Raw genomic sequence first — 111,279 nt, 5'->3', positions numbered from 1 at the left:
CATAGCCCGCGTCCAAACCCGTATTCAGCGCAACCAGCACGCCGCTCACAATCAATACCATAATCGCCGAAGCGTAAAACGAAAACAGCACACCTGCGTATTTTTTAGGCAATTTTTTCACCGTATCTCCGTTGGAAACAACATCAAAGCCATAGTTTAATCTGTGCATCAATCCATTAAAATACGAAAAACCATCCGATATTGGCGATAATTGCACAAAAAATCCCGCCTCCCCCACCCTGTTTTCAGGGCTGTCCAAACCACGAAAGAACACAATGAACAACTGGGACGACTTGCTCTATTTCAACATACTCGTAGAAAAACAAACGCTGACCGCAGCAGCCGAAACGCTGGGCGTGCAACACAGCACCATCGCCCGACGCATTGCCCGCTTGGAGCAAACGCTCGGGCTGCGCCTGTTTGACCGCATAGGCCGCCGCTATCTGCTTACCGGCGAGGGTGCGCGCATCCACGCGCAAGTGCGGGAAATCGCAGTCGGCATGGACACATTGCTGCGCACCGCGCAGGAGCAGCGCGAAGCCGTGGCGGAAGTAGTGGTTTCCGCGCCGCCGCTGGTGCTCAAAGGCCTGCTGATGCCCCGTTTTCCCGAATTTGCCCGCCGCCACACCCATATCCGCCTTGTGCTGCAAAGCGATGCGCAGCTTAGCAATCTGCACGAACGCCAGGCCGACATTGCCCTGCGTATTGTCCGCCCGCAGCAAAACGACCTTGCCGTCCGCCGCCTGCGCCCCGTTTTTTACCGCTTCTACGCCCACGCCGCTTATCTGGCAAACTGTCCGCCGCACAAGCGGGCGTATTGCCATTTTACCGCCCACGGCAGACACAGCCTTTGGGCGGCGGAGCGGCTGGCACACCGCCGCATTATTCTCGCCTGCAACGATTTCGATGTTATCAAAGCTGCCATAGCAGCCCAAACAGGCATCGGCTGGCTGCCCGATTTTTACGTTTTGCCGCCGGATAATTTTGTGCAAATCAGTTTGAACGACGATGCGGCGCAACCGGAAGAATTTGCCGCCGACATTTATTTGGTGATGCACGAAGATGTGCGCCGCTCGCCCAAAATCCGCGCCGTAGCGGATTTCTTAACCGAAGTATTGGCAAAATAGACAGGCCGTCTGAAATCACGTTGCTTGGTTTCAGACGGCCTTTCGTATCTTTATCGGCAAACAGGCATTGGGACACGACAAACGCGTGCGTCGCTTAGGCGACACACCCTACCTGATGACAGAGATTCCGTCTCTGTCTGCACGAGGATAAGCAGGCGGCTTGCCGTTTTACCTCCTTCTGCCGATACCGAACGTAGGGTGTGTCGCCCGGCGACGCACGCGTTCTGCAAAATACAAACAGGCCGTCTGAAAATCCGCAGTTTGCGTTTTCAGACGGCCTGTTCCCGTTGGGAACGCCGTGCCGCCCTACTCCGTCCAGCCGCCGCCGAGGGCTTTGTAGAGCGCGACGGCGGCCTGTGCGCCGGCCAGTTGCGAGCGGATGAGGTTTTCCCGTGCGTCTTGCGCGGAGATTTCGGCACGCAATGCCTGATCGAGGGTGATTTTGCCGTAGCGGAACAAGCCCTGCGCGTCGGCGGCCTGTTTGGCGGATGCGCGCTCCGCGCTTTGCAGCAGGGCGGTTTGGCGGGCGAGCGCGGTGTGCATCTGGTAGGCGGAATCGGCTTCGCCCAGCGCGGTCAGCAGCACTTGGTCGTAGCGCAGCAGGGCGGTTTGCAGGCGTGCGGCGGCGGCGCGGATATTGGCTTGTATGCGGCCGTTGGTAAAGAGGGGGACTTGGATGCCCAGCGAAAGCATGCTGCTCCATCCTTTCAACACGCTGTCGCCGTCGAGTTCGATGCGGCCGTCCCGCCCCATGAAGCTGATGGTAAAACGGGGCAGCAGGTCGGCTTTGGCGGAAGCGAGACGGGCGGCGTAGGCGCGGACTTGGGCGGCATTGGCGCGGATGTCGGGGCGGCGTTCGATCATGCCCTGCGGCGTTTGACCCGAGGGGGCGGCAGGGCGGTTTGCCAGCGGGTCGGCGGGGCTGTCGGGCAGGACATAGCCCTGCGGCACTTGGCCGCTGAGGACGGCGATATTGCGGACATAGACGGCGCGTTCGGCTTCGATGGTGCTGTGTTTGGCCTGCATGGCGGACAGGGCGGCGCGGGCTTGTTCCACGTCGTAGGCGGTGGCGTGGCCGGCGGCGAAGCGGGCTTCGGTGTAGCGCAGCATTTTTTGCAGGGCGGCGGTGCTGCGGGCGGCGGTTTGCAAGCGGCCTTCTGCCGCGCGGGCTTGGAAGTAGTTGCCGGCTATGTCGCCGGCCACGAGAAGCTGCGTGCCGTAGAGCTGTTCCTGTTGTCCGAGGGCGGCATAGCGGGCGGCATCGGCATCGCTGCGTTTGCGGCCGAAGATGTCGGCTTCCCACGAGGCGGACACGCCGGCAAGTGCGCTTTGGCTGCGCCCGCCGATTTTGTCATCGGCAAGGGAGGAAGCCTGCGGCAGGCGGGAAAGGGCGTTGCGGCCGTCGGCACCGATCGGGTTGTCGAGGCGGCTTTTGCCGGCGGAAACGGAGGCGGACAGGCCGGAGGTGGGGCCGAGGTCGGCGCGGGCGAGTGCGGCCTGCTCGCGGGCTTCGGCCAGCCGGCTGCGGGCGGCCAGAATGTCGAGGTTTTGCTGCAAGGCGCGTTCGATCAGGGCGGACAGTACGGGGTCGTGCCAGTTCTGCCACCAGCGGGCGACGTTGCCGCTGCCTTGTGCGGCTTGGTTTTGGCCGAAACTCTGCGGCACGGGAACACGGCCGGACAGGTCGATGTCCGTGCTGCGGCAGGCGGAGAGGATGCAGGCAGCCATGAGGGCGGCGGCAAGGGGTTTGCCGAGTGTGTGGGACATGGTTTTTCCTTGAATTGGTCGGCGGCCGCATGAGGCCGTCTGAAAAAAGGGTAAAGCGAAAAGGCCGTCTGAAAACCAAGCGCGTGCGCTGCTTGGGTGATACACCCTGCGGGGCGGACGGGGCTGTTTTCAGACGGCCTTTTTGTCTTTTGCGCCTGCGTCTTTGCCTTTGTCCGCCTCCCGGGCCGCCGGTTCTCCGTAGTAGTCGGCCACCATGCGGCGGCTGTTTTTGTGTTCGCGGCCGGTTTTGTTTTTTTTGCGGGCGGGAAAGTCTACTTCGGGTACGGGCAGGTGCTGGTAGGGAATTTGGGCGAGGATGTGGCGGATGATGTTGAGGCGGGCGGTGCGCTTGTCGTTGCTGTCGGCCACAAACCAGGGCGACCAGGAAGTGTCGGTGGCGGCGAGCATTTCGTCGCGGGCTTGGGAGTAGTCGTCCCAGCGGCGGTAGGATTCGATGTCCATCGGCGAGAGTTTCCATACTTTGCGCGGGTCGGCAATACGGTTTTTCAGACGGCGTTCCTGCTCGTCCATGTCGATTTCCAGCCAGTATTTCAGCAGGATGATGCCGCTGTCGATCAGGGCTTTTTCAAAAAAGGGCATGATGGAGAGGAATTTGCGGGTGTCTTCTTCGCTGCAAAAACCCATCACGCGCTCCACGCCGGCGCGGTTGTACCAGCTCCGGTCGAAAATCACCACTTCGCCGGCGGCGGGCAGGTGCGGCACATAGCGTTGCAGGTAAATCTGGCTTTTCTCGCGCTCGCTGGGGGTGGGCAGCGCAACGGTGCGGAAGACGCGCGGGCTGACGCGCTCGGTGATGGCTTTGATGGTGCCGCCCTTGCCCGCGCCGTCGCGCCCTTCAAAGATGATGCACACTTTCAGCCCTTCATGCTGCACCCAGCGTTGCAGGGCAACCAGTTCGCCGTGGAGGGTTTTCAGCTCTTTCAGATAGGCTTTCAGGCTGATTTTGTGCTTTGTACCTGTTTTTTTAACCATTTTTCTGCTCCCTGCCCGCCGTTTCGGGCTGTCGGTAAAGGAAGCGGACTATACCATATCCGCAGAGGGGCGGACGCGGCGGAAAATCATCGGGGCGGGTTTCGCTTATAATGCGCGGCTGTATTTTTTGTTTTCGGAAACACCAGCATGAAACACATCCACATTATCGGCATCGGCGGCACTTTTATGGGCGGCCTGGCCGCGATTGCCAAAGAAGCGGGCTACACCGTCAGCGGCTGCGACGCAAAAATGTATCCGCCGATGAGCACCCAGCTCGAAGCCTTGGGCATAGACGTGCACGAAGGCTTCGATGCGGCACAGTTGAAACAATATCCGGCCGATATGTATGTAATCGGCAACGTGGCCAAGCGCGGCATGGAAGTGGTGGAGACAGTATTGAACAAAGGCCTGCCCTACACATCCGGCCCGCAATGGCTGGCGGAAAACGTGCTGCGCAAATATTGGGTGCTCGCCGTGGCCGGCACGCACGGCAAGACCACCACAGCTTCGATGATCGCGTGGATATTGGAATACGCGGGGCTCGCGCCCGGCTTTCTCATCGGCGGCGTGCCGGAAAATTTCGGCGTGTCCGCCCGCCTGCCCGGTGTGCCGCGCCAAGACCCGCATTCCAAATCGCCGTTTTTCGTGATTGAGGCCGACGAATACGACACCGCCTTTTTCGACAAACGCTCCAAATTCGTCCACTACCGCCCGCGCACGGCCGTGTTGAACAATCTCGAATACGACCACGCCGACATCTTCCCCGACCTGGCCGCGATTCAAACCCAGTTTCACCATCTCGTGCGCACCATTCCTTCAGACGGCCTGATTGCCGCCAACGGCTGCGGACAAAATCTGCAAGACACGCTGGCAAAAGGCTGCTGGACACCCGTGGAAACCTTCGGCACGCCCGAGGGCTGGCAGGTGGGCGACGTATCCGACGGCGGCGCGTTCGACGTGTTATTCCAAGGCAAAAAAGCCGGACACATCGCATGGAATCTGATGGGCGGACACAACCGCATGAACGCGCTGGCCGCCATTGCCGCCGCCCGCCACGCCGGAGTGGACGTTCAGACGGCCTGTGAGGCTTTGGGCGCGTTTGAAAGCGTGAAGCGGCGCATGGAAACCAAAGGCCGGGTAAACGGCATCACCGTATATGACGATTTCGCCCACCACCCCACCGCCATCGCCGCCACCGTCGGCGGCCTGCGCCAGCGCGTCGGCAGCGCAAGGATTCTGGCCGTGCTCGAGCCGCGTTCCAACACCATGAAGCTCGGCACGATGAAAACCGCCCTACCCGCAAGCCTGGCCGAAGCCGACCAAGTGTTCTGCTATGCGGGCGGCGTGGATTGGGACGTGGCCGCCGCCCTTGCCCCGTTGGGCAACAAACTGCACGTCGGCAGCGATTTTGATGCCTTCGTTGCCGAAATCGCCAAAAACGCCCGCAGCGGCGACCATATTTTAGTGATGAGCAACGGCGGCTTCGGCGGCATCCACGGCAGGATGCTGGCAGCCTTGCAAAATTAAAATTAAAGGAAAACAAATAAAAAGGCCGTCTGAAAATGTTTTCAGACGGCCTGTCCGCTTTATCGGGCGGATGGAAAATGATAAAAATAGAACAGATACCAAGCCGCAGATTTTTTATTTTGTTCCGCCAAATCCGTTCGGGAACCGTCCCTGTTTTCAGACGGCCTCATGCCGCTCCATCCCCCATTTATCCCCCAAACAGCCGCCTGTCCCAATCTTCGCATACGCCCGTTTCAAGCCGCCGCGCAAACAGGTTTGCCCACGATTCGGGAAGGGGCAGCCGCAGCACTTCGCGCATTTCGTCCGCCGCGCAACAGCCCCGGGCGATTAAAGCCAGCACACGCGCCACAGACCATTCGGGAAACGGACGCGCCAAGAGGCGCACATCGCCGCCTGCCTCCACTTCCCCCGCCGCCAACACCCGCAGATACCAGCCGCAGCGCAAACTCTGCTGCACGCGCAGCGACATATCCGCCACGGAAAAACGCTCGTTCAGCTTCCAGCACGGCTGCCGCCCCTGGCTGACGGCAAAACGTGCCGTACCAATCTGCCATTCGTCGCCGATGCAGACCGAATTTTCGTCCGCACCCTCGATACAGAAATTCTCGCCGAAGCCGCCCGCCCGCATATTGGCCGCGTCGGGCAGTTCGCGCCGCCAAGCGTCGTAATGGTGCAGCGCGTAAACATGCACCGCTTTGTCCGCGCCGCCGTGAAAACGGGGGTCGCCCACGCCGTCGCCCGCCAAGCCGGTGGGCGTAACGGCGGTTTTGCCGCATACGGGCTGCTTGTTAATCGCACTTTTTTGGCCTCGGGCAAAGTGTTCGGGCTGCCCGATGCGGATTTGTCGGATTTGGGCGATAACGGCCATGGGATTTCCTTTGTTGTGTTTGCGTCTTTCAGGCTGCTTTTTGTGTTACCCGTCGGCTTAGCTTGGGTTGACAGCCCGACGGGTTCTGAATCATGGCAAGATTGGCCGGGTTTGACAATCCAAGCTGCCCCGCTGTTTTGCTCCACTACAATCCGCACGGTTGGCATGACCGCTTTGCCAAGGGCGATAAATTCCGCCCAGCCGCTTTGGTAGGCGGTCAGAATGTCTTGTCCGCTTAGCAGCGTGCCTACGCCGATGACAAGCTCGGCAAATGTTTTTCGTCTGCCGCTTCGGGTTCGCCTTGCCTTCGGGCGAGATGAAATCACAAAGGCAAAACTATCATGTTGATTTTTCATTATTTTGCAAGGCGTCCAATCTTGGTGGGTTTTAGCCTACCCTGCCTGAAAGATGTTTTATCTTGTTGAATGTGAATGGCTTATTATTTTAATTGATTTTAATGGCTTATTTAAGTGTGGTTATGGCCGTCTGAAAAAACGTAGCTCGGATACTCATATCCGACACCGTCCGCATTTCCAAAAACACCAAACTACGTCAAAATCCGCCTGTTTGCAGCCTTAACCGCCAAGCCATCCCCGATTTTGCAGACAATCCATCAAGCTGTGCCGATATTACACATACATTACAGCCAAAAAATTGCTATAATAAACATCATATTATATCTGCAACATTTCAAATCCAGCACAAGGCAATCCATGAACAAACAACAGCTCGCCGCCAAAATCTGGCAATCGGCAAACAAAATGCGTTCCAAAATCGAAGCCAACGAATATAAAGACTATATTTTGGGCTTTATTTTTTATAAATTCTTATCCGACAAGCTGGAAAAATTCGTCATCAAAGAGGAGCTGGAACGCGCGGAATTTGCCACCAAGCTTACCGAAGAGGGCGAATTGGTCGGCTTTATTAAAGAAAATATCGGCTATTTCATCGGTTACGAACACCTGTTTTCCACTTGGCTGTCGCAAGGCTCGGATTTCAACATTGCCCATGTCCGCACGGCCATGAGTGCCTTTGGCCGCAATATCGCACCAAACTACGCTGCCGTGTTTGACGGCATTTTTAAAACACTCGAATCGGGCTTGAGCAAACTGGGCGATACCGCCGCCAGCCAAACCACCGCCGTCAAAGACCTGTTTGAACTGATCAAAGACATTCCCATGGACGGCAAACAGGGCTATGACGTATTGGGCTTTATATATGAATACCTTATCGGTATGTTTGCCGCCAATGCCGGCAAAAAAGCGGGCGAGTTTTACACGCCGCACGAAGTCTCGCTGCTCATGTCGGAAATCGTTGCCGACCATCTCAAAGACTATGACGAAATCAGCATTTACGACCCCACCAGCGGCTCGGGTTCGCTCTTGATCAACATCGGCCACAGCGTTGCCAAGCACTTAAAAAAAACCAACAGCATTAGATACTACGCCCAAGAGCTCAAAGAAAACACCTACAACCTTACCCGCATGAACCTCGTCATGCGTGGGATTTTGCCGAGCAATATTTTTACCCGCAACGCCGACACCCTCGAAGACGACTGGCCGCTCGAAGGCGAGCCGCTGTATCTGGACGCAGTCGTCTCCAATCCGCCTTATTCGCAGCCGTGGAATCCCAAAGACAAAGAAAGCGACCCGCGTTACAAAAAGTTCGGCATTGCCCCGCAGACCAAAGCCGATTTCGCCTTTTTGCTGCATGATTTGTACCACCTAAAGCCCAGCGGCATTATGACTATCGTCCTGCCGCACGGCGTGCTGTTCCGTGGTGGCGAAGAAGAAAAAATCCGCAAAAACCTGATTGAATACAACCACATCGATGCCATCATCGGCCTGCCTGCCAATATCTTTTTCGGCACGGGCATTCCCACCATCATCATGGTTTTGCGTCAAGAGCGGCAGCGTGATGACGTGCTGATGATTGACGCGTCCAAGCATTTCGCCAAAGTCGGCAAAAACAACCATCTGCGGGCGAGCGACATCAAACGCATCGTCGATTGCGTAGCCGAGCGTAAAGAAATGCCCAAATTCTCCCGCTGCGTGCCCAAAGCCGAAATCATGGACAACGGCTACAACTTAAACATACCCCGCTATGTCGATAGTGCCGAAGCGCCCGAGCAGTGGGACATTTTCGCCACCATGCACGGCGGCATACCCAAAGCCGAGCTTGCCCAATTTGCCGCCTATTGGACAGCCTTTGACGGCTTGCAGGCCGCACTTTTTGCCGACAACGGCACGCCTTATGTACAGCCCAAAACCGACAAGCTCAAAGCCGCTATACAAAACCACCCGAGCATTTCCGCCTTTCAGACGGCCTTTACCCAAAACTTCGCCGATTTGCCCAAGTGTTTGGACAATATGCTCATCACACCGATGGATACGCTGCCCATCGCCCAAACCCAGCAGGCACTTGCCGAACACATCAGAGAAAAACTGCACGCCACGCCGCTCATCGATTTTTACACCGCTTATCAAAAACTCGATGACCTATGGCACACCGACACCATCGGCAACACAGGCATTGCCGCCGATTTGGAAATGATCCAAACCGAAGGCAGGCAGGCGATCAAACAAGTCGATCCGAATATGATCATCAAAAAAGACAGCAAAACCAAAAAAGAAGCCGAAGTCCAAGACGGCTGGGTCGGGCATATCCTGCCCTTTGAACTGGTGCAAAAACACAAACTGCCCGAACAGCTTGCCCAGCTTACTGCCAAAGAAACCCGCCTTGCCGAAATCAGTGCCGAAATGCAGTCGCTGATAGAGAGCCTAAGCGAAGAAGACAAAGCCAGCCCTGCCGTTAATGAAGACGGCGACGGCTTTATCAATGCCGAAATCCCCAAAGCCTTACAGCAAGAACTAGAAGCGGACGGCGTAACCATCGCCAAAAAAGCCGATCTCGCCAAAGCCATCGCCGCCCACCGCTTTGACGAAGACAGCCTTGGCGCGAAATTACAGCTTGCCCACGCCCTGCTTGCCGAAGAAAAAACCCTAAAAGCCGACATCAAAGCCGACAGTGCCAAACTGCACAGCGACACCAAAACGACCATCGAAAACCTAAGCGATGAAGACGCACTCGATCTGCTGCGGCAAAAATGGTTCGCCCCCTTAGCCTACGCCCTGCTTGCCTTGCCAAGTGCCATGCTGACCGAATTCAGCCAAAAACTCACCGCCCTGTGCGACAAATACGCCGACAGCTACCAACACATCAGCCAGCAAAGCCGCCAAAGTGCCGCCGCCCTTGCCCAGATGATGAACGAACTCACGGGCGACGAATTTGATATGCAGGGCATAGCCGCATGGCAGGCCTTATTAACTAACGACGCAAAGGGGTAAACGATGAGCGGACAAGACAGCAAACACGCCCCACGATTACGCTTTCACGGCTTTGCGGGGGAATGGGATAGCCAAAAATTAAGCGAAGTATTAGAACCCTTAAAAAGCTATCCTTTATCTAGGAATGTTGAAACAAAAGAAATAACGGGATTTAAATATATTCACTATGGTGATATTCACAAGGGCGTAGCAAGCGTTCTAGATAATTTAGGAACGTTATCTTATATAAAAAAAGGAGAGTTTGACCTTTTGAAATATGGCGATTTGGTGGTCGCAGATGCTTCGGAAGATTATAGTGGCATTGCAACTCCTACAGTCGTTAATTGCATTCCAGAAGAAAAGCTGGTTGCGGGATTGCATACTATTGCTCTTAGACCGACTAATTCTTGCCATCTATTTTTATATTATCTTTTATACACTGATAATTTTAAAAAATATGGGAAAGTAGTTGGAGTTGGAACAAAAGTATTTGGAATTAGCACTAAAAATTTATTGGCATTTGAGACAAAACTACCCACACTCCCCGAACAAACCGCCATTGGCAATTTCTTCCGCCAACTTGACCACCGCATAGCCGAAAGCCGTACCCGCTTAGAAAAAAACCGACAGCTCAAAAAAGCCATGCTCGCCAAAATGTTCCCCGCCCACGGCGACACCGCCCCCAAACTCCGCTTTCAAGGCTTTACAGGGGAATGGGAAAGGAAGAAGATTGGTGAATTAGGAGAAGTCATTACAGGCAATACGCCGCCAACGTCAGAAAATGATAATTATGAAAATGACGGTTTGTTATGGGTTACTCCAACGGACATAAAAGAACCTATTACAACAAAGACAGCAAAACAACTATCTGAAAAAGGCAAAAAAACAGCTAGGCTATTGCCACCAAATTCAATTTTGGTTACCTGTATAGCAAGTATTGGGAAAAATACGCTTATTGAAACGTGGGGAAGTTGCAATCAACAAATTAATGCGTTAATTCCCAAAAAAGATTTTAACCCTTATTTTTTGCTTACACTTTCTGAGTTTTGGTCTGTACAAATGAAAAAAATTGCAGGCTCAGGAACGATGGATATTGTCAATAAAACGCAGTTTTCTGACATTGATGTTTTAATTCCAGCCGAACCCGAACAAACCGCCATCGGCAATTTCTTCCGCCAATTGGACGACACCATCGCCCTGCAAGCCTTGGAATGCGAAAAACTCGGCCGCCTGAAAAAAGCCCTGCTCGCCGCCATGCTGGTGTAAAGGCCGTCTGAAAAAAGCAGCCTGAAAAATAAAGAGAAAACACCATGTTCAACAAAGAATCTGATTTTGAAAACGCGCTGATTGCCCTGCTTGCCACCAAAGGCTGGGAAGCACAGGTGCTCAAATATCCGACCGAAGACGATTTGATTGCCAACTGGCAGACGCATTTGGACAAGACCAACAAGCACATCGACAGGCTGGACGTGCCGCTGTTGCGTTCGGAGATGGATCAGATTTTGGAGCAGGTGCAAGAGCTTAAAACGCCGTACAAGCTCAATGAATTTATCAACGGCAAAACGGTGGCGATTAAGCGGGAAAACCCTAAGAGCCGTCATTTCGGCAAGGAAATATCGCTGGATATTTTTGACCGTGCGGAGATTTCGGCAGGCAAGAGCCGCTATCAGATTGCCCAGCAGCCCAAGTTTTCGCCGCGTTCGGATTTGTACCCCAAACAGCGCGGCGATTTGATGTTGCTCATCAACGGCATGCCGATGTTTCATATCGAGCTCAAACGCTCGGGCGTGCCGATTAGCCAAGCCACCAACCAGATTGAGCGTTATCACAAGGCGGGGGCGTTTTCGGGGATTTTCAGCTTGGTGCAGATTTTTGTGGCGATGTCGCCCGAAGAGTGCCGTTATTTTGCCAACACCGATGGCACGCTCAATCCGGCGTTTTATTTCCGTTGGGCGTATGGGAACAATCAGTATATTGAGCAATGGGATCAGGTGGCGACGCATTTTCTGTCTATCCCGACGGCACACCGTTTTATCGGCGATTACACCATTGCCGATGCCAAAGACGGGCAGCTCAAAGTGTTACGCAGCTATCAGTATCATGCGGTGAACAAAATCGCCGACACGGTGGCAAAAACCGATTGGGCGGCGGGCAAACAGCGTGGCGGCTATATCTGGCACACCACAGGCTCAGGCAAGACGATGTCGAGCTTTAAGGCGGCACAGATTATCAGCCGCCGCAAATATGCCGATAAGGTGGTGTTTCTGCTCGACCGCATCGAGCTGGGCAAGCAGTCGCTTGAAGAGTATCAAAACTTTGCCGACAGCAAAAAAGACGTACAGGCGACAGAAAACACCGATATTTTGCTCGCCAAGCTCAAAAGCACGTCCGACCACGACCGCCTAATCGTTACTTCTATGCAAAAAATGAGCAATATCAAAGCCGAAGACGGCGTAAATGAGGCGGATATTGCCCAAATCAGCGGCAAGCGGCTGGTGTTTGTGGTGGACGAAGCACACCGCACCACGTTTGGCGATATGTTAATCGGTATTAAACACACCTTTCCCAATGCGGTATTTTTCGGCTTTACGGGCACACCAATCGAAGACGAAAACGCCAAAAAAGATGCCACCACCGCCACCATTTTCGGCGATGAACTGCACCGCTATTCGATTGCCGACGGCATCAGGGACGGCAATGTGCTGGGTTTTCACCCTTTTCATATCCGCACTTTTGCCGACAGCGATTTGCGTAAGGCGGTTGCCTTGCAAGAGGCCAAAGCCCAAGACGAACGTGAAGTGTTTGCCGATGACAAGAAAAAGGCGGTGTATAACTATTTTATGAACGACGTGGATATGGTGGAGATTGAAGAGTTTGTGCCGAAAGTGCAGTATCAAACGGAAGAACACGTTAGTGCCGTCATTGACGATATTTTGGGCAACTGGCAGCGGCTCAGCCAAGGCGGCAAATATCATGCGATTTTCGCCACCAGCTCGATACCCGAGGCAGTCAATTATTACCGTTTAATCAAAGCGAAAAATTCAGGGCTGAAAATCACCGCACTGTTTGACCCGAGTATTCTCAACGACGGGCAGGCGGGCGACAAAGAAGAGTGGATTGCCGAAATCTTGGCGGATTACAACACCCAATTCGGCACGCAGTTCGGCTATGCCGCTTACGGCAAATTCAAAGCCGACTTGTCCGACAGGCTTTCGCACATCAAAGCCTACAAAAACGTCAAAGCCGATGAGCAGCTTAATTTGCTGATTGTGGTCGATCAAATGCTGACGGGCTTTGACAGCAAATGGATTAACACGCTCTATCTGGACAAACTGCTCGATTACGCCAATCTGATACAGGCATTTTCCCGCACCAACCGCCTGTGCGACAACACCGATAAGCCATTCGGCCTAATCCGCTATTACCGCAAACCGCACACCATGCAGCGCAATATCGAGCGGGCGGTGAAACTCTATTCGGGCGACCGCCAGATGGGGCTGTTTGTCGATAATTTGGACAAAGTTGTCGATAAGATGAATGTCTGTTTTGCCGAGATTGCCGATATTTTCAAGAATGCAGGGCAGGCGGATTTCGCCCAAAACCCCGATGACCCGACCGCCTGCGCCAAGTTTGTCAAGCTGTTTAACCAGCTAAACGATTATTTGCAATCAGCGCGGCTGCTCGGCTTTGTTTGGGAAAAATTATGCTATGAGGTGGTGCAGGACGATGACAGCGTAATCACCGCCACGCTGGATTTCGACCAAGAAACCTACGACAAACTGCTGGCACGCTATAAGGATTTGTTCGCCGAAAGCGGCACGGGCGGCAGTGGCAGCGGTGGCGATGTGCCTTTTGACTTGCGTTCGCACATCAACGAAATCGAAACGGACAAAATCGACCAAGACTATATGAATGCCCGTTTTGACAAATGGCTCAAAGCCATCGGCGATAGCGAAATAACGGCGGCACTGGAAGAGCTGCACCATTCGTTTGCCACGCTCTCCAAAGCAGACCAAGAAATTGCCGAGCGTTTTTTGCACGACGTGCAGTCAGGCGACATTACGCCCGACCCAAACCTGACCTTAAGCGACTACATCACCGACTACAAACAACAAGATGCCGAGCGTGAAATACAAAAAGTGATCGACGGCTTGGGGCTGGACGGTGCTTTGCTGCACGAAATGCTGGCACGCAAATACAGCCGTGAAAATATTGATTTGGGTAGGTTTAATGCGTTAAAAGATACGGTTGATAAAGAAAAAGCAAAGGTTTATTTCAAAGAAGAACGTGGGATTTTCTTGAACAAACGGATTGATGAGTTTTTGCGGGCATTTGTTGCGGACTAACGATTGCATAAGGTATAGCAAAAATATCAAGGACGGCTGTTTTTTGTGCCACCATATGGCAAAACGACCGCTTGTTGGGATGGTTTGGCAAATTGGACGGATTGGATAAAGGCCGTCTGAAAAAATGGTTCGCTGTTTTTCAGACGGCCTCACACTCACCGCCGTGCCCAGCCGCCACGAAAGCGGTCGCGGTTTGTTTGACGGCAGCAAAAGCCTGTGGAACGGCTATGTATTTGAATTTCAAGGAAAACGGTTCTACAACAGCGGCGACGGTGCGTTTGACGGCCACTTTGCCGCCATCAAACAGCGGTTCGGCGAATTTGACATCGCCTTTATCGAAAACGGGCAATACAGCGACAACTGGTTCAGCCACATGCAGCCCATCGAGACGCTCAAAGCCGCCGAAATCATCCGCGCCAAACGCTTCATGCCGATACATTGGGGCATGTATCCGCTGTCCACCCACCAATGGAACGCCCCCGTTTTGCACACCGTTCCGCTTGCCAGACAACGCAATCTCAACCCGCTCACGCCGATATTCGGGCAGGTTTTTGATGAGAATAGTGAAAGTAGGGATTGGTGGAAATAAGGGATTAACGACTGAAAAGCGGTGGGATTGGTAAAAGTTAGGGCAAATCAAACTGTTTGTATTAATTGGAGATAAAGGCCGTCTGAAAAATGTGATTGCGGCTTTTCAGACGGCCTTTTGGTTTTCCCGCGTATCTGCTGCGTGTGGCATGATTGCATGGAAAAAACGCTGATGGAACAAAAAACGCGTGCGCCGCTGTGCGATACGTCCTACTTTAACGGCAGAGGCCGTCTGAAAAGGATTTTTTCAGACGGCCTCTATGTTTATAGCCAACCCAATACAAAGTATTCGCGTAACAATCGTACAAACGACATACGCGTTCTCCGCCGTAGCAAAAAGGCCGTCTGAAAACTCGAAATCACGGTTTTCAGACGGCCTGCCGTTTTGCAAAGCGGGTGGGCTTACACCGCCGCGACGTTTGCGTTTTTCTCAAATTCCAGCACGGCTTCTTCTTTTTCGCTGTTCCAGCCCAGTCGGACGAAGCCGCCCTCGGCAAGGCGGCCGAAGAGGAGTTCGTCGGCAAGGGCGCGGCGCAGTTTGTTTTGGATGAGGCGGTGCATGGGACGTGCGCCCATTTGCGGGTCGAAGCCTTTTTCGGCAAGGTAGGCGCGCAGTTCGGGGGCAAACTCGGCTTCCACTTTTTTCGCCAAAAGCTGCTGCTCGAGTTGCAATAGGAATTTGTCCACAATGCGGGCGATAACGGCGGCATCGAGCGGGGCAAAGGGGATGATGGCATCGAGGCGGTTGCGGAACTCGGGGGTAAAGGTTTTGCCGATAGCCTGCATTTCGTCGCCGCGTTCGCGTTTGGCGGTAAAGCCGAGTGTGGGACGGCTGAGGCTTTCCGCTCCGGCGTTGGTGGTCATGATGAGGACGATGTTGCGGAAATCCGCGCTTTTGCCGTTGTTGTCGGTCAGCCTGCCCGCGTCCATCACTTGCAGCAGGACATTGAAAATGTCGGGATGGGCTTTTTCGATTTCGTCGAGCAGCAGCACGCAGTGGGGCTGCTTGGTAACGGCTTCGGTCAGCAGGCCGGCCTGCTCGAAGCCGACATAGCCCGGTGGTGCGCCGATAAGGCGGGAAACGGCGTGGCGTTCCATGTATTCGGACATATCGAAGCGTTGCAGCGGCACGCCGAGGGTGTAGGCGAGCTGGCGGGCGACTTCGGTTTTGCCCACGCCGGTGGGGCCGGAAAACAGGAAGCTGCCGACGGGTTTGTCGGGCAGGCCGAGGCCGGAGCGGGACATTTTTACGGCGGCGGCCAGCGCGTCAATGGCGGCATCCTGGCCGAACACCATGTTTTTCAGGTTGCGGGCAAGGTTTTTCAGGATTTGGCGGTCGTCGTTGGAAACGGTTTTTTCGGGGATGCGGGCGATTTTGGCGACGACGGCTTCGATCTGGGCTTTGCCGATGACTTTTTTCTGCTTGGATTTGGGCAGGATTTTCTGTGCCGCGCCGGCTTCGTCCATCACGTCGATGGCTTTGTCGGGCAGAAAGCGGTCGTTGATATAGCGGTCGGAGAGTTCGGCGGCGGCTTCGATTGCGCCGCTGGTGTAGCGTACGTCGTGGAAACGCTCGAACATGGGTTTGAGGCCGCGCAGGATGTCGGCGGTTTCGGCTACGCCCGGTTCGGCTACGTCGATTTTCTGGAAACGGCGGCTGAGGGCGTGGTCTTTGCTGAAAATGGTGCGGAATTCGTCGTAGGTGGTGGCACCGATGCAGCGCAGGCGGCCTTTGGCGAGGGCGGGTTTGAGCAGGTTGGACGCATCCATGGTGCCGCCGGAGGTGCTGCCCGCGCCGATAACGGTGTGGATTTCGTCGATAAAGAGGATTGCGCCTTCGGTTTCGTCGAGTGCTTTGACCACGTTTTTGATCCGCGCTTCAAAGTCGCCACGGTATTTCGTGCCCGCCAGCAACGCGCCCATGTCGAGCATGTAAACCGTGCCTTCAGCCAGCACTTCGGGAACGCGGCTGTGCACAATCTGCCAGGCCAGGCCTTCGGCCAGGGCGGTTTTGCCCACGCCGGCTTCGCCCACGAGCAGCGGGTTGTTTTTGCGGCGGCGGCACAATACCTGCACCAGCCGCTCCATTTCGGCTTTGCGCCCGATTAAGGGATCGATACGGCCGGCCTGCACTTCGGCATTGAGATTGACGGTGTATTTGGCCAGCGCGTCGCCGCCGGCAGCCGGAACGGCTTCTTCGTCTTCGTTTTCAGACGGCCTGCTGCTGCTTTCTTCCGTGCTGCCGTGGGCGAGATGGCGCAACAGCTCGGTGCGCCCGACCGATTGCAGTTGCAGGAAATACACGGCGGGACAGTCTTTTTCGTTCATCATGGCCACCAATACGTCCAGCGGACGCACCTGCCGTCTTTCCACCGACTGTGCATGGATGATGGCCCGCTGCATCACGCGCTGGAAGCCCAGCGTGGGCTGGGAATCGGTTTTGTCGAGCAGGTTTTTGGGCAGCATGGGGGTGTTGTCGCGTATGCTGGCGGCAAGCTGGCCGGACAATATATCCAAATCCACGTGCAGCTCTTCCAAGGTTTTCTGCACTTCGCCGGAATGCTCCGTCAGCGCGAGCAGAAGCTGTTCGAGCGTAATCATCTCGTAGCTGCGCGCGCGCGCGTCGGCATAAAGATCCTGCAAAATCTGTTCCAAAGCATCCGAAATCATGAAACCTCCTCTACTATGCATTTGAGCGGGAAACCCGCATCGGCGGCGCGTTGGTGCACTTGCGCCTGCTTGGTTTGCGCCACGTCGCGGGTGTATGTGCCGCAAAGCCCCCTGCCCTCGTTGTGTACCAGAAGCATCACGGCGAAGGCGCGGTCTTCGGGCAGGAAAAACACTTCGGTTAAAACCTGCACCACAAAATCCATCGTGGTGTAATCGTCGTTGAGCAGGAAAACGCCGTATTTGCGCGGCGGGCGCAGCTTCAATGCGCTGCCGTCTTCCGATTGGAGGTGCTGTGTTCCCATATTTCGGCCTTATTATGCGGATGGTTAAAGCCGCCCATATGTTGCCGCCGGCACCGTTTTTCAATCTTTCAGACGGCCGCTACGACGGCCTGCTATATAAAATAATAATGATTATCCTAACATGAACACGCACAGGCCGTCTGAAAAAAACCGGCTTTTGCAGAAAAATATTTGACGGAAATCATAAAAAACCGCTTTCCCGCCCTGCCTGCAACATCCTGTCCCCATCCTACTCTTTTCAGACGGCCTCGGTTACAATCTGCGGCAAAACGCGACAGGCCGTCTGAAAACCTTTTCAGACGGCCTCTGCCGCTTGTCTTTACCAAATCGGAACAGCCAACCATGAACCTTCCCCTTCCAAGCAAATCCGCCCCGCGCACCCGCTGGCCTAACCTCACCGCCGGCAGCCTGCCTTATTTCCTAACGCAGCACCTGCACGCCGCCGTGCCGAAAGTCATCCTCACCACCGACACCGAGCAGGCCTTGCGGCTTCAGACGGCCTGGCAGTTTTTCCGCCCCCAAGACAACGCGCTGTTCCTGCCCGACTGGGAAACGCTGCCCTACGAACGTTTTTCGCCGCATCAGGATCTGGTGTCCGAACGCCTTGCCGCGCTGTGGCAGCTCAAAAACCGTCAGGCCGATGTTTTGATTGTGCCCGTCGCCACGGCCATGCAGTATCTTGCGCCGGTGCCGTTTCTGCTGGGGCGCACGTTTTGGCTGAAAACGGGGCAGACCGTCGATGTCGAAGCCATGCGCGGCAACTTGGTCGAAGCCGGTTACAGCCATGTGTCCAACGTGGTGGCGGCGGGCGAATTTGCCGTGCGCGGCGGCATTGTCGATATTTTTCCGATGGGTGCGGCGCAGCCCTACCGTCTCGACCTGTTCGGCGACGAAATCGACAGCATCAAAACCTTCGACCCCGACAGCCAGCGCACGCTCGCGCCGGTGTCGGAAATCCGCCTGCTGCCCGCGCACGAATTTCCCACCGATGCCGACGCGCAAAAAATCTTCCGCACGCGCTTTCGCGAAGAAATCGACGGCGACTACAACGCCGCCGTGGTCTATAAAGCCGTGAGCAGCGGCCGCTTCGGCGCGGGCGTGGAATATTACCTGCCGCTGTTTTTCGAAGACGGCTGCGCCACGCTGTTCGACTACATTTCCCCCGACGCGCTGGTGGTGTGCGTGGGCGACGTACACGCCGAAGCGCGGCGGTTTTGGGCCGACGTGAAAAGCCGCTTCCAAATGGCGCAGGGCGACGAAACCTACCCGCCTTTGCCGCCACGGTATCTGTATCTCAGCGAAGACGAATTTGCAGGCCGTCTGAAACCCTATCCGCAAATCCTGCCCGATTTGAACGGCACGGCGCACCTGCTGCCCGACGTGGCCGTCAACCGCCAGAGCGAACAGCCGCTGGCCGCGCTGCACGGTTTTCAGACGGCCTTTGACGGGCGGATTCTGCTCACCGCCGAAAGCGCGGGACGGCGCGAAACCATGCTCGGCTTTTTCGCCCAACACGGCCTGCGTCCGCAAAGCGTGGACGGCTGGCAGGCGTTTTTAAACAGCAGCGCGCCGCTGTGCATCGCCGTAACGCCGCTGGCCTACGGTTTCAGGCTGCCTGAAAACGCACAAAGCAGGATTTCAGGCAGCCTCGCCGTCATCACCGAATCCGAGCTTTACCAATACGTCGCCAAAAGCCGCAGCAGCGTGCGCCGCAAAAAACACGCGCAGGTTTCAGACGGCCTGTTGCGCGATTTGGCCGAAATCAACATCGGCGACCCCGTCGTCCACGAAGAACACGGCATCGGCCGCTATATGGGCTTGGTGCATATGGAAGTGGGCGGCGGCAACACCGAAATGATGCTGCTCGAATACGCCGGCGAGGCGCAGCTTTATGTGCCCGTGTCGCAGCTCCACCTCATCAGCCGCTACTCGGGGCAGGCGCACGAAAACGTGCAGCTTCACAAACTCGGCAGCGCGGCATGGACGAAAGCCAAACGCAAAGCCGCCGAAAAAGCGCGCGACACCGCCGCCGAACTGCTCAACCTCTACGCACAACGCGCGGCGCAGGAAGGCTTCAAATTCGCCTTCGACGAAACCGACTACCAAGCCTTTGCCGACGGCTTCGGCTACGAAGAAACCGAAGACCAGGCCGCCGCCATTGCCTCCGTCATCAAAGACCTGACCCAAGGCCGGCCGATGGACAGACTGGTGTGCGGCGACGTGGGCTTCGGCAAAACCGAAGTGGCACTGCGGGCGGCGTTTGTGGCCGTGATGGGCGGCAAACAAGTGGCCGTACTCGCACCGACCACGCTCTTGGTGGAGCAGCACGCGCAGAATTTCGCCGACCGCTTCGCCGATTTTCCCGTCAAAGTCGTCCAGCTTTCGCGCTTCAACAGCAGCAAAGAAACCAAAGCCGCGCTCGCCGAGATGGCCGACGGCACGGCCGACATCGTTATCGGCACGCACAAACTGGTGCAGGACAGCATCAAATTCAAAAACTTAGGCCTGGTCATCATCGACGAAGAACACCGCTTCGGCGTGCGCCAGAAAGAGCAGCTCAAACGCCTGCGCGCCAATGTGGACATCCTCACCATGACCGCCACACCGATTCCGCGCACGCTCAGCATGGCGCTCGAAGGCCTGCGCGATTTCTCGCTGATTACCACCGCGCCCAGCCGCCGCCTGGCCGTGAAGACCTTTGTCAAACCGTTCAGCGAAGGCAGCGTGCGCGAAGCCGTGCTGCGCGAACTCAAGCGCGGCGGGCAAGTGTTTTTCCTGCATAACGAAGTCGACACCATCGAAAACATGCGCGAGCGGCTGGAAACCCTGCTGCCCGAAGCCCGCATCGGCGTAGCGCACGGCCAATTGCGCGAGCGCGAGCTGGAGCAGGTGATGCGCGACTTTTTACAGCAGAAATTCAACGTATTGCTGTGTTCCACCATCATCGAAACCGGCATCGACATCCCCAACGCCAACACCATCATCATCAACCGCGCCGACAAATTCGGCCTCGCCCAACTGCACCAGTTGCGCGGGCGCGTCGGCCGCAGCCACCACCAGGCCTACGCCTATCTGCTCACCCCCGAATACATCACCAAAGACGCAGAAAAACGCCTCGACGCGATTGCCGCCGCCGACGAACTCGGCGCAGGCTTCACGCTGGCCATGCAGGACTTGGAAATACGCGGCGCGGGCGAAATCCTCGGCGAAGGCCAGTCGGGCGAAATGGTGCAGGTCGGCTTCACGCTCTACACCGAAATGCTCAAACAGGCCGTGCGCGACCTCAAAAAAGGCCGCCAGCCCGACCTCGACGCACCGCTGGGCGTAACCACCGAAATCAAACTGCACAGCCCCGCCCTGCTCCCCGAAGACTACTGCCCCGACATCCACGAGCGGCTGGTGCTCTACAAACGCCTCGCCACCTGCGAAACCGAAGCCCAAATCAACGCCGTGCACGAAGAGCTGGTCGACCGCTTCGGCCTGCCCGAACAGCCCGTCAAAACCCTGCTCGAAAGCCACCGCCTCCGCCTCGCCGCCAAAGCCGCCGGCATCAGCGCCATCGACGCATCGTCCGAAGCGGCCACGTTCACCTTCGGCAAACACCACAACATCGAACCCGCCGACATCATCCTGCTGATGCAGCAAAACAAAAACTACCGCATGGCCGGCCCCGACAAACTGCGCGTGGGCGCGGAAATGGAAAGCGTGGAAGCGCGGGTTCAAACCGTGCGGGCGGTGTTGAAGCAGTTGGCGGGGAAATAATTATGAGGCCGTCTGAAAAACGTTTGCCCAAAGCCGTCATTCCCTCCCCGCGTAAGCGCAGGAGAGGGAGCGGATTGCAGGCAGCATTTGGGATTTTCAGACGGCCTCAAACCCACCCAAAAACTCACTGCACACCCCCGTTTTCAGACAGCCTTCCCAAACAAGGCCGCCCCAAACACAGATAAAGGACACCCCATGACCGCCTACACCTACGAACACAAATACCGCCTCGCCCAAGCCTTTGCCCGCCGCTGGAAAGGCGAAAAGCGGGAAGAAGCCGAAGCCAAAACCTTTTGGGACGAATTTTTCCGCATCTTCAACCTCGACCGCTACAAAACCGCCGTCCTCGAATACGGCATCAAACACCACCGCCAGAAAACCACCAAATTTGCCGACGTATTCTGGGCAGGCAGGCTGCTGTGCGAACACAAATCCGCCAACAAAGATTTGGACAAAGCCTTCGAGCAGGCCGCAGGCTATGTAGACGAAATCCGCCGCCAAAATCCCGACGACGTACCGCGCCACATCATCGTGTGCGACTTTGCCGCCATGCGCCTTTACGATTTGCAGGCCGGCACCCGCACCGACTTCCCCCTCGAAGATTTGCCCGAACAGATTAAAAACCGCAATTTCGACTTTATGGACGGCATCGGCCGCGACCTCAAAGCCGCCGAAGAGCAGGCCAACATCGAAGCCGCCGATTCCGTGGGCGGCCTCTTTCGCGCCCTGGCCGCCGATACCGCCTGCAACGGACACCACCTCAAACAATTCATCATCCGCCTGCTGTTTTGCTTTTTTGCCGACGACACCCTGATTTTCGACCCGGCCGGGCAGTTTGAAAGCTATCTTGCCAAACACACCAAAGCCGACGGCAGCGACACCGGCAGCGTGCTCAACCAGATTTTCCACACCCTCAACACCCCGCCCGAAAAACGCCCCGCCCGCATGAACAGCGAGCTCAAAGCCTTTCCCTATGTCAACGGCAGACTCTTTGCCGAGCCGCTGGAAGAATTTTATTTTGATGCCGATTTGCGCACCCAGCTTCTCGAATGCTCACGGCGCGACTGGGCGAAAATCAGCCCCGAAATCTTCGGCAGCCTGTTTCAAAGCGTAATGGACGGCGCAGACCGCCGCGCCGCCGGCGCACACTACACCGAAGAAGCCAACATCCTCAAAGTGATCGACAGCCTGTTTATGGACGGCTTGCGCGCCGAACTGGCCGCCGCCCGCAAAACCGGCATCAGCAAAAGCCAACGCCGCAAACTCGTCCGCGCCCTGCACGAAAAAATAGGCCGTCTGAACTTTCTCGACCCCGCCTGCGGCTGCGGCAACTTCCTCGTCGTCGCCTACCGCGAGTTGCGCCGCCTCGAAGACGACATCATCGGCGAACTCTTTGCCGAAAACCAGCTTCTCGACATCGCCACCATGCAGCGCCTCCACATCGGCCAGTTCCACGGCATCGAGCTGGACGAATACCCCGCCCAAATCGCCAAAGTCGCCATGTGGCTCACCGACCACCAGTGCAACCGCGCCACCGCCGAACGCTTCGGCCAAACCCGCCCCACCATCCCGCTGACCGACAGCGCGGAAATCATCAACGCCAACGCCCTCGCCACCGGATGGCCGCAGGCAGACTACATTTTCGGCAATCCGCCGTTTATTGGCTCTAAATTTCAAAACGCCGAACAGCGTCAAGATATGAAAACCATTGCAGGCAGCCTGAAAAACAGTGGCGTGCTGGATTATGTTGCCGCGTGGTATCTCAAAGCCGCCGACATGATGGAAAACAGCCGTCTGCAATCAATTACCCCCCCCCCCCGATAAAAATTTACAATCGAATATAAAAACCGCATTTGTTTCAACAAACTCCATCTGCCAAGGCGAACAAGCCGCCGCGCTGTGGCAGCCCCTATTTGCACGCGGCATCCGCATCCGGTTCGCCCACCGCACCTTCCAATGGACATCCGCCGCCAAAGGCAAAGCCGCCGTGCATTGCATCATTGTTGGCTTCGCCTTCGGGCAGCCTGAACACCCCGTCATCTTCCACTACCCCGATATTGCAGGCACAGCCGAGCCGCACCCCGCCCGCAACATCAACGCCTATCTTTTGGACGGCGACCATCTCGCCATTGAAAAACGCAGCAACCCCATTTCCGGCGAACCAGCAATGAATTTTGGCTCACAACCCAACGACGGCGGTCATCTGCTGCTCTCGCCCGCCGAAAAAGACGCACTGCTTGCCGCCGAACCCACAGCGCAGAAATACATCCGCCCCTTTCTCGGCGCAGACGAATTTCTCAACGGCAAAGAGCGTTGGTGCCTGTGGTTTGCCGACTGCGATTTGGAAGAGCTGAATGATGATTTGCAAAAAATGCCGCAAGTAGCACAGCGCATTGAAGACGTAAAGACCACCCGTGAAAAAAGCAAACGAGCCGCCACCAATAAGCTTGCAGACACACCGCACCTGTTCGGTTTTATCAGTCAGCCCGAAAGCGGCAACTACCTACTGGTTCCCAGCGTATCATCCGAAAACCGCCCATACATCCCCATCGGCTTTATGAGCAGCAACACCGTTGTCAGCAACCTCGCATTCAGCCTGCCCCACGCCAGCTTGTACCACTTCGGCATTTTGATGTCCGCCATGCACAACGCCTTTATGCGCACCGTGGCAGGTCGCTTGGAAAGCCGATACCGCTATTCCAACACACTGGTGTACAACAACTTTCCTTTTCCTTTCGCCGCACAAAAGCAGCCTGAAAATGCCGCCTGTGATGCAGCCCAAATGCCGCCGACCGCCGAGCAAACCGCCCGCGCCCAAATCGAAGCCGCCGCACAAAAAATATTGGACGTGCGCGAACAATACCGCCAAGCCGCCATAAAAAAAGACCGCATCCCGCCCACGCTGGCCAAGTTTTACAACGCCTACACCGTACATCCCTATCCCGAACTGCTCAAAGCCCATACCGCGCTGGACAAAGCCGTTGATGCCGCCTACGGCTACACAGGCGGCCACAACGATGCCGAGCGCGTGGCCTTTCTGTTCGATCTGTACCGTCAGCAGCAAAACAAACAGCAGCAAACCGCCGCCCAAACCAAGAAGAAAACGAAAAAATCAGATTGAATATAAAACCGACCCTGCGGCCTTTTCAGACGGCCTATTGATGATTGGATTGCCTTTCAGGTTTCAAGCAGCATTTGGGATTTTCAGATGGCCTCAGCCTATACGGCATCAGGTAGAGTGTGTTGCCACAGCAACGCACGCGGTTTGGGATTTGACGCTATCGTTTGTCCGAACGCGCGGCAGGAGGAGCGCGATAGAAAAGTACGCCCTGCACAGATTCAAAAGGCCGTCTGAAATTCCATAAAGCAGGATTTCAGACGGCCTTTCGCAGAACGCGTGCGTGGCAGAGCCACACACCCTACATCATACGGGCTGCGCTTGCTCCCCCGCGTAAGTGCAAGAGAGGGAGCGGATTGCAGGCTGCCTTTGCCAATACGCTCTTTTTTGAATTAGCGCGATACCTGCCGGCCGTCTTTCCACTTAATCACATAATCCACGCGCTGCTTGCCTCTTTTTGGGCGGTCTTTGTAGTGGATTTCGTCGCCGTCTTTCACGCCGTGTTTCCATTGGACGGTGTAGTCGGTCATTGTGTAGCCGTCTTTGTCGGTAACGGTTTCGCCGTTGCGGTACAGGCCGACGACTTCTTCGCCGTGCGGCCTGCCCTGTTCGTCAAGTCTCAGATAGCGTTTGAAGCCGCCGCTGGGGGTGAACTCTTTGCGGGCTGTCAGCCGGCCCTGTTCGTCGTATTGCAGCTCGGGAGCGCACGGCCTGCCTTGGCAGTTGGCTGTGGAAAACATCGGTTTGCCGTTTTCGTGCCAGCCTTTGTAGGGGCCGTGTTCTTTGTCGTTTTGGTAAAAGCGGGAGGTTTGGAGCTGGCCGTTTTCGTAGAAGGTGCGCATTTCGCCTTCCTGTTTGCCGTTGCGGTAGCGGGATATTTCGCGCAGGCGGCCGTTGGCGTGGTAGCGTTTGAACACGCCGTCGAATTGTCCCGCCGCGTTTTCGCCGTATTCGTAATCCGGTTGGCCGTTGTGCTTCCAGTAGTAGCCGCAGTTTCTGCCGCCGTCTTGGCGCGGAGCGCATTGGAGGGAACGGGGATCGACAACGGGCGGTTTCTGCCGCTGTTGTTGCTGTTGCTGCTGCATCTGCTGTTGTTGCGGCAGGATGTGGTTGTGATAAACGCAGGCGTGGTAGTTGCTGTCTTGCGGGTTGCAGGCGGCGGCAGGCTGCGCCCAAATCAGGGCAAGGGCGGCGGCGGGCAGGAGCAGGGTCGGAGACGGTTTGGCCATAGTGGGTTCCTTTCATCATACAAGGTGCCGTTCCAATCTGCGGACACGGCGGCAAGGGGCGGTTCAAACGGCGGCGGCGGGGTGTTCCGGCCGTCTGAAATGTGTGTTTACCGCTGCTTCGAGATCGTCGAACATTTGGTAACGCTTGCGGTACATGGAGCGTTTTTTGCTTTCGATTTCCGCCAAATCTTTGCGCGGCGGCGCGGCGGGAAGGTGCCAGTAGCCGTCGCCGCCCAGCACGGCGGCGGATTCCTGCCAGTATTGGTCGTAGTTCATTTTCACGCGCTTTTTCAGCTTCCAGCGCAGCTTGACCTGGCAGTCGTGGGCGATGCCCAGCGCATCCAGGCCGAGGGCGGCGGCCAGGTATTGGATCACGGCGGCCATCAGCTGCTGCGGGCGCAGGCCGTGGAGCTGCTTGGTCAGGCGGCGCACGGTGTCTTTGGCTTCCCCGCCTGAGGGCCCCTGCACCGATGCGGCCGCCAAGCCTGCGGGCAGCAGCGCGAAAGTGGCGTTGTACAGGCGGCTGCCCGTGCCGTCGGTCAGCGTAACTGCCCACAGGCCTTCGTCGGAACAGATTCCGTTGCGGTTGAGGACGATAGAAAGGCCGTCTGAAAGGAGGGCAAGCGTTACGGGTGTGTCCGGTGTGTCGAGTTTGGCCAGCGTGTCGGCGGGAAACAGGCGGCAGGCGGCGGCAATGTCGTACTGCATGGCCGCCAGCCGCTCGCGTGCGCCGAAACGCTTGTCGATAAAGGCGTGCAGCAGCGGATAGGCATCCTGCGGCCGTTTGGCAAACAATGCCCGATAGGCGGGATTGCTGTTGGCAAAGGCTTCAAACGCGCGGATTTGGCGGCGGTGCAGCCATACGCGCAGGGCGAATTTGCCATGCTGGCTGCGGTATTTGGGCGCGAAGTTGTACACGGCGCGGTAGTCGGGGAAAACGAAAGGGCTGGACATAATTGGTGTTGTTTGTGCGCGTATCGGCTTTTGGGGAGGCCGTCTGAAAAAAGGGGCTGCCCGCCTTTATACGGCTTCCGGCGCGGGCTTGGTTTTGCAGGCGGGTGCGCGGCAGAGCCGCACATCCCCACAGGCCGTCTGAAAGTGTGCTTCCGTCATTCCCGCACAGGCGGGAATCTTTTGGGGGACGGGTTTGGGCGGTGCAAACTGACGGAAGTACGTTTTTACAAGATTCACGCTGTTTGCTTTAAAGCCGCGTGCGTGGCAGGGAAGCAGATTCTATGTATTGTTGGAGGCCGTCTGAAAATCTGTACAAAACGTTTTCAGACGGCCTTTCCCGCTGCCTTCACAGCGCAGGGGCTTTGGTGTGCCAGTCGCTTGCAAGCTGGATTTGGTGGGCGGCACCGAGCAGGCGGGCTTCGGAGAAATGGTTGCCGATGAGTTGTATGCCCACGGGCAGGCCGTCTGAAGAAAAACCTGCGGGCAGGCTGAGGGCGGGCAGGCCGGCGAGGTTGGCGGCAATGGTGTAGATGTCGGACAGGTAGGTTTGCACGGGATCGCTGCTGCTGCCGATAAGGGGGGCGGCGGTGGGGGCGGCGGGGGCAAGGATGAAATCGCACTCTTTAAAGGCCGTCTGAAAATCATCGGCGACGAGGCGGCGCAGCTTTTGCGCTTTGAGGTAATAAGCGTCGTAGTAGCCGTGGCTCAATACATAGGTACCAATCATGATGCGGCGTTTGACTTCGCTGCCTAAGCCTTCGGCGCGGCTTTTGCCGTACATTTCGTCGAGGTTGGCAAATTCTGCGGCGCGGTGGCCGTAGCGCACGCCGTCGTAGCGGGAGAGGTTGGTGCTGGCTTCGGCGGAGGCGATGACGTAGTAGGCGGGGATGGAGAGGCCGGTTTGCGGCAGGCTCACTTCCACCATCTGCGCGCCTTGCGCCTGGAACAGGCCGATAGCGGCCTGCACGGTTTTCTGTACGTCCGCGCTCATGCCTTCGGCAAAGTATTCTTTGGGCAGGCCGATGCGCAGGCCTTTGAGGGGTGTGTCCAAATCGCGGGTGTAGTCTTCTTTGGCGCGTTCGAGGCTGGTGGAGTCGCGTTCGTCAAAGCCGGCCATCGCGTTGAGCAGGATGGCGCAGTCTTCGGCGGTTTGCGCCATAGGGCCGGCCTGGTCGAGGCTGGATGCATAGGCAATCATGCCGAAACGGGAAACAATGCCGTAGGTGGGTTTGAGGCCGGTGATGCCGCAATGTGAGGCGGGCTGGCGGATGGAGCCGCCGGTGTCGGAGCCGAGTGCGACGGGAGCGAGACGGGCGGCAACGGCTGCGGCGGAGCCGCCGGAGGAGCCGCCGGGTACACGGGCGGTGTTCCAGGGATTGCGGCTTGCGCCGTAGTAGGAGTTTTCGTTGCACGAGCCCATGGCAAATTCGTCCATATTGACGCGGCCGAGCGTTACCATGCCTTCGTCCAGCAGGTTTTGCACGACGGTGGCGGTGTAGGGGGAAACGAAGTTGTCGAGCATTTTGCTGGCACACGCGCTGCGCCAGCCGGTTTGGCAGAAGATGTCTTTGTAGGCTATGGGAACGCCGGCGAGGGGGGCGGCATTGCCTGCGGCGATACGCGCGTCTGCGGCGCGGGCTTCGGCGCGGGTTTTTTCTTCATCGAGGGTGATGTAGGCATTGAGCGCGGGATTGCGTTCGGCGATGGCTTTGAGGTATTCGCCGGCGAGTTCGAGGGCGGAGATTTGTTTGGATTGCAATAATTCGGAGGCTTGTTTGAGGGTGTAGGGTACGGACATGGTTTTCTTTCTGATTTTTCAACAAAAGGCTGGGCCGGCCTGAAACTGTTTTTTGCGTATTCGTGTGAATTTGTAAGTTTCCTGCGGACAGCCTCACTCCTCAATCACCTGCGGCACGATATACAGCCGGTTGCGCACTTCCGGCGCACAGGCCTGGTATTCGGCGGCATGGTCGGTTTCGGTAATCCTGTCTTCACGCAGGCGCAGGGCGAGATCGTGCGGGTGGGTCATCGGCTCGATGCCTCCGGTGTCGGTGCCGCACATTTTTTCCACCATCGCAAACACGCTGTTGAGTTCCCCGAGCATGGCGGCCTGTTCGTTTTCGTCGAGTTTCAGGCGCGCGAGGCGGGCGATTTTTTCTACGTCGGCACGGGTGAGGGACATGAAAATTTCCTTAAAGATAATTAGCAATAATGTCAATTTAGGGTATGATAGCGCGTTTTGTACACACAGGCGCGAAATTATAACCCAAACCCCGCCCCTGTTATCGAAGTTCCCTTTAATTCAGACGGCCTGATGCTGCACTTTGAGGCCGTCTGAAAACTTATTATGTCCACACAGTTTTAGTTCAGGAAACCCTTATGCTCCCCCGCTTCATTACCCGTTATTTCTCCAACGACCTTGCCATCGACTTGGGCACGGCCAATACGCTGATTTACACCAAATCCAAGGGCATTGTTCTGGACGAGCCTTCGGTAGTGGCCATGCAGGTCGATCCGAATACCGGCCGCAGCGCGGTGCTGGCCGTGGGTACGGATGCGAAAAAAATGCTGGGACGCACGCCGGGCAGCATCCAGGCCATCCGCCCGATGAAAGACGGTGTGATTGCCGATTTTGACGTAACCGAAAAAATGCTGAAAAACTTCATCAAAAAGGTAACCAACAGCCGTTTTGCCGCCACGCCGCGCGTCGTCATCTGCGTGCCCTGCGGCTCGACCCAGGTGGAACGCCGCGCCATCCGCGATTCGGCCGAAGAAGCCGGCGCATCGGCGGTTTACCTGATTGAAGAACCCATGGCTGCCGCCATAGGCGCGGGTCTGCCGATTGAAGAGCCGACAGGCTCGATGGTGGTGGACATCGGCGGCGGCACCACCGAAGTAGGCGTGATGTCGCTCTCCGGCGTGGTCTACTCGCATTCCGTGCGCGTCGGCGGCGATGCTTTCGACGAAGCCATCATCAATTATGTGCGCCGCAACTACGGTATGCTGATCGGCGAAGCCACAGCCGAAAGTATCAAAAAAGACATCGGCACCGCCTTCCCGGGCATGGAAGTGAAGGAAATCGAAGTCAAAGGCCACAACGTCGCCGAGGGCATCCCGCGTTCGTTTACCATCTCCTCCAACGAAGTGCTCGAAGCCATTACCGAGCCTGTCAACCAAATCGTCCAATCCGTCAAAACCGCACTGGAACAAACCCCGCCCGAACTGGGCGCGGACATCGCCGAACGCGGCCTGGTGCTGACCGGCGGCGGCGCACTGCTCAAAGGCCTCGACCGCCTGCTGGCGGAAGAAACCGGCCTGCCGGTGATGATTGCCGAAGACCCGCTGACCTGCGTGGCACGCGGCACGGGGCGCGCACTCGATCTGATAGGCCGCATGAACTCCATCTTTGTCGCCAACCCGTAAACCCGTCTGCCGCACGCCATGTCCCGTCCCCTGAGTTTCGCCCGCAGCCGCATCCGCAACCGTTCCGCCAACCGGCTGATTGTGTTGTCGCTTGCCTCCGTCGCGCTGATGGTGCTGGACGGACGCTATGCCGCCGTGCAGCAGGCGAAATCCTATCTGTCCGCCAGTTTGAAACCCTTGCAGTGGCTGGCCGACAAACCGGTGGAATTATACGAATACGGCAGCACTTTCCTGCACACCCAGCAGTCGCTGATTGCCGCCAACCGCGAATTGCAGGCGCAAAACCTTAAACTTGCGGTAATGCTGCGGCAGGGAGCGGCGGCCGAACGCGAACTGGGCGAACTCAAACGGCTCAACGGCCTGAAAATGCAGGCACTCACCGGCGGCACGGCGGCGCAAATCGTTTCCAACGGCAAAAACCCCCTGTCCGACAAACTGCTGCTGGACAAAGGCAGCAAAGACGGCCTCAGGGCGGGTGATCCTGCGGTTGACGGCAACGGCCTGATCGGCCAGCTTACCGCCGTCCATCCCTTTGTTTCCGAGCTGACCGTGCTGACCAACGCCCAATCGGTCGTACCCGTTATGGTGGAACGCACCGGAGTACGCAGCCTGCTGTACGGCGACGGCAACAGGGTCATCCTGCGCTATTTCCCCGTTGATGCCGACTTGCAGCCGGGCGATTTGCTGGTAACTTCCGGCATGGATTCCGTTTATCCGGCCGGCATCCCCGTTGCCCGCGTCGAGCAGGCCGAACGTTCCTCCGGCACACCGTATTACCGCACCGCACTCTCCCTGCCCGCCGCCGTACACAGCAGCAAACACGTCCTGGTACTGCCGCAAACCGATCCGCCCCCCGTTCAGACGGCCTCCGAAGCGGCTCCCGCGCCTCCCTCCGAAAAACGCCCATGACCGATTTCGACGACTTCCACAACCGGATTCCCAAACGCCTGGTTGCCGCCACATTCGCTGCGGCACTGCTGTTTGACCTGATTCCCTTTCCCGCACACCTGTCTTTCTGGCTGCCGGAAGCCACCGCCCTTACCCTGCTTTACTGGTCGCTCAACCGCCCGCAGTGGGTCGGCGTATTTGCCGCCTTCGCCTGCGGCCTGCTGATCGACATCGGCATTGCCGCGCCGCTCGGCCAGCACGCGCTGGCCTATATGCCGATGGTGTTTTTCATGCAGCGTTACCAGCGCATCATCGTTCTGCAAAGCTATGCCTTCCAATCGCTGGCCGTATTTACCGCCCTCTTGGCCGGCCGCCTGATTATCCTCCTGATCAACCTGATTACCGAACACCGCCTGATTGGTTTGAGCGGCCTGATCGCCCCCGTAGTCGGCGCACTGGCCTGGCCGATGCTGAACAAACTGATGCTGGCCGCCCTCCATTTTTCCCGCCGCCGCCGATGAAGAAATACCGTCCCTACCCCGCTTCGCGCAGCGACAACGCCTCCATCCAGCGCGATTTCCGCATCCGCCTGTTTGCCGCCTTCGTCTTTATCGTCGCCCTGTTCAGCATACTGGCGGCGCGTTTTGCCTATCTGCAAATCCACAAACACAGCGAATTTACCGCCCAGGCCGCATCCAACCGCATCTCCCTGATCCCCACTCCCCCGATACGCGGCGAAATTACCGACATCAACGGCGTGGTGCTGGCACACAATTATCCCGCCTATTCCCTCGAAATCATCCCCGGCCGCATCGAAGGCAAGCTGGAGGACACCGTTGCCGAGCTGCAAAAGCTGGCCGACATCACCGAAACCGACCTCAAACGTTTCAAAAAATTCCGTGCGGAATACCGCTCCTACGAAAAAGTCCCGCTGAAACTGAAACTCACGCCCGACGAAGCCGCCCTGATTGCCGCCCGTCTCTACCGCCTTCCCGGCGTGGAAATCAACGCCCGCACCTTCCGCGAATACCCCTACGGCGAACAAACCGCCCACTTTCTCGGCTATATCGGCCGCATCAGCGACAAAGACCAGGCACGGCTGAGCGAAGAAAAGCTCACTTCCCTCTACCGGGGCAGCACCCACATCGGCAAGTCCGGTCTGGAAAGCTATTACGAACGCCAGCTGCTCGGCACCCCGGGCTACCGCGAAGTGGAAAAAGACGCATACGGCAACATCATCCGCACCATCAAAACCGTGCCGCCGCAAAACGGCCAAACCCTCAAGCTGGCAATGGACATCCGCCTGCAACAGTACGCCATGCGCCTGATGAAGGGCAAACGCGGCGCAATGGTGGCCATCGACCCGCAAACAGGCGGCGTACTGGCCTTCGTGTCCAACCCTTCTTTCGATCCCAATATGTTTATCGACGGCATCGACAGCGAAAGTTGGAAAGCCCTTAACGAAAACTGGCAGAAGCCGATGATCAACCGCGTAACGCAGGGCCTCTACCCGCCCGGTTCCACCTTCAAACCCTTTATGGGCATGACCCTGCTCGAAAGCGGCAAAATCGGCCCGTACACCGTCGTCCCCGCTCCCGGCGCGTGGAGCATTCCCGGCAGCAAACACATGTTCCGCGACTCCGTACGCAGCGGCCACGGCTCGGCCAACCTGATGAAAGCGATACAGGTTTCCTCCGACACCTTCTTCTACCGGCTGGGTTTTGAAACAGGTATAGAAAAAGCCCTGCCCTATCTGTCCCAATTCGGCCTCGGCCAGCAAACCGGCATCGACCTGCCGCACGAATACAGAGGCGTGCTGCCTTCTCCCGAGTGGAAAGAAAAACGTTTTGCCAAGCTTCCGGCCGCACGGCGCAAATGGAACATCGCCGAGATGGTGCCCATCAGCATAGGCCAGGGCTACAACGCCTACACCCCTCTGCAAATGGCGCACGCCACCGCCATCCTCGCCAACAACGGCACGGTGTACCGCCCCCACCTCGTCAAAGAACTGATCGACCACAACAAACGGCAGATTACCCTCATCGACCCCAAACCCGTCCGCACCCTGCCGTTCAAACAGGCCAACTTCAACTACATCAAAGCTGCCATGGCCAAAGTCCTGCAACCGGGCGGCACCGCCCGCAAAGTCGGTGTGGGACTCAAATACAGCATGGGCGGCAAAACAGGCACCGCCCAAGTCGTCCAAATCGCGCAAGGCAAATCCTACAATGCCGCCGCCCTTGCCGTGCAGCACCGCGACCACGCCTGGTTTATCGCCTTCGCACCGCTGGACAAACCCAAAATCGCCATCGCCGTCATCCTTGAAAACGGCGGCTGGGGCGCAAACGCTGCCCCCCTTGCCCGCGCCCTGTCCGACTACTACCTGCTTACCCTCAAAGCCGGCAGCGACCGCGAAATCCCCGTCGACAACAGCGGCAAAACCACCGTCGCCAACCCCCTGCTCGCCGGCGGCGCGGTACAGAGGCCGTCTGAAAACCCCGTTACCCGCGCCTTCCGCACCCCATACCCTGCGGCAGCATCCTCCGCCGCCCCCGTTTCAGACGGCCTCCCCGCCTCCGCAGCCACACCGCCCGAGTCCGCGCCATGAAGCAACACGAAAACATCATCGCCAAAGCCAAACGCCTGATCTGGCAGCCCGTCGACCCCTGGCTCTTCTACGCCATGCTCATCATCTACACCATGAGCCTCTTCCTGCTCTACTCCGCCGACGGGCAGGACATCGGCCGCCTCAAAAGCAAAACCATGCACACCATCCTCGGTTTTGCCATTATCTGGCTGGTTGCCCGCATCAAACCGCAAACCCTCGCCAAATTCGCCCCGCCCGCCTACCTGCTCGGCATACTCATGCTGCTGGGCGTACACTTCTTCGGCATTACCGTAAACGGCTCCACCCGCTGGCTCAACCTCGGCATCCGCATCCAGCCCTCCGAAATCATGAAAATCGCCCTGCCCATGATGGTGGCCTGGTATCTGCAACGCCACAGCGGCAGCCTGCGCTGGCACCATTACCTTGTTGCCGCCGTCATCGTCGCCATTCCCGTCTTCCTCATCCTCAAACAGCCTGACCTCGGCACCGCCACCCTCATCATGGCCTCCGGCCTCTTCGTCATATTTTTTGCCGGCCTGCCGTGGAAAGTCATTCTTGCCGCCTTCGCCGCCGCCGTTGCCGCCCTGCCCCTGATGTGGAACTACGTCATGCACGACTACCAGAAAACCCGCGTCCTCACCCTGCTCGACCCCGCCAAAGACCCCCTCGGCGACGGCTACCACATCATCCAGTCCATGATTGCCATCGGCTCCGGCGGCATCTGGGGCAAAGGCTGGCTCAACGGCACCCAAACCCACCTCGACTACATCCCCGAATCCACCACCGACTTCATCTTCGCCGTTTACGGCGAAGAATTCGGCCTCACCGGCAACCTCCTCCTTCTGGCCGTCTACCTCATCATCCTTGCACGCGGCCTCTACATCTCCGCCCAAGCACCAAACCTGTACAGCCGCACCCTGGCCGGCGCGCTCACCATGACCTTCTTCTGCTACGCCTTCGTCAACATGGGCATGGTCAGCGGCATCCTGCCCGTCGTCGGCGTACCTCTCCCGCTCGTCAGCTACGGCGGCACCGCCACCCTGTCCATCATGACCATCCTCGCCCTCCTCATGGGCATCGCCAACCAGAAAAAAGACGCAAAAGGCCGTCTGAACAACCGCTAACCCCCTTTTCAGACGGCCTGCAACACCCCGCAGGCCGTCTGAAAAACGCACGGCACACCATGCTCACCACCCCGCCCTTCGCCCCCTCCGTCCTCCGCGCCCTGCACACACTCGGCATCGGCACACACCGCCACCTGCGCCAAACCGGCGCGGTCAAAACCTTCCTCCTGCTCAAAGCCTCCGGCCACACCCTCACCCGCAGCATCCTCTGGCAGCTTGCCGCCGCCGAAGCAGGCATCACCGTGTACGAGCTCACCGCCGAACACAAAGCCGCCCTGCTCGACGCACTCAAAAAACACCCCCCCGCCGACCTGCCGCCGCCCGAATGCGAAGCCCGTCAATTCATGGCCGCCGCACTGCAAGAAGCCCGGCAGGCAGCCGCCGCAGGCGAAGTACCCGTCGGCGCAGTCATCGTCCGCCACGGCACCATCCTCGCCGCCGCGCACAACGCCTGCATCGCACAACACAGCGTCGCCGCCCACGCCGAAATCCTCGCCCTCACGGCGGCCGGCCAACGCCTCGGCAGCATGCGCCTCGACGGCTGCGATGCCTACATCACACTCGAACCCTGTTCCATGTGTGCCTCCGCCCTGATGCAGGCACGCATAAAACGTGTTATCTTCGCCGCCGCCGAACCCAAAAGCGGTGCGGCAGGCAGCGTATGCAACCTCTTTGCCGACCACCGCCTGAATGCCCACACCGCCGTATTCGGCGGCATACTCGCAGACGAATCCCGCGAAATACTGCAAACATTCTTCCGCCTGCGCCGTACAACCTGACACCAACAGAAAGCCCAAACATGAAAACCATCCACACCCTGTCCGCCCTGGCCGCCGCAGCCGTCCTGTCCGCCTGCTCCACAGCAGACCAACCCGCCGCACAGCCGGAAAGCACCGCCGTCGGCATGGCCAACCCCGCATCCGTATACTGCGTAGAACAAGGCGGCAAAAGCGAAATCCGCAAAGACAAAGAAGGCAACGAATACGGCATGTGCCGCCTGCCCGACGGCAGCGTTGTGGACGAATGGGACTACTACCGCCAAAACCACAAAGAATAAGCCCGATATTTAAAGAAAAGGCCGTCTGAAAACTTTTCAGACGGCCTTATTGCAGCCCCTGCGGCGCAGAGCCCGCGCCTTTTTACTAACCGCCGTGCTTTCTGTACAATCCGCCCGCCCCGCCCAAACGAATCCGACCATGCCAGACACAAAAAAAACAATCAAAAACAAACCCTTTCCCCGCCGCCTTTCCGTCGCCCCCATGCTTGACTGGACCGACCGGCACTTCCGTTTTCTCGCCCGCCAAATCAGCCGCCATGCCCTGCTTTACACCGAAATGGTCAATGCCGGCGCAGTGGTATACGGCGATGCGGACCGCTTCCTGCTGAAAAACGACTGCGAAAACCCCGTCGCCCTGCAACTGGGCGGCAGCGATCCCGCCCTGTTGGCACAGGCGGCGGCCAAAGCGGCGGCATACGGCTACGACGAAATCAACCTCAACTGCGGCTGCCCCAGCCCGCGCGTGCAGAAAGGCGCGTTCGGCGCATGCCTGATGAACGAAGTGCCGCTGGTGGCCGACTGCCTCAACGCCATGCAGGATGCCGCCCCCGGCTGCGACATTACAGTCAAACACCGCATCGGCGTGGACCGGCAAACCGAATACCACACCCTGGCCGATTTTGTCGGCACGCTCGCCGGAAAAACCACCTGCACCACCTACATCGTCCATGCCCGCAACGCCTGGCTGGACGGCCTCTCACCCAAGGAAAACCGCGAAGTTCCGCCGCTGAAATACGATTATGTCTATCGTCTCAAACACGAATTTCCCGCGCTGGAAATCATCCTCAACGGCGGCGTGAAAACCAATGCCGAAGCCGCCGCGCATCTGGAATATGTAGACGGCGTAATGATAGGCCGCGAGTGCTACCACAACCCGATGATCATGCGCGACTGGGACCGGCTGTTTTACGGCGACACGCACGATCCTGCGGATTACGCCGAGCTGGCAGGCCGTCTGAAAGACTACGCCGCCGCGCAGCTTGCTTCGGGACGCGGCAGCATCCTGCGCCACATCACACGCCACTGCCTCGGCCTGATGCACGGCCTCAACGGCGCACGCCAGTGGCGGCGGATGCTCTCCGAAGCAGAGCTGCTCAAAGACAACGACCCCGCCCTAATCCTGCGCGCCTGGGAAGAAGTGGAAAAAGCCAACGCATCCAATCCGCCTTCCCGCCCCGACTAGGCCGTCTGAACACCTTTTCAGGCGGCCTTCATGCCGCCGCACCGCTTTCCCGACCAGGCCGTCTGAAAACAACTGCGGCCGCCAACCCGAAAGGACAGTCCCCATGGACGCACTCGACCTCCTCTCCACCCGCCGCTCCGTACGCGAGCTGACCGAACCCGCACCCGACGAACTCGAGCTGGAAACCGTTTTCCAATGCGCCACCCAAGTTCCCGACCACGGCGGCCTGACCCCGTGGCGTTTCGTCGTCATACACGGCAGCGCAGCCAAAGCCCGCTTCCGCCGCGCCCTTGAAGACACCGTCGTACAAATGAAGCTCGGCAGCGAGAGCATGGCCAAAGCCGGAAAAGTCGCCGACTTCGCCCCCATGGCCATCGCCGTCATCGCCAAACCCGCCACCGCCGCACAAAAGCCCAAACCCGAATGGGAGCAAATGCTCAGCGCGGGCGCGGCCGCCTACGCCATACAGCTTGCCACCAACGCCCTGGGCTACGACAACGTCTGGATTACCGGCCTGTGGTGCGGCAGCCCCGTCCTGCGTCAGGAAATGGGCTGCGGCGAAAAAGACAAAATCATCGGCTTCATCATGGTCGGCACCGCACAGCACGCCTTCCCCAAAGAAGAAAAAAACACCGATTTGGAACCATTCGTTACCTATTGGTAAACCACAGCAGAAGGCCGTCTGAAAAACAAAATCCCGTTTTCAGACGGCCTCCGAACACACAAACAGGAATCCCCATGCGCCAATATCTCGACCTCATGCGCCGCGTCCTCGACACCGGCACCGACAAATCCGACCGCACCGGCACCGGCACCCGCTCCGTTTTCGGCCACCAAATGCGTTTCGACCTGCAACAAGGCTTCCCCCTCGTTACCACCAAAAAGCTGCACCTGCGTTCCATCATCCACGAACTTTTATGGTTTCTGCGCGGCGACACCAACATCAAATACCTGCACGACAACAACGTCAGCATCTGGGACGAATGGGCCGACGAAAACGGCGACCTCGGCCCCGTTTACGGCTACCAATGGCGTTCGTGGCCCGCCCCCGACGGCCGCCACATCGACCAAATTGCCAACGTTGTGGAACAAATCAAACGCAACCCCGACAGCCGCCGCCTGATTGTTTCCGCCTGGAACCCCGCCCTCGTTGACGAAATGGCACTGCCCCCCTGCCACGCCCTGTTTCAGTTTTACGTTGCCGGCGGCAAACTCTCCTGCCAGCTCTACCAGCGCAGCGCCGACATCTTCCTCGGCGTGCCCTTCAACATCGCCGGCTACGCGCTGCTCACCATGATGGTGGCGCAGGTGTGCGGTTTGCAGCCCGGCGAATTTATCCACACCCTCGGCGACGCACACCTGTACGGCAACCACATCGAACAGGCGCATCTGCAACTTGCCCGCGAACCGCGCCCCCTGCCGCAAATGACGCTGAACCCCGCCGTAACCGACATTTTCAACTTCAAATTCGAAGACTTCGAACTAAGCGGCTACGACCCCCACCCCCACATCAAAGCCCCCGTGGCCGTCTGAAAACGGTATCCGTATGAACAAAGCCAAAACCCTCGGCCAGGTCATCACCCCGCCGCACATCGTCTGCGCCATTCTGGATGCCTGCGGCTACACAGGCCGTGCGGTGTTGCAGCGTTCCATAATGGAGCCGGCCTGCGGCGACGGCGCATTTTTGACGGAAATCGTGCGCCGCTACCTTGCCGCCGCACAAGAAGCAAAACAGCCCGCCGCACAAACCGCCACCGAGCTGTCGCAATACGTTTGCGCCATCGAAACCGACGAAACCGCATGGCGCAAATGTATCGCACGCTTGGACAAGCTGGCTGCCGAAGCCCTCGGCGGCCTGTCCGTGTCATGGCAGATTACGCACGGAGATACCCTGCGTCTTTACGCAAACCATAGTCAGGCGTTCGACTGGGTAGTCGGCAATCCGCCCTACATCCGCATCCACAACCTGCCGGAAGACACCCGCCGCTTTATCAAACGGCATTTCCGTTACGCCGTCGGCACCACCGATATGTATTTGGCCTTTTTCGAGATGGCGTTTGCCATGCTCAAGCCCGACGGCAGGCTCGGCTTCATTACCCCCAACAGCTTTCTCTACAACACATCCTACCGCCGTTTCCGCGCCTTTTTGCAGCAGCAGGGCAGCCTGAAAGTACTGTGCGACATGAAAGCGGAAAAAGTGTTTGCGGGTTTTTCCACCTACACCGCGATTACCGTGATGGATTTCGCGCAGCAAAATGCCGAATGCTTCGATTACGCCGAATACGAAGCAGGCCGTCTGAAAACCGTCAACCGTATTCCCTTTGCCGCACTTGACAGCCGCCGCTGGGCATTGTCCGACAGCGAAAACAGCCGCTTTCTGCACGAACTTGCCGCCGGAAAAAATGCACGGCTCGGCGACTTTTTCGACATCCAATACGGTTTTGCCACCCTGCGCGACAAAATTTTTATCGGCCGCGCGGCAGAACGCGGCGACGGCACGGCCGATTTCAACGGCGCAGTCGTCGAAACAGCCCTTTTACGCCCGATAGTCAAAGGATCGCGCTACAAAGGCAGCCTGCAAGACGAGGCCGAACGGATAGTCTTCCCCTATTACAAAAACGCCAAAGGCAGGCAGGTTCCCTACACCGAAAGCGAACTGGCCGAGCGCTTCCCCTTGGGTTACGCCTACCTCGCCGCCCATAAAGAAGAGCTGCTGAAACGCGATTTGGACGATAAAACCGCATGGTACGAATTCGGCCGCAGCCAGGGCATCCAAAGCGCAGACAAAGAAAAAACCGTTTTGAGTACACTGGTATACGACCAAGTACGCTTTTTCGGACTGCCAGCAAAAGTCTGCGTCTATTCCGGCATCCTGATTACCGCAAAAAACGAACACAGCGACCAGAGGCTTTTGGCAAACACCCTGTCCTCGCCTGATTTTTTCCGCTACATACGTCTCACAGGAAAAGACTTCTCGGGCGGCTACAAATCGGTGTCTACCAAACAGATTAAAGAATTTCCCGTATATGTGTCCGCCACAAAGCACACATTGTTTTGAAAGAAAGCAGCAATATGGATAACATTCGGTTTTTAAAAGTTTTACAAAAATCGTTTGTCAGATTTTTAGAAACCGGTTCGCACAGCAACGAAAAACTGAAAATCCTGCACGGATCCATTGCCGAAGATTTGGCCGCAAGACTGGGCGCAGACTACACCGTACAATCGCTCGGCTACGGCACGGGCAAAGAAGGGCGGATTAAAGGGCGGTATATCGACAAAAACGTGGATATTGCCGTAACAAACCGTCAAAACAAGGCTGTTGCAGGCATCGCCGTCAAATTCGTGATGCAGAACTACGCGCAAAACGCCAACAACTACTTTGAAAACATGCTCGGCGAAACCGCCAATATCCAGAGCAGCAATACTCCCTATTTCCAGATTTTCATTATTCCCGCCAAACTTCCCTATTACAAAAACAACGGCGGATTCGACAAATGGGAAACCTTTCATGCCCATCATTTGGACAAATACCGAAAACTCTCGTACGACAACAATCCGGCATGGGTGCATCCGCCTGCCAAAACCCTGCTGTATGTCCTTGCCCTACCCGAAACCGACACCCCTGCCGACAAAAACGCTTATGTGCGGCAGTATCTTGATTTAGTGCAAAACGACAGCCTAACCCTGCACACCGCGCCCGTTGCCGCAGATTTCGGCAGCGGCCTGATCTGCAACGATTACGAAACCTTTATTGCCAAAGCCGTTTACAGAATCCTGTCCGAATAAACCAAAAGGCCGTCTGAAAACCTGTTTCCCGTTTTCAGACGGCCTGTACCCCGTACACCGCCATGATTAAAACCGACAAAATCCGCAAGCCGCAGCCCGTGTTGTTTTACATTGCCGACTATCTTTGGAGCGGCTTTGCCGGCTTGGGCGTGGCGATGGCAGCGGTGGCCTTGTGGGCCTGGGGCAGCGAAGTGTTCGGCGGGTTTATGCTGCCGCCGCCTTTGTCTGTGTTTGAACAGGCTTGGGATTTGCTGCGGCAGTTTCAGACGGCCGGAATCGGCGTGTCGCTGTGGCGGGCGGCAGCGGGTATCGGAATTGCGCTGGCAGCGGGCGTGGCGGCCGGCCTTTTGGCCGGACGGTTTAAAACCGCAATGGCCTTGTTGAAGCCGGTGATGACAATCCTGCTGGCGATGCCGCCGATTGTGTGGGTGGTGATGGCTTTGTTCTGGTTCGGCTTCGGCAATCCGGGCGTGCTGTTTACCGTGGTGGTGCTGGTTACGCCGCTGACCTTTTCCGGCGCGGCGGTGGGGATGGCCGGCGTGGACAAGAAAAACGAAGAATTGTTTGACGCTTACCGTTTGGGGCTGGTGAAAAAAATCCGCTATCTCTATCTGCCGCACCTCACGGGCTATCTGATTTCGAGCGTGGGCGTGGCGGTGGCGATGGGGGTAAAAGTGGTGATTATGGCCGAGCTGTTGGGTGCGGACGAGGGCATAGGGGCAAAGATTGCCGACGCGCGGGCAATGTTGGAAACCTCTACCGTGATGGCCTATGTGGTTTTGGTGGTGGCATTTGTGGCCTTGTTCGAATACCTGGTCATCAAGCCTTTGGAAATTCTGTTTATGCCGTGGAGAAGGTGATGCTGGAAATCAGACATCTGCGTTTCGATATTCTGCGCGATGCGGTGGTGCGCGATTTTTCGCTGTCGCTCAATGCGGGCGAAGTCAAAACGCTGTTCGGCCCCAGCGGCTGCGGCAAAACCACGGTGCTGCGGCTGGCGGCGGGGCTGGAAACACCCAAATCAGGCCGTCTGAAAAACACCTTCCGCAAAACGGGTTTTCTGTTTCAGGAAAACCGCCTGCCGGACAACCTGACGGCGATGCAGAACATCGCGGTGTTTATGGAGCGGGCGGATGAAGGCGCAATCCTCGCGCTGGCGGAAAAAGTGGGGCTGACGGCGGGCGATTTGCACAAATATCCGGCCGAACTCTCGGGCGGCATGGCCAAGCGGGTGGCGTTTTTGCGGCTGATGCTGTGCGGCTGCGACCTGGCTCTGCTCGACGAGCCGTTTGTCGGATTGGACAGGGATTTGCGCGATGTGCTGGCGGCGATGCTGGTGGAGAAAATCGAGCGCGAAGGCTGGGCCTGCCTGCTGGTTACGCACGACCGCTTTGAAGCCGTGCGCCTGAGCCGTGAAATCATGCTGCTTGCCCCCAAGGGCATGGGGGTGGAAAAAACCATTTTCCTGCCCGAGCCGCTGCACCGGCGCGATTCGGCTTACGAAGAAGCCGTTGCGGCACGCGAATTTGGCGGGGTGCGCTACTATGAGTAAATTCTTTACCCATCCGATGCGGCCGTTTTTCACGGCGGCGGCGGCGGCGGCCGTGGCCGGCGCGGCATCGTTTTTTCTGCGCGGCGATGCGGTGCTGTTTCACCGGCTGGTGTTTTTGCAGCTGCTGCCCGTGGCGGCCTACTGCGGCTTTCTGCTGACCGCCATGCCCGATTGGACGGACTATACAGGCCGTCTGAAAACCATAGGCTGCATCCTCGCCGCGCCGCTGGCCTTTGCCGCCCTGTCGCTGCCGTTTTTCCCGCAGGCCTCCGCGTTTGCCGCCGCCGCCTGCTGGATAATCCTGTTTCTTTTCTGCTCCTGGCTGGTGTGGCGCGGACGCAATAGCAAACAGTTTGCCGTATTGCTGCTGCTTGCCCTGTTTGCCGCCGTTCAGACGGCCTATGCCCACACCGGCGACTGGCGTTTGCTGCGCACTCTGGTTCATCTCAACATTGCCGCCGTGATGCTGGTTTCTTTCCGCGTGAGCATCGTCTTGGGCGCGGAAGCCTTGAAGGAATGCCGTCTGAAAGACCCGGTGTTCATCCCCAATTTCGTCTATAAAAACACCGCCATCCTGTTTCTGCTGCTGTATGCCGCCGCCGAACTGCTGCTGCCCGCGCAAGCGGCGGGGTTTATGGCTCTGGCTGCCGGCTTCACCGTGCTCGCCAAGCTGCGCGAGCTGCACCATTGGGAGCTTTTGCGCAAACACTACGTTGCGTTTTACTACCTCATCCAGCTTGCCGCCGCACTCGGCTATCTCTGGCTGGGCGCGTGTACGCTGCTGGAAAAACCGCAGGGTGCGCCGCTGCACCTGATTACCGTCGGCGCGATGCTCGGCGCGGTGATGCTGATCTTCCTCACCGCCGGACTGCGCCACAGCGGCTTTGCCCGCCTCGACTATCCCGCCCCCGCCATTGCCGCCTTTGTCTGCCTGGCCGCCGCCGCCGTCTGCCGCACCGTTTTGCAGGCGTATCATCCGCTGTTTCTGATGGCTGCGCCCGCCGTTTTGCTGGCTGCCGCGTTCGCGCTGTATCTGTATTGTTTCATCCCGATTTTCCGCGCAAACGCATTCAGCGACGATCCCGACCCCGAATAAACGCGGCAAAGGCCGTCTGAAAACGATATTCAGACGGCCTTTGCCGCCTGATACGGCGTATTCCTATGCTAGAATCCGTCCGTTTTGCCCGCATCCGCCCGCAGGCCGCACAATCCGGATTTTTATCCGGCACAGCCGCAACCCGGCCGGATAAACCAAACTGCTGCGCACAACTCCCCCCACCGTCCGATAACCCGCAACCGAAGAAAGCCCGCCCGTGGATTCACTCAATACTTTTTTCCTGATTATCGCCCTACTGCTGTTTATCAGCGTCGTTGCCTCGCGCGTGTCCACCCGTTTCGGCATGCCGCTGCTTTTGGTCTTCCTCGGCGTGGGGATGCTGGCGGGCGGCGAAGGTTTGGGCGGCCTGCAGTTCAACAATTTCGCCGCCGCCAATCTGGTCGGACAGCTTGCATTGGCGGTGATTCTGCTCGACGGCGGCCTGCGCACCAAATTCGACAGCTTCCGCCTTGCCATCAAACCCTCCGTCGTTCTGGCAAGCTGGGGCGTGATTGCCACCGTCGCCCTGCTCGGCCTGTTTACCACCTTTTTCCTGAACATCGACTGGCGCATGGGTCTGCTGATGGCGGCAATTGTCGGCTCCACCGACGCGGCGGCGGTATTTTCCCTGATGCGCAGCAGCGGCGTGCGCCTCAATTCCCGTATTCTGGCCACGCTGGAATTGGAAAGCGGCTGCAACGACCCGATGGCGATTCTTTTGGTCAGCGCGCTGATCGGGCTGATTATGAACCCCGCCGAAACGGGCCTGGCGCAAATGCTGACCCTCCTGTTCAAACAACTCGGACTGGGGCTGCTCTTCGGCTATCTGGCGGGCAAAGTGCTGGCGCGGATGCTCGAGCGCATCCGCCTGGCCGAAGGCCTGTATGCCATCCTTATCGCCTCCGGCGGGCTTTTGGTTTTCGCCACCACCAACCTGTTGGGGGGCAGCGGCTTCCTCGCCGTGTATCTGGCTGGTGTGTTCATCGGCAACTCGCGCAACAGCTCCACCGAACACGTTTTAAACGTGATGGACGGCTTGGCATGGCTGGCACAGGCCTCGATGTTCTTGGTGCTGGGCCTGCTGGTCAGCCCTGCGCGGCTGCTGGAAAACGGCTTGAACGCCGTCGTAATCGCCGCCTTCCTGATTCTCGTCGCCCGCCCGATCGCGGTGTGGACCTCGCTCAAATTCTTCCGTTACAAGCCGCGCGAAGTGGCCTACATAAGCTGGGTCGGCCTGCGCGGCGCGGTGCCGATTACGCTGGCGATTACACCGCTGATGGCGGGCGTGCCCGACGCGCTGATGCTGTTTGACGTGGCCTTTGCCGTGGTGATTCTGTCGCTGCTGATTCAAGGCTCCACCATTCCCGGGTTCGCCCGCCTGCTCAAAGTCGTGCTGCCGCCGCGCCCCGAGCCGCTGGCGCAGCGCGAAATCTGGCTGGCCGACAAACTGGCGGTGTCTTTGCAGTCGTTCAAAGTGGAAGAAGGATCGGATGCCGCCGGCAGCCATCCCTCGGCCATGACGCGCGACCGCTTTTCAGACGGCCGGACATTCGCCCTGATACGCGGCGGCCAAACGGTAAACATACTGCCCAGCACCCAAATGCAGGCGGGCGACATAGTATGGTTTATCCTCGACGAAAAGCTCGGCGACGATTTCGCCAAACAGTTTGCCGCCGCCGACAGCGCCGAACGCAGCTTCTTCGGCGCGTTCAGCCTCAATCCCGACACCGTGGTGGGCGATCTGGCCGAAGTGTACGGCCTGCCGGTAGATGAAGCCGAACGCGGCCTGAGCCTGGACGAACTCTTCCGCCGCCACTTCGGCGATATGCCCGTGGCCGGCGACCGCATCCTGATAGACGGCTTCCAAATCACCGTCAGAGAACTCGACAACAAAGCCCAAATCCGCCTGCTCGGCCTGAAAATGCCCGAAAACGGCACGGCCGCCGCCGCAAAGGCCGTCTGAAAAGCATTCAGACGGCCTCAAAATACGTTTTTGCAGCAACAAAATCACGAAAGACCCGACATGGAAAAAATCTGGCTCCAAAGCTACGAACCCGGCGTAAACGCCGAAATCGACATCACGCGCTACAAATCCGTCAGCGACGTGTTCAGCCAAAGTGCGGAGAAATTCGCCGCCAAGCCCGCCTTCCAAAACATGGGCAAAGTGCTGACCTATGCCCAAACCGCCAAGCTGGTTACCGATTTTGCCTCCTACCTGCAAAACGTGCTCAAACTCCCGCGCGGCGAACGTGTCGCCGTGATGATGCCCAACCTGCTGCAATACCCGGTGGCCCTGTTCGGAGCGTTGCAGGCCGGCATGACCGTGGTCAATACCAACCCGCTCTACACCCCGCGCGAGCTGGAACACCAGCTCAAAGACAGCGGCGCGTCCGTCATCGTCGTATTGGAAAACTTCGCCGCCACGCTGGAAACGGTGCTGCCGCACACACAGATCAAACACGTCATCGTCGCCTCCGCCGGCGATATGCTGGGCCTGCTGAAAGGCACGCTGGTTAATTTCGTCCTGCGCACAATCAAAAAAGCGGTACCCGCATACCATATTCCGAACGCCGTTTCCTTCAACACGGCCATGAAGCTGGGCGCGGCGCAGCCGTTTGAAAAAGTGGACATTTCCCGCGAAGACACCGCCTTCCTGCAATACACCGGCGGCACCACCGGCGTGGCCAAAGGCGCAGTGCTCAGCCACGGCAACATCTGCGCCAACATGATGCAGGCTGCCGAATGGATTAAAAACCAGCTCCGCCAGGGCGGGGAAACCGTGATTGCCGCCCTGCCCCTCTACCACATTTTCGCGCTTACCGTAAACCTGATGATATTTACCGATGCCGGCTCCAAAATCATCCTGATTACCAACCCGCGCGACATGAAACGCTTTATCGGCGACATGAAAAAAGAGCGCGTCAGCGTTTTTGTCGGCGTAAACACCCTCTTCAACAGCCTCGTCAACCAAGCCGGTTTTGCCGCCGTCGATTTTTCCAACCTGCGCCTCACCCTCAGCGGCGGCATGGCCACGCAGAAAGCCGTGGCCGAAAAATGGAAAGCCGTAACAGGCACCCCCATCGTCGAAGCCTACGGTCTGACCGAAGCCAGCCCGGGCGTGTGCTGCAACCCGCTGAATATCGAAACATTCGGCGGCGGCATCGGCCTGCCCATACCCTCCACCGAAATCGAGCTGCGCGATGCCGGCGGCAAGCTCGTGCCGCAGGGACAGGCGGGCGAACTGTGGGTAAAAGGCCCCCAAGTCATGCAGGGCTATTGGAACCGCCCCGAAGAAACCGCCAAAGCCATTGACGCGCGCGGCTTTCTTGAAACCGGCGACATCGCCGTGATGGACGAAAAAGGCTGGCTCAAACTGGTCGACCGCAAAAAAGACCTGATCGTCGTGTCCGGCTTCAATGTTTACCCCAACGAAATCGAAGAAGTCATCGCCCACAACGACAAAGTGATGGAAGTCGCCTGCATCGGCGTGCCCAACGAGAAAACCGGCGAAGCCCTCAAAGTATTCGTTGTCCGCAAAGACCCCACGCTCACCAAAGAAGAACTCACCGCCTTCTGCCGCACCGAGCTGACCGGCTACAAAATCCCCAAAGACATCGAATTCCGCGACGAGCTGCCCAAATCCAATGTCGGCAAAATCCTGCGCCGCGAGCTGCGTCCGAAAGAATAAAAAACACAACAGGCCGTCTGAAAACGTTTTCAGACGGCCTCATTTGCCATTACCCCGCCCCGCGCATACAATCCGCCGCTTTTGCACCGCACGAAAGACCCGCCATGACCGCCGTTTCCGTTTCCCCCATTCCCGAAATCCTCGCCGACATCAAAGCCGGCAAAATGGTCATCATCACCGACGCGGAAGACCGCGAAAACGAAGGCGACCTCGTTATGGCCGCCGAAGCGGTTACCCCCGAAGCCGTCAACTTCATGATCAAACACGCGCGCGGCCTTGTCTGCCTGCCGATGGCCGACGAGCTTGTCGACCGCATCAACCTGCCGCAGATGACCCAGAAAAACGGCGCGCAATACGGCACCAACTTCACCGTGTCCATCGAAGCGGCCGAAGGCATCTCCACCGGCATTTCCGCCGCCGACCGCGCCCACACCATCCGCACCGCCGTATCCCCCTCCGTCCGCCCCGAAGACATCGTCCAGCCCGGCCACATCTTCCCCCTGCGCGCCCAAAAAGGCGGCGTACTCGTCCGTGCCGGCCACACCGAAGCCGCCGTAGACCTCACCGAAATGTGCGGCATGACCCCCGCCGGAGTCATCTGCGAAATCCTCAACGACGACGGCACCATGGCGCGGATGCCCGAACTCAAAAAATTCGCCGCCGCCCACAACATCAAAATCGGCACCATCGCCGACCTTATCGAATACCGCAGCCGCAACGAAAGCCTGCTCGAAGAAATGGGCGACAGCGAAATCCGCACCCCCTGGGGCGCGTTCCGCCAGCACGTCTATGTGGACAAACTCACCGGCGAAACCCACCTCGCCCTCGTCAAAGGCACAATCCAAGCCGGACGCGCAACCCTCGTCCGCGTACACGAACCTTTCGGCGTGATGGACTTCCTGCACGCCGCCCCCGAACACTCCTGGCCGCTGCCCGCCGTACTCGCACGCATCGCCCAAGCCGAAAGCGGCATCGCCATCCTGTTGCACCGCACCGAAGACGGAGCCGCCCTGCTCGAACGCACCCTGCCGAAAAACGCCTTCCAAATCAAAAAATGGGACAGGAAAACCTACGGCATCGGCGCGCAAATCCTTGCCGGCCTCGGCGTGAAAAAAATGCGCGTGATGGGCAAACCCTCCTCGATGAACGGCCTCAACGGCTTCGGCCTCGAAGTGGAAGGCTTTGAAGAATACGCCGAGCCTGCCGCAGAATCAGGCATGCAGGCCGTCTGAAAACGGCCCAACGCCCTGCGGACAGCCTGCCTGCCGCGCACACAAAGCAGCACCCGCATAGCGGCTCCCGGGGTTTTTCTGTATCCCCGCCTTTTTGACAAACGGAGGAAAACGCCGTGAACCACCGCACTTTCACCATGATGGCCATCCTCGTCAGCTTTGCCGCCAGCCTGATTTTCGGAACCCTGTATATCGCCGGCTATCTCGACGGCGGCGGTTTTTTCCTGTGTATGGCCGCCACCCTGCCCGCCCTGCTGCTTTTCCGTTCCGCTTACAACTTTTTCTTCTGTAAAAACCAAAAATGACGACAGGCCGTCTGAAAAACCATGTGCGGTTTTCAGACGGCCTCCATCCCGCCCCATGATTCCGTCCGACTTCATAGAAGATCTGCTCGCCAAAGTGGATATTGTCGATATTATCGACGAACAGGTGCCGCTGAAAAAAAGTGGCGCAAACTACATGGCCTGCTGCCCGTTCCACAAAGAAAAAACCCCGTCCTTCTCCGTCAGCCCGAGTAAGCAGTTTTACCACTGTTTCAGTTGCGGCGCACACGGCTCGGCCGTCGGCTTCGTCATGGAATATCAGGGGCTGTCTTTTCCCGAAGCCGTGCAGTATCTGGCCGACCGCGCCGGCATGGCTGTACCGCAGACGCGCGGGCGCGGCGAAAATCCCGCAGCGCGGGCAGAGCGCAAAAAAACGCAGCAGACGCTGGAAGAAACCGTGGCCGCCGCCGCCGCCTTTTACACGCGCCAACTCGAATCCGCCCCCGCCGCGCAGCAGTATCTGCACAAGCGCGGCCTGAGTGCGGAAATCGCCGCCCGCTACGGCCTGGGCTACGCACCCGACGGCTGGCAGCCGCTCGCGCAAGTGTTCCAACCCTATCCCAACGCCGCGCTGGTCGAAAGCGGCATGGTCGTCCGCAACGAAGAGCAAAACCGCCACTACGACCGCTTCCGCCACCGCATCATGTTTCCCATCCGCGACATACGCGGCCAAGTCGTCGGCTTCGGCGGACGCGTACTCGACGACTCCAAACCCAAATACCTCAACTCGCCCGATACGCCGCTGTTTGACAAAGGCCGCAACCTCTACGGCCTGTACGAAGCACGTGCCGCGGTTAAAGACGCGGGGCGGATTTTGGTGGTTGAAGGCTATATGGACGTGGTTGCCCTGTCGCAGTTCGGCATCGGCTACGGCGTGGCCGCGCTCGGTACGGCCACCACCGCCGAACACGTCAAAATCCTGATGCGCCAGGCCGACAACATCTATTTTTGTTTCGACGGCGACGCGGCCGGCAGAAAAGCCGCATGGCGCGCATTGGAAAACGCCCTGCCGCAGCTCAAAGACGGCAAATCGCTGCATTTTCTCTTTCTGCCCAAAGAACACGACCCCGACAGCTACATCCGCGCCCACGGCAAAGCGCAGTTTGAAGACGCGCTCCTCAACCAAAGCAAACCCCTGTCCGAATATTTCTGGCACGCGCTTTCAGACGGCCTCAAGCTCAACACGCAGGAAGGCAAGGCCGAACTCGTCAAAAAAGCCTCGCCGCTGCTGGCGCAGATTGCCGCACCCGCGCTGGCTTTCCTGCTGAAACAGCGTCTGGCCGAAATGGTGGGCATCGATCCGGCCGATCTGGCCGTGCTGCTCGGACAGGAAATGCCGCAGCGGCGCGTACAGGCCAAAAGCTACAAACTCCCCGCCCGCACCGCCCGCCAGCCGGCCATGCCCACCCTCGCCCAACGCCTCATACGCAGCCTGATGGCCAACCCCGCCTGGGCGGTACACGTCGATCTGCCCGACTACCTGCCGCTCGAAGAAGACGCGGCCTGCCTGGCCGACATCGCCGATTTCGTCCGCAGCCGCCCCAAGCTGCCCGACCATGCGCAAATCTGGGAACACTTCCGGGGCAGCTGCACCGCAGCCGTTTTGCAGTCCGTCTACCGCCGCAGCGGCACGGACGACGGCGGCGGCGGCGAAGAAGACGAAACCGCCTTTTCAGACGGCCTGGACAAGCTCGCCAAATCCTTCCGTGCCGCCCAGCTCGAAATCCTCAAACAAAAAGCAGCCGCAGGCGGCCTCAGCCCGACGGAAAAAAACCTGCTGCTGCGCCTCCTCGCGCAAAAATAGGTGCAAAAATAAACGCCCCGCATATTTCCCCTTTTTCAGACGGCCTCTGCCTGCCGTATAATGCCGCCTTTGCAAAACTTCACATCCGCAGCCGCCGTTTTTCTGACGGCACAAAATAGAAAAAATACAATGCGGCAAGGCAAAACCCAGCCGCAGTTTTTTATTTTGTCCCGCCATACGCCCTGCGTTTTCCCACTCTTTCCCGAAAGCACGATATGTCCGCACCCGCACAGCAGCCTGCCGATTTGGTTTACCGGCTGGAAGACAAACCGCCCTTTGCCAACGCCCTGTTGAGTGCGGTAACGCACCTTCTGGCGATTTTCGTCCCCATGATTACCCCCGCGCTGATAGTCGGCGGCGCATTGAAGCTGCCGCCCGAAATGACGGCCTATCTGGTGTCGATGGCGATGGTGTCCTCCGGCATCGGCACGTTTTTACAGGTAAACCGCTTCGGCCCGGTCGGATCGGGGCTGCTGTCCATCCAGTCGGTAAACTTTTCCTTTGTCGGCGTGATGATTGCGCTGGGCAGCGGCATGAAGGAACAGGGCGCGGATGTCCATGCCATGATGTCCGCGCTGATGGGCATCGCCTTTTGCGGCGCATTTCTGGTGGCCGGTTCGGCCTGGCTGCTGCCCTATCTGAAAAAAGTGATTACCCCCACCGTCAGCGGCGTAGTCGTGATGATGATCGGCCTGAGCCTCATCGGCGTGGCGATTACCGAATTCGGCGGCGGCTTTGCGGCTTTGGCCGACGGCTCATTCGGCTCGCTGCAAAACATCGGCCTGGCCGCTTTCGTGCTGGCGGTGGTGCTGGTGTTCAATTGTCTGAAAAACCCGCTCCTGCGGATGAGCGGCATCGCCGTGGGCATGGTGGCGGGCTATCTGGCCGCGCTGTATCTGGGCATGGTGGATTTTTCGGTACTCAAAGGCCTGCCCGACATTACCGTGCCCCATCCGTTCAAATACGGCTTTTCATTCCAACCCGTTCCCTTTCTCGTGGCCGCGCTGGTTTATCTTTTGAGCATTTTTGAAGCCGTGGGCGATCTGACCGCCACAGCCATGGTATCGGGCGAAGACTACGAAGGCGAAGCGTTCGGCAAGCGGCTGCGCGGCGGCGTGTTGGCCGACGGGCTTGTGTCGGTAATCGCCACCGCGCTCGGATCCCTGCCGCTGACCACTTTCGCGCAAAACAACGGCGTGATCCAAATGACCGGCGTGGCCTCGCGCCATGTCGGCAAATACATTGCCGCCATTTTGGTGCTGCTGGGGCTGTTTCCCGTTGTCGGCCGCGCCTTCACCACCATCCCCAGCCCGGTTATCGGCGGCGCAATGGTACTGATGTTCGGCCTGATTACCGTCGCCGGCGTGCGCATCCTGATGAGCCACGGCATCAACCGCCGCGAAATGGTCATCGCCGCCACCTCCATCGGCCTCGGGCTGGGCGTGAGCTTCAAGCCCGAAGTATTCGCGCTGCTGCCGCTCAAAGAGCTGTTTCAAAACCCCATCTGCATGGGCGGCACCGCCGCGCTGGTCATGAACCTGCTGATGCCGCGCGATAGCGGCGGCCGCGTTTATCTGAGCGACGATTTGGAAGTGTGAACGCGCAGATGCGCAAAACGGCAAGAGGCCGTCTGAAAACAGCTTTTCAGACGGCCTCTTGCCTGCCCTCGCACTGGCAGCCTGTGCAGGGTGTGTGGCGCAGCCACGCACGCGGCTTGGGTTTTCAGACGGCCTCATAACAAAAAACGGCAGAAAAAATCTGCCGTTTTCCATTGCCGCCGCAGCGGGTTCACTCCAAATCCGCTTTTTCTTCTGTGAAAGGCGTATCGCCGGCAAAATCCGGCTGCGGCAGCAGGCTGTCGAGGTTGAGGCTGTTTTTGTCCAACACCGGATAGCCGGAAAAGGCCACGGAATAGCCGCCGCCGGTGCTGCGGATTTGCGCCTGCGCCCCCAGCGGGAAGGTGGTTTTGTTCGCGATGTGGCCGAAGGGGAAACCGGTCAGCACCGGCACTCTCGCCATACGCGACACCGCCTGCACCACGGCATTGAAATCGTAGCTGCCGTCGTACACATCGCGGATCGAACCCATGCGGAAATCGCCGAACACTACGGCCTGCTGCTTCTGCAATACGCCCGCGTGCAGCAGCGTTTGCAGCATTCTTTCGATGCGGTAGGGCTGCTCGCCCACGTCTTCGAGAAACAGGATGCCGCCTTTGATGTCGGGCAGATAGGGGCTGCCCGCCAGCGCGGCCAGCACGCTCAGATTGCCGCCCCACAGCGTTCCGTCGATATTGGCGTTGTGCTGCTGGAAAGCGGCAACGGACACCGTGTAGCCGGCGGAAGTCGTGCATTGCACAAACGAATCCATGGTATAGGCGGACGGAACGGGTTTGCCGAACTCGCTGTACACCATCGGCCCGGCGAAGCTCGGGTAGCCGCCCTGCGCCAGCAGCGCGAGTTGCAGGGCGCACACGTCGCTGAAGCCGAAAAACAAAGTGCCGTGTTCGCGCATTCTCGATGCGAGCGAGGCAAAATCGATATGCGGCAGCAGCCGCTGTGCCCCGTAGCCGCCGCGCAGCCCCATCAGCACTTTCGGCACGGCGGCGCGTCCCGAGGCAATATCCTGCACATCCGCAATCCGTTCGGCATCGCTGCCGGCAAAACGCTGGTAGCGGCGGAAGGCGGCCGCCGGGTTTTCCACCGCGAAACCCGCGTTTTGCAGGCGTTCGATGCCCGTCTGCGCCCGTGCGGGATCGGGGGCGAAGCCCGAGGGCGCGGCAATGCGCAGGGTATTGCCGCCGCTTTGGCGCACGGGCGCGGGCTGCGGCTGCGGCTTGGGCGCAATCTGGGGCTGCACGGGCGGCGTGCCGCCGGTGCAGGCCTGCAAAACACCCGCGCCCGCCATGGCGGCGGAAACACGGAACAGGCTGCGGCGCGAAATCTGCCAATTCATCTTAAAAATCCTTTCATACGGCACAGGTAAAACAAAAAACGGGCGGGATAGCGAAACAAAACAAACAATCTGCGGCCCGGCCGCGCCTTGTATCTTTTTTTATTTTGTTCCGGCGTACATACGGCAGTCGGAATCCCGAGTCCGCCCTGCCCTGCCCCGCCCCGTTTCCGGCTCTGCGTGGGGCGCAGGGCTTTTTTCAGACGGCTGCAACGCTGTGCGGCGGCACATCATGGCCGGGAAACAATCAGGATGTTCCGGCATCCGCCGCCAGCAGCGCGGCCACCTGCCGCGTCCATCCTTCGGGCAGGGCCGGCTCCGCATCGCGCCGCGCCGCCGCCCATATCGGGGCGGGGAAACAGGCATCGTCGGCAAAACGCGCGATAACGTGCCAATGCAGGTGCGGCACAACATTGCCCAAGCTGGCCAGATTGATTTTGGCCGGCCGCAGCACCTGCCGCATCGCGCTTTCGAGCCGCCAGACGGTGTCCATCAGTTCGCCGCGTTCGGCGGGGGCAAGGTCGGTCATTTCGGCAATGTGTTCCTGCCAGACAACGCGGCAGAACGCGGGGGCGTTGGCTTCGTCGTGCACGGCAATCACACGCATTTTGGCGTTGCTCCATAAAACTTCTTCGCCGGCGGCGGCGCAAATCGGACAATTTTCCATCGGATACCTGCTGCAAAAAAAGGCGCATTGTAGCCCAAACGGGCGGACGGCGGCGGATGCGCGGCGGCGCGGGTTTTCAGACGGCCTCTGCCTTTGCCGCCTCAGCCGGTGATTTTCAAATGGCGGTAGAGATAATCGCGGTAGTCGCCGACAAGCCGGCGGTCGGGACAGTCTTCGAGGCGGCCGTCGGCCAGGCGGCGGATGGCGGCATTGGCCTGCATCAGGCCGTCTTTCGCTTCGAGGCCGGCGGTTTCCAAAACCACGCTGCCGAACAGGGCGAGATCAAGCAGGCCGTGCGGCGGCGGGGTGTGGCGCAGGCTGCTGCGGACGGCGCATTGGGTCAGGTATTCGGGATGGGCAAATCCGCTTTGCACGGGCAGGGAAAAGTGTTCGAAATTGGGCTGGTGGTCGCCGAAATAGGCGAAAACATAGTCGCGCGGCGGGGTGCGGCTCTGTGATGGCGAGGCCGTCTGAAAACCGTTTTGCGCAGCATCGGGAGCGGCGGCAACACCGGCGGCGCGCCGTTGCAGCCATTGGTTGAAATCTTCGGTGGCCAGATTCAAATCGGCGATGCGGGCGGCGTAGTCGTTGAGGCTGCCGACGGCTTTGTCGGACAGGCCGTCTGAAACCAGGCCGTAACGGTTGGGCGTGTCGCTGCGGTAGGGGCCGTGTTCTTTCATGGTCAGCACATAGACAAACAGCGGCTGCGCAATCTGTTCCAGCGCGGGATGGCGTTTTTCCAGAATCATCTGTGCGTAATACAGCATTTCGCCGCTGCCGATGTGCCAGAGGTTTTTGCTCAGCGGCGCGGGGTAGCCGAGTTCCTGCGGCTGGAGGACGAGGTCGAAGCCGAAGTGGTCGTAGGCGGCTTTGGCGTTGTAGTTGCCTTTGGTAAAGGGCGAGAGGGCGACGCAGTAGTAGCCGTGGGCTTTGAGGTTTTGGACGAGGCCGCCCCGAAGATGCGGCACGACGGAATAAAACACGCCGCTTGCCTGTGCGCCGAAATCGGTGGAGGGCACGCCGGCCAACAGGGCAAATTCGGATTTCCAAGTGCCGCCGCCGAAGGTGTGTACGCGCAAAGGGGCGGCAAAACGGGTGTCCGGCTGCGGGTCGAACATGGGCATGGGCGGCAGATTGTGGCTTTGCAGGGCGATGTTGTGCGGGTTGAAAGTGGATTCCTGCAAACAGACGACGATGTCGGGCCTGTCTGCGCCGTCCTGTTCTGTTTCAGACGGCCTCTGTTCCGCCGCAAGCTGCCGGAAGCGTTCGCCGTCGCCGTCAAATTCGGGCGTTTTGAAGAAGATGCTGCGGCAGGACATGGGCAGGTTGAGGAACACGTCGCGGCCGTCGTCGGGCAGCGAGTCGAGCCATACCTGCACGGCGCGTTTGTCTTTGGTGTAACGCACCATCAGCAGCAGGGCGGCGGCGGCGGCGGCGGCGGCAAGGATGCGCCAAATGCCGTCTGCAACCGCCGCGCCCGACCAGCCGAACAGGGCGTAGGCAAGTATGCCGACAAGGCCGGCCACGGCGGCAATCGCGCCTTTGTAGTGGGTGAGCGTTTCCCAGTTGCGCCAGTCGAAGGCAAGCAGGAAGTCGGACACCAGCAGCGGCTGTTTGTAATAGTGGATTTTCAGGCGGTGGAACAGGATGAGGACGACAAACAGCACGCAGGCGAAATTGAGGGCGCGCTGCCACTGGCCGCAGGCGGCGAACATCAGGCCGGAGAAGAAGACGAACTGGCAGGCGGCAAAAAAGCGCGTCCAGCGGTAGTGGGCTTTGCCGCCGACGGCCAGCGCGGCGGCGGCGAACAGGGCGAGCAGGATGTAGTGCATGGCTCTCGGGTGCGGAAAAAAGGCGGCATTGTAGCCCAAACGGCCTACCCCGCGTAGGGTGGGGTTTGCTGCGGGTTTTGGGAATGCGTGCGCCGGCTTTGGGCAACACACTTTACGGGGGATTTGTGTAGGGTGTGTGGCTCTGCCACGCACGCGGTTTTTTTTTTCGGAGAGCGGCAAACGGCCTCTGTACCCGAATAATGTCAAACGCGTGCGTCGCTTTGGCGACACACCCTACGGTGGAATTTGCTGCGGGTTTTGGGGACGCGTGCGCCGACTTTGGGCAATACACTTTACGGGGGATTTGTGTAGGGTGTGTGGCTCTGCCACGCACGCGGTTTTTTTTCGGAGAGCGGCAAACGGCCTCTGTACCCGAATAATGTCAAACGCGTGCGTCGCTTCGGCGACACACCCTACGATGCGGAATCGGGGCGCGTGCTTCGTTAAAAAACGTACCTCGGTATTTCAGACGGCCTGATGCTTTGTACGACACAAAAAACGCGTGCGTCGCTTCGGCGACACACCCTACGGTGAGGAATCGGGGCGCGTGCTTGCAGCTCTGCCACGCACGCGGTTTTTGCGGCAACGGCAGAGGCCGTCTGAAAAAAACGTACCACGGCATTTCAGACGGCCTCACGGCTGTCGGTAGGCATCCAGCAGCGGGGCGGCGAAAGGAGTCCAAACGACGGAGCGCAGGCCGCTTTCGGCCAGTCGGCGGTTGAGCCAGCTGTTGCAGGTGTTGAAAAGGTGGTAGCGGCCTTCGGCTTCGTAGAATGCGTCGTCGGGGGTGTAGTGTGCGCCGGAAACGGGGAGGGTGCGGCCGTTGCGCCGTTTGAAATGTGCGGCGAGGTTTTCTGCCAGGCGGCGGTATTGTTCGTGCGATACGGTGAAGCGCACGGCGTATGCGCCTTCGGCGGGCGGCTCGGCGGAATAGGCGGTGTGGATGAGGGTGCGGTTTGCGCCGCTGAGGGCGCGGACGGCGGTGGCGGCGGTGAGGTCGCGCCAGCGCGGGGTGTTGAGGTAGAAGTCGCGCTCGCCCCAGCCGACGGCGATGTAGCGGTAGGCCTTGCTTTGAGCGGCGGTGGCGGCGGGATCGGCAACGGTGCGCCAGTCGTATGTGCCGTTTGCCAGCGGCATGACGATGTCGGCGTGTGCGCCGTTGCTGCGCAGGTAAAGGGTAATGCCGCTGCCGCTCCGGTTTTCCCGCATAACGACCGACGAGAGCAGCCATGCGGCGGCGAAATAGGCTGCTGCTGCGGCAAGCAGGGCAAGGGTGGCGCGGATAAGGATTTTGCGGAGGGTGCGCATGAAACAGGCCGTCTGAAAAAGGTGGGCGGAATAAAAAGGAGGCGGAATGTGCCGTGGGATTGGCCGCCGCAGCCGTCCGCACGGTTTTCAGACGGCCTGCGGCGGCGTTCAGGCGGGCGGGCTGCCGCTTACGTCGATAATCCATACTTCGGCCTGCGAACCCAGCCGCAGGGGGATGCCCCAGAAGCCGTAGCCGGAGGTTACGAAGAAGTGGCCGTTGCCGATTTTTTCATAGCCGTAGTGCAGGCGGTAGAGGGTGCGGACGATGAGGTTGGCAGGGGCGACCTGGCCGTTGTGGACGTGGCCGGAAACCTGGATGTCCACGGGCAGGCGGCTGTGTTCTTCGATTTGCGTCGGGCGGTGGTCGAGGAGGATGACGGGGCGGGTGGTGTCGTGTCCGGCCAGCAGCTTTTCGGTGCTCGGGCGTTTTTTGTCCATATCGTCGTTGCGTCCGGCAATGAGCAGGCCGTCTTTTTCGATAACGCGGTTGGCCAGGACGCGGATGCCCGCTTTTTCCAGCTCTTCGTAGATGGCTTTTTCGTCGCCGAAAAGGTCGTGGTTGCCCAAAGTGGCATATACGCCCAGCGGTGCCCGGAGCCGTGCCAGATGCGGGCGCATGTTTTCGCGGCGGTAGGCCTGTACGTTGTCGTCCATCAAATCGCCCGGCAGCAGGATGATGTCGGGCTTTTCCTGCGCCATGATCGCGGCGAGGCGGTCGAGCTGGCGGCTGCCGACGAGGATGCCGAGGTGGGTGTCGGCGGCCATGGCGATGCGCAGCGGGCGGTCGAGCTTTTTGCCGATGACGATACTTTGGTGGCGCACGACGGGGGTGTAGGCGTTGTACAGACCCCATGCGAACAGGGCGGCAACGGCCAGCGGGGCAAACAGGCGCAGGGCGCGCGCAAGATGCGCCTGCGGCATCAGGCGGCGCAGCAGCAGGTGGAGCAGGAAGGTGGCCAGCGCGGCATACATGACAAACAGCAGCAGCACCATCCAAAAGGCCATCACGCGGAAAACGAAATGCCCCAGTTGCAGCAGCAGGCCTGCCAGGAGGCCGTCTGAAACGAAAAAGGCCAGCACCATCAGGCGGATGCGGCCGCGCCGCCCGAGCAGCGGGGCAAACAGCCATTGCAGCGAACGCCCCAGCCCGTAGGTGAAGAGCTGCAATACGATGACGACGGCGATAAAGATTTCGGGATGGTTCATATCGGTTCTCGGGAGGAGGTTTTCAGACGGCCTTTGTACGCTTTGAGGCCGTCTGAAAAGGTTTCAGACGGCCTGCCATTGTAAACGGCCTGTGTTTACTTCTCGAGCAGCACGCGCAGCATCCAGGCGGTTTTTTCGTGTGCCTGCATACGGGTGGTCAGCAGGTCGGCGGTGGGTTCGTCGGCGGCTTCTTCCGCCAGCGGGAAGATTTCGCGGCAGATGCGGACGATGGTTTCCTGGCCTTCCACCAGCTCGCGGATCATGGTGTGCGCGTCGTTTTGGCTGTTGCCTTCTTTAATGGACGAGAGGGCGGCAAATTCGCTGTACGAACCCGGCGCGAGAAAGCCGAGGGCGCGGATGCGTTCGGCAATTTCGTCCACCGCCAGCGCAAGCTCGTTGTATTGCGTTTCAAACATGGTGTGCAGGCTGTGGAACATCGGGCCGCGCACGTTCCAATGGTAGTTGTGGGTTTTCAGATAGAGGGTGTAGCTGTCGGCAAGCAGTTGGGACAGGCCTTTGGCGATGTCTTCGCGCTGCCGGTCGGTCATACCGATGTTGATGCTCATAACGGACTCCTTGGTTGGTTTGGCGGACATTCCGGCGGCGGTTGGCCGGCGGCTTTTTCGTTCGGACGGCCTCTGCCGTGCGAATGATGCGGATAATAAGGTTTATCGTTATTGCAGTCAATTTTGTTTATCGGTTTTTACATTTTGATAGTTTTTATAAAACTATTTCCCGAACGGGGAAACGCCCTGCCCTGCTTCATGGCTGCGGACGATGGCGCGGACGATGTGGCGGTTTGGGTGCAGGGCTTCGCGCAGGCGGCGGGAGAAGGGCTGCGGCAGGCCGAGGATTTCGGCGGCAAGCTGCTCGGCACACCACGGCGCGGTGGCCAGAGCGCGGCTGCCGTGGGCGGCATTGACCCAGGCGTTGGGCAGATAGGGGCAGGAATCATGCAGCGGATAGTTTTTGTCGTGGGCAAGTTTGGCATACAGCCGCTTCATCGCAGCGTAGTCGGCAAGGCGGCCGACGCAGGGCAGATGGTCGGGGCTGTCGCAGCGCACGGCGGCATGGCCTGCGCCCGCAGGAGAGGCGGCAAGCTCTGCGGCAAGCTGCGGGTGCAGGCGCAGGAGCTCGCGGCGGTTGTGTTCTTCGTCGGCTTCGCGCCAGCCGCTGCCGCTGTCGTGCGGGGTGAAACTCGCGCCGTAGCAGTGTAGGCCCTGCCACGCGGGGCTGATGTAGCAGGCGGCGGAAAGGGCGGTTTTCAGACGGCCTGTATAGGCTGTGGCGGCGGCCAGGCCGGTTTGGCCGCGTATCAGCTGCCAGGGTAAATCCGACAGAGCGGGAAGGCGCGGGCTGTCCGCGCCGGTACAGTAGACGATGTGTGCGGCAGAGAAGCTGTGCGCAGGCGTTTGCAGCCGCCACGCGCCGTCCTGCCATTGTGCCGCAAGCAGCGGCGTGTGTTCGTGCAGCGTGATGTTCGGATGCGCCAACAGGGCGCGTACCAGCGCGGGCGGGTGCAGCCACGCGCCCTGCGGCCAGTAGAGGCCGTCTGAATACACATCGATGCCCGCGATTTTGCCTGCCTCATGCACACTCACGCCGCGATAAAGATGGCTGTGGTGCGTCTGCATGGCGAGGCCGGCGTTGCGGCGGGCTTCGGCGGGGTTGTGGTTCAGATGCAGCAGGCCGCAGGGCTGCCAGTTTTCCCGTTCGGGCAGCAGCGCGTCGAGCAGGCGGCGGCTGTGGCCGTAGCCGCCAAGCAGCAGCTCGGTCTGCGCGGTGTCGTGTGCGGAGATTTTGGCATACAGCAAACCCTGGCGGTTGCCGCTGGCGGCGTGGGCGGCAGCGGCGGCTTCGAGTACGGTAACGCGCACGCCGCGCACGGCCAGCGCATAGGCCGTGGCCGCCCCCGCAATGCCCGCGCCGACCACGGCAACGTGCTGCGGCGGCTTTCCGCCCGCGTTTTCAGACGGCCGGTACCACGGCTTCTGCGGCGCGGCGGCGGTTTGCGGCACAGGCTCCGTCTGCCATTGCAGGCCGTCTGAAAAATGCTCGTGCAGACGGGCGGCGCAAACGGGCGGCATCAGCCACAGCGCGCAGCCGGGCAGCAGTCCGTGCAGGATGTTGGGCGCGGCAAACTGCACGCAGGCCGACTGCTGCGGCCAGCGTTCGAGAAAACGCCGTTCCGTTTCGCAGGGTGTGGCGGAAGCGGCAAATTCAGGCAGGCGCAAATCGGGCAGGCACACGGCCAAAACACGGTGCCGCCCTGCCGCGCGAACCAGCCCGGCAAGCGGCGGCGGAGCATTCCAAACGGCGGTCATGGCAGATTCCTTTCGATGGTGCGGGTATGACGGGCAGACAGACGGCGGCGTGCGGTGCGGGCCGTAGCGGCCGGAAAAAACCGAAAGGCCGTCTGAAAACAGCTTTCAGACGGCCTGCAACGCTTATTTTTTCTTCCCGCCGGCTTTGCCGCCCGCGCAGGAATACGGTTCGCCCGCTTTGACGCGGCTGTCGCAGACGCTGACAGCCCTCAGGTAGCGGGAGGCGCGGTCGGCTTCGGCATAGTCGGGCTCGTGGCGGAAGGCGTATTGGGCGATGTAGAGCGCGTCGCGGCCTTCGATGGCTTTGAAGAAGGTAAATTCGGGCGTACCGCTTTGCGGATTGTTCAGACAGCCCGCCACCCAAGCAATCACAGGATAGCCGTTGAGGGTGGGCGGGACTTCGGTTTTCTGCACGCTTCCGTCGCCGCAGACCCCTATCCAGCTTTGGGAAATAAAGCGGTAGATCCCCTCGGCACTGGGGCGCTGCTTGCTGCCCATTACTTGGATGGTGATCATTTCCTGCCATTTTTCAACGCTTTGTCCTTTGGGTACATATTCGGTCATGTCCACACCGTTGCTGTTGTCGCGGAAGACCGCGGCAAATCCGGCGGGCAGCTTCGGCGTACGCAGCTTCTCGCCCGCACCTTTGCCCGCCGCAAAGGCGAGGCAGGGCAGCAGCAGAGCGGCGGCAAGGAGTGCTTTAAATATGCTTTTCATCGGCAAATCCTTTCAAAAAACGGCAATGCGCGGCAAGGCCGCAGTTCTTTATTTTGTCCCGCTATGACGGAACAAAGAAAAAGGCCGTCTGAAAACACGGTTTCAGACGGCCTTGCGGGATTATTTTTCAACAAACTGCCCGTAGGCCATAATGCGCCCGAAACGGCGGTCGAGCAGGTCGGACAAGGGCATATCCTGTGCCGCGCGGAGCTGTTCGGACAACACTTCGCGCACCCTGTCCGTCAGCTCTTCGTAATTGCGGTGCGCCCCGCCCAAAGGCTCTTCGATTACTTTGTCGACAAGGCCGAGCTTGGCGAGCCTGTCGGCGGTAATGCCCAGCGCGGCGGCGGCATCGGCCGCCTTTTCGGCGGTTTTCCACAAAATCGAGGCGCAGCCCTCGGGCGAAATCACCGAATAGGTGGAATATTGCAGCATGTTCACATAATCGCCCACGGCAATCGCCAATGCGCCGCCGGAGCCGCCCTCGCCGATAATGGTGCAGATAACGGGCACTTTGAGCTTGGTCAGCTCGTAGAGGTTGCGGCCGATGGCTTCGGACTGGTTGCGCTCTTCGGCACCGATGCCGGGATAGGCTCCGGGCGTATCGACAAAAGTCAGCACGGGCAGACGGAATTTTTCCGCCAAACGCATCAGGCGCAGGGCTTTGCGGTAGCCCTCGGGGCGCGGCATACCGAAATTGCGGCGGATTTTTTCTTTGGTGTCGCGGCCTTTCTGATGACCGATCACAACAACGCTCTCGCCGTTGAAACGCGCCAGGCCGCCGACGATGGCGTGGTCGTCGGCGAAATGGCGGTCGCCGTGCAGCTCTTGGAAATCGGTGCACAGCGCGGCGATGTAGTCCAAAGTGTAGGGACGCTGAGGATGGCGCGACACCTGCGACACCTGCGCGGGAGTGAGTTTGGCGTAGATGGATTTGGCCAGCTCGCTGCTTTTTTTCTGCAAACGCTCTATTTCGTCGCTGATGTCGACGGCGGATTCGCCTTGGACGAAACGCAATTCTTCGATTTTTTTGGTCAGCTCGGCCAGCGGCTGTTCGAAGTCAAGAAAGACGGGCTTCATACGGGGGACGCTCTCATCGTTGGAAGGAAATTTTCGCGCGGCATGATACGCGGTTTCAGGCCGTTTGGCGAAAGAAGCACGCAATCTACGCGATAAACGGCAGGCGGGCAAGCGTATTTTCAGAACCCGTATCCGCCATGTTAAACTGCCGCCTTTTCCGGCAGACAGGAGGCGGCATGGACGCGGAAAACACCATGCGTTTGGACAAATGGCTGTGGGCGGCGCGGTTTTTCAAAACCCGCGCCCTGGCGCAAAAGCACATCGAACTCGGACGCGTGCTGGTAAACGGCGCGAAAGTGAAAAACAGCAAAAACATCGCCTCCGGCGACACCATTGCCCTGACGCTCAACTCGCTGCCGTACGAAATCACCGTCCTCGCGCTCAACAGCCAACGCCGCCCCGCGCCCGAAGCGCGCCTGCTCTACCGCGAAAACGAAGCAGTCGCCGCCAAACGCGAAGAGCAAAAGCTGCTCGAGCGCGCCTCGCGCGCCAGCACGGCCTATCCCGAAGGCCGTCCGACCAAACGCGACCGCCGCCAAATCGAAAAAGTCAAACGCGGCGGATGGTAGAGGCCGTCTGAAAACACATACCCGCAATCGAAACCTTAAAACAACCGGCAGAAAGGAAGCCCACATGCGCTGGCAGGGAAGAGAACGAAGCAGCAATATCGAAGACCGACGCGGTTCCGGAGGCGGCGGGGGCGGGGGCGGCATGGGCATTGTCGGCCTGATTGTCGTCCTTGTCGGCGCGTATTACGGCGTGGATCTGTCCGGCATTGTCGGCACGCCGCAATTGGGCGGCGGCGGCACGCAGCAGGTGCAAATCAGCAGCAAAGAAGAAGCGCAGCTTGAAGAACTGTCCGCCGTCGTACTGGCCGACACCGAAAAAACATGGAGCGAATACTTCGCCCGCCAAAACGCACGCTACACCCCCACCACCCTCGTCCTCTACACCGGCGGCACCCACACCGGCTGCGGCACCGGCCAGGCCGCAATGGGGCCTTTCTACTGCCCGGCCGACAAAAAAGTGTATCTCGACCTCTCCTTCTACGAAGAAATGCGCAGCAAACTCGGAGCGGCCGGCGACACCGCCTTCGGCTACGTCATCGCCCACGAAGTCGGCCACCACGTGCAAAACCTGCTCGGCATCCTGCCGCAGGTACACCAAATGCAGCAGCAGGTCGGCAAAACCGAAGCCAACCGCCTCTCCGTCAAACTCGAGCTGCAGGCCGACTGCTTTGCCGGCGTGTGGGCGAAATACGCGCAGCGGCAGGATCTGCTCGAAGCGGGCGACATCGAAGAAGCCGTCCGCGCCGCCGAAGCCGTGGGCGACGACACCCTGCAAAAACGCAGCAAAGGCTACGCCGTGCCCGACAGCTTTACCCACGGATCTTCCGCACAGCGCATGTACTGGCTCAAACGCGGCCTCGAAAGCGGCGACATCAAGCAGTGCGACACCTTTGCCGCCGATTAAACCGCCCTCTGCAAACAGCAAACAGGCCGTCTGAAAACCTTTTTCAGACGGCCTGTTGCTTTTAACCCGCAGCCCGGGCAGGTGCGGCTACTGCGCCGTTTTCTTCCGGCAGCCGTTTTGCCCCTTCTCCTGACACTCGATGGTCTTGCGCACGCGCCCGTCCCAATCCTTAGGCTTGTCGAAACCCTCGGTCGGCGAAGGAATTTTCGCCGCTTTCTCCTTAATCATATCGCCGTAAAGCCGCCAGCCTACCGCCACAACCAGCAGCAGCACCGCCAGTTTGATAAAGCGGGATATTTTCTGTTTTTGTGCAAAATTCATTTTTTATTCTCAAAAACCATAAAAAACAACCGGAAACTGCCCCATTCTAACGTATCTTCGGAATCTGTGCAGCCACCGCGCCCGCAAAGCCGCTTGGGCTGCGCATAGACAAGCCCGCGCCGCCCCGTGTAGCATAACCGCGCCTTTTTCAAAACTCTGCCTGCAAAAGCAGCCGCAAGCCGCAAACGAAAGCCCCATGGAATCCCCGAAAAACTTCGATCTCGTCCTCTTCGGCGCAACCGGCGACCTCGCCATGCGCAAGCTCCTGCCCGCCCTTTACCACGCACACGCCGCAGGCAGACTCCACCCCCTCGGACGCATACTCGGCGCAAGCCGCAGCCGCCTGACCCGTGCCGGATTTGTCGCCAAAGCCGAGCAGCAGGCCAAGCCTGACGATGCCGACCCCAATGTGTGGGCATCTTTTGCCGAACGGCTCGACTACCACCCCCTCGATATGGACGATGAGCGGGACTTCGCCGCACTTGCCGCCAAAATACACGGCAAAACCGACAGCGAAAGCACCGTTTTCTATCTGTCCACCGCCCCCAAATTCTTTACCCAAGCCTGCCGCAGCCTTGCCGCACACGGCCTCAACGGCGCAAACGCCCGCGTCGTCCTCGAAAAACCGCTGGGCACCGATCTCGAATCCTGCCGCCTTATCAACGACGGCGTGGCACAGTATTTCCAAGAACACCAAACCCTGCGCATCGACCACTACCTCGGCAAAAGCGGCCTGCAAAACCTCCTCGCCCTGCGTTTCGGCAACAGCCTGTTCGAGCCGCTGTGGAACAACCGCCACATCCGATCCGTACAAATCACCCTTGCCGAAACCCTCGGCGTGGAAGAGCGCGGCGAGTTTTACGACACCATAGGCGCGCTGCGCGACATGGTGCAGAACCACATCATACAGATACTCTGCCTCACCGCCATGGAACGCCCGCAAAGCCTGTCTGCCGGCCACCTGCGCGATGCCAAGCTGCAACTCATCCGCAGCCTCCGCCCCCTCGATCCCGAACGCGATGCCGTATTCGGCCAATACGCCTTTTCAGACGGCCTCAAAGGCTACACGCAGGAACACAAAGTTCCCGCAGCAAGCCGCACCGAAACCTACGCCGCCCTATGCGCCCGCATCGACACCCCCCGCTGGGAGGGTGTCCCTTTCTACCTGCGCACCGGCAAACGCCTTGCCCGCCGCTCCGCCGAAATCGTCATCGGTTTCCGCCCGCTTTCAGACGGCCTCTTTCCCACCCTGCTGCCCAACCGCCTCGTCATCAGCCTGCAAGCCGAAGACGAAACCGTCCGCCTCCGCCTCAACGTCAAAACCCCCGACGGCGCAAACCATACCGTTCCCGCCGAAGCCTGCTTCGACACCCGTTCCGGCCGCCGCCCCTCCGCCTACGAAACCCTGCTGCTCGAAGCCATAGCCGGCCGCGCCGCCCTGTTCAACCGACGCGACGAACTCGAAGCCGCCTGGGCATGGCTGGCACCCGCCCTGACCTTCCTGCGGCAGCACCCCCGACCGCCCCACCCCTACCCCGCCGGCAGCAGCGGCCCCGCCGCCGCAGAACGCCTGCTGGCACAGGGCGACACATGGTTTGAAGGAGACTGAACCCCTGCCTGCGCCGTTTTCAGACGGCCTCACAAAAAAAAGCCGTCCGAACCGCCTCTAAAACGGATTTTCAGACGGCCTTCCGTTTTTCAGACGGCCTGTGTAGCGCGGGTGCTGCCGCGCCCGGTGCATAAGCCCGCTTTTAAACGGACTTGGCAATCACAACATCATTGCCTGCGAACCCGGCGGCACAGACAACCTACGCCTGTTTGCACCGCCACGCCGCAAACCTTCTGCCCGCAATGCGGCTGCTGCACCAAGCCAGATGGTTATCACGACATTGCCCTACCCTTAGGTATCGTGAAACAAAATAAGCGGAAAAGCGGATGATGAAGTAGGGTGTGCCGCCCAAGCGGCGCACGCGTTCTTTGTTTTGCAGATATTCTGAAACCGCGTGCGCTACCCTAGCTGCCGTGCAAACAAAAACCGTGTTCCCATCAGTGGAAACACGGTTTTTTTACAGCGGAACAAAACAGAAAAGGGAACAGGCCGTGCGGCAAGTCCGCAGTTTTTATTCCGCCCTGTTTTCAGACGGCCTGACACGCAATGCATCAGGCCGTCTGAAAACCGTGTTGTCTGCAAAACAGGCTTATTTGAAGAAATCGCCTATGCCTGCGGGCAGCCCCTGGGTGAATTTGCCCATGGTGGCGGAAGTGAGCGACTCGGCCGCTTCGTGGGCGGCATTGACGGCGGCGAGAACGAGGTCTTCGAGCATTTCTTTGTCTTCGGCCGCTTCGGCAATCAGCTCGGGGCTGATGTCGATGCTGCGGATTTGGTGGCCGCAGGTCATCACGACTTTGACCAGGCCGTTGCCGGCTTCGCCGCCTACTTCGGTGGCCGCCAATTCGGCCTGTGCCTTTTTCATGTTTTCCTGCATTTTTTGGGCCTGCTGCATCAAGCCGCCCAGTCCTGCTTTTCCGAACATTGGGAATACTCCTATATCTGTATGGGTTGGTTTACGGGTTGGAAATGTTTTCAGACGGCCTCTGCTTCGCCATCGTATTCGCCGAGGTCTTCGGTGCGTTTGAGGCTGCCTTCTATCCAGCCTTGCGCCTGTACTGCAGCCATCAGGGTCTGGCAGGCGGGGTCGGCTTCGAGGCGGCGGCGGGCTTCCTGCCGTCCTTCCTGCTGGATGCGGCGGCGGCGTATGGCGGGGGTTTCCCAGCCTTGATCCGCCTGCCAGACTTCGGTTTGCACGGCAAGATCCGGCAGACAATAGGCTTCGGCGAGGGTGTCGCGGATTTTGTCGAAATATTCTTTGGTGGTGGTGGTGCGGCTGTTGCCGTTGAGGGCGAAAAACAGGCGGCACGCGCTGCCGTCGTAGCGAGTCCAGGCCATATTGTCCGCCAGCATCTGTGCCGCGCTGAGGCGTTTTTTCAAACGCCTGACGATGGCATGCCAGTTTTCGGCGGCAAGTGCTGGCAGAGGGGCAAAATCGGCTTCCTCTTCGTCGGCTTCGCCTCCGTCTGCGCCGCTTTCCGGCTGCGTGGGCAGATCGTCAAACGGAATCAGGCCGTCGTCCCAATCAGCTTCTTCCGCCTCTTCCCGCTGCGGCTGCTGCTTGCTGCGGCTGTTTTCAGACGGCCTCTGCGCTTCGGCTTGGACCGGGTCGTTGGCGGACGACGCGGAAACTGCGGCAGTTTGCGCGGCAGCTTCGGGGAAGGCTGCAGCTTCTGGAATACCGGCAGCGGATTCCGTGTTTTCAGACGGCCTGGAATCGGAAGATTCTTCGCGGCCGCCGGCTCCGTCTTGCTCCGCTTCTGTTTCCGCAGCCTGTACGCCGTGCCGCTCGGACAGTAGGTTTTCAGACGGCCTCTCGCGTGCAGGCATGTCTGCACGTGCACCTGCGTCGGCTTGTTTTTTTTCAGACGGCCTCTGTGCGGCGGATGTGGCAAAACCGTCTGCCTGCTGCGGCGCGGCAGCCTCTTCCCACGGCGGGGAATCCGCGTTCTGCGCCACACCGTCAGCGGCAACAGGTGCAGTAGAAACAGGGGCGGCGGGCTGATTTTGCACGGCAGCTTCGGGAACGGGGTCGTGCAGAGCGGTGCCGGCGATTTGCGCACCGTCCTGCGCGGGCGCGGCAAGGGGCGCGAAGGCAAGCATCCGCAAAAGGGTCATGACGAAGCCGGCGTATTCGTCGGGGGCGAGGCTCAAATCCTGTTTGCCGCGTATGGCGCATTGGTAGTAGAGCTGGATTTGTTCGCCGCTCAGGGCGGAGGCGAGGGTGCGCAGCGTTTCCCGTTCGGGGTCGTCTGCCGGCACGGCGGCGGGTACGGTCTGTATCAGGGCAAGGCGTTGCAGCAACAGGGCAAGCTCGGCCAGCGCGTTGTCGAAGCCGACGGCGCGTTCGGCCATTTCCTGCGCCTGATGCAGCAGAGCCTCGCCGTTTTGGGCGGCAAGTGCGCCGATTAGTTCGTATAAATAGCGTTTGTCTACCGCACCGATCATTTGGCGCACGTCGGCTTCGGCCACATTGCCCGAACCCATGGCGATGGCCTGGTCGAGCAGGCTGAGTGCGTCGCGCATGGAGCCGTTGGCGGCGCGGGCAAGCAGATGCAGGGCAGCCTGCTCGCAGGGAATCTGTTCGGCGGCAAGGACGTGTTCGAGATGGGCGGCGGCCTGCTGTGCGGTCATGTTGCGCAATACGAATTGCAGGCAGCGGGAGAGGACGGTAACGGGGACTTTGTGCGGATCGGTGGTGGCCAGAATGAATTTGACGTGGCCGGGCGGCTCTTCCAGCGTTTTGAGCATGGCGTTGAACGCGCTTTTGGAGAGCATGTGCACTTCGTCGATGATATAGACTTTGTATTTGCCGGCGGTGGGAGCGTATTGGGCGTTTTCCAGCACTTCGCGGATGTTGTCGATACCGGTGTTGGAAGCCGCATCGATTTCGAGCAGGTCGACATAGCGGCCGGCATCAATCTGGGTGCAGGCGGTGCAGGTGCCGCAGGGTTCGCCGTGGGCGGGGTGTTCGCAGTTGAGGCTTTTGGCGAGGATGCGGGCGATGGTGGTTTTACCCACACCGCGCGTACCGGTAAGCAGATAGGCGTGGTGCAGGCGGCCTTTGTCGAGGGCGTTTTGCAGGGCTTTGACGACGTGTTCCTGACCGACTAAATCGGCAAATTTTTTCGGCCGCCATTTGCGGGCAAGGACTTGGTATGCCATGGGAAATGCTCGTGAGGCCGTCTGAAAACAACGGCACTTCGGATGAAAAACGGCGCATTATAAACGAAACGAACAAGGCCGTCCGAAAGGCGGGAAGCTGCTGCAAACGGCCTTAACCTAAAATGGCAGGCCTTGTGCAGGACATTTGCGGAGATATTCGGGAGGCCGTCTGAAAATCTGAAAATATAAAAACAGCCGCCCGAATTTAGGCGGCTGTTTTTATATTTTTCACCAAACGGCTTACAGCCTGCTGAATACAAATAAATTCTTGGTGCCGGCGGCAAGCACTGGAAATAAAAAACCATTACTTCGTATTGTTGCATATTGCGTGAAAAATCAACAGCTAAAAATCAAGATAGCGGACTATTGCAAGCCGTTGGCACATTTGGCGTTATACTCTTTGCACCAAATTTGCACCAAAAAACGATATGGCAACCATTACCCAGCGCAACGGAAAATACCGCGCCCAAGTCCGTCTTCGCGGCGTTTCCAAGTCCGCCACTTTCGAGCGGCATGCGGATGCGAAAGCGTGGGCGGCGCGGATGGAGACGCTGATTCTTGACGGCGTGCAGGGCAACGCCGACCGCAATACTTATTTCGCCGACATTTTACAGCGTTACTTGAGCAGCGTAACCCCGACGCGGCGCGGCGCGAAGTTCGAGGGTTTGCGCATCCGGGCATTTCTGCGCGATCCGCTGGCTGAAATTCGCCTTGACGACCTGCGGCCACAGCACTTTGCCGACTGGCGCGACAGGCGGCTGCAGCAGGTATCGGCGGGCAGCGTGCTGCGTGAAATCGGCATCTTGTCTGCCATCTGTACCCATGCCGTAAAGGAATGGGGGCTGCTGCGGGAAAATCCTTTGTCCAAAATCAGCAAACCCAAAGAACCGAAAGCCCGCACGCGCAGGCCGTCTGAAAGCGAGATTGACGCACTCTGCACCGCCCTGCTCTACTCGTCCGATGCCAAGCCCGAGCTGGTTTACCAGCGGGCGGCGGCGGCGTTTCTGTTTGCGGTGGAAACAGCGATGCGGGCAGGCGAAATCTGTGGTCTGAAGTGGCGGGACATTGATTTCAAACGCCGTCTCGCTCATCTGCCCATGACGAAAAACGGCCACAGCCGCGATGTTCCTTTGTCGCGCCGCGCCTTGTCTATCTTGGAGCAATTGCGCGGCATAGACGACACCCGCGTCTTCGCGCTGGATACGGGAACGCTGGATGTCGTGTTCCGCCGCGCCCGCGACAGTTGCGGCATTGCGGATTTGCACTTTCACGACAGCCGCCGCGAAGCCTTGACGCGGATGGCAAAAAAAGTCCCCGTGGAAACGCTGGCAAAAATCAGCGGCCACAGGGATTTGCGGATTTTGCTCAATGTCTATTACAACCCTGATATGGCCGAAGTGGCTGATTTGCTGGATTGAGTATGCGGGTTTTACTTGAACACCGAAACCAGCGCGTTGTGTCTCTCGGCGCAGTCTTTGTACAGATGCACGGTCTGCAATGCCCAGGGCAGGATGTCCGCGCCCGTCGTTCCGTCCAATGGCTGCAACTTGGCGCAGGGCTGCACCAAATCGGCGGGCGGTTTATTCTGCGATGGCGGCGTTGAGTTGGCGCAGGCCGTCAGTATCGATGCAGTCAGTATGGTAAACAGGGCGTTCGATGGTTTTCTGCACTTGCACATAGCGTATCCTTTCTTTCTGCTCGCGTTCGGCCTTTGCGGCCTGATAGTCTGCGCTCGCCTGCCGCGCGGCTGCAGCCTGCTTCTGCGCCGCTTCTGCCAGCGCAAGGCTGATTTCGGCGGCCTTGTCGGCCTGCCCGCGTCTGTATTGCGCGGCGCGGTCGGCCTGCCATGCGGCAAACAGCGCAACACAGAGGGCGGCGGCAAGGGCGGGTTTCCAATGTTTTAAAAACAACATTAATTTTCTCCAAAAATACACAAAACGCTTGCCCTTACTTGCTTTTTGTGTAATAATACACACATCTTAAACAAACAAGGAAAGGATATGAAAAGCAGGGAGTTAATCGCTATTCTCGAAGCCGGCGGCTGGCAGCTTGTCCGAGTGAAAGGCAGCCACCATCAGTTTAAGAAAGACGGCGTTCCACACTTGATTACCATCAGCCATCCCGAAAAAGACGTATCTTTGGGGCAACTGAAAGATGCAAAAAAGAAATCGGGTTTGGATTTTTGAAACAAACGCCCCGCAAGGGGCTTTCCCTGCCATATCCGAAAAAAGGACAAAGCATGATTTACTATCCGGCCGCCCTGTTTCAAGATGCGGGGCAAAGCGGCTACGGCATAGTCATTCCCGACCTGCCCGGCTGCTATCCTGTGGGCGATACGGTGGAGGAGGCCTTGGCCGACGCGAAAGCCGCCGCCGCGTTCCACATTGAGGGCATGATTGCCGAGAGCTTGGAATATGTTACCGCGCCGCGCGGCATTGCCGAGCTGCGCAGCCTGCCCGATTATGCCGACGCGCTTATGTGGGTGTTGGTAGAGGTGGATGAAACCGTGTTTTCCAAACAGACGCGCTTCAATGTGAGCTGGCCGCAGTATTTGCTCGACCGCGTGGACGAATACACCGCCATACACCATGAAACACGCAGCGGCTTTCTCGCCCGTGCCGCGCTGGACGCGCTCAACCGTTCCTGAAAAACTCTTTCTGTTCTTCTTTGCGGCGGTTTTCCAGCCCGCGCACCACGCGCCCGCCTGCTTTGTTCCACAGGGCAAAGGCGGCGCAGGCGGCCTGATAGCGTTTTTCGTTCAGCAGGCGCACGGCGGAGGATTTGGCAAAGGCCGCTGTGCCGATGTTGTAGCAGAGCGAAACGCAGGCGTTAAACTGCGACTGGGTGAGCGGGGCGCGGACGTATTGGCGCACCGCCGCTTCGTAGCTTTGCACCTGGTTGAGAAATTCGGCGCGGATTTCGGCTTCGCTCATGCTGTCGCCCATTTTCACGCGCTGGCCTGCGCGTGCGCCCAGCGTGTAGCGGATGAAGCCGATGCCTATTGTCGGAATCCCCGCGCTGTCGAGATAGGCGCGGCTGCGCGTGCCTTCGAAGCGGGCAAGCAGGGCATAGCCCGTGTTGTCGAGTTTGAGGTTTTCATTCATTTGCTTTTCCTTTCTTGCTTTGAGGCCGTCTGAAAGCTACTCCCCCAGCCATTCCTTGCAGATTTTCAGCAAGGCCTGCACATTCGATCCGCCCGCCTTGTCCATGGCGGCGCGGATCACTGCCATATCCTCTGCCTTGCCTTTGACCGACATTTGCACATACTCGCCGCTTTGAAGCTTGGCACGCGCAAATGCGGCGGCTGTTTGCTGACGCAGTTTTTTGGAATGTTCGCTGTTGCTGTTTGCCATGATGTTGCCCTTGTAAAAAAATCAATTTAACGGTAAAGTATGCAGCTGAATGGTTTGGCTAAAGGGGCGCGGTGTTCTGCCACCCCTTGTTTACTTACTTATGCTTAGTAGACGTTGCTAGCGACTAACAGCAGAAACAGTATGAAAACAATTTTAGCCATTTTGTACAGCCTTTCCATTCAGCCTTAACTTCGCCCTGTCGGTTGCCCCCGATGGGGCGTAAGTGTTTCTGAATGGTTGTATTATATGGCTACTATATAAAAAAGTCAAACCCTTTCTGCGGATTTTTGCTGCCTGTAAACAAGTTAAGCCGTTGATTTTATTTTACTACATAAATCTGTGTAGTGAGATTTTAAAAAAACCTTGTACCCCATCCTGCACTTCGTTATGATTGCCGAGTCATCGCAAGCACTTAAATATCATGGCATTAAAGTTCCAACCAAGAGAACGCAGCGTCGTTATATGCGACTTTCGCGGCTACGAAGAACCCGAAATGATAAAAAAGCGGCCAGTTGTCGTACTGGCCCGCCACCGGCACAACGGCCAACTCGTAACCATTGTGCCGTTGAGTTCCACCGAGCCGGCTATATACGCCGCCTACCACCACAAAATGAGCGTCAACCCCCTGCCCGACAAGCAACATATCGAATGCTGGGCAAAATGCGACATGCCCGCCACCGTATCTCTGGCACGGCTGGATCGTTACAAACCCGCCAACGGCGAGCGCTGCGTCCCCGTAATCGGTATAGACGACTTTGCCTCCATCAAAACAGCGGTTGCCAACGCATTAAGGCTGTACTAAACTGCCAATGTTCCCGCAAGGGGCTTGTAAGACTGTCCTGCAAAATGGGCAGCCGGCGGCAGGCACTAAGCGATGACAAGCTGCCTGCCGTCGTGATAGGGCATCGGATTTATCCGGTGCCCTTTGTCTTTTGCGCCTGCACCGCCCTAAAGCTACTCCCCCAGCCATTCTTTGCAGATTTTCAGCAAAGCCTGCGTACGGCTGCCGCCCGCTTTGGCTATGGCCGCGTCGATAATGTCCATTTCGGCGGCTTTGCCGTTGATTGTCATGGTGCGCCTTTCGCCGCTGGCCAGCTTTTCCCGCTGCCACTTGGCCGCCGTTTGCTGACGCAGTTTTTTACTGTGTTCCGTATTGGCGTTTGCCATGATGTTTTTCCTTGTGGTATAGTTTTCAAAAGATTGGAGGAAGGGCAGCGGTGTTCTGCCGCCCTTTTTACTGCTTAGATTCTACTTCTTAATATGCCGGCAAGCTGATAAGAAGCAAAATCACGAAGATTAGGAACTTCTGCATTTTCATCACCTCCTTTCTTTTTCGGATTCCCGCCGCCTCCAACGGCGGGTTTCTTATTTCCTAATCCATGAGGCGTATTATAATAAAAAGCAGTAATACAGTCAAGCCCTTTCTGCGGATTTTTTTAAGCTAAGTCGTTGATTTTTGCCATAAGCGCAATTTTGCGCACATGGATTTTTAAAAAAGTGATTGACAAAAAATAAAGCCGTGAATGATAATCCGCTCATCACTTTACAAAGCGGTTCAAATCGCCCCGATAGCGCGGCTTTTTTGTGCCTGAACAAAAAATACACGGATTAAGTCATTGATTTTATTTCAAGGCTCAAATATGAGACTTGAAAAATCCCAGTCAATGGCGGGTCGAGAGAACGAATACAACACCTTCGGGAAATAAGTTCCGCCGACTTTGTACGGTGATTGAAGCCCGCCGCCCTTTTGCGGCATCTCATCAATCAATTTACAAAGGTGTTCATCATGAACTCAATTCAAATCTCAAACGTGGCCGTGCGCCAAACCGAAAACCAACTCTACAATCTGAACGACCTGCACAAAGCAGCAGGCGGCTGCGACAATCACAAACCAGCCAACTGGCTGCGCATTTCCCAAACCCAAGAGCTGATCGCCGAAATCGAAGCGCAAGGCGGCAAGGCTGCCGAAGTGGTACACGGCGGCAAAAACCGCGGCACGTTTGTGTGCAAGGAACTGGTTTACGCCTACGCCACTTGGATTTCCGCCAAATTCTTCCTGCTGGTCATCCGCACCTTTGACGCGGTGGTTACAGGCCGTCTGAAAGCCGAATCCGCCCCGACTTCCGTTGACGAGCGCACGCCGCTGCGGCAGGCGGTGTCCGCTTTGGTGGGGCTGCGGCGGGTGGACTATTCCACCGCCTACAATATGGTGCATCAGCGTTTCGGCGTGGAGAAAATCGAGGATTTGCCGCGCGAAATCCTGCCCGATGCGGTGCGCTATGTCCACGCGCTGACGCTGGACAATGCTTTGACGGGCGAGGTGTTGGAGCGGCCGGACAGGCCGTCTGAAAAACATCTGGCCGACCATGAAATCCACAATCTTGCCGTGTGCCTGAAATATCTTTCCGACAGCATGGACTTCCTGCGCCCGCTGTCCGATTCGCTGCGCGGCTTGGGCAGCCACTACGCAGGCCGCGCTTTCTCGCTCTCGCAAGAGCCGCATACGTGGCTGCACTCCGCCAAACACAGCCTGACGCGGCTTGCCGACGGCCTCCAAGACCCCGCGCCCGTGCGGCAGATGCTGGGGCGGATGCTGTAAAGGCTGCGTGCGCGGCCGGTGCGGCACGCACCGGCTGATTTCCGCGTGGGGTGTGGCGCAGCCGCGCACGCGGTTTTTGCTTTGGCGGTAGGGGTGTCTGTTGCGGGGTTTGGGACGCGTGCGTCGCTTTGGCGACACACCCTACGTGTTTTTTCAGACGGCCTCTGTGGTTTGGGTAGGGTGTGTGGCGCAGCCACGCACGCGTTTGTCCTGCCTGCCTGCTTTTCAGACGGCCTACCAGTTGCGCGCCCTGCTGTTTCGCAAACGCCAGGTCTGGGCGGCGAAGTAGGCGGCTGTGGCGGCGTTGAGGATGACTTCGTGCGGGTTGGCGGTGTCGGCCGAAGAGGCGGCCACGCCGACGGCGGAAGCGAGCAAGACGGCGTGTATCCACAATTCGGGCTGGCGCAGCGTCCAGCGTTGCACGGTGAGGCGGCAGGCGCAGTGCACGAAGATGAGCAGCGCGGATGCGAGGTTGGCAAGATTCATCAGGGATGGGGCGTTCATGCTTTGTCCTCCTTTTTCAGACGGCCTAAGATATGCTCGCGCACCAGCGGCAGCAGCCACGGCCAGCCGCCGCCAAGCACGACGGGCAGCAGGGGTTTGAGCAGTTCGGCGGCGCGCTGCGGGTCGAGTGCGCCGCGCTGCACCAGCCATTCGGCCAGCACGGGCGAAACCGCGCCGGCCAGAAGCATGGACAGCAGGATGGAGAAGAAGCCGGCTTGGCGCGAGGCGGCCGGATGCAGGCCGCGCACCACCGCGCCGGATAAGCCGCCGAGTATCAGCGCGTCCAGCGGCATGCCGAACAGGGTGCCGACGATGCCGATGCCGCCTATGCTGTACAGGTAGGCGGCGGAAGTGCTTGTTTCGATGGGCATGGTTTTTCCTTTGTTTTCAGACGGCCTGTTGCGGCCGTTGCGGTTTGCGCCGCTGTTTTCCCTTATCTTGATTGTGTCTTTTCAGACGGCCTGTTGCGCCGTGTACCGCTTCACTCATACGGCAATATCGCTTATGTCCGAATCGGGCGCGGGGGCTAGGATGCTGCCCGTGCCTGCGTCGTAGAACACGCGCCGCCCCGCTTCGCCCTGCCCGCGCAGGATGACGGTGCGGCCGCTTTGCGTTTGCGCCTGCCATGTGCCGCCGCCGAGATCGGTGGTGAGTGTGGCGGCGGCGCGGGTGTGGCGGTCGGTGAGGCTGATGAGTTGTTGGTAGAGGTTCACGGGCTTTCCTTTTGGTTTTCAGACGGCCTTTGCCGTTATCCGGCGGGGGTGCTTTGCGGCATAGGACGCGTGCGCGGCTAGTCGGCGATGTAGCGGTCTATGCTGACGGTTTGCATGACGACGGGCGCGTCGTTTTCGATTTCGACGGACAGGGTCAGGCCGGTTACCACGCCCTGCCAGTTGCCGCTTGGCTCTTGGATTTCCCAGATTTCGCCCAATTCGGCGCGGGATATGGCGTATTTTTCCGCTACGGGCAGGGTTACGGATTCGGTTTTGTGCGTGCCCGCTTCGTTGAGGGCGGCGACTCCGGCGGCTTCGAGAACGGACAAATCGGTGTAGAGCGGGCCGATCAGGGCGGCGGCGCGGGGTTCGCGGCTGCTGCCTTTTTTGTACACGTCGGCGGCTTTGCCCTGATTGTGTTCGGCATAAACGAATACGCCGGAGGCGGTGGGGCGGACGGACAGGCTGCCGCTGATTCTGACGATGACGGAGGCGGGGATGACGCGGTCGGGCGCGGCCTGCTGCCAGGCGGGGGCTTTGCGTTTGGGCAGGACGGAGATTTCGCCGCGCGCCGGATGGCTGTATACGAACGCGCCCGCCGTTTCGGCCAGCTCGCGCACCACGGCCATCGGGGTCTTGCCTTCGGTGGAATAGATGCCGCCGGGTATCAGCCAGTCGGCGGCCTGCCAGTCGGCAATGCGGATGCCGCTGTATTTAAGGGCCTGATCGGCAATCTGACGGGCGTAGATCGGGTTGTCGATGAGGCCGCCGCGCCGTGCGGCGTAGCTTTCGCCCAGCCGTGCGCTGCGGCTGCGGCCGGAAACGGTGTAGCTTTTTTGGCCGAAGCTGCGGTTGTCGCGGTATTCCTCTGCGAGTATGGCGAAGGTTTCGCCGTTGATGTCTGCTTCAATCAGGGCTTCGCGGCCTTTTTCGCGCCCGTCCATATCCAGGCGGGCGAAGTCTTCGGGCGGGATGGTCAGGCTGCCCAGCCAGCAGTAGCCGGAAGTGTCGGCGGTGAACGAGGCGGAAAAGAGTTCCAGCGGTTTGCCGCCCGCTGTGGCGCGGATTTTGTTTTCAATCATGTAAACCTTCAAAATGGGCGTGTGCGCCTGCGCATCGCAGGCAAAGGGCAGCGGCACGGCGGCGGGATGGTGGACGATGTGGCGGCGGCGCAGCGGCAGCGGCAGGCGGTCGGACTTGGGGCGTTTGCCGCACAGATGGGTTTCGGGATCGGGCGGGGTCGGTATGGGGATGTCGTGCCATTCGCACGGCGGGCGCAGGGCTGCGCTGTGGCGTGTGCGCAGGCAGGCGCAAAGCGGCTGTTTGTGCAGCAGGCCGAGTGCGGCGCAGCGTGCCAGCGGCTGCTGTGCGGTGGTGGTTTGCACGGTGCAGGCGCGTGCCTGCGACAGGGCGGACAACACCGCTTCGGTGCAGCGGCGCAGCTTGGCGTAGCGGCCGGTATGGGCGGCGGTGCAGCGGCGCAGTTGTTCCGCCTTGCCGTAGCGGATAGCGGTGCGGCGTTGGAGGCCGTCTGAAACGCTTGTGTTTTGGGCGGCGCAGCGGCGCAGCTCTTGCATGCCAACCACGGCGGAGCGCAGGCAGGCGGAGAGCGGCAGGCTTTCGCTCTGCACAAAGCGGGGCGCGGCCTGTACTTCGAGGCCGTCTGAAAAGGCATTCAGGCACCCGACAGCCCCCGCTGCGGCGGCATTCGGAAACGCGAAAGCGGCGGCTACCGGCACGCGGCGGCTTGGCGGCGGCGCGGGCGGATCAGACGGATCGGGCAGACTGCCGCCCTCCTCCGTCTGCCCCAACAGGCGCGCAAAGGGCAGCGGCAGGGCGGCGGCGTTTGTGCCGGACAGAGGCCGCCCAAAGGGCAGCGGCAGGGCGTTGTATTTGACGGAATCGGACATGTTCAGACCTTGCGGCATAGGACGCGTGCGTCGCAAGCGACACACCCTGCGCGCTTAGGGGGTATCTTCCACGGCGCGGACGTAGTCGTAACAAACGGGTTCGTATTGCCGCTTGTGGTCGAGGGCGATGACAAGGAAATCCTGTCCGGTGTCCAATTGCTCGAACAGATAGCTGCCGTCGTCGGCAGACCAGGTGTCGTCGATGACTTTGAAACGCTCGCGCTCAATCAGCAGGATGCGGCGGGATGCGGGCCTGCCGCCGACGGTAACGATGCCGATACCGCGTCCGGCGATGATGCCGCGCCCGTGGTTGCGTTCCCTGTACTGCACAAACCGGGCGGCAAAAACCTGATTCTGCGGCACGGCATGGCGCGTCCGCCGCCATGTGAGGATGCGCGGGGCAAAAACGCTGTTCATCATATTTCCCAATATGAGGTGTTTACCAAAACGGCGGTATCGCGCTGGTTGCCGTCGCCAAAGTCCATGCAGATGAAATTTTCGCCGGCGAGCTGGTCAAAACGGGTGCCGACGGGAACGGCGGACATACGCTCGGCCACGGCAGAGATGCCCGGCAGCAGCCCGCGCGGCATAGTGAGGCTGTTGGCGTATTCCATAATGTATACGGGGAAGGCGGAAAAGCCGCCGGAAACAGGCGAGGGGTATTCCTGCGGAGTCTCGTTTGCAGAATATAGAGAAAATGCGGCAGTTTGCAGATTTGCGCCCGCGCCTTTTCTCAGGCCGTCGTAGGATTTGAGCAGCGCGGCAAAAGTGTATGCGCTACCACCGCGCGAATAAAACCCCCTTGGAACAATGTTTTGCCCGTAGGATTGGCCGAAGGAGCCGATGCAAACCATATTGCCGTTGTCGCCCGCCGAGAGCGTGGGAAAGTCGCCGAAATACAGATAGCGGCAGCCGCCGCCGCGCCCTTCCGCAAAAAAGGCAAAGCCGCGCGGGCAGGCAATCAGCCACCATTTGCGTGTTTGGTAAGAATAGTCGGTCAGATGCAGGTTCTGTGTTTGGTTGAATACCGCTTCGCCGCTGTCGATGCCGCTCATGGCGGTGTAGGCCTGTATGTAGGCAATGCCGGCCGTGCCGTTGTCGATGCGGATGAGGCCGCGCGGCGATTTGGGGTCGGCGGGGCGCAGGGCGATTTTGTTGTTGCCTTCAAAAGCCGCCTCCCAGCCTGCGGCGGCTTTCGCGCCGTAGCCGGTAAGCAGGCAGGCTTTGAGGATGGTTTTGAATGCGCCGGCGGCGTTTGCGAGCTTGGGCGCGGAGGGGTCTTCGGAGGTGTAGAGGGTAACGGGGACACGTTCGGTGCGCAGCATGGGGTTTCCTTTCTGTCGGGCAGGCTATGGTAGGGAAAACCCCGCTGCCGCGCGGTCTGCGCGGTTTCACTGCAATAAAAATCCCGCCATGGGGCGGGATTCGTGTTCAGGCATAAGCAGGGATGATGTGCGGCCGCTCTTTTTGGCCGGCCTGCCATAAATCGTAATCGGCTTGCTGGTGCAGCCAGCTTTCGGGGCTGGGGCTGTTTTCGCCCAGCCATGCGTGCAGTCTGATTGCCATGTCCGCGCTGATTCCCGCTTTGCCGTTTAGCAGGCGGGAAAGGGTTACGCGGGACACGCCAAGCTGCCGCGCGGCTTCGGTAACGCTCAATCCCAAAGCGGGCAGTATGTCCTCTCGGATGGTTTCGGCGGGGTGCGGGGGGTTGTGCATCTGCATGGGTTTTCCTAGTGGTAGTCTTGATAATCGACGATTTCGGCACGGCCGTTTTCCAGCGTAAAGGTAATGCGCCAGTTGCCGCTGACGGTAACGCTCCAATGGCCTTGCAAACTGCCTGCCAGCGGGTGCAGCCGCCAGCCTGCGATATTCATATCGGCGGGGTCGGCCGCGCTGTTGAGACGGGCAAGTATGCGGGCGATTTTGGGGGCGTGGGCGGCCTGTATGCCCGCCTTGCTGCCTGTTTCAAAAAACCTTTGCAGCCCTTTGTGCCTGAATGAAAGTATCATTTGTCTGTATCGCGTCTGTTTGCCATATTGTAACGCATGGCGATACAAAAAGACCAGTATCCGGCTTTTCGGAAACGTATTGCCGCGTTGATGCCCGAGGGTTTTCAGACGGCCTCAACCGTCGGCCACGGTGTTGCCGCGCAGGCAGGCGGTAAAGCCGTCGCGGCGGCTCTGCCGCTCGGGCGAGGGCTGCACGGCGCGCAAAATCCACACGGGCGTGGGCGTGCCGTAGGTGTTGAAACGCACGCAGTTTCTTGCCGCCCAGCCGCCGCCGAATGCCGTGCGCGGCAGCGTGAAATAAGGCTTGCCGGTGGCGGGGTTGGCGGGAGCCAGGTCGGACAGGGTGTCGCCTTTGGCAACCAGTCCGAGGGTTTCGCCGTACAGCTCGAACTGGTTTTCCGAGGTAAACAGAATCAGCCAGCGTTGCGTTACCGCGCCGCCGCTGATTAATTTGAACGGGTAGTTGCGCACGTCCAGCCGCGCAAGGATTTCTTCGCCGTCGATTTCGTCTTTCCAATGCCTGCTCCACGTCTGCTGCGAGAAAGGCTCGCTGGCGCGTACCAGCAAATCGCCGGCAATCAGGGCGGAAGAAACGTAGGTACCCGCTTTCGGATAAGCGCGGGACACGGGAAACTGCAGTTTCAGACGGCCCGATATGTCGGCGCGGGCAATGCGGTTTTCCTCTTCCCACGCCTGCACGGCCGTCAGCGGCATTTGGTAAGCGGACAAATCCAGCGGGTCGGCAAAGGCCAGCGTGCCGGCGGATACGGTGTAATGCTCGGACAGGACGTGTTTGCCCGCCGCGTCAGTCAGACAGACGCGGTCGGCATCCGGCCGCTCCAGCGGGATGCGCTGCCCGGCCGTGAACGCGCTGCCGAGGTTTTGTTTCAGGCGGTTGCCGATGACGATCATGTCGCCCTTGCGGAAGATGGGGACGCGGCCGTCGGCGGGCAGGCGCACGGAATCGATGCCGATGACGGAGGAATCGAGCGGGATGTCGTCCTGCAACACCACGTTGTAGCGCAGGGTGTCGGGCAGAAAGCCGCGCTCCCGTTCGATTTGGAAAAAGCCGGTGCGGTAGTCGATTTTGCCGGTAAAGTCTCCCGTAAGATTGCCTTCCGCGTCGGAGCGGGCGGAAATCAGGCCGCCGCCGCCCGATGCATAGACGGTAAAGCTCTCGGGCTTGACCGGTGCGCCGCCGACCCGGCCGCAGAAGCTGAAGGCGGGCTTGGGTTCGAGGGATACGATGCCCGCCGTTACTTTCAGCGCGGCCAGATTGAGCGAAGGATCGGATACCTGCACGTTGCCGTTTTCCAAATTCAGACGGCCTGCCGCTTCGCCGCGTCCGGTTTCGGGCTTGAAGTTTTTATACAGCACGCCGCCGCGCTCAATCAGCCGCACGCCGCCGATGTCAAACGCCCAACTGTCCTGCACCGGCCGCGCGCCCGACTGCGGCAGTACGTTGGCCCACACATTGGACGGCGTTTCGGTAAGGTGCACCTGACGGGTGGCGGTGCTGTCCAGATAGCGGCAGGCGGCGGCCTGAATTTGGTAGGCTACATTGGCAACCACGCGCTCGCGGCCGTATTCGGCGGCCTGCGACGCGCCGGGCAGGATTTGGACGCTGCCGGTGTCCTGCGAAGTGCCGGAGATGGCCAGGCCGAGCCTGTCCGGTTCGGGCAGGACGATTTTGCCGGTGCCGTAGTCGATTGTTGCGCCGGGCAGGGTTTTGCCGTCGGCCATCAGGCCGCCCGCGCCGTTGTCGGTAAAGGTGATTTCCTGTGCGCCGTAGACTTCTTTTTTGTCGTAGGCCAGCCGCAAATCGTGTTTTTTCGCTTCGACGATTTGCGCACCGTTGACCATCTGTCCGGCTTGCAGGCGGTTGTATTTCATCTGCACCCAGCTTTCGGTCTGCACCGTGGCGCGGGCGGTGTAGGCCACGCGCAGGCACAGGCTGCCGGGCGCGATGCGGCCGAGTGTGAGGTTTAATGCACCGGTGGTCTGTTTGCCGACGCTGTATTCTTTCGCTTCGCCGGTGTAGGCCTGATAGGCGATTTCCACGGCTGCGGCTTCGAGGCCGTCTGAAACGGCCGCCCGCCCGCCGTAATAATCGACATAGCCCGCCGCCGCGCCTTTCAGACGGCCTGCTTCGTCTGTGGCCGTTTTGCCGTTCCACGACAGGCGCAGCGTGCCGGGCTTGATGAAGCCGCCGTCCGCAGCGGGCAGCACCGCGCCGCCGCCCAGGGTTTTGACCGCCGGCTGCGTGCCCGCCTCTTTCGCGTCGTAGGTTTGGAACACGCTCTTGTCGCCCCATTGGAAAACAATGCGGCTGCCGACATCCGGCAGGGCGGGCAGATTAAGGACAACCGAGCCTGTGGCCGACACCGTGCCGCAGGCTTCGCCCGCTTCGTCGCGCAGAATGCCGCCGCCTTCGTCGGTGAGCGTGTACCACGCCCCCAAAGACATAAACGACACCGACAGCCCGGCAGGGGCGGACGGCAGCAGCGGGGCAAACTGCGTGCCCTGATTGCTGTCTTTGATTTCCAAGAAAGCGGCAAAACGGGCGGCGTTGACCGGCACGGCGGGGATGGCGGACACGGTCAGGCCGTAGCTGTCGGGAAAGGCCTGTATCAGGCCGCGCCGGTAGTCGGCTTGCACGCTCTCGCCGCCGCGTACGAGCTGGCCGCGTCCGTTGTCTGCCCAGCCGTCTATCTCGATGCTGCCGGGCAGTACCGGATTTTCCAGCCAAATATCGCCCGAGGCTTTGGCGGCCGTCTGAAACACATTGCGGCGCGGCGCGGACGGCACCCACGTCTCGGAAGACACCGGATACGCGTCGGCTTCGGCGGTTTCCACCGTGGCGGTGGGGACGAGTTTGGCAAAAATGCTCTCTACCAGCACTTGTGCGCCGCCCGCCGCCAAATCTTCGGCCAAAGGCTGCACGCCGCAATAATTGGCCGAATCGGCCACATGGGTTTCCAAAACCAGCGTTTCGGCATTGGCATAGCCTTCGGCCGGGTAGTCCACGCCTTTAAAGTCTTCGACCAGCGCGTTGGGAATTTCCATTTTCAGCACGCGCCGTTGGATTTCTTTGGTCTGCCCGCTGGGCAGTACGATTTCAAAGGTGCGGATTTCGTCTTTGACCGACGCAATGCGGAAAAACTGCTGGCGCGTGCGGCTGCGGTTTTCCAAACAATACCGCTCGCCCACCTTCGGCAGCGGGGCTTCGACGCGCTGGTAGGCCTGCACCAGCCGACCGCCCGCCAAATGCCGCCCCAAAAGCGTCATGCGGCTTTCGATGGTCGGCACGCTGTATGCCTCAATGCGCGGCAGAATATCGGCGCGGCTTTCGCCGTAGTTTTTTGCTTTAAACGCCAAATAAGACACGTTCTGCGCCTGGGGCGGCTCGGAAATAACCAGATGCGCCCCGTAGAGCGGCTCGGCATCGTCGCGCAGCACGCCGGGATAGACCAGCCGCGCGTCAAAACTGCCCATCGTCCTGTCCAAATCGGACACCGGCGGGAACAGTTCGTTGTCTTTGCCGGTGAGCGGCTCGCCCACCATCAGGCCGCCGCCGTCGGGCGTGTCGGTGAGGCGTTGCGAGGGGTAAATCCGCAGGTCTTGCTGTGTGAGTTTTGCCATTTTGCTATACCGTCATTAAGTTAATTGTTGCCAGATAAGGCGTGTCGTCCGTTTCGGGGGTGCGGAAGGCCACCGCCTCCGCCTTGCCGAACAGCTTGTCGTGCAGACGGAAGGCAGTATCGAAACTGCGGCCGTCCGGCAGCGTCAGCGTCATGATTAAGCCCGCCGTGTCGCTCCAGCCGCGCAGCCGCAGCAAATCCGCCCGCCTGTGCCACGCCCAATCGCCGGAAAGGGTTACCGGGCGGCCGTTTTGCTTTACCCCCTGCTGGATAACGAGGCCGCCCGACAAAGTGCGCTGCGGCGCGGCCTGCGCCACCGCGCTCCATTCCATCTCGTCCTGCCACTGCATATCGTCCGGCAGGGCGAGGATTTCGCCGGTGTCTTTGCGTTTGAGCTGCATATCCAATCCTTTACACCATCCGCCGCAGGCCGTCTTTCAATTTTTCGATTAAGACCGCCGCCGCCGCATCGGCCACTTTCGCATCACGCCTTTCCAGCGCGTTTTTCCATTCTTCAATCAAGCCCGCCACCCCATCCCAGCCGATATTGATCTGCGGCTCGGCCAGGGCGGACAAATCGGGCGTTTTTTCCGCTTTCGCCTGCTTTTCCGCTTCGCGCTTTTCCCGCTGGCGGCGGTAGAGCTGCTCCTGCAATTCGGCCGCTTTGCGGTATTCGGCCGCCGTGCCGTCGTCCGCCGATTCTGCGGCTTTTTTCTTCCATGCTTCAATCTTGCGCCGCGCCTCCAATTCGTGCGCGGCCTCTTCGTTGCCGTCCAGTCCCGCCAGTTCCGCCTCCAAAGTTTCCCGCGCTTCTTTGGCTTCGTTCTGCATTTCGCGCAGCTTCTGCCGCGCTTCGTCGATTTGCGCGTGCAATTTCGTCAGGCGCACGGAGTCGAGCTTGCCGGTGGCTTCGGCAGCGGCCTGCGCGGCGCGGGCAAGTGCCTGCTGGTTAATCGTGCCATCGCGTGCCATTTGCGACACGGCATCGCCCGCCTCTTCGGCTTCGCGGATGATGGCGGCAAAGCCGTCTTTGACCGCCTGCAATTGGTTTTTGTATTGAATCCAGCGCGTTACGCTCATGCTTTCGGGCTGGCCGACGTTGAAACGGTCGATTTCGGCATTGAGTGCGGCAAACTCTTCGCGCGTGAGCCTGATGTTGCCGTGCTGCGTGGAGAACACTTCGTGCAGGCGGGTAACGCGGCGCACCGCACCGGCGGCGGCTTTGTCCGCGCCCTGCGCTGCCTGCGCGGCGGCGTTGGCGGTTTGCGCTTCGGCATCCGCATGGGCGCGGGCGGCGTTGGCGGCCTGCTCGTGGGCGGCTTTTGCCGTGTCGCCCATTGTCGCGCTCTGCTGTGCCACCTCCGCGCTGCGGCGTTTCACTTCGGACAGGGTTTGGCCGTATTGCGCGGCGGTAATCAGGCCGTCTGAAAACGCCTGCTGCGCCTGTGCCGCCAGCGTTTCCAACGCGGCATCATCGGCGGCGGCTTTGACGGATTGGGCAAGACGATCGTAGGCCGTGCGCGCGCCGTCTGCGCCGTGTTCCGCCGCTTCGTTGAGGCGTTGCAGTTGGGCGCGGGTCAAATCGGCGCTGCGGCCGCTGTCGGCCAACTGCCGGCGGAAGGCGGCAAACTCGGCCGGACTTTGCAACTTGGCCATCATCTGCTCGAAGCCGTTGCGAATCAGGCGGGCATCGTCCACGCCCTGTTCGCGGGCAAGGTTGGAGGCCGTCTGAAAATCGGCAAAAGCCTGTTTGGCTTTCGCGCTGATGCCTTCGGTTACGGCATCGGTGTCCACGCCGATTTGTTTGAACGCTTCGCGCAGCTTGGCCGCCGCACCCTGCGCCGCGCCGCCGATTGCCGACACCTTGCCGGCGGTGTTGTCCGCCTCTATGCCCGCATCCAGCAGCGGGCGGCGGATTTGCGCCATTTCTTCGGTGCTTTTGCCCGCTTCCACCGCCGCCTTCTGCCACGCGCCTTCCGCTTTGAGGGCGGCGCGTTCGCTGCTGCGGGCGGCCTGCTCCGCCGCATCCGCCGCTTTTTTGGCCGCCTCTTCCTGCGCCGTGCCGGCGGCCTGCGCCGCTTTTTCCTGTGCCTCTTTGGCCGTCTGCGCCGCTTTGACCGCTTCGGCGGCCGCGCTCTGATAGGCGGCGCGGGCTTCTGTTTCCAAACGATCGAAGCGTTCGCTTTCGCTTTCTGCCGCGTGTTTGGCCGCTTTCACGGCGGCCGACTCAAACGCCAGGGCGCGTTGCTCGGCTTGGGCAAAATGTTTCTGCGCCGAGGCTTTCATCTCGGCGGCGGCACGCTCGAAGCCGGCGGCCACTTCGCCGAAGCTGAGTTTGGCCAAGCCCTCCAACACCAAGGCAACCGCCGACTGCGCCGCGCCGGCAAAGGTTTCCACGGCAATGCCGATGGCGGCAAAACCGTCTTTGATTGCGCCTAATGTGATATTGATGCCGTCGAGCAGGGATTTGAGCAGGTTGAAATCCTGCCCGCCGCCGCCCAAGAGCGCGGAGACGGCATTGCCCGCTTCGTTGATTTGGCCGATCACGCTTTCAATCAGGTGCGCCACTTCCGCCGCGCCCGTTTTGGCGGTGTCGTAGGCGGCGGCAAACGCATCCGACAGGTTGCCGGTGAGCGTGCCGTCCAAGCCGTCCAGCGCGGCTTCCAGCTTGTCCAAACCCGCGCCCACGTCGGCCAGTACGGCGTGGTAGGCATCGGAAATGCCGCCCGCTTCGCCGAATTTGAGCATTAATTCGTCGAGGCGGTTTTTCAGGCGGTTTACGGAAGCAGAGGCCGACTCCGTGCCGCCGAAAGCCTCTTCCATCGCCGCGCCGAATTTGGGCAGGAAGTCTTCGGCGGCAATGCCGTTTTCCACCATCTTTTCCAATTCGGCGGTGGTAACGCCCATCGCTTTGGCGGCCACGGCCATTGCGGGCGTAAGCCGTTCGCCGAGCTGGCCGCGCAGCTCTTCCATGCTGACTTTGCCTTTACCGGCAATCTGCGACAAGGCCAGCAGTACGCCGTTGGTTTCTTCGGTGGAAAGGTTCATCGAAGCGGCCGCAGAGGCCACGCCCTTGAATACCTGCTGCGTGTCCGCCGTGGAAAGGTTGATGTTTTTGGTGGCGGCGGCAAGCTGCGCGTAGCCGTTGGCGGCGGATTGGAGCTCCAAGCCCAAATCGGCGGCCACGCCGCGCACCCACTCCATTTGCTCCGCCGCACCCGCCGCGCCGGAAAAGGCGTATTCCATGCGCGATTTGATGGCGGCAAATTCGGCGGTAGTGTCCAAAATGCGCTGCAAACCCTCTTTCACGGCATACAGGCCGCCGCCCACGCCCGCAGCGGCCAGCATGGTGCGTCCCATGCCGGAGATGGAGGCCGACAGGGGGGTAAGTTTGGCGGGCAGTGCGTCGGCTTGCGCCCCCAGCCTGCCGCCGGCGCGGGTCAGGCCGTTTGTGCCGCCGCCCGCCTTTGCCGCTGCCGCATCCAGCCTGCCGACAGCGGCTTCGAGCTTGGCAATGCCGTCTGCGCCGTCGGTTTGCGCCGTGATTTCAATACCCGCCTTGATGTTTGCCGCACTCATACGCCACCTTTTCAAAATCCGTTCAATTGGCGCGGATATTAAAAAACCGCCCGCACCAAACGGCGCGGACGGGCTTCATTACGGAGGCCGGTTTTCGCAATTGCCGCACATAACACCTGAATTTCAGACGGCCTTTTTTTGTTTGTTTTCTAAAAAACGCTTGATTATAAACGTGTACACGTTTATAATTCTTTTCATGGATTAGGAAATAGAAATCCCGCCGTGGGAGCGGCGGGAAATCCGAAAAAGAAAGGAGGTGATGAAAATGCAGAAGTTCTTAATCCTGTTGATTTTTTTACTAATCGCTCGCGACGCTTGGTAATAAAATACAACCAGTAGCAAAAAGGGTGGCGGAAACGCCGCCCTTCCTCCCGACTTTTCCAAACTCTACCCCAACCCGTTTACAAAATCAAGGAGCAGACCGATGGTTGATGAAAAACTGGCGCAAAACCGCAAACGCTACGAGAAAAAGCGGGTGCAGAAGCATGTTTCGTTTAACAGCGAAACGGAAAAAGACCTTTTGGCCTTTGCCGACAGCGTGGATTTTTCCCAATGGGTCAAAGCCATGATACGGGAGCGGCTGGGCGGCAAGCCCCAACCGCAATCATCATGAGTACAGTTGCCAAACGGCACGGAGGCCGTCTGAAAGCCGTGTTTGCGCTTTCAGACGGCCTGTTTTTACGGTTTATTTGTACACTTCGAAGCTGTACGGCGCGGTGTTGCCGTCGGCGAGTACCGCCGTGCCTTTGAAGGAGGCGGTGTTGAAGTCGTCTTTGAACCAGTCGAAATCGCCGTCGGCGGCCAGCTTGGCGCAGGGGATGCGCAGGATGCCTTTCTCGCCGGTTACGGTGTTTTCGCCGTCTACGATGATTTCCCATTCCAATTCGCTCACCGCCGCCGCGTCGATTTTGTAGCCGCCGCCGGCGCGGGTTTTGTAGGACACTTTCAGCTCGGTGCCGTCGGGCAGGGTGGAATCGGCGGCCAGGGCTATCAGGCCGGGGGCGGCGGTAATGCCGTATTGCGCCGCATCTACCGCGCTGTCGTCGTCGGCTTTTTTCACGGACACGGTCGATGCGTCGATGTTGCCGTGTGCGAGTTTGTAGCCTTGGCCGCGTTTGCCGATAACGATCACTTCGTCGGCCACGGTCAGGGCGGCGGCGGCGATGACGGCGGACGCGCCCATCATGGCGGCGGCCAGGTTGTCTTTGTCGAAGGTGTCCAGCTCCAGCGAGATTTCGACGGGCTTGGGGGTTTTGAGGATGTCGAGTGCCTGGCCGTGGGTTTCTTTGCGGCGGGACACGCGTTCTTTGGTGTCCGCGCTCTGGGTGGTTTTGAGGGCGGTGGTGTTGCCGATGTCGTAGAAGCCGCTGCCCGCTTCGCGGCGGTTGCGCACTTGGACGTTGCCGGCAAATTTGAAGCCGTGGTCTTGGGTTCTCATGGTTTATCTCCGTTTCATGGTAATGACGACGCTTGTTTCGAAGCGCAGGGGAAAGAAGGCGTAGCCTTCGTCGTAGGTAATGGGCAGGGCGGCGCGGGCGGAAAAGGGGGCTGCGGCAAGGCTTTGGCCGTCGGCGTTTTTCGGTACGAAGCCCTGCATGGCGCGGATGAGGGCGGTAAGGGTTTCGCCCGCGCCGTCTTGGCCGTACTGCATTTTGTTGGGGGCGTACTGCCGCTTGGCGAGGATGACGCTGAAGCTCAGTTTCAAGGCAAGGTTGGCGGCATTGCCTGCGGTTTCGGCGGGCGTGAAGCCGTCGAAGACCAGATAGACCGCGCCGTCGTCGGGGCGGATGCGGCGGTCGGCGGCGAGGGCTTCGAGGTCGGGGGCTTCCAGTACGCGCTTTACGCCGGGGACGGCTGCCAGCCGTTCGATGAGGGCGGGATAGCAGGCAAGAATGTTGTCGGCATAGGGGGTCATGATTGCTTCCAGGCTTTTTCCAGCCATTCGGCGAGCAGATCGCGGATGTCGGCGCGGTTTTGCTCGGACAGGCCGAAAATCGGGCGGGCGGGCATGTGGCGGGTGCCGGTTTGGTGGAACACGGCATAAAACTGCGGCGTGCCGAAGACGGCCATTTTGTCGTTGGCAAAACCGGTCAGACTTTCATACAAATCGCCACGGTCAACGAGAATGCCGCCGCGCGCCCCGTTCTTTTTCCCGCCCCTTTTGGCTTGGGCATAGGCTTTGGCGCGCAGGGTGGCGGGTTTCAAGCCTGCCCACAGGCTGCCGTCGGGCGCGGTTTTGCTGTCAAAACGCTTGCGGGTGCTGTTTTCCAATATGCCGGCAATGCCCGTCATCGGACGGGTCAGGTCGCCGTTTAGGGCGCGGTAGAGCGTCTGCAAATGCTCACGCGCTTCGGGCAGTTCGGAATCGACGGTCAGACGCATGGCGGCCTCCGTTTAAAATTTGCGGTTTGAAGCGTCGAAATCTTCCGGCGCATTGGGGATGACGGCGTAGCGGCCGGATGCCGCCTTGTCTGCCGCTGCGGGTTCGTCGCCGCCGAGCATGGACGGGTTGCGGATTAAGGCCTGAAACCACGCCACGGCGGCCTTGTAGCGTTTGTCCACAATGCTTATGTCGCCGTCCTGATGCAGGTAGTAGCGGGCGATGTCGCAGATTTTGAGAACCAGCACGCGCGGGGTTTGGACAAAAGGCCGTCTGAAACCTGCGGCGGCCAGATAGCCTGCCGCTTCGGCTTCGGCATCGGCAATGGCGCGGTTTAGGGTGTCTGCGCTGCCGTCGGTAAGCGCGTCGATTTCGGCTGTGCCGAAACGTTGCTCCATGTCTTCGCGGGTAATCATGGGGAATCCGTTTTTAGGTATTTTGATGGGGTGTGTTGTAAAGCGTTTATTTTGGGCGCAAGAATGCCGCCAAGGCTGTACGGCACGCGCTTTGAGCGACGAACGGTATGAGAGCGAAAAAACAAAAAACGTGTCGCTACGCCCTACCTTGGCGGCAAATGCAAGGAGGTGTTAGTCAGAACCGAGCCATGCGGCGAGCGCAATCAGTCCCAAGCCTAAAATAATCTTGACGGCATGATAGATGGGGTCTTCGCTGCTGTCTTTGCCGGTTATCCAGTCTAATAATGTGCTAAACCCGTTCATAAAAACCTCCTTTGCTTAGATGCCGGATAGTGCTTCTTGCAGGCGGGTGCGCCATTTCAGCAAGATGTTGTTGGTGCAAGCGCGGGTTGCAAACCGTTTCTTTGCCTCTTGCGTCCAATTAGAGATGATATTGTCAAGCGTTGTTTTGATAAATTTGGCTGAAAGCCGCTCTGCAATCGTTCTGAGCGGCAGGCTCGTGTAGAGAAGTTCATAGCTGTCGACAAGCGGTTTTACTTTCTTGGTGCATGCGGCAATTTCTTTTACTATGCTGTCGAGAATTGCGGCCACTTCTTCCGAGATTTGTTCGGGCGTTGCGGCAAAATCTGCTCCGTATAAGCCTCGGATGATTTTTACCATATTTTCTTTGTCTTTTAAAGTCATTGAAGTCATTTGTTTTTTTACTTTCAAATCCATTGGATGCAACCCGCGCGGCCATAGCTTTGCAGTTAATCATTTTGCCAATCCGCTTGAAAATAATCCGCACGGTCTTTCCCTTTGCTATCCGGCAAAGGTCGGATCAGAAACGCCACAGAGTCCGCTTTGCGGCGTTTCGTCCGTTTGGCTGCCTGAAAATTTCAGACGGCCTCTTTGCCTACTTCATCGCCAGCGTGGAGACCAGTTCGGGACGCATAACCAGCGGCAGCGGGTTGGACTGCATGTGCAGGCTCCAGCCTTTGTCGTGAATCAGCTTCTCGCGGCTGGCGTAATAGGGCAGCGCAACGGTGTTCACGGTCTGATTCATGTCGGCGGGCGCGAAATACTCCATATACAGGCGCGGGGATACGGGCAGCAGGATGGCTTTGCCCGCGTCGATGGCGGCTTTCGAGCCGGTAATGCCGCCGTCGTATTGGATGAAGCGGATGCCGTTGTGCTCGAACTCCACGCGGTTGATGTCGGCCTCGCGGTAGATCGCGCCGTCGCGGTAGCGTTCGTACAGCGGCTTGATTTTCGGATGGTATTTCAATGCGCCGATAAATTCGGGCGAACACAGCGCGATATAGCCCGTTGCCACTGTGCCGCGCAGCAGTTTGCGCTGGGCGGTAACCGTTTCGTCGATGACGCGGCCGACTTCGGTGTCGGGGTTGGCAAGGTCAAATTCGTAGGTGTTGCGGCGCATACCGAAGGCGGTGTAGATGTTGACGATTTCGCTGCCGTCCGCATCCAGCACTTTGCCCAGCAATGCGCCGAGCTGCATGTGTTCGCGCGTCATTTCGAGCGCGAGCTTGCCGTCGGCGAGCTTGTCTTCCACCTTCTGCATCACGCTTTCGGCCTGGGTGCCGCCGAAAGCGCGGACGTTCTGCACGTCGTCGGCGCGTACCACGTCGTTTACCGGCAGGTGCGGGATTTTGAAGGTGCGGATGTTGCGGGTTTTGGCGGGGATGCCCTCGCCTTCCGTGCCGCGCGGGCGGCTTTGGATGATTTTCAGGGTGCCTTCCTGCGCTTCCACGTCCACATAGGTGGTTGTCAGGTAGCGCGATTGGAACAGGCCGAGATCGCGGATTTGGGTGGGGGTAACCGGCAGGCGGTTGATCCCGTCGGTCAGGGCGCGTACGCCGAATTTGCTTTCGCTGGACAGCATGGGTTTTCCTTTGTGTGTTCGGGGATGGGAGGCCGTCTGAAAACTCAAACGCCGCCGCCCGCGAAGGCGGAAGCCCGTTTTCAGACGGCCTGATGCTTAGGCCTGCGGCGTGCCTTGATAGACGATACCGTAGGGGTCGCCGTCTTTTTTCAGGCCTTCGAGATTGCCGCCGGTGGAAGCGGCCGCGTTCACGTCGGCGGCTTTGACCAGCGACAGGTCAATCACGCAGTTGTGCGGCTGTACCAGCACCTTGCCGCCGTCTTCGTCGGTCAGTGCCAGCAGCTTTTTGCCGTCGCGCAGCGGCGCGTCCACAAACGTGCCGGCCTTGGTGCCTTTGGCGGCGGTGGCCGCCACGCGGGTCAGCGGCGTGGCTTCGTATTTCAAAAACGCGCCGATAACCGGGCCTAGGGTTTCCACTTTATTAGACATACTGTTTTCCTTTGCTGAACGAGCTTTCTCCGGTGGCGGCGGACAGTTTCACGCCCGCCTCCGGCTCTTGGCCGCCCTGTTTGTCGGACAACAAGGCTTCGGGGATTTCGGGTTTCGCTTCCGCTTTGGGGGCGATGTCGGCAATCACGGCTGACAGGGTGTTGTCGTCTGCCGAGAGCAGCATGGCGTAGGTGGCATCGGATAGGCCGGAAAACTTGCCGTCTTCCCCCTGTTTGAAGCCGGCGGCGGACAGCTTGCCGTCAACGTCGGCTTTTTTCTTGCGTTTTTTCAAATCGGCCAACTCTTGCTCCAAAACGGCCTTGTCGGCTTTGAGTTGGTCAAACTCCGCCTTTTCTTCGGGTGTCATAGACATTTTGCAGTCCTTTCCTGCTTGGTTTGGGGATTCGGGGATGAGGCCGCTCAGGGCGGCGGCATGGGTGTTGCCGTCCACGCCCACGGCGGTAAACGACACTTCGCGGATGGTGCACCCGCGCATAACCAGCATCGGGCCGGCAAGGGTATGGCCGTTGACGGTGGCGGATGCGCCGACAGGCAGCTCCTCCACGCGCCCGGCTTGGACATATACCGACATTTCCCACGGAAAGCCCGCATCGGACTCCCGCGCCACGGCCTGCCCGTATTCGTTGTCCAAAAGCACGCCCTCGGCTTTGAGGCCGTCTGAAACGACGGAAAGCGTGCACACGCCCGCCCGCTGGCGGCCGTCGTGGTCGATGAGGACGGCGGTTTTGTCTTTCAGGCGGATGCCCTCGAAGTCCATAACCGTTTTCCACATGCCCGAGCCGAACGGTTTGCCGCTGTGGGCAATGCCGGAGAAGCGGCGCGGCTGCGTCGCTTCTTCAAGAGGGGCAAGCTGCCACGGTGCGCCTTCGGAAAGGCGCAGTTCGATGGTGGGGGTATTGGTGTTCATGCCGCCATTATCGCGGCGGGTGCGGGCGCGGACAGGCTGCGCCGCTTCACTGCAAATCACTCCAACCGTACTCATCATGGTTGCGGTTGCGGAGAAACCGCACAACTGAAAACGCCGTTTCGGCAAGATGCGCGAAAACGGCGTTTTAAGGGGGTTTTTTGACGGAAGAAACGGCATGGGGGGTAAAAAAGTTGAAAAACGGATGTTTAAAAGTTGAAAAATCAAATTCTAGCTGTTAAATTTACGACACCCCCTGCATCGCATGAGGCAGAAAGGAGGCAGCAAATGAACAAAGCCTATTCCGAAAGCTGGAATTGCTGAAATTATCCGATTAACCTTAGACAAAAGGAGTTCAAATCATGGGAAAAATTTACTTGGAAGGCTGGGATTTCTAAACCATGGCCGAATATCAAATACTCGGGCAACCCCTTGGCTACTGGTTACAAACAGTAGCCATTGTTGCATCGGCGGTCTTTGCCGGATGGCAAATCAAAGCCCTGCGCAAACAGCATGTCAGCAACGACATTCAGTGGAAACAGCGGGCAACGATAGATGCGGTGATGGCCGACCGTAAAGACGACAACCTCATCCGTTCGCGCCGCGTTTATGCCAAACTCAAACAGGCAAATACCAACTTTGATGCCATCGGCAGTGCGCCGCTGTTGGAAAACGAAGAGTGTAACCACGCCATTCTCGACATTCTGAACAACTACGAATTTATGGCTGCGGGCATACGCGAAGACGCATTCGACGAGCAGATATACAAACGGATGAAACGCTCCCTGATTATTGCCGACTGGCAGATATTGAACATTTACATACAAGCCCTGCGCAAGCGGGAATGCCGCCCAAAACTGTTTGCCGAATTTCAATGGCTTGCCGAAAAATGGCAAAATGAAAGCTAAACAAAAGCCCGCCCTTGTACAAAGCGGGCTTTTGTTTTATCGGTTTTCAGACGGCCTGATACCTCGGGTCATCCTGCAAGGCCTTCTGCAAATCCGCCTTGCACGGTTTCAATTGCTCCACGTTGTCGCAGGCTTCCATGATGAGGTCGTACACGGCCATGTAGCGGGAGGCGGGGACCGAGGTAATGGACAATACGCCACCGAAGAACTGCCCCTGAAACGGGTCAGCATCTTCTGGGGCAACTTCAAACATACGCGGCTGCATGTAGTCAAACAGCGGGTCTGACAACTTATTCGGTATAAAGCAGTCTACCATTTCGCCGTTATCATGGCGTATAAACAGGTAATCTGGTGCGCTCATTTCATTTCCCTAAAATAATGTAAATCTTATCTTGTTGTTCCTGCGGCAATGATAACACATAGCCGAGGACTTTCGCCCTGTTCAAGGCATTGAGGCGGCGCAAATCCAGCGGCACTATGTCAGCTTTTGCCAAGTGCTTCTGTATTTGTTTGACTTGGTCTGTCCAATGACTCGCCGTATCAGCGAAATATTGGTTGAACTTGCCGATTTTGAACTCGTTGCCGGGGTCTTCGGTAAACATAAAATCGATGGTCTGCCACTGGCTGCGCGGCAGGTCTTGGTCGGCAATGAGGAAGTCGGGTTTTCCGCCCGCTTTTTCCAAATCGTAAGGCTCGAGCCGCACGCCGTGCGCCTGCTGCCATTGCGCCGCCGTTTCGGCCTCGTGGCGGCGGCTGTTGCCCGACGCGTCTTTATCCAGCCGCGCCACTTCTTTTTCGGGCGGGGCTTTGTACAGGTTTACGGTGTTCAAACCCGTGAAATACACCTTGCCGGACAGATAGGCTTCCCGTTCGGCAATCATTTTTTCCACCGCATCATTGCCGTGTTTCTGCCCGAACAGAGCCTGCAACGCGCCCAGTCTGTCGCCGTGGTTGTGGGCGAAGCTCGGGGTAATGTCGGCGGGGATGCGCACCACCTGCCCTGTGCGCGGATTGACGGCCTCCACCATCTTAATGTCGGGTTTGTCGTCCAGGCGGCCTTGTTTGCTGTTTTCGATTTGTTCGGGGGTAAAGGCTGCGGGATTTTTTCCGATGTCCTCCCTGCGTTCGCGCAGGGCCTGTTTTTCGCTAAGCTGGATTACGCCGCACAGGCAGCCGTAGCCGTTGGGCGGAAAAATCTGTTTCCACAATTCATGCTCTACGGGCAGGATGAGGTTGTAGTAACGCTTGTGCGCCTCGCGCCGTTCGCCCGCCACGCTGGGCAGGTATTTGAGGTAGGGAAGCTCCTCTTTGGCCGCCTGCACGCGCACCCACCGCCCCGCCGCGTGGGCGGTGTGGAAGTTGGTGTGAAAGATGGTGCGCAGGCGGCGGGTGCTGCCCAGCCGTACGGTTTTTGCCGCGCCGTCCACAGGGTCGAGCATGACGGATTCGCCCCACCAGCCGCGTGCCATCAGATAGGGTTTGAGCTGCTTTTGGAAGGTGTGCCAGCCTGTGCCGTTGGCAATTGCCACCTCTACCGCCGCTTTCGTTTCGGCCAGCATGTCCTTGTCCATCATTTTCGCCACGGTAAAGGCCACGGCGTGTTCGTACAGCCATACGTCGTAATGGGAAAAACCCGGCAGCAGCTTTTTGCTTTTGAGAAAGTCGAACGCGGCGCGGTCGATTAAGGTGTTGAAGCGGATTTGCTCAGCCATTGCCGTCCCATCCGTCAGTTGTCGTCGCAGCCGTCATTCATTCTGCCCCTCGGCAAAGGCGCGGACGGACTCGCCCACCAGCTTGTCCACCAGCAGCAAATCGTTTTCCGACAAATCCATTTGGTTTAAGGCCGTCTGAAAGGCCGCGTAGCCGTCGGCTTCGGCCAGGGCGGACAGGATGGCGGCCACTTTCGGCTGCATGATGGCGCGGTCGGCGGCTTCGGCGGCGGAAAGGCCGTCTGAAACGCCCGTATCGGAAAAGCGGGCGGACAGGGCGCGGTTTTCAGACGGCCTCTGCGGGTTTTGTGCCAATTCGTAGTGTTCAGGCTCGAAGCCCAGCACTTTTTCGTAATATTCCTCGGTAAAACGAAGCTGCCCTATGTCGGCGTAGATTTTGTCGCGCTCCGCCCGCGCCTTGTCCACTTTGATTTCTTCGTTGAACTCAAACCACAGCCCGCCTTGGTGTTTCACGGGCACGCCCCATTGGGCATTAACCATAAGCAGCGCGTCCACCGCGTGCTGCACGGCCAGCGAGAGCAGGGTCAGATAGGCCTCGATGCGGTCTTGGCGGGCGTTTTCCTCAATCTGCTGCGCCGAACGGCTGCCACTGTTGAGTTCGGAGGTTTTGACCTTGCCCAAAAGCAGCTTTTGGATGCGGGCGTTGGCCAGCTTTTCGATTTCGCCGAATGCCGATCCCGTGGCGGGGTTGGTAAGCATCTCGATGCTGTCTTCGGACGAGAGCGTGGCCGCGCCGCCGTTTATCAGGCCGTACACCGTCTTCACATTGTCATCCAGCGCGTTGGCATATCTGCCCACCAGATAGGGCTGGCCGTAGCGTTTGATAAACTGGTAGGCGTATTGGATGCCCTGTTTGCGCAGGGCGACGGCGGGATAGAGCCGCGCCACGGTCATTTCGCCGGCAGGGTTTTTCGCCGTGGGCTTGTTGGCGAGAAACAGATGCAGCACATTGGTATCAACAAGCTCTTCGCCGTTTTCGCCACGGTATTTCAGCCCGCCGTCGCGCTGCGGGACGTATTTTTCCAGCTCGTCGCGGCGGTCGCGCACCTTGTCCAGCGTGATAAAGCCGTCTTCTTCTACCTTCCACACATAGCGGCCTACCGCATAGCCGTTGAGCCGCGCGGTTAAAACCAGCTCCACAAACGCGCCCAGATGGCGGCGGATGCAGCGGTAGATGCGGTCGGTCTGCGCGTCGTCCGTTCCCTCGCCGTACAGCCGCCAGCCGCTGGCCGTCATCGCCGTGCGCAGGTCTTCCTTGCAGCTTTCTACCTCGTCGTCGGAGGACACGGCGGAATAGGCCTCGGCGCGGGACAGTTGCAGCCGGTCGAGCAGCTCGTCGCTGCTTTCGGCGGAAAACGCGTCCAGCGCGTAGGCAGTATCGGCCACCAGCGTTTTCAATTCCTGCTTGAAGGCTTTTGCCTGTTTTTTCTTTTGCCAAAACATAGTTTGCTCCATGGGGTCTTGACCCGTTTTTACTAAATACTCAAAGAAGGCGGCGGCAGATCGATGGCGCGGCGCGTGGCCTGCTGGCGAATGCCGTTTGAGGCCAGTATCCACAGCATATGCAGCGCGTCGGGGCCGTCGTCGTGCGGGGCTTTTGGGAAGTGGCGCAACTGGTCGAGCAGCGCGGTGTGGTTTTTGTCGAATTTGATTAGGCCGTTGGCAATGTGCGGCTGCAAACTCTCGATGCGCAAGAGCTTGTCGGCATTGGGCTTCACGCCCCGCGCCGGCACGGGTATGCCCCGCTCTGCGCCGCGCCGCACCAGCTCGGTTTTTAAAAACTCCTGAAACTGCACCGTTTCCACCGCCCACACCTGACAACCGTACTTTTTCTGCAAGGCAATCACATCTTCGATAATCAGATCGGGCAGGCGTTTTTTGATTTGGGCGACTTCCACATACAGCACACCCGTTTCGCGGCAGAACGAACCCACCAGAATGGCCGACGGATCGCGCCCCGCGCCCGCTTTGCCCAAAGAGGGGTCGAGTGCGCCGAAGCGCACCGCGTCGGGCGGAATTTCAGACGGCCTGTAAAAGCAGTTGTCCAAAATATTGGCAAACACCGCGTCTTCGCCGCTCACGGGGTCGTTTTGCAGCTCCGAATCAAAGGCCGCGTGGCCGTCGCGGGCGCGGATTTTCATCAAATCCAACACGCCCCGCGCCGCCCAAGAGGTTTGCGCGCCCGCCATCATCTCGGCTTGGTGCGCCTCGTAAAAGGCCTGCGCCATCGCCTCGCCCGCCTTGCCGTTGTTGCACAAAATGGTTTCCCATTCCTGCCACAAATCCATATTGTCCGGCCATTCAATCATCGCCTTGAAACGCGCCGAATGCCATATCGGGTTGTTCAAGGTGCGGTTTAACACGCTGTCGTAGTGCAGAATCGTGCCGATATACACCACGTCGAACTTCTGCCCCACGCCGCCGAGCTGCAACACCGACTGTTTCAGCCAGTCTTCAAGCTTGTCGCGCTGCGCGGGATTGCGCACCGCTTCGTCGTTTTCGATGTCGTCGAGAATCACAAGGTCGGGGCGGTATGCACCGTGCGTGCGTCCGCGCAGGCGTTTGCCGCTGCCGGCCGCTTCTAGCTTGATGCCGTTGGCCGTAACCGCCGTAGCCGCCTGCCACACGCGCCCCTGCCCGCAGGCTTCGGGGAAATCGGTTTTCAAGCGCGGGTTGGCTTCCAGTTCGGCCTTGATGGATTCCAAAATCGGGTAAGCCTGGTCGATGCTGTCCATAATCAGAACAATGTAGTGTTTGCTCCCCGTTACGATGCACCACAAGGAAAACAGGCGCGACACCATGGTTGATTTTGCCTCGCCCCTCGGCGCGGCCAAGGCCAGCGTTTGGTTTTGCGGATGGCTCAAAACGGCGGGCAGGCTCTCAAACAGATACTCGTGAAGCTGCGACTTGTGCGGCGAACGGGTATAGTGCGGGAAATAATGGTTTACGAAATACTCATAACCGTGCACCGGGTCGAACACCTTTTTGCGCCGCTGTGCCACCGCAGCGGGCGAAGCGTCGAAGCCCTCCACCTCCGCCTCGATGCTGCGGCGCAGGTCGGCCGCCAGCGCGGCAAGGTTTTTTAAAAAGCCTTTGGATTTCATGATGAAAAAAGTTTTGCTCGTTTTTTTTTGCTATTGGCTCTCGGCTTCTTTGTTTTTCGGTGTGGCTTTGGACAGATAGCTGTCCGGAACGGCGGGCGCGTAATCAGACATCCTGATTCCTTTCAAAGTTAAAAACATCCTGCCGTTTTCAGACGGCCTACTTAAATTCCCGCTCCAACTGTGCGCCGAAGGGTTCGATGATTTCGGCAAAGGCAGGCAGGTGTGCGGGATGTTTTTCGCGCACGAAGGCATACAGCATTTCCAGCACCTTCAATGCAGTGGCCAGCTCGGATGTTTCCGGCATCAAACGCTTGTTGGCCGCCACTGTTTTCACCAGCGCATCGGCCAGCGTCGCCAGCGCGTCCACCCGCTCCACCGCCGACAGCGACGTATCCGCCTCCAAATCGCCCGCCGCCTGCTCGTATTGGCGCATCATCCCGCGCAGAATGCTTTGCGCCACCGTTTCCGCACCAGTCAGCGTTGCCGCCGCCCGCGCCATGTCCCAGTTGTCGCCCGAGTCCCTGGCCTCGGCCTTGCGCCGCTCCGCCGTGCGCAGCCCCATGCCGCATTCGGCCGCAGCCTCGTCCAGCGTCGCCCCGTTGATATACAGCCGGCGCAGCCGCGTGTATGTATCCTTATCGTGCATCTTCCATATCTCCAAACAAAGGCAGTTGCGTGTTGTCGGTTTTTTTCAATACGTCCCACACCCGCCGCTGCGTCAGATTGTGTTCCAAAGCCAAAAGCGCGGCCGCCTCATGCGCCCCCATCCCCTCGCCCGTCATCCGGTCGAAGCCGCGCCGGATGGCACGGTCGCGCAGCTCGCGCAGCACGGCATCACATTTGGGCAGCCACAAATACCGCTGCGCACCATATGCCCGCCCCAAGCGCAAGGCCGCCTCCTCGCCGATTTCCTCCGCCAGCCGCTCATGCAGCCGCCTGCCCGCCGCCGTGCTGTTTTTTCCCACCGGAAAATTCGCGCCGCCAAAACGCGACACCAAACGCAGCACCGCATCCCAGCCGGCCACCTGCGCCATCTGCGCCACGCTCGCCGGCAAAAGATGCCGCAGCGCGCGCAAATCGCCGTCATCCACATTCCTCATCGCCGTTTCCGCCAAAATAAAAAATACAACACATTGTTTAAAATATGTTTTATTAAAAATCCGCCGCAGCCCCCTACCCGCCGTAAGCGGTTTCCACCCTTGTCGCCGCTATTGTTTTTGACAGCATATGTGCTATCATGCTCCTATGAGAATTGTGATAGATACCAATATCCTGGTTGGCGCGTACATGGGTTCGCGCGGTTCAAACCGGCTGCTTGCCGCCTGTTTGCAAAAGCGTTTTATCCCGCTTGTCGGCTCTGCCCTACTGGCAGAATATGAAGACCTGATCGCACGGGAAGATGTGTTTGCAGGCTGTCCCCTAAACCTTGCCGAGCGCAACCAAGTGCTGAACGCCCTGCTTTCCGTTGCCCAATGGACGCGCATTTACTACCTTTGGCGGCCCAATCTGCGCGACGAAGGCGACAACCACCTGATTGAGCTTGCCGTAGCAGGACGTGCGCAATATATCGCCACCCGCAATCTGAAAGATTTTGCACACAGCCAGCTTATCTTTCCCGAAATCAAAATCTGCACGCCCGAAACCCTGTTGGAGCAACGATGACGACCGTAACCCTACGCATTCCCGATGAAAAACACAGCCGCCTGCGCCTGTTGGCCGAATCGCGCGGCATGAGCGTGAACAAACTGATGGACGAAGCCGCAACCGTGATGCTGGCGGAATTTGATGCCGAAAACCGCTTTAAAGCCCGCGCCGCACAAGGCGATGTGCAAACTGCACTGACATTGCTGGATAAAGCACTCGATGTCTGAAAACTGCCCAATCTCCACCTTGTCCCAAACCGGCGTGCGCACCACCGCCGCTTCAATTGCCATCCCATCCCTCCCGCAGGCCGTCTGAAAACGCCGCTTCGCGCAGTTGCGCCAAAGTCTTCATCGGCGCGATATGCACCACCACGCGCGGCGTATCGTCGTCGCGGCAGGTGTAGCGTTTGCACACATGGCAGGACACGATCTGCTTGTCGTCGCGGTAGGCAATGCCGTTGAGCGCGTCGAGTATCGCTTTGCAGAGGTTGTCCGCATCCGGTTTGGCCGTCGGATAGATTCCGCCCGCCGCCGCCGCTTCGCGTTTCTTCTTCGGCCACGACGCGGGAATCGGAAACCATGCCGTAATGCAGGCTTCCAGCGGCGTATCCCCATCGTGCTTCACAAAACCCTGTATCGCGGCGGCAGCCAGCGCGGCTTCCTGCACGGCCGCTTCGTAGCGGCGCGTCTTGGCGGGCGTGTAGGCGCGTCCCGACTTGGTAAAGCGCGGACGGCCTTTGCCCTGCGGTATGCCGTTGATGCGGATCAGCAGGCTTTCAGACGGCCTTAGTGTTTTCATAGCAAAAATCCCCGTTTCTTTGTTTTCAGACGGCCTCTATCCTTACCGTCCTGCGCCTTTGCAGCCACTCCGCCCGCTTGCGCACCGCTTCCGCCCCTGCCGCCTGAAAACGCCCGTTTTCGCACTCCGTGGCCGGATTCAGACACCGCCAGCCCTTTTCGCGCGATACCGTGCACACCAGCAGGCCGGTCAGCCCGCGCTCTGCCGCCGTGCGCAAATCGGCGTGTTGGCATTGCAGGCACTTCATTGCCGGTAGCTTTCCCAGTTGAAGACCAGCACTTCGCCGCCGTCCTCTTTCACACGATCGGCAATCCGTGCGCCGACTGCTTCGCGCAGGCCGTTAAAATCGAGATTGGAAATCAGGATGGTCGGGCGGCAGTTCTGATAGCGTTCGTTGAACACGTCGAACAGGGCGCGGCTTTCGGCATCCGTGCCGCTTTGCACGCCCACCTCGTCGATCACCAGCAAATCATAGCCGCCGAATGCCGCGATAATCTGCGATTCGGTGTAGGCACTGCCGTAGCTTTTGGCTTCGCGTACCGTGCGGTTGAGTTCCGACACGCTGCAAAACCGCGCCATACCGCCGCAATTGCGGATAACGTGGCGGGCAACGGCGCAGGCAAGGTGGGTTTTTCCCGTTCCCGGATTGCCCAGCAGGGCGAGATTGCGGCCGCTGTGGCCTTGTGAAAACTCGTGCGCATAGGCTTTGATGCGCTCGATGTTGTAGCGTTGCGGCCGGTTGTCCGCATCCACGCAGTAGCCTGCGACGGTGCGTTCGGCAAAGCGTTTGGGGATGCGTGCCATGCCGATACGCTGCTCGATGATCCTGCGCTGCTGCTCCGCCTGCCTTGCCGCAAGAGCCGCCTCTTCGGCCTGCCTGCGCTGCTGCTCCGCCTCTTTCGCACACTCGGGACAGCCCTGCGTGTAGCGGCGGTAAACGCGCTCGGTGTAGTCCGTGCCGTGCCTGTCGCAATGCTTTTGCGTTTCGCTGAGCGGGGTCAGCATGGCGGCCAGCGTATGGCTGCTTTTCATCATTTCGCCGACGGATTTCACAACACGTCCTTCGCTAAAAACGCCCCGCCGACGGTGTGGATGGGCGTGTCTTTGACGGAGTTTCCACGCACGGCCGGATTGCGGTGTTCGTGCAGCCACTGTGCACAAAAACCCACCCAGCCGCGTTCGCAACACAGCGTCAATGCCTGTTCCAGCGACAAACCCGCACGGTTTGCCTCCCGCTCCAAGCCATCCAGCGCGGTTTTCGTCAGCGTGGCCGAACGCTTGTCCCTGCGCACCGCCAGATAATCCCGCGCCAAATCCCCGTCTATGCCCCGATCGGCCAAGAGGTTCAGCGCATCCAGCTCACGCCGTGCGGCGGAAGGTTGGCGTTTGGCAGGCTTGGCGGGTTTCGGCGGTGCGGCAGGTTTTTCAGACGGCCTGTCTGCAAGACTTTCCGAAGGCCGGTTGGCAGACACACAACGCGCCTCGCGCGTAATATTTCTGTTGTAATCTACTGCTGTAGTCTTCTGGTAGTCTTCTGTTCTTATATACGAATGTTGATTTTGCATTTCGTCGGCTGTTGATTCCTCACTTCCCGAATGTTGCTTTTGCATTTCGGGGCTGTTGCTTTTGCATTTCGGGGCTGTTGATTCCCCACTTCCCGAATGTTGCAGCATCAGCGCATCAAAAGCGTCCAAATCCAATCGGTAGTAAATCCGGTGTTCGATACGTTTTTCCGTTTCAACCAACACCCCCCGCTCGCGCAGCTTGGCGCGCGCGGTGCGCTGCTCCTGCACGCTCAATCCCGTTTCCATTTCAATCTCTTCGGCGGTGCGGTAAATGCCCAAATCGCTCTCGCCTTTGTCGTTCCAGTAGAAGAAATGGGAAAACAGAATCGACGCATTCACGCCGCCCAGCGGCTTGGCAAGCTGCGGGAAATAGGCAATCGGCCTGCCGTGCAGCTTCAACATTTCAGACGGCCTCATAGCCCGCTCCTTCCGTTTTCCAGCGTCAGATGGTAAACATTCGTCAGATTTTGGCCGTGTCCGATTTTCCGTTTTTCAATCCGTAAAAAACCGTATTCCTCCAGCCAGCGGATATGGTTGATTACCGCCCTGCTCGAACACTCCGCCGCCTCGGCCACGGAAGCATAGGAAGGCCGGCATTCCCCCCTGTCATTGGCCTGATCGGCCAGCTTCAGCAACACCAGCTTGCGGATGGCATTGCCCACTTTCAGGCTCATGGCTTTCGCCGTTAAAGACATACTCATGCTTCAACTCCCATCGAATAGCGCACATAACGCGCCCCGTTGTTTTCTTCGCCCGCGCGGGCAATCACCACCCCGCGCCCTTCCAATTCGGTAATCCGCGCGGCAAGCTGCGTAATGCCAAACTTCGCATAGGCTTCAAAACTCGTAACCGAGCCGCCCGCCTGCAAATATTCCAACAAACGCGCACACTGGCTGTTGCGCTTCAAAGGTTTCAAGGGCATAATTTCCTCCTCAATTTCATTGAGTGAAGTGATATAGTTCTTTCGTTCCCCCGACCCGTTCGGGGGCTTTTTTTGCCGTCTGTCCGTGCCGTCAAGCGTCTGTCCGCTTTGTCATTCATCCGTGTAGAATCGAAGTTCCACCAACAACCCTCCACGGAGAATTTGAAATGAATGAATCTGCTTACAATCAGGCCGTAGAAATCGCCAAAGCAGCCATACAGGCCAAGCCCGACATGTTTCTGAAAGGCTCGCAGCCCGTCTTCATCAAGCAAAGCGCGCAAACCATCGCCGACTTTATCGAACAAACCGCGCTTCACTTGGAAGCAGTGCGCGAACGCTTGGAAAAAGAGCGGTAATCCTCCAGCCACAGCAAAGCGTTTTCCAGCGACAAAAGCACATCAAACGGCGCAGCCTTGCTTTGGCGCGCCTTCTTCCACGCCAGCTTCTCCAAACGCTTGCGCTCTTTCTTTTTCAGCTTCAACCGCTTCGTCTCCATCTCACACCTCCTTCAATTCAGGCCAAATCTCGTGCCAGTCGTCAGGCCGCAGGTCTTTGCGCGAAACCAGCCCGCCCGTCGCCTGCTCGATTTTCGGGCAATATTTCGGCGGCATTTTTCTGTGTCCGTTTTTGACTTGCCATAAAAACGCGGGACTGACTCCCACTTTTTTTGACAACTCGGAGGCGGAAACTCCGCCGCTCAAATAATCAATTAATTTCATATAGCATTGCTTCTTATTTAATGCGAGATAGTATAGCAAAGATACGACAAGAATAGTAGCCTTGTTATTTTTAGCAATGCTTAAAATTGTTAAAAATGACAAGGAGACAAAAATGAATAGATTAGAACGGGTTAAAACCCTTATTGAAGAAAACTATAACGGTAATCAGACAGAATTTGCCCGCGCCATCGGCAAAGCGGCGGCACAGGTAAATCAATGGGTAAACGGATACCGCAATATCGGCGACGGTGCGGCAGCCAATATAGAAACCGCCCTAGACCTTCCGCGCGGCTGGCTCGACGGCGAAGCGGGGCACGCCTACCGCAGCGACACCCCCGTTGTCCGTGCGGGCTGGCTTTCCGTCCCCCGTCTGGCCGCCACCGGCGAAATGGGCGCGGGCATCGAAGCCGACGATCCCGATGCCGTGATTGATTTTGTCGTTGTTGCCCGCGCCTGGGCCAAACAGCAATTCGGCGGCAGCCTCGACAGCCTGCGCGTCATCAACGCCAAAGGCGACAGCATGGAAGACACCATCTCCGACGGCGACATCGTTTTTGCCGACAGCTCCGTCTGCTGCTACGAAGGCGACGGCATCTACGTCATCGCCACCGCCTCCGGCCTGCGCATCAAACGCCTGCAAGCACTCATCGGCGGCGGCCTCAACATCATTTCCGACAACAAAGCCTACCCCGTGGAAACCATCCCCCCCGAAAGCCTCGAACACATCCGCATCTGCGGCCGCGTCAAAGGCCGCTGGACGCTGGGTACGTTTTGAGCCGGCGAACAAACCCGTTAAAGTTTCTTTGGCTTAATCAGGAGAATTAATATGGCTGCATCAACCGCCGCAAACGAACATATTTACCAACTTCCCGCTTCACTTTATTTCCGCACAGATCGTCCGGTGCAAATCGGAGAATTGGTTACGTCTTTGCAGTCTTTGGAAAAAATAACTGCCAGAATGCCCAAGCTGCTGGGAACAATCGCAAATGTTCAGGTATTGCGCACCGAGCTGTTGGTAAACGAAATTCAGGCCGGCAGCATTTGGGAAGATTTCATCGTTTCCGTCGTATTCGGCAATGAAGAGGAGATGATAAAATTCAGCAAATATATGAACGGAGTTTTAAGGGAGCATCCTGTGGAAATTGGCAGCATACTAATCGGGGGGATGCTGGTTTTTGGCATTTATAAAGCGATTGCGTGGGCAAAGGGCGATTCGTCAAAAGATGCCAACCACATTGAAATAAAAAACAATACTATTATTCAGATTGGCGCGGAAACGGTTGAAAAGTCCCCGGAGCAATTTGTTGAAATAATCAAATCAACCGTGGGAGCGCACAAAAGCATAGCCAAAGAGGCTGTAAACGTGATTGCACCTGCCAAGAAAGAAAAAGGAAGCAGCATAAGTTTTGGAGGGAAAAACGAAGACTTGCCGACACTTGATGCGGGCTTAATCGAATCCGTACCCGGCTCGTTGAATATTGATCCGGAATCGTCATCGCGCGATTTCTACGATATTGATTTAAACATACGCAAATTAAACCGCGACGGCGATACAGGCTGGGAGGCACTTATGCCGCCGCATATTACCAGACGCTTGAAATTAACATTTGCAGATGGAATTTCCCATGAAGACATTGACGGGAAGTTCGAGTTTCGCGCCGATGTAAAAGTCTTCTACAAGCCGCAAGGGCGGAGCAGGACACTTACTCCGTATGAAATTATGCTGATTTCATTGGTTGAAAACTAAGCTCCCTGCTTTAGCCACAAAAAAGCCACGGAAAATCCGTGGTTTTTTTGCAAAAGTGCTTGCATATTATTCTAATGTGTATTAGAATTATCCCTGTTGTGAAGAGCAACAAAGGAAAAGCCCCCAAACCTGATAATTCGGGGGCGTTACACAGGAAGGATTACCCGATGAGTACCTTCATCAAAGTAATTTTTCTGGTGTTATTCTTGCTGATGTGGCAATCAGCTTGGTAACGTAGTACCAGACAGGGGGAGTTGCCGCTCCTCCTGCTTCCGCCTAATATACAAAACCTTTGCTGGAAAATCAATCATGGAAACGAAAAAATACGACCAAGCCGCCTACAACCGCAAAAGCCGCGAGAAACACGGCATACGCCAGAAGTCTTTTGCGCTCGACCCCGACACCATAGCCCTACTGGAGCGGCTGGCGGCAGAACGCGGCGAAACCCAAACCGCCGTATTCAAAGCAGCCTTGAATAAATTGGCAGAAGGTTGAGCCGCCGCAAAAGCGAAAAGCCCCGTAAATACGGGGCTTTCACGCAGAAAGTGCTTGCTTAAATTAGTAAGCTAGGCTATAATACATCCCATCGGTTGAACAAGAACCGATAGGACAAACGCCCAACCTGCAATCCTGCTTTAAGGGCACTTTCAGGAGAATGAAAAATGAAATGGCTCATTTTTATTCTTCTCATGGTTTTATCGGCTAACGCCTATTAACCTTTGAGAAGCGGCGGGGTGGTAACGACACCCTGCCGTTACTCAAAATCTTAAAGGAATCATCATGGCACTGTCAAGACACGAAATCCAAAAGAAATCCGACCAAAAGCGCGGTGTAAAAAACAAAGCCTTCAAAATGAAGCTGGAAGACATCGCGCTAATCGAGGAAACCGCCCAAAGGCTGGGCATCAGCCAAATCGACCTGGTTGTCCGCGCCGTGCGCGAATACGCCGAACGCAAGCCCTAGCCCGCAGGCCGCCTGAAAGTAAAAACAGTTGCGCCGGCATTTAAAAACAGGATAATTTCAGTAACTTTTTCATTTTTTTCAGGAGGCCGCATGAAGCCAAACATCGAAAGCGGGGTAATCGCCCTAAGCGTTTCAATGCCCGACGCAACACAGCGGCTTACCCCTGAAACCACCCCCGCCGCCGCAGTAGGCAAGCTGTTTGCCCAAATGGTGGAACTGCTCAAAAGCAAAGACATTGCGCCGCAGGAAATACTGTTTGCAGGCGTAACAGAGGGCTGCACGCAGCTTGCAGTCAGGGTGCCCGCAGGCAAAGAAACCGCGATTGCAGCCGCCTTAATGTCCAAAAGCGAAACAGATTTGGCCGGTATCAAAAAAACCCTTTCGCATTACGGCCTGTGCGCCAAAATACACACAGCGGACGGATTTGTCCGCAGCCTGATTCCCGAAACCAAGCCCGAAACCTACGAATACGAAGTCTTCCAAGAAGAAACATTCAGGGGCAAAGTCATCAACATCGGCGGCAAAGACGAAACCGTTCCCATGAAGCTGCTCACCGAAAACGGCGAAGTCAGCCTTACCATCGACAGCACCGACCTTGCCCGCCGTATCGGCGCACACCTGTTTGACTACATCGAATGCACCGGCAGCGGCCTGCTGAAACTCGATGCCCACAGCCTCAAATGGCAGCCCGTGGGCGGCAGATTCAAAATACACAGCTTTGAAGTCTTACCCGAAGCCGATTATGACGCATTTTTAGCAAAATTCCGCCTGATTGATTCCGAGTGGGGGCGCACCGCCGACCCAATCCAGAAAATCGAAGCCATAAGGAGCGGCAGCTTATGATCGTGCTGGACAACAACGCCTTGGTTTTCCTTTACCGCCCCGAGGGCGGGCAGGAAGACCACAGCATCAGGATGAAGCACCTGTTTGAATGCCAAAAAGAACAAGGCGGCATTTTCGGCATACCCGCCCCCGTGCTATCCGAGTTTCTCATCGGCGAACCAAGCCCCGCCAAACGGCAGGAATTTTTGCAACTGTTTGGCGCGAAAAGCCGGATTTTCAAAATACTGCCTTTCGATATGAAAAGCGCGGCCGTCTGCGCCATCATCTCCGACAGGCTCAAAAACCTGCCAAACGAAGAAAGCAAAGAACCGCGCCAAAAAATCAAAATCGACCGTCAGATTATCGCAATCGCCCTAAGCAACAGCGCACAGTCCGTTATCTCCCACGATAAAAACCTACTGAACACAGCAGCCAGGCTGGACTTGAAAGCCATGTCGGTTGAAGACATAGAACTGCCGCCCGAAATGCAGCCGGGCTTGTTTTAAATACCAAAAAGCCACACCCTGCTTTTTGGTATAAATCGCAGATACCGCAGGCCGTCTGAAAACAGGCGGCCTTTTGCCATCCGCCCAATCCCCGCCCCCCGCCCTTGCCCCGCCGCAAGGGCGGTTTTTTTGCGCCTGCCGAAAACTTTGTTATCAATAAAATCAATGCTATATTAACTCTGCTACATTAAATCTTATCTTTGCTATTGATGTATTCGCTAGCTTTGCTATACTACACCCATCAAAACAACCCACCCAAGGAAGCCCGTCATGAACACCGCAGACATCCAAAGCCGCGCCGACGGCTACCACCTTGCCCTGGAAGCCGCCTACTACCGCGCCCTTGATTTGGCCGAAGCCGCAGAAGACGAAGAAGAAAGAGCCAACGAAGCCGCGTATCAGCAGGCGCAATGGCACAGCCGCCACAGCCTGCCCGAACTGCTGGCCGCATGGGTGGAAGCCGACGACCTCTGCCAAGAAGACTACGAAAGCTGCGGCCAAAGCGATTTTGAAGCCTTCAACAAAGAAACCTTGGAGCTGATGGGCGGGCCGCCACTCGCCCTGCCCCTGCCGATACCCACATGGGCGGAGTATTGCGCCCTCAAAGCCGCCCCCTCATGCGCGGCAGCGACCCCCGAATCCAAACAAGGAAAGCAGCATGAACATCAGCGACGAACGAATCCGCTTCCTCATCGCCCGCCCCTATGCCCAAAGAGCCGCCGCCGCCGAGCTGGCCGCCCACATGAGCGCAGGCCAAACCATCGACACCCTCTACCGCAAAGTCAGCACCGCCGCATGGAACGAAATCATGCAGGTGCTGGAACAACAGGCCGCCGAACAAATCGCCGAGCAAATCGACGAATACCAATGGGAACAAAACCACCCCGCATAACCCGAACAAACAAACCCCGACAATGCCGCGCCGTCAGTCGGACAGTGGGCGCGGCACGGCAAGTTCCGCCGCAGCAAACCCCGACCACGCGCGGCCTGCCTACCTCACAAGCAATCCTTGGCAGGCGCGGCGCGGGCGGTACGAAGAAACCGCCGTTTCAGACGGCCTCCCCGCGAACAGGTGCGGGGAGGCGGCCTGAAAAAACAAGGAAAAAGGAAAAAGGAAAAAACATGAGCCTCGAAAAAATCACAGCATGGGCGGTATTCGCCGCCACCCTCGCCCTCTTGGCCATATCCGGCGGCTGCGAACACCCCGCCGTGCAAAGCATAGAGCGGCAGGAAATCAAGCCCGCCGTCTTTGCCCCCGACCCCCGCAAAAGAAAACTACCTGCGCATGGCAGAAGAATTTGCCGCCGCCCAAGCGCGGCAGAAACAGCGCGAAGCCCAAACAGAGCAGGCCGACAAAAGCACCATACGGCCGCCCTACGAACCCGTTATGTAGCAAAAAAGCCGCCTGAAAACAGACGGCCGCACAGGGAAAAACCATGTTCACATCACAAACCGCGCACCGCAGACCCGTTTACCCTGGCCAAAGCCCGCTGCACCGTATCCAGCCAAAAATGCGGCTCCTGCGCCAGCGAAAAAAGCACGGCCGGAAAAACGGCTGCCCACACCGCGCAGCGCATCGGAAAGCGGATAGAGAAACTCCGAGCAGTCCGCCCAAATACTTGGCGCACACCCGATAGCATGGATTTCATCGGCGGAAAACTGCTTTTCAGACGGCCTTTCAATCTTTTCCAGCACCTCGCCCGTCAAGCATTGTCCAAAGGTGAGCGCATGGACGTAGCGCACCGCATCGGGCAGAGATTCGCGCGGAATGTCTTCGATGGCCTCCACGCCGAAACGCTGATGCACCATATTGTAGGCCGTGGAGTAGTCCACCCGCGCAGCCCCACCAAAGCGGACACCGCCTGCCGCAGCGCGGTACGTTCGTCGGATGTCGTGCGGGATTCGGCTTTTCAGACGGCCTCCAAGAATCTGCTCGATTGCTCGTCGCACCAAACGGCAAAACGCGGGTCAAGCCAGCGGGCGAAATGGATGGCAAGTTTGGATGCAGCCATGTGCCGTTTTGGTTGCCGCCATGCTTCACGATAACTAATTGATTTTTATCCAAGACGATTTTTGTTTTGACAATGTTCTGCAAAGCAGAGATATATTCTTGATTTTGTTCGTTTTTTAAAAAAATCAGGAACGCGCTTGCCAAAATGTTTCGCAATTTGAGTAGCGTTGAGAAAACCATCATTACGGAAAGAAACGGCGATTTCGCCAAAAGATTTAACTAAGTTCATTTGAACCTCACTAGATTTAAGAGTTTAGGAAATGCCCAAAATGGGCGGGGGTTGTCCTACGTTCTAGTGAAACGCCGAGACCTTGCGGTTACTCGCAACCCCCAAAACAGTTTTGAAAAACCCGCCACAAGTGAGAAAGGCGTGTTTTAGGGGAATGATGCAGATTGGGTAACACTAGAAGTAGGAACCCGCATCATACCCACCCATTTACCCGAATCAACCCGAAAGGAGCCAGCCATGCCCGCCTACTACCTGCGCCGCAACGGCAAAGAATGGGAA

At 58.6% G+C, this 111,279-nt stretch carries 116 protein-coding genes and 2 pseudogenes (1 of these 118 only partly in view); 53 read left to right on the top strand and 65 right to left on the bottom strand.

Annotated elements, in window-relative coordinates; genetic code table 11:
• Window positions 1-121: the 5' portion of a DUF2798 domain-containing protein gene (locus tag DYE40_RS00560; RefSeq protein ID WP_115308216.1), read on the bottom strand. Its footprint begins 110 nt before the window's first position; the window shows 121 of its 231 coding nt (coding positions 1-121); the start codon lies at window positions 119-121; the stop codon falls past the left edge of the window.
• A gap of 154 nt (window positions 122-275) precedes the next feature.
• On the opposite strand from DYE40_RS00560, the gene DYE40_RS00555 reads away from it, so the two are divergent.
• Window positions 276-1,127: a LysR family transcriptional regulator gene (locus DYE40_RS00555; protein ID WP_115307268.1), complete on the top strand. Its 852-nt coding sequence runs from the start codon at window positions 276-278 to the stop codon at window positions 1,125-1,127.
• 306 nt (window positions 1,128-1,433) lie between these two features.
• Here DYE40_RS00555 and DYE40_RS00550 read toward each other — a convergent pair whose 3' ends face one another.
• Both DYE40_RS00550 and ppk2 read right to left on the bottom strand, forming a co-directional pair.
• Window positions 1,434-2,894, bottom strand: a complete 1,461-nt coding sequence (locus tag DYE40_RS00550) for an efflux transporter outer membrane subunit (protein ID WP_115307267.1) — start codon at window positions 2,892-2,894, stop codon at window positions 1,434-1,436.
• Window positions 2,895-3,023: 129 nt separating this feature from the next.
• Window positions 3,024-3,887, bottom strand: coding sequence for a polyphosphate kinase 2 (ppk2, locus tag DYE40_RS00545; RefSeq protein ID WP_172461177.1), 864 nt, complete (start codon window positions 3,885-3,887; stop codon window positions 3,024-3,026).
• Between the two features lie 147 nt (window positions 3,888-4,034).
• Here ppk2 and mpl point away from each other — a divergent pair, with 147 nt between their 5' ends.
• Complete coding sequence (mpl, locus tag DYE40_RS00540) at window positions 4,035-5,414, top strand: UDP-N-acetylmuramate:L-alanyl-gamma-D-glutamyl-meso-diaminopimelate ligase (RefSeq protein WP_115307266.1); 1,380 nt, start codon at window positions 4,035-4,037, stop codon at window positions 5,412-5,414.
• Between the two features lie 187 nt (window positions 5,415-5,601).
• On the opposite strand, the gene DYE40_RS00535 is transcribed toward mpl, so the two are convergent.
• Window positions 5,602-6,282, bottom strand: a complete 681-nt coding sequence (locus DYE40_RS00535; RefSeq protein WP_115307265.1) for an MOSC domain-containing protein — start codon at window positions 6,280-6,282, stop codon at window positions 5,602-5,604.
• A gap of 713 nt (window positions 6,283-6,995) precedes the next feature.
• On the opposite strand from DYE40_RS00535, the gene DYE40_RS00530 reads away from it, so the two are divergent.
• The 4 genes from DYE40_RS00530 to DYE40_RS00515 all read left to right on the top strand — a co-directional run bounded on the left by DYE40_RS00530 (window position 6,996) and on the right by DYE40_RS00515 (window position 14,543).
• Window positions 6,996-9,629, top strand: a complete 2,634-nt coding sequence (locus DYE40_RS00530; RefSeq protein ID WP_115307264.1) for a type I restriction-modification system subunit M — start codon at window positions 6,996-6,998, stop codon at window positions 9,627-9,629.
• A gap of 3 nt (window positions 9,630-9,632) precedes the next feature.
• On the top strand, window positions 9,633-10,874 hold the full coding sequence (locus DYE40_RS00525; RefSeq protein ID WP_115307263.1) for a restriction endonuclease subunit S: 1,242 nt from the start codon (window positions 9,633-9,635) through the stop codon (window positions 10,872-10,874).
• A 44-nt stretch (window positions 10,875-10,918) separates the two neighbouring features.
• The gene (locus DYE40_RS00520) at window positions 10,919-13,954 is read left to right on the top strand and encodes a type I restriction endonuclease subunit R (protein ID WP_115307262.1); all 3,036 of its coding nucleotides are present in this window, start codon (window positions 10,919-10,921) and stop codon (window positions 13,952-13,954) included.
• A gap of 124 nt (window positions 13,955-14,078) precedes the next feature.
• Window positions 14,079-14,543, top strand: a complete 465-nt coding sequence (locus DYE40_RS00515; protein WP_115307261.1) for an MBL fold metallo-hydrolase — start codon at window positions 14,079-14,081, stop codon at window positions 14,541-14,543.
• A gap of 401 nt (window positions 14,544-14,944) precedes the next feature.
• Here the strand turns inward: DYE40_RS00515 and clpA are convergent, their stop codons facing one another.
• Both clpA and DYE40_RS00500 read right to left on the bottom strand, forming a co-directional pair.
• On the bottom strand, window positions 14,945-17,212 hold the full coding sequence (clpA, locus tag DYE40_RS00505; RefSeq protein WP_115307259.1) for an ATP-dependent Clp protease ATP-binding subunit ClpA: 2,268 nt from the start codon (window positions 17,210-17,212) through the stop codon (window positions 14,945-14,947).
• The gene (locus DYE40_RS00500; RefSeq protein WP_115307258.1) at window positions 17,209-17,514 is read right to left on the bottom strand and encodes an ATP-dependent Clp protease adaptor ClpS; all 306 of its coding nucleotides are present in this window, start codon (window positions 17,512-17,514) and stop codon (window positions 17,209-17,211) included. Before DYE40_RS00500 ends, clpA begins: the two co-directional genes overlap by 4 nt.
• A 342-nt stretch (window positions 17,515-17,856) precedes the next feature.
• Here DYE40_RS00500 and mfd point away from each other — a divergent pair, with 342 nt between their 5' ends.
• From mfd to DYE40_RS12840, 4 genes and pseudogenes are all read left to right on the top strand, one after another.
• Window positions 17,857-21,276 carry a transcription-repair coupling factor gene (gene mfd, locus DYE40_RS00495; protein ID WP_115307257.1) on the top strand — a complete coding sequence of 1,140 codons (3,420 nt, stop codon included), beginning with the start codon at window positions 17,857-17,859 and terminating at the stop codon, window positions 21,274-21,276.
• Between the two features lie 195 nt (window positions 21,277-21,471).
• On the top strand, window positions 21,472-23,100 hold the full coding sequence (locus DYE40_RS12845; RefSeq protein ID WP_245944039.1) for a DNA methyltransferase: 1,629 nt from the start codon (window positions 21,472-21,474) through the stop codon (window positions 23,098-23,100).
• 16 nt (window positions 23,101-23,116) lie between these two features.
• Window positions 23,117-23,260: pseudogene (locus tag DYE40_RS13245) on the top strand (DNA methyltransferase); the annotation flags it as partial.
• A 3-nt stretch (window positions 23,261-23,263) separates the two neighbouring features.
• Window positions 23,264-24,397: a type IIL restriction-modification enzyme MmeI gene (locus DYE40_RS12840; protein ID WP_245944037.1), complete on the top strand. Its 1,134-nt coding sequence runs from the start codon at window positions 23,264-23,266 to the stop codon at window positions 24,395-24,397.
• Between the two features lie 389 nt (window positions 24,398-24,786).
• Here DYE40_RS12840 and DYE40_RS00485 read toward each other — a convergent pair whose 3' ends face one another.
• The 5 genes from DYE40_RS00485 to gatC all read right to left on the bottom strand — a co-directional run bounded on the left by DYE40_RS00485 (window position 24,787) and on the right by gatC (window position 28,759).
• The gene (locus DYE40_RS00485; RefSeq protein WP_115307256.1) at window positions 24,787-25,623 is read right to left on the bottom strand and encodes a toxin-antitoxin system YwqK family antitoxin; all 837 of its coding nucleotides are present in this window, start codon (window positions 25,621-25,623) and stop codon (window positions 24,787-24,789) included.
• A 63-nt stretch (window positions 25,624-25,686) separates the two neighbouring features.
• Window positions 25,687-26,577, bottom strand: a complete 891-nt coding sequence (locus DYE40_RS00480; RefSeq protein ID WP_115307255.1) for a VirK/YbjX family protein — start codon at window positions 26,575-26,577, stop codon at window positions 25,687-25,689.
• Window positions 26,578-26,643: 66 nt separating this feature from the next.
• Window positions 26,644-26,814: a hypothetical protein gene (locus tag DYE40_RS12455; RefSeq protein WP_172461176.1), complete on the bottom strand. Its 171-nt coding sequence runs from the start codon at window positions 26,812-26,814 to the stop codon at window positions 26,644-26,646.
• Window positions 26,815-26,923: 109 nt separating this feature from the next.
• Window positions 26,924-28,375 carry an Asp-tRNA(Asn)/Glu-tRNA(Gln) amidotransferase subunit GatA gene (gene gatA, locus DYE40_RS00475; RefSeq protein WP_115307254.1) on the bottom strand — a complete coding sequence of 484 codons (1,452 nt, stop codon included), beginning with the start codon at window positions 28,373-28,375 and terminating at the stop codon, window positions 26,924-26,926.
• Window positions 28,376-28,468: 93 nt separating this feature from the next.
• Window positions 28,469-28,759 (bottom strand): Asp-tRNA(Asn)/Glu-tRNA(Gln) amidotransferase subunit GatC, encoded by a 291-nt coding sequence (gatC, locus tag DYE40_RS00470; protein WP_115307253.1) that lies wholly within the window; start codon window positions 28,757-28,759, stop codon window positions 28,469-28,471.
• A gap of 197 nt (window positions 28,760-28,956) precedes the next feature.
• Here gatC and DYE40_RS00465 point away from each other — a divergent pair, with 197 nt between their 5' ends.
• From DYE40_RS00465 to DYE40_RS12450, 22 genes are all read left to right on the top strand, one after another.
• Window positions 28,957-30,000 (top strand): rod shape-determining protein, encoded by a 1,044-nt coding sequence (locus tag DYE40_RS00465; protein WP_115307252.1) that lies wholly within the window; start codon window positions 28,957-28,959, stop codon window positions 29,998-30,000.
• Between the two features lie 18 nt (window positions 30,001-30,018).
• A complete protein-coding gene (mreC, locus tag DYE40_RS00460) occupies window positions 30,019-30,909 on the top strand; it encodes a rod shape-determining protein MreC (protein ID WP_115307251.1) in 891 nt (296 codons plus the stop codon).
• The gene (gene mreD / locus DYE40_RS00455) at window positions 30,906-31,409 is read left to right on the top strand and encodes a rod shape-determining protein MreD (RefSeq protein ID WP_115307250.1); all 504 of its coding nucleotides are present in this window, start codon (window positions 30,906-30,908) and stop codon (window positions 31,407-31,409) included. The genes mreC and mreD overlap by 4 nt, the downstream gene beginning before the upstream one ends.
• Complete coding sequence (mrdA, locus tag DYE40_RS00450; RefSeq protein ID WP_115307249.1) at window positions 31,406-33,496, top strand: penicillin-binding protein 2; 2,091 nt, start codon at window positions 31,406-31,408, stop codon at window positions 33,494-33,496. Before mreD ends, mrdA begins: the two co-directional genes overlap by 4 nt.
• Complete coding sequence (rodA, locus tag DYE40_RS00445; protein ID WP_115307248.1) at window positions 33,493-34,620, top strand: rod shape-determining protein RodA; 1,128 nt, start codon at window positions 33,493-33,495, stop codon at window positions 34,618-34,620. Before mrdA ends, rodA begins: the two co-directional genes overlap by 4 nt.
• Before the next feature lie 59 nt (window positions 34,621-34,679).
• Window positions 34,680-35,399, top strand: a complete 720-nt coding sequence (locus DYE40_RS00440; protein ID WP_115307247.1) for a tRNA-specific adenosine deaminase — start codon at window positions 34,680-34,682, stop codon at window positions 35,397-35,399.
• 20 nt (window positions 35,400-35,419) lie between these two features.
• The gene (locus DYE40_RS00435) at window positions 35,420-35,677 is read left to right on the top strand and encodes a putative hemolysin (protein WP_115307246.1); all 258 of its coding nucleotides are present in this window, start codon (window positions 35,420-35,422) and stop codon (window positions 35,675-35,677) included.
• A gap of 139 nt (window positions 35,678-35,816) precedes the next feature.
• On the top strand, window positions 35,817-36,860 hold the full coding sequence (gene dusA / locus DYE40_RS00430; protein WP_115308215.1) for a tRNA dihydrouridine(20/20a) synthase DusA: 1,044 nt from the start codon (window positions 35,817-35,819) through the stop codon (window positions 36,858-36,860).
• Between the two features lie 103 nt (window positions 36,861-36,963).
• On the top strand, window positions 36,964-37,524 hold the full coding sequence (locus tag DYE40_RS00425; RefSeq protein WP_115307245.1) for a nitroreductase family protein: 561 nt from the start codon (window positions 36,964-36,966) through the stop codon (window positions 37,522-37,524).
• A gap of 74 nt (window positions 37,525-37,598) precedes the next feature.
• On the top strand, window positions 37,599-38,393 hold the full coding sequence (locus DYE40_RS00420) for a thymidylate synthase (protein ID WP_115307244.1): 795 nt from the start codon (window positions 37,599-37,601) through the stop codon (window positions 38,391-38,393).
• Between the two features lie 13 nt (window positions 38,394-38,406).
• Window positions 38,407-39,918, top strand: coding sequence for an HsdM family class I SAM-dependent methyltransferase (locus DYE40_RS00415; protein WP_115307243.1), 1,512 nt, complete (start codon window positions 38,407-38,409; stop codon window positions 39,916-39,918).
• Between the two features lie 14 nt (window positions 39,919-39,932).
• Window positions 39,933-40,646 carry a hypothetical protein gene (locus DYE40_RS00410; RefSeq protein ID WP_115308214.1) on the top strand — a complete coding sequence of 238 codons (714 nt, stop codon included), beginning with the start codon at window positions 39,933-39,935 and terminating at the stop codon, window positions 40,644-40,646.
• 62 nt (window positions 40,647-40,708) lie between these two features.
• Window positions 40,709-41,506 carry an ABC transporter permease gene (locus DYE40_RS00405; RefSeq protein ID WP_115307242.1) on the top strand — a complete coding sequence of 266 codons (798 nt, stop codon included), beginning with the start codon at window positions 40,709-40,711 and terminating at the stop codon, window positions 41,504-41,506.
• A complete protein-coding gene (locus DYE40_RS00400) occupies window positions 41,506-42,198 on the top strand; it encodes an ATP-binding cassette domain-containing protein (protein WP_172461175.1) in 693 nt (230 codons plus the stop codon). The genes DYE40_RS00405 and DYE40_RS00400 overlap by 1 nt, the downstream gene beginning before the upstream one ends.
• Complete coding sequence (locus DYE40_RS00395; protein ID WP_172461174.1) at window positions 42,191-43,294, top strand: NnrS family protein; 1,104 nt, start codon at window positions 42,191-42,193, stop codon at window positions 43,292-43,294. The genes DYE40_RS00400 and DYE40_RS00395 overlap by 8 nt, the downstream gene beginning before the upstream one ends.
• Window positions 43,295-43,511: 217 nt before the next feature.
• Window positions 43,512-45,257 (top strand): potassium/proton antiporter, encoded by a 1,746-nt coding sequence (locus tag DYE40_RS00390; protein WP_115307239.1) that lies wholly within the window; start codon window positions 43,512-43,514, stop codon window positions 45,255-45,257.
• Window positions 45,258-45,317: 60 nt separating this feature from the next.
• Window positions 45,318-46,982: an AMP-binding protein gene (locus tag DYE40_RS00385; RefSeq protein ID WP_115307238.1), complete on the top strand. Its 1,665-nt coding sequence runs from the start codon at window positions 45,318-45,320 to the stop codon at window positions 46,980-46,982.
• A 104-nt stretch (window positions 46,983-47,086) separates the two neighbouring features.
• On the top strand, window positions 47,087-48,214 hold the full coding sequence (gene ribBA / locus DYE40_RS00380) for a bifunctional 3,4-dihydroxy-2-butanone-4-phosphate synthase/GTP cyclohydrolase II (RefSeq protein WP_115307237.1): 1,128 nt from the start codon (window positions 47,087-47,089) through the stop codon (window positions 48,212-48,214).
• A gap of 116 nt (window positions 48,215-48,330) precedes the next feature.
• Window positions 48,331-48,519, top strand: coding sequence for a hypothetical protein (locus DYE40_RS00375; RefSeq protein ID WP_115307236.1), 189 nt, complete (start codon window positions 48,331-48,333; stop codon window positions 48,517-48,519).
• Window positions 48,520-48,574: 55 nt separating this feature from the next.
• Entirely contained in the window at window positions 48,575-50,341 is a 1,767-nt protein-coding gene (gene dnaG, locus DYE40_RS00370) for a DNA primase (RefSeq protein ID WP_115307235.1), read from the top strand.
• A gap of 215 nt (window positions 50,342-50,556) precedes the next feature.
• On the top strand, window positions 50,557-51,939 hold the full coding sequence (locus tag DYE40_RS00365) for a nucleobase:cation symporter-2 family protein (protein WP_115307234.1): 1,383 nt from the start codon (window positions 50,557-50,559) through the stop codon (window positions 51,937-51,939).
• On the top strand, window positions 51,936-52,079 hold the full coding sequence (locus tag DYE40_RS12450; RefSeq protein ID WP_172461173.1) for a hypothetical protein: 144 nt from the start codon (window positions 51,936-51,938) through the stop codon (window positions 52,077-52,079). Before DYE40_RS00365 ends, DYE40_RS12450 begins: the two co-directional genes overlap by 4 nt.
• A 50-nt stretch (window positions 52,080-52,129) precedes the next feature.
• Here the strand turns inward: DYE40_RS12450 and DYE40_RS00360 are convergent, their stop codons facing one another.
• The 9 genes from DYE40_RS00360 to DYE40_RS00320 all read right to left on the bottom strand — a co-directional run bounded on the left by DYE40_RS00360 (window position 52,130) and on the right by DYE40_RS00320 (window position 62,424).
• Window positions 52,130-53,293, bottom strand: coding sequence for an LD-carboxypeptidase (locus tag DYE40_RS00360; protein WP_115307233.1), 1,164 nt, complete (start codon window positions 53,291-53,293; stop codon window positions 52,130-52,132).
• Window positions 53,294-53,537: 244 nt separating this feature from the next.
• Window positions 53,538-53,957, bottom strand: coding sequence for an HIT family protein (locus DYE40_RS00355; RefSeq protein ID WP_115307232.1), 420 nt, complete (start codon window positions 53,955-53,957; stop codon window positions 53,538-53,540).
• Window positions 53,958-54,058: 101 nt separating this feature from the next.
• The gene (locus DYE40_RS00350) at window positions 54,059-55,789 is read right to left on the bottom strand and encodes a sulfatase-like hydrolase/transferase (RefSeq protein ID WP_115307231.1); all 1,731 of its coding nucleotides are present in this window, start codon (window positions 55,787-55,789) and stop codon (window positions 54,059-54,061) included.
• Between the two features lie 633 nt (window positions 55,790-56,422).
• Window positions 56,423-57,097, bottom strand: coding sequence for a TIGR02117 family protein (locus DYE40_RS00345; RefSeq protein WP_115307230.1), 675 nt, complete (start codon window positions 57,095-57,097; stop codon window positions 56,423-56,425).
• Window positions 57,098-57,205: 108 nt separating this feature from the next.
• On the bottom strand, window positions 57,206-58,303 hold the full coding sequence (locus DYE40_RS00340; RefSeq protein ID WP_115307229.1) for a metallophosphoesterase: 1,098 nt from the start codon (window positions 58,301-58,303) through the stop codon (window positions 57,206-57,208).
• Between the two features lie 95 nt (window positions 58,304-58,398).
• Window positions 58,399-58,869, bottom strand: coding sequence for a Dps family protein (locus tag DYE40_RS00335; RefSeq protein ID WP_115307228.1), 471 nt, complete (start codon window positions 58,867-58,869; stop codon window positions 58,399-58,401).
• Between the two features lie 162 nt (window positions 58,870-59,031).
• Window positions 59,032-60,627: an FAD-dependent 5-carboxymethylaminomethyl-2-thiouridine(34) oxidoreductase MnmC1 gene (mnmC1, locus tag DYE40_RS00330; protein ID WP_115307227.1), complete on the bottom strand. Its 1,596-nt coding sequence runs from the start codon at window positions 60,625-60,627 to the stop codon at window positions 59,032-59,034.
• A 123-nt stretch (window positions 60,628-60,750) separates the two neighbouring features.
• Window positions 60,751-61,344, bottom strand: a complete 594-nt coding sequence (locus DYE40_RS00325) for a hypothetical protein (RefSeq protein ID WP_115307226.1) — start codon at window positions 61,342-61,344, stop codon at window positions 60,751-60,753.
• A gap of 120 nt (window positions 61,345-61,464) precedes the next feature.
• The gene (locus DYE40_RS00320; RefSeq protein WP_115307225.1) at window positions 61,465-62,424 is read right to left on the bottom strand and encodes an acetyl-CoA carboxylase carboxyltransferase subunit alpha; all 960 of its coding nucleotides are present in this window, start codon (window positions 62,422-62,424) and stop codon (window positions 61,465-61,467) included.
• Between the two features lie 176 nt (window positions 62,425-62,600).
• Between DYE40_RS00320 and DYE40_RS00315 the strand changes: the two genes are divergently transcribed.
• On the top strand, window positions 62,601-62,993 hold the full coding sequence (locus DYE40_RS00315; protein WP_172461172.1) for an RNA-binding S4 domain-containing protein: 393 nt from the start codon (window positions 62,601-62,603) through the stop codon (window positions 62,991-62,993).
• 64 nt (window positions 62,994-63,057) lie between these two features.
• On the top strand, window positions 63,058-63,897 hold the full coding sequence (ypfJ, locus tag DYE40_RS00310) for a KPN_02809 family neutral zinc metallopeptidase (protein ID WP_115307224.1): 840 nt from the start codon (window positions 63,058-63,060) through the stop codon (window positions 63,895-63,897).
• Between the two features lie 87 nt (window positions 63,898-63,984).
• On the opposite strand, the gene DYE40_RS00305 is transcribed toward ypfJ, so the two are convergent.
• The gene (locus tag DYE40_RS00305; RefSeq protein WP_115307223.1) at window positions 63,985-64,218 is read right to left on the bottom strand and encodes a hypothetical protein; all 234 of its coding nucleotides are present in this window, start codon (window positions 64,216-64,218) and stop codon (window positions 63,985-63,987) included.
• Window positions 64,219-64,414: 196 nt separating this feature from the next.
• On the opposite strand from DYE40_RS00305, the gene zwf reads away from it, so the two are divergent.
• Window positions 64,415-65,827 (top strand): glucose-6-phosphate dehydrogenase, encoded by a 1,413-nt coding sequence (zwf, locus tag DYE40_RS00300; RefSeq protein ID WP_115307222.1) that lies wholly within the window; start codon window positions 64,415-64,417, stop codon window positions 65,825-65,827.
• 589 nt (window positions 65,828-66,416) lie between these two features.
• Here zwf and DYE40_RS00295 read toward each other — a convergent pair.
• A complete protein-coding gene (locus DYE40_RS00295; protein WP_115307221.1) occupies window positions 66,417-66,752 on the bottom strand; it encodes a YbaB/EbfC family nucleoid-associated protein in 336 nt (111 codons plus the stop codon).
• 50 nt (window positions 66,753-66,802) lie between these two features.
• Window positions 66,803-68,992: a DNA polymerase III subunit gamma/tau gene (dnaX, locus tag DYE40_RS00290; RefSeq protein WP_115307220.1), complete on the bottom strand. Its 2,190-nt coding sequence runs from the start codon at window positions 68,990-68,992 to the stop codon at window positions 66,803-66,805.
• A 428-nt stretch (window positions 68,993-69,420) separates the two neighbouring features.
• On the opposite strand from dnaX, the gene DYE40_RS00285 reads away from it, so the two are divergent.
• Window positions 69,421-70,410, top strand: coding sequence for a tyrosine-type recombinase/integrase (locus DYE40_RS00285; protein WP_115307219.1), 990 nt, complete (start codon window positions 69,421-69,423; stop codon window positions 70,408-70,410).
• A gap of 11 nt (window positions 70,411-70,421) precedes the next feature.
• On the opposite strand, the gene lysC is transcribed toward DYE40_RS00285, so the two are convergent.
• Both lysC and DYE40_RS00275 read right to left on the bottom strand, forming a co-directional pair.
• Entirely contained in the window at window positions 70,422-70,670 is a 249-nt protein-coding gene (gene lysC, locus DYE40_RS13190; protein WP_425451168.1) for an Rz1-like lysis system protein LysC, read from the bottom strand.
• A complete protein-coding gene (locus DYE40_RS00275; protein WP_115307218.1) occupies window positions 70,573-70,905 on the bottom strand; it encodes a hypothetical protein in 333 nt (110 codons plus the stop codon). The genes lysC and DYE40_RS00275 overlap by 98 nt, the downstream gene beginning before the upstream one ends.
• A gap of 87 nt (window positions 70,906-70,992) precedes the next feature.
• Here DYE40_RS00275 and DYE40_RS00270 point away from each other — a divergent pair, with 87 nt between their 5' ends.
• Both DYE40_RS00270 and DYE40_RS00265 read left to right on the top strand, forming a co-directional pair.
• Window positions 70,993-71,178, top strand: coding sequence for a type II toxin-antitoxin system HicA family toxin (locus DYE40_RS00270; protein ID WP_115307217.1), 186 nt, complete (start codon window positions 70,993-70,995; stop codon window positions 71,176-71,178).
• Between the two features lie 53 nt (window positions 71,179-71,231).
• A complete protein-coding gene (locus DYE40_RS00265; protein ID WP_115307216.1) occupies window positions 71,232-71,639 on the top strand; it encodes a type II toxin-antitoxin system HicB family antitoxin in 408 nt (135 codons plus the stop codon).
• Here the strand turns inward: DYE40_RS00265 and DYE40_RS00260 are convergent.
• Window positions 71,626-72,096 carry a lysozyme gene (locus DYE40_RS00260; protein ID WP_115307215.1) on the bottom strand — a complete coding sequence of 157 codons (471 nt, stop codon included), beginning with the start codon at window positions 72,094-72,096 and terminating at the stop codon, window positions 71,626-71,628. The genes DYE40_RS00265 and DYE40_RS00260 overlap by 14 nt on opposite strands.
• Window positions 72,097-72,132: 36 nt before the next feature.
• Window positions 72,133-72,345: a hypothetical protein gene (locus tag DYE40_RS00255; RefSeq protein ID WP_115307214.1), complete on the bottom strand. Its 213-nt coding sequence runs from the start codon at window positions 72,343-72,345 to the stop codon at window positions 72,133-72,135.
• 421 nt (window positions 72,346-72,766) lie between these two features.
• Here DYE40_RS00255 and DYE40_RS00250 point away from each other — a divergent pair, with 421 nt between their 5' ends.
• Window positions 72,767-73,147 (top strand): type II toxin-antitoxin system PemK/MazF family toxin, encoded by a 381-nt coding sequence (locus DYE40_RS00250; protein ID WP_115307213.1) that lies wholly within the window; start codon window positions 72,767-72,769, stop codon window positions 73,145-73,147.
• 152 nt (window positions 73,148-73,299) lie between these two features.
• Here the strand turns inward: DYE40_RS00250 and DYE40_RS00245 are convergent, their stop codons facing one another.
• Window positions 73,300-73,512, bottom strand: coding sequence for a hypothetical protein (locus tag DYE40_RS00245; RefSeq protein WP_115307212.1), 213 nt, complete (start codon window positions 73,510-73,512; stop codon window positions 73,300-73,302).
• Window positions 73,513-74,131: 619 nt separating this feature from the next.
• Between DYE40_RS00245 and DYE40_RS00240 the strand changes: the two genes are divergently transcribed.
• A complete protein-coding gene (locus DYE40_RS00240; protein WP_147286535.1) occupies window positions 74,132-74,944 on the top strand; it encodes a KilA-N domain-containing protein in 813 nt (270 codons plus the stop codon).
• Between the two features lie 234 nt (window positions 74,945-75,178).
• On the opposite strand, the gene DYE40_RS00235 is transcribed toward DYE40_RS00240, so the two are convergent.
• The 11 genes from DYE40_RS00235 to DYE40_RS00185 all read right to left on the bottom strand — a co-directional run bounded on the left by DYE40_RS00235 (window position 75,179) and on the right by DYE40_RS00185 (window position 87,300).
• On the bottom strand, window positions 75,179-75,448 hold the full coding sequence (locus DYE40_RS00235; protein ID WP_147286534.1) for a hypothetical protein: 270 nt from the start codon (window positions 75,446-75,448) through the stop codon (window positions 75,179-75,181).
• Complete coding sequence (locus DYE40_RS00230) at window positions 75,445-75,819, bottom strand: hypothetical protein (protein ID WP_115307209.1); 375 nt, start codon at window positions 75,817-75,819, stop codon at window positions 75,445-75,447. Before DYE40_RS00230 ends, DYE40_RS00235 begins: the two co-directional genes overlap by 4 nt.
• A 114-nt stretch (window positions 75,820-75,933) precedes the next feature.
• Window positions 75,934-76,161 carry a hypothetical protein gene (locus DYE40_RS00225; RefSeq protein ID WP_115307208.1) on the bottom strand — a complete coding sequence of 76 codons (228 nt, stop codon included), beginning with the start codon at window positions 76,159-76,161 and terminating at the stop codon, window positions 75,934-75,936.
• A gap of 77 nt (window positions 76,162-76,238) precedes the next feature.
• Window positions 76,239-78,071 (bottom strand): hypothetical protein, encoded by a 1,833-nt coding sequence (locus DYE40_RS00220; RefSeq protein ID WP_147286533.1) that lies wholly within the window; start codon window positions 78,069-78,071, stop codon window positions 76,239-76,241.
• 54 nt (window positions 78,072-78,125) lie between these two features.
• Complete coding sequence (locus DYE40_RS00215; RefSeq protein WP_244731562.1) at window positions 78,126-78,491, bottom strand: hypothetical protein; 366 nt, start codon at window positions 78,489-78,491, stop codon at window positions 78,126-78,128.
• Entirely contained in the window at window positions 78,488-79,396 is a 909-nt protein-coding gene (locus tag DYE40_RS00210; RefSeq protein ID WP_115307206.1) for a hypothetical protein, read from the bottom strand. Before DYE40_RS00210 ends, DYE40_RS00215 begins: the two co-directional genes overlap by 4 nt.
• A 106-nt stretch (window positions 79,397-79,502) precedes the next feature.
• Window positions 79,503-79,892 carry a HigA family addiction module antitoxin gene (locus tag DYE40_RS00205; RefSeq protein WP_245944035.1) on the bottom strand — a complete coding sequence of 130 codons (390 nt, stop codon included), beginning with the start codon at window positions 79,890-79,892 and terminating at the stop codon, window positions 79,503-79,505.
• On the bottom strand, window positions 79,802-80,080 hold the full coding sequence (locus tag DYE40_RS00200) for a type II toxin-antitoxin system RelE/ParE family toxin (RefSeq protein ID WP_115307204.1): 279 nt from the start codon (window positions 80,078-80,080) through the stop codon (window positions 79,802-79,804). Before DYE40_RS00200 ends, DYE40_RS00205 begins: the two co-directional genes overlap by 91 nt.
• Before the next feature lie 114 nt (window positions 80,081-80,194).
• The gene (locus DYE40_RS00195; protein WP_115307203.1) at window positions 80,195-83,722 is read right to left on the bottom strand and encodes a hypothetical protein; all 3,528 of its coding nucleotides are present in this window, start codon (window positions 83,720-83,722) and stop codon (window positions 80,195-80,197) included.
• Between the two features lie 4 nt (window positions 83,723-83,726).
• The gene (locus DYE40_RS00190) at window positions 83,727-84,122 is read right to left on the bottom strand and encodes a hypothetical protein (RefSeq protein WP_115307202.1); all 396 of its coding nucleotides are present in this window, start codon (window positions 84,120-84,122) and stop codon (window positions 83,727-83,729) included.
• Window positions 84,123-84,132: 10 nt separating this feature from the next.
• Entirely contained in the window at window positions 84,133-87,300 is a 3,168-nt protein-coding gene (locus DYE40_RS00185) for a tape measure protein (RefSeq protein WP_115307201.1), read from the bottom strand.
• Between the two features lie 424 nt (window positions 87,301-87,724).
• Between DYE40_RS00185 and DYE40_RS00180 the strand changes: the two genes are divergently transcribed.
• A complete protein-coding gene (locus DYE40_RS00180) occupies window positions 87,725-87,913 on the top strand; it encodes a hypothetical protein (RefSeq protein WP_115307200.1) in 189 nt (62 codons plus the stop codon).
• Between the two features lie 72 nt (window positions 87,914-87,985).
• Here DYE40_RS00180 and DYE40_RS00175 read toward each other — a convergent pair whose 3' ends face one another.
• From DYE40_RS00175 to DYE40_RS00140, 9 genes are all read right to left on the bottom strand, one after another.
• Window positions 87,986-88,738 (bottom strand): phage tail tube protein, encoded by a 753-nt coding sequence (locus DYE40_RS00175; protein WP_115307199.1) that lies wholly within the window; start codon window positions 88,736-88,738, stop codon window positions 87,986-87,988.
• Window positions 88,739-88,741: 3 nt separating this feature from the next.
• Complete coding sequence (locus tag DYE40_RS00170; RefSeq protein ID WP_115307198.1) at window positions 88,742-89,215, bottom strand: phage tail terminator protein; 474 nt, start codon at window positions 89,213-89,215, stop codon at window positions 88,742-88,744.
• Window positions 89,212-89,682, bottom strand: coding sequence for a phage virion morphogenesis protein (locus DYE40_RS00165; protein ID WP_115307197.1), 471 nt, complete (start codon window positions 89,680-89,682; stop codon window positions 89,212-89,214). The genes DYE40_RS00170 and DYE40_RS00165 overlap by 4 nt, the downstream gene beginning before the upstream one ends.
• A gap of 12 nt (window positions 89,683-89,694) precedes the next feature.
• Window positions 89,695-90,096, bottom strand: coding sequence for a phage protein Gp36 family protein (locus DYE40_RS00160; protein WP_115307196.1), 402 nt, complete (start codon window positions 90,094-90,096; stop codon window positions 89,695-89,697).
• A 171-nt stretch (window positions 90,097-90,267) separates the two neighbouring features.
• Entirely contained in the window at window positions 90,268-90,399 is a 132-nt protein-coding gene (locus DYE40_RS13040) for a hypothetical protein (RefSeq protein ID WP_280529817.1), read from the bottom strand.
• A 15-nt stretch (window positions 90,400-90,414) separates the two neighbouring features.
• A complete protein-coding gene (locus DYE40_RS00155; protein ID WP_115307195.1) occupies window positions 90,415-90,813 on the bottom strand; it encodes a hypothetical protein in 399 nt (132 codons plus the stop codon).
• 178 nt (window positions 90,814-90,991) lie between these two features.
• Window positions 90,992-91,978, bottom strand: a complete 987-nt coding sequence (locus DYE40_RS00150; protein WP_115307194.1) for a major capsid protein — start codon at window positions 91,976-91,978, stop codon at window positions 90,992-90,994.
• Between the two features lie 96 nt (window positions 91,979-92,074).
• On the bottom strand, window positions 92,075-92,407 hold the full coding sequence (locus DYE40_RS00145) for an oxaloacetate decarboxylase alpha chain (RefSeq protein ID WP_115307193.1): 333 nt from the start codon (window positions 92,405-92,407) through the stop codon (window positions 92,075-92,077).
• A complete protein-coding gene (locus DYE40_RS00140) occupies window positions 92,400-93,413 on the bottom strand; it encodes a hypothetical protein (protein WP_147286532.1) in 1,014 nt (337 codons plus the stop codon). The genes DYE40_RS00145 and DYE40_RS00140 overlap by 8 nt, the downstream gene beginning before the upstream one ends.
• Before the next feature lie 320 nt (window positions 93,414-93,733).
• Here DYE40_RS00140 and DYE40_RS00135 point away from each other — a divergent pair, with 320 nt between their 5' ends.
• Complete coding sequence (locus DYE40_RS00135; protein WP_218564323.1) at window positions 93,734-94,240, top strand: DUF4760 domain-containing protein; 507 nt, start codon at window positions 93,734-93,736, stop codon at window positions 94,238-94,240.
• A 46-nt stretch (window positions 94,241-94,286) separates the two neighbouring features.
• Here the strand turns inward: DYE40_RS00135 and DYE40_RS00130 are convergent, their stop codons facing one another.
• The 6 genes from DYE40_RS00130 to DYE40_RS00105 all read right to left on the bottom strand — a co-directional run bounded on the left by DYE40_RS00130 (window position 94,287) and on the right by DYE40_RS00105 (window position 100,174).
• Window positions 94,287-94,601: a hypothetical protein gene (locus DYE40_RS00130; RefSeq protein WP_115307191.1), complete on the bottom strand. Its 315-nt coding sequence runs from the start codon at window positions 94,599-94,601 to the stop codon at window positions 94,287-94,289.
• Window position 94,602: 1 nt separating this feature from the next.
• Complete coding sequence (locus DYE40_RS00125) at window positions 94,603-95,952, bottom strand: phage minor head protein (protein WP_115307190.1); 1,350 nt, start codon at window positions 95,950-95,952, stop codon at window positions 94,603-94,605.
• A gap of 33 nt (window positions 95,953-95,985) precedes the next feature.
• Entirely contained in the window at window positions 95,986-97,413 is a 1,428-nt protein-coding gene (locus tag DYE40_RS00120; RefSeq protein WP_115307189.1) for a phage portal protein family protein, read from the bottom strand.
• A gap of 32 nt (window positions 97,414-97,445) precedes the next feature.
• Complete coding sequence (terL, locus tag DYE40_RS00115) at window positions 97,446-99,074, bottom strand: phage terminase large subunit (RefSeq protein WP_115307188.1); 1,629 nt, start codon at window positions 99,072-99,074, stop codon at window positions 97,446-97,448.
• Between the two features lie 157 nt (window positions 99,075-99,231).
• A complete protein-coding gene (locus DYE40_RS00110) occupies window positions 99,232-99,720 on the bottom strand; it encodes a DUF1804 family protein (protein WP_115307187.1) in 489 nt (162 codons plus the stop codon).
• Entirely contained in the window at window positions 99,710-100,174 is a 465-nt protein-coding gene (locus tag DYE40_RS00105) for a Mor transcription activator family protein (RefSeq protein ID WP_115307186.1), read from the bottom strand. The genes DYE40_RS00110 and DYE40_RS00105 overlap by 11 nt, the downstream gene beginning before the upstream one ends.
• 154 nt (window positions 100,175-100,328) lie before the next feature.
• On the opposite strand from DYE40_RS00105, the gene DYE40_RS00100 reads away from it, so the two are divergent.
• Complete coding sequence (locus DYE40_RS00100) at window positions 100,329-100,736, top strand: putative toxin-antitoxin system toxin component, PIN family (RefSeq protein WP_218564322.1); 408 nt, start codon at window positions 100,329-100,331, stop codon at window positions 100,734-100,736.
• Window positions 100,733-100,945, top strand: a complete 213-nt coding sequence (locus DYE40_RS00095; RefSeq protein WP_115307184.1) for a toxin-antitoxin system HicB family antitoxin — start codon at window positions 100,733-100,735, stop codon at window positions 100,943-100,945. The genes DYE40_RS00100 and DYE40_RS00095 overlap by 4 nt, the downstream gene beginning before the upstream one ends.
• Window positions 100,946-100,997: 52 nt before the next feature.
• On the opposite strand, the gene DYE40_RS00090 is transcribed toward DYE40_RS00095, so the two are convergent.
• Genes DYE40_RS00090 through DYE40_RS00065 form a run of 6 tightly spaced genes read right to left on the bottom strand, consistent with a single transcriptional unit; the run spans window position 100,998 to window position 104,003 of the window.
• A complete protein-coding gene (locus DYE40_RS00090; protein WP_218564321.1) occupies window positions 100,998-101,516 on the bottom strand; it encodes a RusA family crossover junction endodeoxyribonuclease in 519 nt (172 codons plus the stop codon).
• 25 nt (window positions 101,517-101,541) lie between these two features.
• Window positions 101,542-101,763, bottom strand: coding sequence for a hypothetical protein (locus DYE40_RS00085; protein WP_115307183.1), 222 nt, complete (start codon window positions 101,761-101,763; stop codon window positions 101,542-101,544).
• Complete coding sequence (locus DYE40_RS00080; protein WP_115307182.1) at window positions 101,760-102,569, bottom strand: ATP-binding protein; 810 nt, start codon at window positions 102,567-102,569, stop codon at window positions 101,760-101,762. Before DYE40_RS00080 ends, DYE40_RS00085 begins: the two co-directional genes overlap by 4 nt.
• Window positions 102,566-103,498 carry a hypothetical protein gene (locus DYE40_RS12835; RefSeq protein WP_245944033.1) on the bottom strand — a complete coding sequence of 311 codons (933 nt, stop codon included), beginning with the start codon at window positions 103,496-103,498 and terminating at the stop codon, window positions 102,566-102,568. The genes DYE40_RS00080 and DYE40_RS12835 overlap by 4 nt, the downstream gene beginning before the upstream one ends.
• The gene (locus DYE40_RS00070; RefSeq protein WP_115307181.1) at window positions 103,495-103,782 is read right to left on the bottom strand and encodes a helix-turn-helix domain-containing protein; all 288 of its coding nucleotides are present in this window, start codon (window positions 103,780-103,782) and stop codon (window positions 103,495-103,497) included. The genes DYE40_RS12835 and DYE40_RS00070 overlap by 4 nt, the downstream gene beginning before the upstream one ends.
• Window positions 103,779-104,003 carry a helix-turn-helix domain-containing protein gene (locus DYE40_RS00065; RefSeq protein ID WP_115307180.1) on the bottom strand — a complete coding sequence of 75 codons (225 nt, stop codon included), beginning with the start codon at window positions 104,001-104,003 and terminating at the stop codon, window positions 103,779-103,781. The genes DYE40_RS00070 and DYE40_RS00065 overlap by 4 nt, the downstream gene beginning before the upstream one ends.
• A gap of 167 nt (window positions 104,004-104,170) precedes the next feature.
• Between DYE40_RS00065 and DYE40_RS00060 the strand changes: the two genes are divergently transcribed.
• On the top strand, window positions 104,171-104,359 hold the full coding sequence (locus tag DYE40_RS00060; RefSeq protein ID WP_115307179.1) for a hypothetical protein: 189 nt from the start codon (window positions 104,171-104,173) through the stop codon (window positions 104,357-104,359).
• Here the strand turns inward: DYE40_RS00060 and DYE40_RS12090 are convergent.
• Window positions 104,317-104,499: a hypothetical protein gene (locus DYE40_RS12090; protein ID WP_147286531.1), complete on the bottom strand. Its 183-nt coding sequence runs from the start codon at window positions 104,497-104,499 to the stop codon at window positions 104,317-104,319. The genes DYE40_RS00060 and DYE40_RS12090 overlap by 43 nt on opposite strands.
• A 1-nt stretch (window position 104,500) precedes the next feature.
• The gene (locus tag DYE40_RS00055; protein WP_115307178.1) at window positions 104,501-104,722 is read right to left on the bottom strand and encodes a transcriptional regulator; all 222 of its coding nucleotides are present in this window, start codon (window positions 104,720-104,722) and stop codon (window positions 104,501-104,503) included.
• A 112-nt stretch (window positions 104,723-104,834) separates the two neighbouring features.
• On the opposite strand from DYE40_RS00055, the gene DYE40_RS12830 reads away from it, so the two are divergent.
• The 8 genes from DYE40_RS12830 (at window position 104,835) to DYE40_RS12445 (ending at window position 110,153) form a co-directional block, all read left to right on the top strand.
• The gene (locus DYE40_RS12830) at window positions 104,835-105,497 is read left to right on the top strand and encodes a LexA family transcriptional regulator (RefSeq protein ID WP_244731581.1); all 663 of its coding nucleotides are present in this window, start codon (window positions 104,835-104,837) and stop codon (window positions 105,495-105,497) included.
• A gap of 51 nt (window positions 105,498-105,548) precedes the next feature.
• Window positions 105,549-106,469, top strand: coding sequence for a hypothetical protein (locus tag DYE40_RS00040; RefSeq protein WP_147286530.1), 921 nt, complete (start codon window positions 105,549-105,551; stop codon window positions 106,467-106,469).
• A gap of 309 nt (window positions 106,470-106,778) precedes the next feature.
• Window positions 106,779-106,964: a ribbon-helix-helix domain-containing protein gene (locus DYE40_RS00035; RefSeq protein WP_115307176.1), complete on the top strand. Its 186-nt coding sequence runs from the start codon at window positions 106,779-106,781 to the stop codon at window positions 106,962-106,964.
• Between the two features lie 285 nt (window positions 106,965-107,249).
• On the top strand, window positions 107,250-107,432 hold the full coding sequence (locus tag DYE40_RS00030; protein ID WP_115307175.1) for a ribbon-helix-helix domain-containing protein: 183 nt from the start codon (window positions 107,250-107,252) through the stop codon (window positions 107,430-107,432).
• A gap of 90 nt (window positions 107,433-107,522) precedes the next feature.
• Window positions 107,523-108,275, top strand: a complete 753-nt coding sequence (locus DYE40_RS00025; RefSeq protein ID WP_115307174.1) for a hypothetical protein — start codon at window positions 107,523-107,525, stop codon at window positions 108,273-108,275.
• A complete protein-coding gene (locus DYE40_RS00020) occupies window positions 108,272-108,760 on the top strand; it encodes a type II toxin-antitoxin system VapC family toxin (RefSeq protein ID WP_115307173.1) in 489 nt (162 codons plus the stop codon). The genes DYE40_RS00025 and DYE40_RS00020 overlap by 4 nt, the downstream gene beginning before the upstream one ends.
• Window positions 108,761-109,418: 658 nt before the next feature.
• Complete coding sequence (locus DYE40_RS00010) at window positions 109,419-109,652, top strand: hypothetical protein (protein WP_115307171.1); 234 nt, start codon at window positions 109,419-109,421, stop codon at window positions 109,650-109,652.
• A 357-nt stretch (window positions 109,653-110,009) separates the two neighbouring features.
• On the top strand, window positions 110,010-110,153 hold the full coding sequence (locus tag DYE40_RS12445; RefSeq protein ID WP_172461171.1) for a hypothetical protein: 144 nt from the start codon (window positions 110,010-110,012) through the stop codon (window positions 110,151-110,153).
• Between the two features lie 290 nt (window positions 110,154-110,443).
• Here the strand turns inward: DYE40_RS12445 and DYE40_RS13240 are convergent.
• The 3 genes and pseudogenes from DYE40_RS13240 to DYE40_RS13230 all read right to left on the bottom strand — a co-directional run.
• Window positions 110,444-110,658: pseudogene (locus tag DYE40_RS13240) on the bottom strand (BRO-N domain-containing protein); the annotation flags it as partial.
• Between the two features lie 12 nt (window positions 110,659-110,670).
• Entirely contained in the window at window positions 110,671-110,772 is a 102-nt protein-coding gene (locus tag DYE40_RS13235; RefSeq protein ID WP_245944071.1) for a KilA-N domain-containing protein, read from the bottom strand.
• A 45-nt stretch (window positions 110,773-110,817) separates the two neighbouring features.
• Window positions 110,818-111,000 carry a hypothetical protein gene (locus tag DYE40_RS13230; protein WP_172461170.1) on the bottom strand — a complete coding sequence of 61 codons (183 nt, stop codon included), beginning with the start codon at window positions 110,998-111,000 and terminating at the stop codon, window positions 110,818-110,820.
• Window positions 111,001-111,279 lie beyond the last annotated feature (279 nt).

It is taken from the genome of Kingella potus (assembly GCF_900451175.1).
Classification (GTDB): domain Bacteria; phylum Pseudomonadota; class Gammaproteobacteria; order Burkholderiales; family Neisseriaceae; genus Neisseria; species Neisseria potus.
The sequence above is the reverse complement of the archived record's forward strand: the minus strand, read 5'-3'. Positions and strand labels throughout refer to the sequence as shown.

Bases quoted from the DNA above. Each gene is read 5' to 3' on its own strand.
- DYE40_RS00355 (WP_115307232.1), bottom strand. From the start codon at position 53,957: ATGGAAAATTGTCCGATTTGCGCCGCCGCCGGCGAAGAAGTTTTATGG.
- DYE40_RS00250 (WP_115307213.1), top strand. From the start codon at position 72,767: ATGGCATTAAAGTTCCAACCAAGAGAACGCAGCGTCGTTATATGCGAC.
- mfd (WP_115307257.1), top strand. From the start codon at position 17,857: ATGAACCTTCCCCTTCCAAGCAAATCCGCCCCGCGCACCCGCTGGCCT.
- DYE40_RS12845 (WP_245944039.1), top strand. From the start codon at position 21,472: ATGACCGCCTACACCTACGAACACAAATACCGCCTCGCCCAAGCCTTT.
- DYE40_RS00055 (WP_115307178.1), bottom strand. From the start codon at position 104,722: ATGAAATTAATTGATTATTTGAGCGGCGGAGTTTCCGCCTCCGAGTTG.
- DYE40_RS13230 (WP_172461170.1), bottom strand. From the start codon at position 111,000: ATGAACTTAGTTAAATCTTTTGGCGAAATCGCCGTTTCTTTCCGTAAT.
- DYE40_RS00200 (WP_115307204.1), bottom strand. From the start codon at position 80,080: ATGATACTTTCATTCAGGCACAAAGGGCTGCAAAGGTTTTTTGAAACA.
- DYE40_RS00230 (WP_115307209.1), bottom strand. From the start codon at position 75,819: ATGCCCATCGAAACAAGCACTTCCGCCGCCTACCTGTACAGCATAGGC.
- DYE40_RS00275 (WP_115307218.1), bottom strand. From the start codon at position 70,905: ATGTTGTTTTTAAAACATTGGAAACCCGCCCTTGCCGCCGCCCTCTGT.
- DYE40_RS00340 (WP_115307229.1), bottom strand. From the start codon at position 58,303: ATGAACCATCCCGAAATCTTTATCGCCGTCGTCATCGTATTGCAGCTC.
- DYE40_RS00480 (WP_115307255.1), bottom strand. From the start codon at position 26,577: ATGTCCAGCCCTTTCGTTTTCCCCGACTACCGCGCCGTGTACAACTTC.
- ppk2 (WP_172461177.1), bottom strand. From the start codon at position 3,887: ATGGTTAAAAAAACAGGTACAAAGCACAAAATCAGCCTGAAAGCCTAT.
- DYE40_RS00255 (WP_115307214.1), bottom strand. From the start codon at position 72,345: ATGGCAAACAGCAACAGCGAACATTCCAAAAAACTGCGTCAGCAAACA.
- mreD (WP_115307250.1), top strand. From the start codon at position 30,906: ATGACCGATTTCGACGACTTCCACAACCGGATTCCCAAACGCCTGGTT.
- DYE40_RS00065 (WP_115307180.1), bottom strand. From the start codon at position 104,003: ATGCCCTTGAAACCTTTGAAGCGCAACAGCCAGTGTGCGCGTTTGTTG.
- DYE40_RS00315 (WP_172461172.1), top strand. From the start codon at position 62,601: ATGGACGCGGAAAACACCATGCGTTTGGACAAATGGCTGTGGGCGGCG.
- DYE40_RS00085 (WP_115307183.1), bottom strand. From the start codon at position 101,763: ATGAAGTGCCTGCAATGCCAACACGCCGATTTGCGCACGGCGGCAGAG.
- DYE40_RS13235 (WP_245944071.1), bottom strand. From the start codon at position 110,772: ATGGCTGCATCCAAACTTGCCATCCATTTCGCCCGCTGGCTTGACCCG.
- DYE40_RS00235 (WP_147286534.1), bottom strand. From the start codon at position 75,448: ATGAACGCCCCATCCCTGATGAATCTTGCCAACCTCGCATCCGCGCTG.
- DYE40_RS00150 (WP_115307194.1), bottom strand. From the start codon at position 91,978: ATGCTGTCCAGCGAAAGCAAATTCGGCGTACGCGCCCTGACCGACGGG.
- DYE40_RS00110 (WP_115307187.1), bottom strand. From the start codon at position 99,720: ATGCACGATAAGGATACATACACGCGGCTGCGCCGGCTGTATATCAAC.
- DYE40_RS00130 (WP_115307191.1), bottom strand. From the start codon at position 94,601: ATGAGCGCACCAGATTACCTGTTTATACGCCATGATAACGGCGAAATG.
- DYE40_RS00500 (WP_115307258.1), bottom strand. From the start codon at position 17,514: ATGGGAACACAGCACCTCCAATCGGAAGACGGCAGCGCATTGAAGCTG.
- dnaG (WP_115307235.1), top strand. From the start codon at position 48,575: ATGATTCCGTCCGACTTCATAGAAGATCTGCTCGCCAAAGTGGATATT.
- DYE40_RS00215 (WP_244731562.1), bottom strand. From the start codon at position 78,491: ATGATGAACAGCGTTTTTGCCCCGCGCATCCTCACATGGCGGCGGACG.
- DYE40_RS00345 (WP_115307230.1), bottom strand. From the start codon at position 57,097: ATGCGCACCCTCCGCAAAATCCTTATCCGCGCCACCCTTGCCCTGCTT.
- DYE40_RS00425 (WP_115307245.1), top strand. From the start codon at position 36,964: ATGGACGCACTCGACCTCCTCTCCACCCGCCGCTCCGTACGCGAGCTG.
- DYE40_RS00160 (WP_115307196.1), bottom strand. From the start codon at position 90,096: ATGATTACCCGCGAAGACATGGAGCAACGTTTCGGCACAGCCGAAATC.
- DYE40_RS00305 (WP_115307223.1), bottom strand. From the start codon at position 64,218: ATGAATTTTGCACAAAAACAGAAAATATCCCGCTTTATCAAACTGGCG.
- DYE40_RS00170 (WP_115307198.1), bottom strand. From the start codon at position 89,215: ATGACCCCCTATGCCGACAACATTCTTGCCTGCTATCCCGCCCTCATC.
- DYE40_RS00070 (WP_115307181.1), bottom strand. From the start codon at position 103,782: ATGAGTATGTCTTTAACGGCGAAAGCCATGAGCCTGAAAGTGGGCAAT.
- gatC (WP_115307253.1), bottom strand. From the start codon at position 28,759: ATGTCCCTCACCCGTGCCGACGTAGAAAAAATCGCCCGCCTCGCGCGC.
- DYE40_RS00295 (WP_115307221.1), bottom strand. From the start codon at position 66,752: ATGTTCGGAAAAGCAGGACTGGGCGGCTTGATGCAGCAGGCCCAAAAA.
- DYE40_RS00135 (WP_218564323.1), top strand. From the start codon at position 93,734: ATGGCCGAATATCAAATACTCGGGCAACCCCTTGGCTACTGGTTACAA.
- DYE40_RS00435 (WP_115307246.1), top strand. From the start codon at position 35,420: ATGAAAACCATCCACACCCTGTCCGCCCTGGCCGCCGCAGCCGTCCTG.
- DYE40_RS00165 (WP_115307197.1), bottom strand. From the start codon at position 89,682: ATGCGTCTGACCGTCGATTCCGAACTGCCCGAAGCGCGTGAGCATTTG.
- mreC (WP_115307251.1), top strand. From the start codon at position 30,019: ATGTCCCGTCCCCTGAGTTTCGCCCGCAGCCGCATCCGCAACCGTTCC.
- DYE40_RS00120 (WP_115307189.1), bottom strand. From the start codon at position 97,413: ATGTTTTGGCAAAAGAAAAAACAGGCAAAAGCCTTCAAGCAGGAATTG.
- DYE40_RS00550 (WP_115307267.1), bottom strand. From the start codon at position 2,894: ATGTCCCACACACTCGGCAAACCCCTTGCCGCCGCCCTCATGGCTGCC.
- DYE40_RS00125 (WP_115307190.1), bottom strand. From the start codon at position 95,952: ATGGCTGAGCAAATCCGCTTCAACACCTTAATCGACCGCGCCGCGTTC.
- DYE40_RS12835 (WP_245944033.1), bottom strand. From the start codon at position 103,498: ATGAGGCCGTCTGAAATGTTGAAGCTGCACGGCAGGCCGATTGCCTAT.
- mrdA (WP_115307249.1), top strand. From the start codon at position 31,406: ATGAAGAAATACCGTCCCTACCCCGCTTCGCGCAGCGACAACGCCTCC.
- DYE40_RS00320 (WP_115307225.1), bottom strand. From the start codon at position 62,424: ATGAAGCCCGTCTTTCTTGACTTCGAACAGCCGCTGGCCGAGCTGACC.
- gatA (WP_115307254.1), bottom strand. From the start codon at position 28,375: ATGTCCGTACCCTACACCCTCAAACAAGCCTCCGAATTATTGCAATCC.
- DYE40_RS00245 (WP_115307212.1), bottom strand. From the start codon at position 73,512: ATGGCAAACGCCAATACGGAACACAGTAAAAAACTGCGTCAGCAAACG.
- DYE40_RS00350 (WP_115307231.1), bottom strand. From the start codon at position 55,789: ATGCACTACATCCTGCTCGCCCTGTTCGCCGCCGCCGCGCTGGCCGTC.
- DYE40_RS00285 (WP_115307219.1), top strand. From the start codon at position 69,421: ATGGCAACCATTACCCAGCGCAACGGAAAATACCGCGCCCAAGTCCGT.
- DYE40_RS00035 (WP_115307176.1), top strand. From the start codon at position 106,779: ATGGAAACGAAAAAATACGACCAAGCCGCCTACAACCGCAAAAGCCGC.
- mpl (WP_115307266.1), top strand. From the start codon at position 4,035: ATGAAACACATCCACATTATCGGCATCGGCGGCACTTTTATGGGCGGC.
- DYE40_RS00090 (WP_218564321.1), bottom strand. From the start codon at position 101,516: ATGAAAACACTAAGGCCGTCTGAAAGCCTGCTGATCCGCATCAACGGC.
- DYE40_RS00360 (WP_115307233.1), bottom strand. From the start codon at position 53,293: ATGAATTGGCAGATTTCGCGCCGCAGCCTGTTCCGTGTTTCCGCCGCC.
- DYE40_RS00530 (WP_115307264.1), top strand. From the start codon at position 6,996: ATGAACAAACAACAGCTCGCCGCCAAAATCTGGCAATCGGCAAACAAA.
- terL (WP_115307188.1), bottom strand. From the start codon at position 99,074: ATGAAATCCAAAGGCTTTTTAAAAAACCTTGCCGCGCTGGCGGCCGAC.
- DYE40_RS00010 (WP_115307171.1), top strand. From the start codon at position 109,419: ATGAACATCAGCGACGAACGAATCCGCTTCCTCATCGCCCGCCCCTAT.
- DYE40_RS12830 (WP_244731581.1), top strand. From the start codon at position 104,835: ATGAATAGATTAGAACGGGTTAAAACCCTTATTGAAGAAAACTATAAC.
- DYE40_RS00240 (WP_147286535.1), top strand. From the start codon at position 74,132: ATGAACTCAATTCAAATCTCAAACGTGGCCGTGCGCCAAACCGAAAAC.
- DYE40_RS00385 (WP_115307238.1), top strand. From the start codon at position 45,318: ATGGAAAAAATCTGGCTCCAAAGCTACGAACCCGGCGTAAACGCCGAA.
- DYE40_RS00415 (WP_115307243.1), top strand. From the start codon at position 38,407: ATGAACAAAGCCAAAACCCTCGGCCAGGTCATCACCCCGCCGCACATC.
- dusA (WP_115308215.1), top strand. From the start codon at position 35,817: ATGCCAGACACAAAAAAAACAATCAAAAACAAACCCTTTCCCCGCCGC.
- DYE40_RS00040 (WP_147286530.1), top strand. From the start codon at position 105,549: ATGGCTGCATCAACCGCCGCAAACGAACATATTTACCAACTTCCCGCT.
- DYE40_RS00440 (WP_115307247.1), top strand. From the start codon at position 34,680: ATGCTCACCACCCCGCCCTTCGCCCCCTCCGTCCTCCGCGCCCTGCAC.
- DYE40_RS00210 (WP_115307206.1), bottom strand. From the start codon at position 79,396: ATGCTGCGCACCGAACGTGTCCCCGTTACCCTCTACACCTCCGAAGAC.
- DYE40_RS00535 (WP_115307265.1), bottom strand. From the start codon at position 6,282: ATGGCCGTTATCGCCCAAATCCGACAAATCCGCATCGGGCAGCCCGAA.
- DYE40_RS00185 (WP_115307201.1), bottom strand. From the start codon at position 87,300: ATGAGTGCGGCAAACATCAAGGCGGGTATTGAAATCACGGCGCAAACC.
- DYE40_RS00195 (WP_115307203.1), bottom strand. From the start codon at position 83,722: ATGGCAAAACTCACACAGCAAGACCTGCGGATTTACCCCTCGCAACGC.
- DYE40_RS00220 (WP_147286533.1), bottom strand. From the start codon at position 78,071: ATGTCCGATTCCGTCAAATACAACGCCCTGCCGCTGCCCTTTGGGCGG.
- DYE40_RS12090 (WP_147286531.1), bottom strand. From the start codon at position 104,499: ATGGAGACGAAGCGGTTGAAGCTGAAAAAGAAAGAGCGCAAGCGTTTG.
- DYE40_RS00395 (WP_172461174.1), top strand. From the start codon at position 42,191: ATGAGTAAATTCTTTACCCATCCGATGCGGCCGTTTTTCACGGCGGCG.
- zwf (WP_115307222.1), top strand. From the start codon at position 64,415: ATGGAATCCCCGAAAAACTTCGATCTCGTCCTCTTCGGCGCAACCGGC.
- DYE40_RS00270 (WP_115307217.1), top strand. From the start codon at position 70,993: ATGAAAAGCAGGGAGTTAATCGCTATTCTCGAAGCCGGCGGCTGGCAG.
- DYE40_RS00260 (WP_115307215.1), bottom strand. From the start codon at position 72,096: ATGAATGAAAACCTCAAACTCGACAACACGGGCTATGCCCTGCTTGCC.
- DYE40_RS00020 (WP_115307173.1), top strand. From the start codon at position 108,272: ATGATCGTGCTGGACAACAACGCCTTGGTTTTCCTTTACCGCCCCGAG.
- DYE40_RS00175 (WP_115307199.1), bottom strand. From the start codon at position 88,738: ATGAGAACCCAAGACCACGGCTTCAAATTTGCCGGCAACGTCCAAGTG.
- DYE40_RS00420 (WP_115307244.1), top strand. From the start codon at position 37,599: ATGCGCCAATATCTCGACCTCATGCGCCGCGTCCTCGACACCGGCACC.
- DYE40_RS00335 (WP_115307228.1), bottom strand. From the start codon at position 58,869: ATGAGCATCAACATCGGTATGACCGACCGGCAGCGCGAAGACATCGCC.
- DYE40_RS00060 (WP_115307179.1), top strand. From the start codon at position 104,171: ATGAATGAATCTGCTTACAATCAGGCCGTAGAAATCGCCAAAGCAGCC.
- DYE40_RS00025 (WP_115307174.1), top strand. From the start codon at position 107,523: ATGAAGCCAAACATCGAAAGCGGGGTAATCGCCCTAAGCGTTTCAATG.
- DYE40_RS00405 (WP_115307242.1), top strand. From the start codon at position 40,709: ATGATTAAAACCGACAAAATCCGCAAGCCGCAGCCCGTGTTGTTTTAC.
- DYE40_RS00105 (WP_115307186.1), bottom strand. From the start codon at position 100,174: ATGAGGAATGTGGATGACGGCGATTTGCGCGCGCTGCGGCATCTTTTG.
- DYE40_RS00030 (WP_115307175.1), top strand. From the start codon at position 107,250: ATGGCACTGTCAAGACACGAAATCCAAAAGAAATCCGACCAAAAGCGC.
- DYE40_RS00325 (WP_115307226.1), bottom strand. From the start codon at position 61,344: ATGAAAAGCATATTTAAAGCACTCCTTGCCGCCGCTCTGCTGCTGCCC.
- DYE40_RS00095 (WP_115307184.1), top strand. From the start codon at position 100,733: ATGACGACCGTAACCCTACGCATTCCCGATGAAAAACACAGCCGCCTG.
- DYE40_RS00365 (WP_115307234.1), top strand. From the start codon at position 50,557: ATGTCCGCACCCGCACAGCAGCCTGCCGATTTGGTTTACCGGCTGGAA.
- DYE40_RS00410 (WP_115308214.1), top strand. From the start codon at position 39,933: ATGGATAACATTCGGTTTTTAAAAGTTTTACAAAAATCGTTTGTCAGA.
- DYE40_RS00190 (WP_115307202.1), bottom strand. From the start codon at position 84,122: ATGCAGCTCAAACGCAAAGACACCGGCGAAATCCTCGCCCTGCCGGAC.
- DYE40_RS00515 (WP_115307261.1), top strand. From the start codon at position 14,079: ATGGTTCGCTGTTTTTCAGACGGCCTCACACTCACCGCCGTGCCCAGC.
- ribBA (WP_115307237.1), top strand. From the start codon at position 47,087: ATGACCGCCGTTTCCGTTTCCCCCATTCCCGAAATCCTCGCCGACATC.
- DYE40_RS00155 (WP_115307195.1), bottom strand. From the start codon at position 90,813: ATGGATTTGAAAGTAAAAAAACAAATGACTTCAATGACTTTAAAAGAC.
- DYE40_RS00400 (WP_172461175.1), top strand. From the start codon at position 41,506: ATGCTGGAAATCAGACATCTGCGTTTCGATATTCTGCGCGATGCGGTG.
- DYE40_RS00140 (WP_147286532.1), bottom strand. From the start codon at position 93,413: ATGATGAGTACGGTTGGAGTGATTTGCAGTGAAGCGGCGCAGCCTGTC.
- DYE40_RS00520 (WP_115307262.1), top strand. From the start codon at position 10,919: ATGTTCAACAAAGAATCTGATTTTGAAAACGCGCTGATTGCCCTGCTT.
- clpA (WP_115307259.1), bottom strand. From the start codon at position 17,212: ATGATTTCGGATGCTTTGGAACAGATTTTGCAGGATCTTTATGCCGAC.
- dnaX (WP_115307220.1), bottom strand. From the start codon at position 68,992: ATGGCATACCAAGTCCTTGCCCGCAAATGGCGGCCGAAAAAATTTGCC.
- DYE40_RS00555 (WP_115307268.1), top strand. From the start codon at position 276: ATGAACAACTGGGACGACTTGCTCTATTTCAACATACTCGTAGAAAAA.
- DYE40_RS00265 (WP_115307216.1), top strand. From the start codon at position 71,232: ATGATTTACTATCCGGCCGCCCTGTTTCAAGATGCGGGGCAAAGCGGC.
- lysC (WP_425451168.1), bottom strand. From the start codon at position 70,670: ATGTGCAAGTGCAGAAAACCATCGAACGCCCTGTTTACCATACTGACT.
- DYE40_RS00465 (WP_115307252.1), top strand. From the start codon at position 28,957: ATGCTCCCCCGCTTCATTACCCGTTATTTCTCCAACGACCTTGCCATC.
- DYE40_RS00180 (WP_115307200.1), top strand. From the start codon at position 87,725: ATGGTTGATGAAAAACTGGCGCAAAACCGCAAACGCTACGAGAAAAAG.
- mnmC1 (WP_115307227.1), bottom strand. From the start codon at position 60,627: ATGACCGCCGTTTGGAATGCTCCGCCGCCGCTTGCCGGGCTGGTTCGC.
- rodA (WP_115307248.1), top strand. From the start codon at position 33,493: ATGAAGCAACACGAAAACATCATCGCCAAAGCCAAACGCCTGATCTGG.
- DYE40_RS13040 (WP_280529817.1), bottom strand. From the start codon at position 90,399: ATGAACGGGTTTAGCACATTATTAGACTGGATAACCGGCAAAGACAGC.
- ypfJ (WP_115307224.1), top strand. From the start codon at position 63,058: ATGCGCTGGCAGGGAAGAGAACGAAGCAGCAATATCGAAGACCGACGC.
- DYE40_RS00485 (WP_115307256.1), bottom strand. From the start codon at position 25,623: ATGGCCAAACCGTCTCCGACCCTGCTCCTGCCCGCCGCCGCCCTTGCC.
- DYE40_RS00525 (WP_115307263.1), top strand. From the start codon at position 9,633: ATGAGCGGACAAGACAGCAAACACGCCCCACGATTACGCTTTCACGGC.
- DYE40_RS00145 (WP_115307193.1), bottom strand. From the start codon at position 92,407: ATGTCTAATAAAGTGGAAACCCTAGGCCCGGTTATCGGCGCGTTTTTG.